This is a genomic window from Clostridium sp., from assembly GCF_032576335.1.
GTDB lineage: Bacteria > Bacillota > Clostridia > Oscillospirales > Acutalibacteraceae > Faecalispora.
Map to the genome: position 1 here is coordinate 173,015 of NZ_JAWFXC010000006.1, position 113,338 is coordinate 286,352.

The following is a 113,338-nucleotide window of genomic DNA, read 5'->3' on the forward strand; positions in this document are numbered from 1 at the left end:
CACAAGGGTAACCTCGTATTCCAATGCAGCCTATGGGGTTACGGATGGAATGCTCCGCGTTGGCACTGGTACAAAAGATGCCGGGCATATTTATTTGTCTTATGCAGGCGAGGGGGATTCAGGCAATATCTCTTTGCTGAGCAATTTAAGCTACTCTAACTTAAAGGTAGTTCCCGCAGATTTTACACCGGGCACAAGCCTTAGCAGCAGGTTTGACCTGCGCTATAAAGACGGCGTGTTTACCGGCAGCTACTGCCTGTACGATTCTGCACGCCAACTGGTAACAGAGCCATATACATTTACATTCCGGGCTGTAAACGGCGAATAAGCCGCAGTAAGAGAGGGGGGCCCTTTATGACATATACTCGCTTAGGCGACTTATTGCTTTCCGTAGGACTTATAACGCAGGAGCAATTAGAGCACGCTTTAAAAAAACAAAAGATAACAAAAAACCGTTTGGGGCAGGAGTTAATTGAAGAGCGCATTATCACCGAACAACAATTAATTGAAGCACTGCGCGTGCAGCTCGGTGTGGAATTTGTAGATTTAAGCAGTACCCCGGTTCAGCCGCAACTTGCAGAGCTGCTCCCAAAGAAGATTGCTCAAAAATACGGTGTTGTGCCGGTTCGATTAGAGAAGGATTCTTTGTACATAGCAATGAGCGACCCAATGAATTTTGTGGCGATTGAAGAGGTGAAAGCCTCTACCCGCAAGCGGGTAATACCGATGATTGCCACGGCAGATTCCATTGAGCATGCCATATCAAAGCTATATGGCAGTGAGGGTGCTGCCCGCGCCATAGCAGACATGAAGCGTGAGATGGGAGAGGGAGCTCAGTACCGCTTTGCAGACAGCTTTACCGCAAGTGTTCTTGGCGAAGAGGAAGATTCGGCCTCTGCCCCAACCATTCGGCTGGTTAACTCCATCATTGAACGCGCGGTTTTAGATGCCGCCAGTGACGTTCATATTGAACCGCATGAGCGTGAATTGTTGGTTCGTATGCGGGTGGATGGTGTGATGCGAAGTGTAATGAGTGTGCCTAAGGACTTACAGGGCTCGGTGATTTCGCGCATTAAAATCATGGGTGGTATGGATGTAACCGAACGCCGCATCCCGCAGGATGGTCGCGCGGCGGTGCGTGTGCAGCGGCGCGACATTGACCTGCGTCTTTCCACACTCCCCACCATTTATGGGGAAAAAGTAGTGATTCGATTGCTTGACAAGGACTCCCAATTGTTAAGCAAAGAAAAAATTGGCCTGAATCAGGATGAAATGAATCAATATTTAAGCCTCATTTCTCGCCCCTCCGGTATGGTGCTGATTGTAGGCCCAACCGGAAGCGGTAAATCCTCTACTATGTACACCATGATTCGCGAACTGAATACCGACCAGGTGAATTTGGTTACTCTGGAAGACCCGGTGGAATATAACATTGATGGAATCAATCAGGTACAAATCAATGAAAAAACTGGGCTTACCTTTGCAAGCGGTTTGCGCTCCATTTTACGCCAAGACCCAGATATAATTGCGGTGGGCGAGATTCGTGACGGTGAAACGGCGCAAATTGCAATGCGGGCGGCAATTACCGGGCATTTGGTACTTTCTACCGTACATACCAACGATGCACTGGCAACCATTGACCGCCTGATTGATATTGGGGTAGAGCCGTATATCATATCAGGCGCACTGAACGGGATTATCTCACAGCGATTGTTGCGGCGTATTTGCCCGCACTGCCGGCAGACGTACACCCCCAGTGCAGATGATTTGATGAGTATTGGGCTTGACCCGAACAGCGGGCATAAGCTTTACCAAGGTGAGGGCTGCCCCTCCTGCTTTGGCACTGGGTACCGTGGGCGTACAGCGGCTTTTGAAATTCTCGTTGTTAGCCATGCTCTTCGCATGGCAATTAACCGAGGTGCCAGACGGGAGGAACTGGAAATCATTGTTGGCACAGAGCGCAGCTTTGTGCCATTGGCAGAAAGCATCCGTCGTTTGGTATTGCAGGGAATTACAACCATAGAAGAGGCACGGCGTATTGTTGTTGCGGTGGAGGAGCTATGAGTATAGGGGAACTTATTCGGCAGGCGACGGAGGCAAATGCTTCAGATATACACCTCATTTGCGGGTTGCCACCTAAATATCGTGTGGCAGGCAGACTTTTATCCATGCGGGAAGAGGTGCTCACTCAAACGGATTGTGAGGAGCTTGCGCGTGAACTGGCTGGTACAGAATTTGAGCAGCTTTGCGAGGTAGGTGAGTTGGATGCCGCCGCAACGCTGGAGGGCGTGCGTATTCGTATCAATCTTTTTCGCCAGCAGAACTCTTTTTCAGCGGCACTTCGCTTATTAAGTGACCATATTCCAGAGTTAAGAAACTTGGGGCTCCCTCCCATGGTGGAGCAGCTAACCGATTTACAGCGGGGTATAGTTCTTGTTACGGGTGAAACCGGCAGTGGTAAATCGACTACGCTCGCCGCAATGATTGATGAAATCAACCACCGCCAAGCACGGCATATCATTACGTTGGAAGACCCCATTGAGTACATTTATAAGCCCGACCGCTCTATCTTTAACCAACGCGAGATAGGTAGGGATACCAAAAGCTATGCCGCCGGATTGCGCGCTGCATTGCGTGAAGACCCCGATATTATTTTAATTGGCGAAATGCGCGATTTATTTACGATCGAAACAGCACTCACCGCAGCAGAAACCGGGCATTTGGTGCTAACCACTCTGCATACAGGTAGTGCGGCGGATTCCATTGATCGTATTGTTGGTGTATTCCCGGAAGAACGGCAGCAGCAAATTCGCATGCAGCTTTCTATGACGCTGCGTGCGGTTTTGGCGCAGCAGCTTCTTCCCAACCAAGAGGGAACTGGCCGTGTGTGCGCCTGCGAATTAATGATTGTAAACAATGCGATTCGCAACCTGATTCGTGAGGGGAAAACTCCGCAGATTGCCAATGCAGTGGCTACCTCCGCACGGGAGGGCGCTATTACGATGGACAATGCCATTCTAAAGCTGTTTCGTGAGGGTAAAATTCGTGCCGATACAGCAAAGCTGGCGGCTCACGATATTGATTACGTGGAACGTAATTTAAATATTCTCAAGTAAATATTTGGAAGCCCCAGCATTTACCTGGGACAAAAAGAGAATTTAATATCAATAACTATTTTTATATTTTTTGAATTGTGATATGATGAAAGCAAGGTGATACCCGTTGCAGAGCTTTAAGTACGAGGCGATTTCACCAGATGGAAAAAAGATTACCGGCACCATTGAAGCGCAGGATGAATATGCCGCAGTGGCAAGGCTGCGAGAAATGGATGCTGCTATTACAAAAATAACACCGGTAAAAGAACGCAAGCAAAGGCGGGCTGAGGTTGCGACGGGTAAGGTCAGTGAGCGTGCGCTCGCTGTTATGTGTTCTCAGTTTGCGGTTATTCTTAGCTCGGGAATGCCGATTGTGCGTGCGGTAGAGCTGATTGCAGGCCAAACGGCAGATAAAGTACTGCGGCAAATATTACAGCAGTCTGCTGGGGACGTTGCCTCGGGTATGAGTCTGGCGCAAAGCCTAAGAAATCGTGGCAAAAACCTGCCAGCCACTTTTGTAGAAATGGTGCGCTCCGGGGAGGAATCCGGCACGTTGGACGCAGCGTTCAAGCGCCTGCAAACCTATTATGATAAGTCGTTCCAAAGCAAAAGCAAGGTAAAGGCGGCGATGACTTACCCGGTTTTTACGCTATTTGTGGCTGCTGTGGTTGTCGTTATCATTATGGTGGTGGCAGTTCCGGCGTTTACCTCGAGCTTTTCTTCTATGGGAGTGGAGCTGCCGTGGATTACCCGCGGCCTGATTGCTTTAAGTGGTTTTTTAGTCACCTTTTGGCCTCTTTTGGCATTAGTCATTGGCGGGGTAATTTTTGCATATCAAATGTATGTACGCACAGAGAAGGGCAAGCTGTTTCGTGCGCGTTTGCATTTAAAGCTGCCGGTTCTTGGTCGTATTAGCCTGATGAAGGCTTCGGCGCAATTTGCCGGTACGCTATCGACTTTGCTTTCTGCGGGTCTACCAATGATTCAAGCGGTGTCTGTCACCGCATCGGTTTTAGATAATACATGGATTGGTGCCCGATTAAAGGAAAGACTGCCCGATTTGGAAGAGGGCAAAACACTCGGCTCTTGTTTGGATACCGCCGCGGCGTTCCCTGCGTTGGTTTCAGAAATGGTACGAATTGGGGAAGAAACCGGTTCGCTCGAGCATACGCTAGAAATGGTAAGCGCGTATTACGATAACGAAACGGATTTGGCAACACGCAAGGCACTTAGCCTTTTAGAGCCAATTATTATTTGTATTTTGGCGCTGGTGGTGCTTTTGGTTCTGCTCTCTGTTTACCTGCCCATGTTTAGCCTGTATGCTAATGTGGGCTGATGAAAGTGTGGTATTTCGTCGGTTTACCGGCTAATACATAAATAAACCATTCGCTCAAATGAGATAATTTGATTTAGCCAGGGCGAGAAAATTGAAGGAGGAAAAATTTCTATGAACAACACGTTGCAAACCCTGCAAAAAAAGAGAAAATCAAAAAAAGGCTTTACCCTGATGGAAATGCTGATCGTCGTCGCAATTATCGCCATTTTGGTGGCAATTTCTATTCCAGTGTTTAATGCTCAACTTGAAACAGCTCGCGAAAATACGGATACTGCGAATGTGCGAGCAGCAAAAGCAATTGCTGTTACGGAGTATTTAACAAATACAAAAACATATACTGATGCATTTTATGATGCAGAGAATGGAAAAATTGTAACAACGAAACCTTCAAAAGGATATGGACAGGGAACAGCAGCTGGAACAGATGGTGATCATAAAGGAAAAGTAATTAAATTATCTATTAATACAAATGGAGAATTCAGTTATGATTGGGACTGAAAATAAATTCCATTAAACAGTATTATGTAGTTTAATGACAGGAGGAGCCGTCTGTGCTATTATATGAATTAACCCCGGCGCTGGCGGCTTACCTGCTGTTTTGCACCGTTCTTCTCGGTCTGGTGTTGGGTAGCTTTGCTTCCTGTATGGCGTGGCGCATTGCGCAGGGAGAAGACTTTATACGAGGCCGCAGTCACTGCGACGAGTGTGGTCACGAGCTAACTGCTAAAGAGCTGGTTCCCGTGTTCTCCTGGCTGATTCAGCGAGGCCGCTGCCGTTGGTGCGGCAATAAAATTTCGGTTCGATGCCCGTTAACCGAGCTGCTGTGTGCGGTGGCTTTTGTGGGTATTGTCATAGGGTATGGGGTAACTGCCCAAACCTTACAATATTTTATTTTGACCATTCTTCTGCTTGCAGTTGCCTTGGTAGATTACGATACCGGGCTCATCCCCAACGGACTTCTGCTTGCTATTTTAATAAATTGGGCTATTTTCACTCCATTCTTAAATGGATCCGCATTTTTGGCGAATCTAACCGGTGGCATCATCAGCGCGCTTTGTGCTTCGGTTCCCTTACTGCTGTTGTCACTTTTCATGGATCGTATTCTGCGCAGGGAAAGCATGGGCGGTGGAGATATTAAGCTGTTTTTTGTGTGCGGTTTATATTTTGCTGTGCAGGAAGTGTTATTTTTACTCATCGTCTCCTGCGTTTTTGGTTTGCTATTTGCCATATTAACGCAGAAAAAGACGGGTGACCCGGAAAACCCGGAAGCTTTTCCATTTGGACCTGCCATTGCAGCGGGGGCGTATGTTTCGCTTTTAGCGGCAAAACCGGCAGTTGCCTATTACATAAGCTTGTTTTTTTAACTTACTTCGGATTCTTATTGAAGTAAAAAAGATTTAGATTGTATTCCGCGTCACCGAAAGGTGTGCGGCTTTGTAAGCCCATCAGCAGGGAGGAAAACCATGGCCTATTTGGGACTGGATGTTGGCACCGGAACCGTAAAGCTTGCGGTGGTAAAAGGTACCGTTGTACAAAAACTATATTGTTCCATGTTAACGGCGGAGCTACCGCGTGAGGGGCAGCGTGTTGCTTGTTCCGATGCGCTTGCGAGTGAGCTTCGTGAGTTGCTAAAACGAGAGAAAATCAGTGTGAAAAGCTGTGCATTGGTGCTCCCGCCAGAAGCTGCATTTGTACGCCGTGTGATTGTTCCAGTTATGACGGAAAAGCAGCTGAAAGTAAATCTTCCCTATGAATTTCACGATTACATACAGCAGGGCAAAGAAGAATACTTCTACGATTATGCGGTGGTAGATACGCTAGAGGACCCCACAGGCGGCGACGCTGAAAAGCTGGATCTCCTCATTGCGGCAACGCCTAAGAGTGTAATTCGGAAATGGCGTGCTATGCTGCGGCGGGCAGGCCTGCGGCTTTCGGTAGCCGTACCGGAATACCTTACCTACCGCAATTTAATTCGTGTATTTGAGCAGGCAAACCCAGAAGACCACCCAAAAGAATACTGCATTGCAGATTTGGGGTACCGCTCCATCCGTGTTCATATGTACCGCGGCTGTGCGTATGAAACGACTCGTGTAATCGAATACAGCGATGTACCCGTGCGCCAATTGGCGATGGGTCCTCAAGAGGATGCGGACAGACTTTCGGTAAGAGAGCATTATTCACAAATAGCGGTAGAAATACTTCGTGCAGTAAATTTTTATGGATTTAATACACCGGGTTCCGATTTAAAGGATATTTATTTCTGCGGCAGGTTAGCCTCTTCACCGGAACTCATGCAGATTTTACGAGATACTCTGCGGCTGAATATTCACTCCGTTGCAGAATTGCTGCCAAATGATGACACTGCCGCTGCTGAGCTTTGCCCAGAGGCGGTAGGTGCAGCACTCGAAATGAGCGGGAGGTGACGGCAGTTGGGTGGAGGGATAAAGCGACCCGTGAAAACGACGATTAACTTAGCACAGCGTGATTTTCGGCTGCGCGGAGTGGGCTATCTGGTTCCAATTACTGCCGCACTGCTGGTTGTTGTAGTGCTGTTTGTTCAATTGGGAATAATAGCTCCCCTAACGGCATTGGAACGAACGGAGAAGCAAGCACAGCTTCAAGAAGAAAAGCTTGGGAATCTCAAAGAGAAAACAGAAAACTACGGCAAGGTTTTAGAGAAATTTCAGCTGGAGATGCAAACACAGCCCAGCTTAAACGGCCAGGCAGACCCGATGAAATGCTTGCGCCTGATTGAGGAAGAGTTGTTAGGCAGTGCAGAGGTTTCTTCGTTTACTATTTCTTCTCCGGTCATCACGGTAAAGCTGTCTGGTGTAACTCTCAATCATATCTCTGCCATCTACCAAAGCCTGATGTCGAGCGGGATGGTACAAAATGTGCAGGTATACACCGCCGCTACCGATGAAAAGGCAAAAACGGTAACTGCCGCTATGACTATTACGCTTGTGGTTGAGGAGCCCGTGATTACCTCCTCCGGGAAGGGGGCATCTTCATGAAAAGGCCCTTAAGCAAGCGGGAATTGGTATTGCTGGCTGTGCTTGTGGTTGTGGCACTCTTTGCCGGGTACTTTCAGTTGTTTTTAGGTCCGGTGGAATCCAAAAAAGCGCAGGCGCAGGAGCGGCTTGTTCAGGCGCAGGACGCCGAAATAGAGGAAGCCGCGAAACTGCAGCAAATGCAAAAGATGCAGTCCAAGCTCGATAAGCTCAATAGCAGCCAAGAATATTTGTCGACTGGAATCCCTAATTACGATAACATTGACAATGTGATTGTACAGCTCGATGCAATCTTAAGCGCCGCAGGGGAATATCACCTCACCTTTTCCAATGTAACATATGGTGATGACATGGTGCTGCGACCCATTCAAATGAGCTTTACCGCGAGTAACTATGCGGCGGCAAAACAGGTTCTTTCCAATTTATATGGGTGTCCCTATCGGTGTTCATTGAGTAAAATAACGGTTGCAACAAGTTCAGATGATGCCGCTCAAGGCAGTATTGCAAAAAGAAAAGTAACGGTTACCCTAACGGCAACTTTCTATGAGAAATATAAGGATGAAGCCGCAAAGGCAGCTGTAAAAAAGGCAGCGGAAGCTGCGGCGAGCCAGAAATCCGACTAATATCAGTTGTAAGTTAGAAAAGACCCCGAAGCCCAACAGGCTTTCGGGGTCTTTTTTTTATTTTACCATTGTTTCATATTAGTACGAGTATAATAATTGGTAAAACATGGTTTTGTTTCTTTTCAGGGTACTTTCAGGTTTTAGGATTATACTGTGGGCACGAAAAGGAAACAAAAATCTGTATTATCAAAACACAGATTAAACAGATTACGTTACCCAACGCAAGCCACAAAATCCCAAATTCTTTGGAGGTATGCGATATGCAAATAATCGCTTTAATTCCGGCGTATGAACCGACAGAAACTTTAATTGATTTAACAAAGCGGCTATTTGACTCTGGCTTTACAGTTGTAGTAGTAGATGATGGCAGCGGTATAAATTACAGAAGAATTTTCCACCAATGCCGTCCTTTTGCACATGTACTTACTTATGGGGTAAACCAAGGCAAAGGCCAAGCGTTAAAAACTGGCTGCCAGTATATTAAAGAGCATTATGAGAAAAAGAGCATTGTTGTTACGGTAGATTCAGATGGCCAGCATGCAATTGAAGATGCTGTAAAAGTTGCGGCCAATGTTGCAGCCCATCCCGATTCTCTTGTTCTGGGTGTGCGTGCCTTTGGAGAAGGAACCCCGATGCGAAGCCAATTAGGGAATAGCATAACAAGAGCGGTTTTTTCTCTTTCCACAGGAGTTCGGGTGAGTGACACACAAACGGGTCTGCGTGGCTTTTGTGTGTCTATGATTCCATTTTTATCTAGTGTGCCGGGCAGCCGCTACGAATATGAAATGAATGTGCTGTTACAATGTGCACAGAGGAATATTCGTATTTTGGAGGTGCCGATTCAGACCATCTATATGAATGGGAACAAAGGCTCTCATTTTAACACCTTGAAGGATTCATTTCGTATTTACAAGCAAATTCTAAAATTTGCAGCTTCTTCGTTTTTGGCATTTTGCATCGATTATGGCCTTTATAGTATTTTGGCGGTGGCTTTATCCGGGTTGGGAAGAGAATTTAGTGTTCCTATAGCCAACATTATAGCCAGAACCATAAGTGCCAGTGCAAATTACGCTATGAATAAACGGTTTGTGTTCCATAGCTCGGCTAGTACCGTTAAAACTGGATTACAGTATGCTTTACTGGCGGTGAGCATTTTGCTTGGGAATACCCTGCTACTTAGCTGTTTTTTTAATCTAATGGGAATGAATCAGTTTATGGCAAAGCTGGTAACGGAGCTTACCTTTTTCTGTGTCAGCTGGGCTGGGCAGCGGTTTTGGGTTTTTCGGCGCCAAAGCACACAGGAATATAGCATGGAAGAAAAGATGAAAGACTGAGGGAAACAAACATGAAGAAAAAAGCTGTATTTCTGTGGCCGCTGTGTTACGGACTTTGCCTTACAATTTTTACCGCATATGTGCTGTTGGATGCATTTGTTATTCCGCGAAGCTATGCGCAAACACCGGGTGCTCTGCAAGAGATGAGCACAGACTCGTCCGTAAGCTCTGAGCAAAACAACTCAGAGGCTACAACGTCTGCCGTGGTTTCAGATACCTCATACAAAGACAGTAAAACAAGGATTGAGATTAAGCAATATCGTGAAAATGATACCACCATTTACGTTGCAGATATTGTACTTACCGATAGCAGCGCCCTTAAAACCGCACTCGCAAATAATACCTATGGCAAGAATATTACACAGAGAACGTCGGCTATGGCGGAGCAAAATAATGCGCTGCTGGCTATTAACGGGGACTATTACAGCGCTCGCAGTGGCTACGTTATCCGGAATGGAGTGCTGTACCGTGAGACTTCGTCAGATTCTTCACAGGAGGATTTGGTAATAAAAAAGGACGGTTCCTTTGAGATTGTTACCGAAGGCTCTGTTACAGCCAAGCAGCTTCTGGAAGACAATGTGCAGCAGGTGCTGTCTTTTGGTCCGTCTCTGGTCAAAAACGGAGAAGTATCTATTACCCAAAACGAAGAGGTGGGAAAAGCAATGGCAAGTAATCCCCGTACGGCAATCGGCCAAGTGGATGACCTTCATTATGTAATGGTGGTGTCAGACGGTCGCACGGAGGAAAGTGCGGGGCTCTCTTTATACCAATTGGCAGATTTTATGGAAAACCTTGGCGTAAAAACCGCCTATAATCTGGATGGGGGCGGTTCATCTACCATGGTGTTTCGTGGGCAGATTATCAACCAGCCAACCACAGGGGGGAATAAAATCAGTGAGAGGAAGGTGAGCGATATTGTTTATATTGGGTAAAGTGAAAACAAACAGGACGGTTCGAATGTATTTGCTCTTCACGGTTTTCTGCGCAGTGTTTGGGTTTGTTTATGAGTTGTTCAGCCATAATGTATTCTCTCCCTTTATGGGCTTGCTGTTTTTATTCCCTTTGCTGCTTGGAGCTCTTCCTTTTTATTTGCTGGGATTGTTCCAAGCAAGTAAATTACCGGGTGTGTTATCACGCTATTCTTACTATTCGGGAATAGCTACTCTCACATTGGGAAGCCTGTTAACAGGAGTATTTGATATTTATGGTTCTACGGCGCCGCTCGTATGTGTGTACTGGATTGTAGGAAGTGTATTAACCATTGGTGGAATTCTGATATATGTTTATTCTTTGTCTAAGCATAGGCAAGCATAGAAAAGACCCCGAAGCGCCCAACAGGCTTTCGGGGTCTTTTCTGGATAATTAGGAGGAATGAGAAAAGAAAAAGTATCTTGTAATCAAGTTAATTATTTTGGCCGTAATAGGCGGCCGGGCCATGCTTGCGCAGGTAGTGTTTATCGAGTAAATCTTGCTGCATGGGTGGAATGTCTGGGCGTAGGGCTAAGTTGTGCCAAGCCATAAAAGCAACCTCTTCCAGCACAACGGCATTGTGCACTGCATCCATGGGAGAAGAACCCCATGCAAATGGGCCATGGCTGGCAACCAGTACCCCGGGCATTTCATTTGGGTTTTTATTCTGAAAGGTTTCAACAATGACTTTCCCGGTCTCTAGTTCGTATATGCCTTTGATTTCAGCCGAAGTCATGAGCCGGGTGCAGGGAATTTCGCCGTAAAAGTAATCTCCCTGCGTAGTTCCCAGTGCGGGAATTCCCCGGTTGGATTGCGCAAATATCGTCGCCCACCGGCTGTGTGTATGTACCACACCGCCAATGGCAGGAAAGCTGCGGTATAGCTCTAAATGTGTTGGAGCGTCAGACGATGGGTGCAAGACTCCCTCCACAATTTCACCATCGCTCAAGCGCATGACCACCATGTCTTCCGGCTTCATATCGCCATATTCCACTCCGCTGGGCTTTATCACCATTAGACCCTGTTCACGGTCAATACCGCTCACGTTGCCCCACGTAAAGGTGACTAAGTGGTGTTCCGGCAGCAGTTGGTTTGCCTTGTAAACCTGTTCTTTTAGTTGCTCTAGCATATTTCTTACCTCCAGAAAGATTGGCTGCTCTATTTTTGCTTAGCACGCCAAACATAGTCGGAGAGAATCAGTTTTTCTTCCAGCTCCTCCGGCACGGTGTCTTTTGTAATGTGAACAAACTCTATTTCCATCATGCGGGCAAAGTCACGGAGCTGGTCTGCCGTTACATCGTAGCTGAGTGTAGTGTGGTGAGCGCCGCCTGCAATAATCCAGCACTTTGCACCAGTTCTTAAATCGGGCATTGGCTTCCACATCACGCGGGCTACCGGTAAATTGGGCATGCTTTGGGTTGGCTGAATGCACTCAATGTCCTGCACCAGCAAACGGAAGCGACCGCCCATATCAATCAGGCAGGCAACCACCGCTTTGCCGGGGTGCCCCTCAAATACAAGGCGTGCCGGTGGCTCTTTGCCGCCTATGCCAAGCGGGTGCACTTCAATGCGTGGTTTTTCTAGTGCAACACTGGGGCATACCTCAAGCATATGGGAACCAAGAGAAAGCTCTCTTCCACGTGTTAAATCATATGTGTAGTCTTCCATAAAGGTGGTGCCGCCGCTCATGCCGTTACCAATCACCTTGCATATCCGGGTCATGGCGGCTACTTTCCAGTCGCCCTCACCGCCGTAGCCGTAGCCCTGCTCCATTAGCCGCTGTGACGCAAGGCCCGGCAGCTGGCGCATTCCGTACAAATCCTCAAAGGTATTGGAATAAGCGGTGCAGCCCTCACGGTCAAGCATCTGCTTTATTGCAATTTCTTCGCGTGCCTGGTAGCGAATGGACTCCAAATCGCTTGTAGCAATAGTGTATTTCTCTTCGTATTCTCGCAGCAGAGCATCCACCTCTGCCTCGTTAACGGCGTCTATTTGCTCTGCCAGTTCCCCGACCGGCCAAGTATTTACCTGCCAGCCAAGCTTCATTTGTGCCTCTACCTTGTCGCCTTCAGTAACGGCTACGCTGCGCATGTTATCACCAAAGCGCATGACACGCAGATTTTGGCTTTCCTGCACACCGGCTGCGGCGCGCATCCAGCTTCCAATGCTTTGCTGAACGTCATCGTCTTGCCAATAGCCGGTTACCACCTTGCGGGGAGAGCGCATGCGCGCACCGATGAAGCCATGCTCTCGGTCGCCATGGGCACTCTGGTGTAGGTTCATGTAGTCCATATCGATTTCTTCATTCGGTATGGTACGGTTAAACTGCGTGTGAAAATGAAGCCAAGGCTTTTGCAGTAGGTTTAACCCGTTAATCCACAACTTGGAGGGGCTGAATGTGTGGCAAAAGGTGATAATTCCCGCGCAGGAATCGTCGTAGTTGGCTTCTTTTATCACTTGAACGGCAGTTTCGTTGGTTTTGATAATATCCTTGTAAATAATCTGGAATGGTAGATTGCCGCTTTGATTCATGCTGTCTACCATGGTACGGCAGTCTTTCTCTACCTGAGCCAGTGTTTCAGGCCCATATAAAAACTGGCTGCCTACTACAAACCAGAATTTGTACTCTTTTTGTTGCATACGAATCCCTCATTTCACAAATTTATATTAAATATTCTACCGCGGCACGCTCAATGGATAAGCCTGCACGGTAACGATTCATATAATCGGCAAAACCGACTTCTGCCTGTGGGTCGGGCGAAATACTCTCACTGTTCATAGAGGAGAATACGCAGTCATTTAAAAACTGTTCGAGTGTTTGGTTTTTCTGTTTTTCCCGTACGTATGCAGCTAGCAGTGCAATGCCCCAAGCGCCGCCCTCTCCAGCGGTTTCCATAACCGCTACGGGTGTGTGCAGAGCAGACGCCACAAGAGCCTGGCCAACGCCCTTTGTTTTAAATAAACCGCCGTGACCAAGCAGTGTGGTAACGTGAACCTGTTCCTCCTCCAATAAATCCATTCCTATTTTTAGGGTGGCAATGGTAGCGTAGAGCAGGGTGCGGGCAAAGTTTGCAAAGGTAAGGTCGCTACCTGGTGTGCGAACAAACAGGGGACGGCCTTCCTCTAAGCCGGTAATCGGCTCGCCGGAATAATAGTTATACGACAGAAGCCCAGCGCAGTCTGCAGCACCTTTAAGCGCCTCATAATAAAATGCGTCGTACAGTTCGGCCTTGCTCTTTTGAATGCCGAGTGCAATCATCGCCTGCGAGAACACACGAACCCAAGCATCCAAATCCGACGTGCAACTGTTGCAATGCACCATAGCCGTTGGTTTGCCGGTGGGGGTGGTCACCATGTCAATCTCAGGGTATACGCGCGCGAGAGGGCGTTCCAGAACAATCATGGCAAAGATAGAGGTTCCGGCAGAAATGTTTCCGGTTTTTTCAGCCACGCTGTTGGTTGCTGTCATGCCCGTGCCTGCGTCGCCCTCAGGGGGGCAGAGCGGAACGCCGGGAAGAAGCTGACCGCTTGGGTCAAGAAGCTTTGCGCCCTCTGGGGTGAGAACTCCCGCTGCGTCACCGGCAGTGAGCACTTGCGGGAGAAGATCTATTAAGCACTGTGTAAAGCCATCTTTTGCGGCAAGTTCTTCAAATTGGCGAATGCGGAGCTCGTCGTAGTCTCCGGTTTCACTGTTAATCGGGAATACACCGGAGGCATCTCCAACGCCAAGAACCTTTACTCCGGTCAACTTCCAGTGAACATATCCTGCCAATGTGGTTAGAAATGAAATTTGGCTTACATGTGGCTCTTTGTTTAATATGGCTTGGTACAGGTGGGCAATGCTCCACCGCTGCGGTATGTTAAAGTCGAATATTTCGGTAAGTATGGCTGCCGCCTGCTCCGTAATCACGTTCCGCCATGTGCGGAATGGAACAAGCTGTTCTCCGTTGATATCAAAAGCAAGGTATCCGTGCATCATGGCAGAAATACCAAGCGCACCGATTTTAACAAGCGGAACACCATATTGCTCCTGCACTTGTGCGGATAGGCTGGAAAAGCTTACCTGGAGCCCTTTCCATACGTCGTCAAGCGGGTAGGTCCATACGCCGTTTTCGAACCGATTTTGCCAATCGTACCCACCGGATGCCAGTGGCGCGTGGTCAGGGCCTATTAAAACCGCTTTAATGCGTGTAGAGCCTAGCTCAATGCCAAGCGCGGTGTTTCCCTGCGTAATCCATTGCCGGGGGGATTGAGCGGCAGAGGTTGTTTGTTTCATAAGGTACCTCCTAATGTGCAGAGGCCTGTGCCCGCTGCGCGGGGGGATAAACCGGAGGGGCACAGGCTGAGCTCGTATACTAAATCATGATGAAAGCTTAGATATTCTTCTTTTTGCGAGAGAAAATGATACTCTGTAAAACAATAAAGAAGCAAAGTAGAGATGATAGAGCAATACGCACCCACCAGCTAGAGAGAGTACCCTGTGTGGTAATCAGGCTCGAGATAGTGCCTTTAATCAGCACACCAAACAGCGTGCCAACCGGGTTGCCAACACCGCCGGAAAGAAGTGTGCCGCCTATAACAGAGGCAGATATGGCGTCCATTTCAAGTCCCTTTGCCTGCTCAACAAAGCCCGCGCAGCTATTAAGTGTAAATAAGAAGCCGCCCAGACCAACCAGAAAACCATTAAGCAGGTACGCCTGAAATTTTGTGCGACGCACATTAAGGCCCATCATCAAAGAGCTTTGCTGGCTTCCGCCGATCGCGTACAGCCTGCGACCAAACTTGGTGTATTTGAGTGTGATGGCAATTAAAACAAGAGCAAGAATGGCGATAATAACAGTAGGGTAGATATAGGCGGGCTGAAATACACCTTTTTTATTGTGAGTACCAATGGGTAAATAAATTTTATAGTTCGCCCAAGCAAGAAAGGTTTCGTTTTTAATGGAAATCATTTGCTTGCTGATGACCGCCGTCATACCGCGACCAAAGAACAAACCGGCAAGGGTAACGATAAACGGCTGAATGTCGAGGTACGAGATTAAGTAGCCCTGTACCAATCCAAAGCCGATGCCAATTAAAAGAGAAACAAATAGGGCTGTATAGGCGCTCGCTCCGGCAATTTCCATTAGGTAGGCGGAGGCCATGGCGACGAGTGCCGTAACGGAGCCGACTGAAATATCAATACCACCCGTAATCATTACGAGCGTCAGTCCCAAAGAAATAACAATGAGGCCTGCGTTAGAAATAAACAGGTTTAAGAACATTTGCGGCTTGGCAAAGCCTGCATCCGCAAAATACACAGCACCTGCGGCGTACATAATTACGAAGAGTGCGATGGTTACAAACAGCAGAAAGCCGGTATCGTTTAAATGGAGCTTTTTTCTCATGATGCCGCACCTTCCTTTCGGCCTGCGGCTGCATTTTGGCGCAGCTTCGCTTGGAAGGCATGGAATTTCTGCTGGAATACCGGGCTTTGGAACACCACGATAAGAATAACGACAATTGCCTTGTAAACTGGCAATTGGTCAGAAGAAATCTTCATTGCGTAGAGCGTTGTGGTGAGTGCCTGAATGGTATATGCGCCAATTACGGAGCCCATCAGGCTGAATTTACCGCCGGAGAGAAGATTCCCGCCGAGTGCAACCGCCAAGATGGCGTCCATCTCCAAATTCAGGCCGATGTTATTTGCATCCGCGGAATAAATCCGGCTGGATGCAACAAATCCGGCTAATCCCGCTAAGAGCCCACAGATAACATAGGTAATAAATTTGATGCGGGTGGCATTGAGTCCCACAATGCGGGCAGCACTACTATTAATACCAACGCTTTCTATGTATAGGCCAAGCGTAGTGAATTTAAGTGCGATTGCAACCAAGGCAACGGTACCAATGGCGAAAAAGATAGGAGTGGGGATAGGACAGCCAGGAATGTAACCACCGGCGATTTTGAATTCTTCTACGCGGATGTAAGTGATTTGCCCACGGGTGACGAGTTGTGCTATACCGCGTCCCGCCGTGAATAGAATTAAGGTTGCTACCATGGGTTGAATATTAAGTCTTGCAACCAGTATGCCATTGAAAGCACCGCACAGCATGGAGGCAAAAAGAGCTGCAGCAATGGCTAAAATTAACGGATTGCGGAAGATAGTCGTAGAAACATCGCCACCCGAAAGAATCTGGCAGCATACGGCTGCGGAAACCGCCATAACAGCACCTACACTAATGTCCTGCCCGCCGGAGGCTGCTGTGACGAGCGTCATGCCAATAGCGAGAATGACAAGCTCAGAGGCGCGGTTAATAACATCGACCACATATCCATACAAAACGCCTTCATTGACTGAAATATTAAAAAAGTTTGGTGTTTTAATCACGTTTGCCAACAATACAATCACTAAGAAAACAATCGGCAAAAACAGGTGGTGACCGGTTATGCTGTGAATTGTTTCAGAACGTGTTTTTTTCTGATTACTCATACCGCCGATTCCCCCCCTGCAATGGTGTGCATGATCTTCTCTTGTGATAAATCGTTTCCGGTTAGTTCACCCACTTTTTCGCGGTCACGCATTACCACCATTCGGGAACAGGTACGCAGCATTTCCTCAATTTCAGAAGAAATAAAGGTGATGCTCATTCCCTGCTCGGCAAGCTGAAGTATCAGCTTTTGAATTTCCGTCTTGGTGCCAATGTCAATACCGCGAGTGGGTTCATCCAGAATCAAAAATTCAGGATTTGTCAGCAGCCAGCGGCCGATGATAACCTTTTGCTGGTTTCCGCCCGAAAGGCTGCGAATGGGCGTTTCGCGGCTGGCTGTTTTTATTTGCAAAAGCTCAATGTATTTGTCTGCAAAGTCCTCCATGTCTTTGCGGCTAATTGGGTGAAATATGCCGCGTTTTGTTTGCAGTGCAATAATTATATTCTCTCGTACGGATAGGTCTGAAAAAATACCGTCACGCTTACGGTCTTCGGGAAGATATGCCATGCCGTGCATCATTGCCTGAAGCGGAGAATCAATTTTAACAGGTTTCCCTTTTATTTTGAGGGAGCCGCCGTCGGGTTTGTCAGCTCCATATATGGTTCGCACCAGTTCACTACGGCCTGAGCCCAAAAGTCCGGTAAGGCCTAGGACTTCTCCCGGGTAGCAGCATATGTCAAAGGGCCGAATGTGGCCTTGGCTGTATAGCTCTTCTGCTTGCAGAAGCGGGCCTTGTTCACGGGCATCCTTTTCCGCCTCTTTTAGGGATTTAATTTGGGCGAGGTCGTCAAAATCCTTGCCCATCATTTTGGCTACCAGCTGTAACCGCGGCAGTTCAGAGACAAGGTATTCTCCCACCAGTTCTCCGTTACGCAACACGGTAATGCGGTCGCATACGGCATACACCTGCTCTAGAAAATGTGTGACAAATATAATTCCAACATCCTGCTCTTTCAGGCGCCGCATTAATTCGAATAGCTTTTCTACCTCGCCGTCATCCAGTGAGGAGGTTGGCTCATCCAAAATTAATACCTTACACTGCATATCGATCGCTCGTGCAATGGCGACCATTTGCTGAATTGCAATAGAACAGTCGCTTAATTGCCTTGAGGGATCTACTTCAATATCCAAATGTTCCAGCAGCTCGCCGGAGCGCCGGTTCATTTCTTTCCAATCAATCAAACCCATTCTGCGGGGCTCACGGTCAATAAACAGATTTTCCGCCACAGTTAGGTTTGGGCATAAATTAATTTCTTGGTAAACAGTACTAATTCCCTTGCGCTGTGCCTCCTGCGGGGAGCGGATCAGTGCCGGCTCGCCGCCGTCTAGGCGTACTTCTCCGTTGTCCATTGAATAAACGCCGGTTAATACCTTAATCAGTGTCGATTTTCCTGCGCCATTCTCACCCATAAGGGCGTGAATTTCTGCTTTACGCAGGGTAAAATCTACATTTTGAAGTGCCTTCACTCCGGGAAAAAGCTTTGTAATTCCGCGCATTGTTAAAACAATGTTTTCTTCCATGGGTCGCCACCTGCTTTCGGAATATAAAGGGATAAAAATAGTGGTGCGAAGCTCCGGAACATTATCCGGATGCTCCGCACCACCTGGAACATATCTTTGTTATGGGGGAAAAGTGGTTAATTAATAGGCACGCGCATTGATAACCTCTTGTGTAATTGTGTTTGCATCGAATGCTTCTTCATTTACATATGCGAGTTTTTGTGGGGTCTTGCCGTCTTTCAGGTCTTTAATAATCGCTTCTACACGGGGGCCATGCAACGGGTTGCATTCTACGTTGTAGTTGATTTTGCCCTTTAGGGTTGCCTCAAGACCAGCTTTTGTTGCGTCGAAGGAGATAACGGTGATGTCTCCGCCCTTACCAGCTTTTTTGCCAGCTGCTTCAATCGCATCAATTGCGCCGAACGCCATGTTGTCGTTCTCACAATATACAACGTCAATCTTGTCGTTTTGCTTGAGGATACTCTCCATGACTTCCTGACCCTTTGCCTGTGTAAACTCACCGGTCTGCTGAGCAATCAGCTTCCAGCCGGAGTTTGCTTTTGCGCCAGCCTCAAGACCTTCGGTACGGCCGATTTGAGCGGAAGAACCGATGGTTCCCTGCAGGTGAACGATGTTAAGCGCTTTTTTGTCTTTTAGGCTGTCTGCCATCCATTTAACAGCAGTGTCACCTTCCTTGCGGAAGTCGGAGCCGACCCAGCAAGTAAAGAGGGAGTCATCCGAAACGTCGATCATACGGTCAACAATGATAACCGGGATGCTGGCATCCTTTGCCTCTTTGAGTACGGTGTCCCAGCCGGTTTGGGTAACGGGGGCCAGTACAATGTAATCGACTTCCTGCTGTATGAAGTTGCGGATTGCAGTAATCTGGTTTTCTTGTTTTTGCTGTGCATCGTCAAATATTAGTTTGTAGCCGTTGGCCTCGGTGAAAACCTCTTTCATAGAGGCAGTGTTGGCAGTACGCCAGTCAGATTCCGCACCAACCTGTGAAAAACCAACTACGGTTAGCTTGTTGGAATCTCCTCCGGTTGCTTTGCTTTCGGATGAGGCTGCTGGAGCCGCCGCAGAGCTGTTGGAGGTGGTACCGCCACAGGCTGCAAAGCTCAGGGCCATAGTCATGGCCAGAAGAACAGATAACAACTTTTTCATACATTTTCTCCTCCTAAATTGTTTTGAAAAAGAATCGCGAAATTAAAATGACTGTTTATCTGTTGCCGTTATTTGCATTATACCCGGCAACTTGGTGGAAGACCATGGATATATTTTGGGCGTTAGTTATAAATTTTAGGTTTATATAAAGCATTTTATAAAAAGTTGATTTTTTTCTTATTCAAGTTGATTTCGTTTGGGGATTTTTGCCATTACCCTTGTTCCGACATTTTTTTCAGATTCGAAAATAAGCCCGTAAGGCTCGCCGCAATAAAGTCGTAGCCGCTGCTGAACGTTGGAGAGGCCAAACCCCTTTGCGCGGTTTTCTAAGAGGCGGCTTTGCAGAGCGACCAGCTCTTGCTGCGACATTCCAATGCCGTTGTCTTCCACACAAATGATAATGTCACCGTTTTCCTCCCAAGCGCGTATTGTGATTTTCCCTTTGGAACGCTTGTGCTTGATTCCGTGGTAAATGGCGTTTTCCACAAGCGGCTGGAGCGTAAGCTTAGGAATCGCATAAGGGAATAGAGAGGAGGGCAGGTCTATTTCATAATCCATAATGTCGTTGTAGCGTATTTTTTGTATTTCAAGGTAGCTACGTATTTGCTTTTGCTCGGTTTCAATCGTAATAATGTCTTTGCCTTTGCTTAATGAATTGCGGAACAGACTGGAAAGACTCGTAACCATTTGAATCACCTCACGGTTGCGCTGTGATTCTGCCAGCCAAATAATCGAATCGAAGGTATTGTATAGAAAATGGGGGTTCATCTGTGCTTGTAAAAGCTCTAGCTCGGTGCGGCGCAAGGTCATTTGTTCGTTTTTTATATGAACCAGAAGAGATTGAATGCGCTCCGCCATATCGTTAAAGCCCTCATCCAGTGTTTTGATTTCAATGGTTCGCGTTTCAATCGGTTCTACATGGAACTCTCCGTTCCCAAGGCATTTGGCTTTTTCACAAAGCTGGTCAATGGGGCTTATAATCCGCCGAGAAAAGCGCACGGAGGAGAGTACAATCATGGAAACAATTAATACGGAGAATATGCTCGTTGCTAATATGGCTGTAAACACGCGCGAGTTAATCTCTTGCTGTAATTGGGAAAGAAGCTGAATTTCATTATAGATATAGTCGTGCATGTACCGTTCAATAAGAGCAGTAATAATGTAAATGTTATTTTCTAGCTGATCCATTCGATCGTTATAGCCCTTGGTATTTGAGATGGAGACCATACATTCTTCTAAGCGCTTACACATGTTCAGCATAGAATTGAGCCGCCAGCGGTCGTTTGGTTCAGTGGTGGTCTCCATGAGTTGCTGGAGGATGATTTCAGCCTCTTTCACATCCTTTAGAGGAAGGTCAGGCTTTTGACTGGGGCCAACCACGTAATAATACATTTCAAGGTCTAGCTTTTTTTTAAACTCATTATTAAATTGGGCGGCTGTGTTGGCGTTCTGCAAGGATTCCTTGTACTCTTGGTTAAAAAATAAAAGCATGGCGAATAAAACGGCAATTACGAAGAGAAAGCCGATAACAACTCGCGTTAATAGCCACTTTAGTTGTGTTTTCAGGCTGACAGGCGGTCCGTTGCGTTTTGTTTGAAAGAACCGAGGGAGGAGCATTATTTCTCCCCCTTCCCGTTCCGGTAATCTCTTGGAGAAAGACCGTTCACCTTTTTAAATAGAAAGCTAAAATAATGTGGGTCATTATAGCCTACGGTACGGGCGATTTCACTGCTGTTTTTGCCGGTGCAGCGCAGCAGCTCCCGTGCGTTTTTCATGCGGGTCTCTGTTAGGTACTCTACAAAGGTTTTACCCGTTTGCTGGCTGAATATCGTGCTAAAATGTGTGGCGCTTACATTTGCAACCCGCGCAACCTTATTCAGGCCTATTTCGGGGTCGGAGTAGTTTTCTTCTATGTAATCAAGCACCTTTGCCATCATTTCGCGGTAGCGGTCGGTTACAACACTGTCGCGATATCGAATGATTTCTTGAAACAGTTCTACCACGTAACGCTGCATATTGGGCAGGGAAGAAATTGCTGTTTCCAGCTTTTGCTGCAATTGAGGCAAGCCGGCAGGGGAATGCCCTTCCAACCTGAGGCCGTCCCAAAAAGCGTTGACGGTGAATTGGATGTTCAGCAATACATAATGGCGGAATAAAGTGGAATTTAGGCCAGTGGAACCAATACTATTAAAGTAATCCTCCGTAAAGGCTTCTGCATCCTCTAAAACACCGTTCGTCAAAAATTTTCGGATAATCTGCTGATCCATTTTGCTTGCATCTAAATCGTTAAAGTTAAAGTCCAGCACTGCTTTTGCCGGAGTCTGGGTATTTCCCCCAGGGGAGGTAAGCGTGCGGTACAGCTTTTTTCGAGCCATACGGTAGCACTCGGGAATGCTGCTCAGCCGCGGTACGGGATCGCCGGTTACTACGGTCCATTGGGGTGCCTGCTCCGCCGAGTGGCAAAGCTGCCCGAGTGCCTGCGCGCAGCGCTGAGTTGTTAGTTCAATGCTGCCGTCATCGGATTTAATAAGGAATGCAGTTAGCTCAATGCCTGCTCCAAAGGGGATGATATTTGCTTCACCTGAAAAAATCTGCTCTATTTGGTCTTGGATAGTGGCGGAAGAAGCTGTGTAATTGCTATGCAGCAAATCCTCTTCCAGCATAAGCAATACCAGATTATACGTCATAGCAGAGAGATTGATGCCGATTATTTCGGCACGCTCCAATATTTGCGGAATAGGAGTTTTGCCCGAAACCAGCAGGTCAAACAGAGAGCGGCGTGAGGAGGAAAGGTATTCCTGCACCTCTTTGCTGAACTGGGTACGGTATTGCTCTGATTGTAAAAGCTTGTCCTTTTTCTTTTTTAAATCGAGTAACACTTCGACCAACTGGTCTTTGGAAAGTGGCTTAAGCAAATATTGGCTTACACCAATCTCAATTGCTTTTTTCGCGTAGTTAAAATCGTCGTACCCGCTTAAGATGATGATGAGAGTGTCTGGCAGCTCTTTCTTTATGAGGCGGCTAAGGGAGAGACCGTCCATAAACGGCATGCGAATATCGGTAATTACAATATCTGGCTTTTCTTTTTGAATTAATGGCCATGCAAGTTCACCGTCTGCGGCTTCCCCTACAAATTTAAAGCCGTACTCTTCCCACTGTATCAGCTCTTTTATTCCTATACGGATGAGTTGTTCATCCTCTACTAAAAATACGCGGTACATTTTTAATATCCCCCCATGTGCAGATTGGTCTTTATGGTTCACAAGCCTGTTCAAAACAGGTCGCTTTCCTAACCTATAAAGTGTTGCGTAAATGAATTTAATTACCGTTATGTGGCAATTCTTTTGTTAATAATATACAGTATTAATCAAAATAAGTAAATGTTTTGTTTTTATTCTAACCATATGCTTTTCGTTTGGACGCAAACATAATCTACTTGAAATGCAAATGCAATAGTAAATAAAAAAATTGAAAAGAATACTTCGCTTGTTTGAAATTGATTTTTTTAGAATTAATTTGTAGTTTGTGCATTTTATATAATGTTTGCTTTTTAGGCTTTGCAAGCGTTTGTGCAAGTTTTTATATGATATAATTCTTAATCAAATTTGTGAAAACTGACCTTATCTGTTTGGCAAGTTAAGACAATATAGGGTTATTGCCCATAATTGAAGTAAAAAGCATTTGAATATAGAGCGTTTTTTAAATAATAATTTGCTTAAAATGATTTTTCAAAGACCCAAACTTGCAAATTGAAGTTTTCTGCTATTGACAAAATGTTTTTGCTGGACGTATAATTCATAAAACAATCAAAAATACAGGCAATAAACAGCTTGCAATGGGGCACGCGAATTTTACAAAATTCGTGTGCCCTTTTGTTATGGGTGTATTTCAAACATTTGTTAGGAGGGTACTATCACATGAAATCGAAGAAGCTAAAACGATTCCTTGCTTTGGTATTAGCGGCTGCAATGTCACTCTCGGCCTGTTCCGGCTCTACGGGAACACAAAGTGCAGTGGAATCTGGAGCGGGTTCTGTTCCGGAAAATGCAAAGTATAGAGAAACGCTTCATATTGCGGTAACCCAGCAGGCACCGTCATTAGATTTGCATAAAAACAGCTCGCTGGTTGCAAGGCAAATTTGCGATGGTACCGTTTGGGAAAAACTCGTCACTCTCAACGCAAAGGCGGAAGCAGTGCCAGAGCTTGCCGAGAAATTTGAAGCAGCGAATGAAGGAAAAACGCTTACGTTTGTTCTTCGAAAGGGTGTAAAATTCCACGATGGCAGTGAAATGAAGGCAGATGATGTAGTTGCCTCTATGAACCGCTGGATTGAAGGCTTTAGCTCCGCGGGTACAATGGTTGGTGATGCCCGGTTCTCAAAGGTGGATGATTACACCGTTAAAATCGACGGGAAATCCTCACTGATTTTGCTCCCGGCTATGATAGCAGGTGCTGCACAGCCTGCTTCTATTACGACGGCTGCCGCGTGCAAAAATGAAGACAGCAACGGTTTCTTAAAGGATTACATTGGTACCGGCCCCTATAAATTTGCCGAATGGAAGCAGGACCAGTACATTAAGCTCGAGCGTTTTGCAGACTATGTACCCTACGGCACAAAGGGTGCTGAAATGGATGGCTGGAGCGGCTACAAAGCAGCCCCTACAAAAACGCTTCAGTTTGATTTAGTGGCAGACCAGGCCACACAGTCTGCCGGGCTGGAGGCCGGGCAGTATGACGTAGGGTATAACATTTCTTACGATGATTACGCCCGCTTAGAAAGCAACCCAAATCTAAAAACTGTAAGCTCGCAGATGGGTTCCATTGCATTGGTATTTAACCACAAGCAGGGAATTGCCTCGAAGCAGTATTTCCGCACTGCCGTTAACACAGCCCTTGATTTTGATGAGCTGTTAACAGCCAGCTATGGGAAAGGCTACGAGCTGGGTTCCTCGTATATGGACGCAGGCCAGCCCTTCTGGAATTCGGATGCAGGGAAAGAAAATTACAACCAGAAGGATGGAGAGAAAGCCAAGAAAATTCTTGCAGAGAATGGGTATAAGGGTGAAACCTTCACCATTCTGGTTTCAACACTCAACAAGATGGATAACATGGCAATTGCCATGAAAGCACAGCTTGAGAAAATTGGCATCCCCGTAAAGCTAACGGTGGTTGATTGGGCTACCTTGACGGAATACCGTAAGGATGCCGCGAAATTTGATTTGTACATTACCTCCTTTGCTGAGGTTCCCGTGCCATCCCTCAAGCTTTATTTCGGTGCAAAATACCCCGGCTGGTCAGATGATGCTAAACTCCAGAAGCTATTTAAAGAGATGACCTCGGCACCCACCCTGGAGGAAGCAAAAGCCAAGTGGAGCGAGCTGCAGGGATACTCTTGGGAATACCTACCCATTATTTCCCCCGGTCACTATATGGGTATGTTTGCGTGGCAGAAAAATGTAGTTGGTATCAATATGTACAGCGGCGGACCAAGGTTCTGGAACGCTGGTGTTGTGGAATCTTAAATTGTAATTTGATATATGGAAAAGATCCTTGAAAGTAGATATGCTTCTGCCCCCGCTGTGCTGTGGGGCAGAGAAAGGTTCGAAGTAACAATGTCCCATGATTGTAGGCTGAGGAGGGAAGACTGATGCAGAAATTTATTGTTCGTAGACTACTGTCTGTAATTCCGGTTTTGTTTGTGGTATCTGTCGTGATATTTACCCTGCTAAAAATGGTACCGGGCAGCCCAGCCGCGGCAATGCTGGGTGATTTAGCAACGGCGGATGACATTGCAAAGCTGGAGTCGAAAATGGGGCTTGACCGCCCCGTGATGGAACAGTATTTTATCTGGATTGGGAACATGTTCCACGGCGATTTTGGGATTAGCACCGCGGGTAGTGAACCGGTGGCGGCAGTGGTGTTCAGCCACGTAAAACCCACGGTTTCACTCGCGCTGTATGCTTTGTGCATTGCAAGTGTGATTGCTATTCCCATGGGTATGCTGGCCGCTAAAAATAAGGGCAATGGGATTGACCACGGGGTAACCGTGCTCTCACTAATGGGGATTTCGCTACCCAGCTTTTTGTTTGGTTTGTTTCTTATGCTAATTTTTGCGGTAAAGCTGCATTTCTTCCCGGTTTCTGGTTATGTGGAAATGAGCCGTGGGCTTTGGCCGCATATTCGGTCACTTACCCTGCCGGCAATTGCACTGGGATTTATGAATGCGGCACTCATGATGCGTATGACCCGCTCTGCCATGCTCGAGGTTTTGGGCAGTGATTACATTAAGATGGCAAAGGCAAAGGGTGTTCGCGATGTGGTGATAATTGCAAAGCATGCACTGCGGAATTCTTTAGTCACCATTATTACCATGATTGGGCAGAGTGCTGTTCAAATGCTGGCAGGTGCAGCAGTCATTGAAAGCTTGTTTTCCATTCCCGGTTTAGGGCAGCTCATGGTGAATTCCATTGGTCGGCGTGACTATTATGTGATTCAGGCAATCGTACTGTTAATCGCTTTGTTTAATGTGCTAATTAATATGCTGGTAGATTTGTTGTACGGGGTTGCAGACCCCAGGGTTCGAGCGGCCTGAGAGGAGGGCGACCTATGCTTCAGACAAATGGTTCAGAAGGTACTTTAACCTATACAGCTGCTCAGAACGATCTGAGTATGCAGAAGAAAAAGCTGGCGCAGGAGCAGCTTGAAATTCGGCTGAAAAAGTTTACACACAACCGTGCATCGGTATTCGGGCTTTCCGTTGTTCTCTTGGTAATTGTCTTAGCAGTGTTTGCACCGCTGATTGCTATGCACGACCCACTAGCAATGAACACTGCAGACCGCCTGATGGGAATGAGTGCCGCGCATTGGTTTGGTACCGATAATATGGGGCGCGATGTATTTGCACGAGTTCTCTATGGCGCACGAATTTCACTTCTCGTCGGTTTTACGGTTGGTCTTGTTTCCGGGTTCCTTGGTCTTGTAATCGGGCTTTACGCCAGCACCAATAAAATTGCCGATAATGTTTTAATGCGTATTTGCGACGGCCTGAAAGCAATCCCAAGCACGCTTCTGGCAATTACCATGATGGCGGTTTTGGGTGCGGACATTAAAAATGTAATCATCAGCCTCACGGTGGTCAATATTCCGAATATGGCACGTCTTGCCCGCAGCCAGGCGATGGTGGTGAAGGAGCAGACATATATTGAGGCAATGCGGTGCCTCGGCTCTTCGCAGAGGCGAATCCTCTGGGTGCACATTGTACCCAATATCCTGTCGCCGATGATTGTTCAAATGACCTTTGTGTTCGCCAGTGCCATTATTACCGAGGCGGCTTTGAGCTTCCTTGGCGCCGGGGTTCCTGCTCCTGCACCAAGCTGGGGCAATATTCTAAAAGAGGGTAAGGATGTTATTTACACTGCTTGGTGGATGATTTTATACCCCGGTATCTTTACCGCAATGACGGTTCTGGGGCTGAACCTTTTGGGTGACGGTATCCGCGACGTGCTCGACCCAAAGAGCAATTAAGAAAGGAGGGCAGCAACATGGAAACGGTATTACAGGTTGCAAATTTGTGTACGGAGTTTAAAACCGAGCGCGGTATGCTCAAAGCAGTGGACGGCGTTAGTTTTGAAGTTCACGCGGGAGAAATGCTTGGCATCGTGGGGGAATCCGGGTGCGGAAAAAGTGTTACCTCACAGTCGATTTTACGGCTCTACGATGAAAAGTCGTTTGTGCGGTATTCCGGTGACATTTTGTTTCATCAAGAAAGCCTGCTCTCTCTTCCTGAAAGGCAGATGGAAAGCGTGCGCGGGGCAAAAATCTCCATGGTGTTTCAGGATGCGCTCAGCTCTCTGAATCCGGTTTTTACCGTGGGGGATCAGATTGTGGAAGCCATTCTGATTCACCAAAAAAAGACCAAAGCGCAGGCTAAGGAGCAGGCAATTGAAATGCTGGATTTGGTGGGCATACCAGATCCCGCACGGAGGTTTCACCAGTACCCGTTTGAGCTTTCCGGCGGAATGCGGCAGAGGGTGATGATTGCGGTTGCGCTTGCCTGCCACCCTCAGCTATTAATTGCCGATGAGCCAACAACTGCACTCGATGTAACAATACAGGCACAGATAATGGATTTGATTGTGGAGATGAACAAGAAGCTCGGGATGGCCGTAATGCTCATTACACATGATTTGGCAGTGGTTGCAGAAACCTGTGACCGAGTGATTGTAATGTACCTTGGTCAAATTGTGGAAGAGGGGAGAGTAGAGGATATTTTTGATCACCCCATGCACCCGTACACCGTGGGGCTCATGAATTCTATCCCCAAGCTTGAAACAACCAAGGCAACGCGCCTATACCAAATCAGTGGTACCGTTCCGCTATTAAACCAGATTCCGTCAGGCTGCCGGTTTGCCCCTCGCTGCCCTTATGCTACGGATCGGTGTCTTGCAGAAATGCCGGAGCTTCGTTCGGTTTCGGAGTCACAGGGCGTGCGCTGCCATTACCAGAAGGAAAGCAGTAGCGAGTTATATCAAACGCCTTTGAGTTATGAGGCTGGTTAGGAGGGAATGAGATGACAAATACCGCAAGGGTCGTTTTACGCGGCACAGGGGTGAAAAAATACTTCCCCGTGCGTGGCTCAGTGCTAAATAGAGGGAAAAAAGATGTTAAAGCAGTGGATGGCGTAGATATTTCCTTGCACGAGGGTGAGATTTACGGCCTTGTTGGGGAAACCGGGTGTGGCAAAAGCACGCTTGGCCGTACTCTGGCGTACTTAACCGAACCTACCGGCGGCTCCATTGAAGTGCTGGATCAGGATATCACGCAGATGAAGCGCCAGCAGCTGATTGAAATGCGGCGCAATATTCAAATGGTATTTCAAGACCCATATACCTCATTGGACCCCAAGCAGAGGGTGGGCGATATATTGACCGAAGCATTGAAAATCCATAACATTGGCACCAAAGAATCCAGAATGGATACCGCTGTGGAAATCATGGAAAAGGTTGGTCTTCGGCTCGAGCATTTCTACCGCTATCCGCATGAGTTTTCCGGCGGGCAGCGCCAGAGAGTCGGCCTTGCAAGGGCGCTCATTCTAAACCCCAAAATTATTATTTGTGATGAGCCGGTCTCTGCACTCGATGTATCCATCCAGGCGCAAATCATTAATTTACTGCAAGATTTGAGAGAAAAAGACCAGATTTCATTTTTGTTCATCGCTCACGACATGAGTGTGGTAAAATATGTATCAGACAGAGTTGGTGTAATGTATTTGGGGCACATGATGGAAGAAGCCGAAACAGAAGAGTTGTTCCGCAATACCCTGCACCCTTATGCAAAGGCTTTGCTTTCAGCCGTACCCAATCCCTCACCTCATACGAAAAAAGAGAGAATTGTATTAAAAGGAGATCTTCCTTCCCCCATTAACCTGCCTTCCGGGTGTGTGTTCCATACACGCTGCCCCTATGCAACCGAGCAGTGCTCGCTGCAAACGCCCCAGCTAAAGCTGGTAGCCCCGGGGCATCGGGTTGCCTGCCTTATGTATGAGCAGGGCTGGTCAGGAGCAGGGATAGACTCTGCCCCAGTAGAGAATAATTAGGATGATTCGGAGGTATGAAAGATTGATACAAAAGGCTCAGGATTTTTTAATCGCTCATGAGAAAGAGGCGTACGATTTACTGAAAACAATGGCGGCGATCCCATCCCCCTCCAACCATGAAGAACAAAGAATGGAGTTTTGCAGGCATTGGCTGGAAGCCTGCGGGGCGCAGGGGGTATATACCGACAGCGCACTCAATGTAATTTGCCCTGTTGGAGTAACCAAAGATAATCCGGTGGTTATTTTTTGTGCCCATACTGACGTGGTGTTCCCAGACACCGCTCCGCTCCCTGTGCGGGAGCACTCAGGTCGCTTATGGGCACCGGGTGTGGGAGACGACACGGCAAATCTAGCTGCACTTATGTTAGCTGCAAAGTACGTTATTACCGAGGGGCTTACCCCCTCACATGGGGTAGGGGTACTGTTTGTTTGCAATTCCGGTGAGGAGGGAATGGGCAACCTAAAAGGCTCCCGAAAGCTCTGCGAAGAATATGAGGGGCGTATTCAAGCGTTTTATAGCTTTGACGGAACTATGACACATGTGGTGAACCGTTCGGTGGGCTCGGAGCGTTTTCGGGTAAGCGTGGCAACCAAGGGCGGGCATTCCTACATGGATTTTGGTCGGCCCAATGCGATTGCACAACTGGCGGCTGTTGTATGTGACCTGTACCAGGTAAAGGTTTCTCCGTACGGCAAAACAACCTGTAATGTGGGAACAATAACCGGAGGAACCTCCGTTAACACCATTGCACAAAATGCAGAAATGCTGTGCGAGTACCGGTCAGACGATGCCCGCGGGCTGCAATATATGAGAGAAGAGTTCGAACGAATTTTCACCGCTCACTGCAAAAAGGGAGTGGAACTTACCGTAGAGCAGGTTGGGAACCGCCCGGGTGAGGCTTTAACGGAATCTGCTGTAGCAGAACGCGACCGGCTGGTACAAAGGGCGGCAGATATTATTGAGCAGGTTACGGGCAAGCGACCCGGCACCGCTTCCTCCTCTACCGACTGCAACATCCCCTTATCACAGGGAATTCCCGGTATTTGCTATGGGGCGTACTACGGGAGCGGTGCACATACCAGAGAAGAATATGTAGAAATCGATTCTTTGCCGCTTGGGTATCAGGTTGTAATGGAAAGCGTGCTGGACTATTTTTTGTAGAACCGGGAGATGACGAAATGAAACAAGAATTAAATCTGCATCGTTATCTTGCAGAAATTGATGAGAAAGCAATCTTGCTCGGTACTTTGAGCGATCAAATATGGGAATATGCAGAAACGCAGTTTGAAGAGTTTCAATCTGCTCAGGCTCTCTCTGATTTTTTAGAGAAAGAAGGCTTTGCGGTACAACGTGGAGCGTTTGATATAAAGACAGCTTTTACCGCTACCTATGGTTCGGGGAGCCCGCATATTGGTATTTTGGGGGAGTTCGACGCACTCTCCGGCCTAAATCAAAAGGCAGGCATTGTCCGCCAAGAGACGGAGAATCCGGATGCAAGCGGGCATGGCTGCGGCCATAATCTGCTCGGTGTGGGTTCTGTTGCGGCGGCACTGGCAGTAAAAAAATATTTGGAAGATGGCTTCCCCGGAACGGTAACATACTTTGGCTGCCCCGGTGAGGAGGGCGGATCCGGTAAGGCGTACATGGCAAGAGCCGGTGCTTTTTCAACACTGGATTGCGCACTGACATGGCACCCGGCGAGTGTAAATATGGTATGCCAAAATACCTCTCTGGCTAATTTTCAGGTACAGTTTACCTTTCACGGTATTAGTGCCCACGCTGCCGGTAGCCCTGAAATGGGGCGCAGTGCGCTGGATGCTCTTGAGCTAATGAACGTAGGCACGAACTTTTTGCGGGAGCACATGGTTGAAAAAGCACGTATCCATTACGCAATTACCAATACAGGAGGTTTTTCGCCCAACGTGGTGCAAAACTTGGCAAAGGCGATTTATTTGGTACGTGCACCTGAGCAAGGGCAGGCGTATGAGCTGCTAAACCGAGTTAAGAAAATTGCGGAAGGTGCGGCAATGATGACCGAAACCACAGTTGAGCACCAATTTATTAAATCCTGTGCCAACTTTGTATCGAATCAGGTACTGGAACAGGTTTTATTCGATGCATTTACCGACATCGGCGCGCCGGAATATACACCGGAGGAATATGAACTGGCACAACAATATGTCGAAACCGCTCCAGAGGGAGCAGACCGCAAATATTTAGAGGCTGTTCAGGAGCGCATGGACCCCAAAAACAAGCGCTTTTTGCTGGAACGTAGATCAAACGCAATTTATGATTTTATTACACCTTATGAGCCGTTACATTTGGTTCGGGTCGAGGCCGGCTCAACCGATGTAGGCGATGTAAGCTGGATGTGCCCGACGGCGCAACTATACGCCGCCGCTTGGGCGGCCGGAACACCGGGACATTCGTGGCAGGTGGTTTCTCAGGGGAAATCCACGCAGGCAAAAAAGGCAATGCTGTTGGCGGGCAGAGTCATTGCACTCTCTGCTATGCGCCTGATGCAGCAGCCTGAGCTGCTCGCGCAGGCAAAGGAGGAACACGCACTGGCCTTGCAGGGAAAGACATATATTCCCATTCGGGAAGAGATTCATCCCGCTCCGCTTCGAACCATGGTGTAATTTCTCGGTGTTTTGTGAAGTTAGAAAGTAACAAGCCTTTTGAGTAGATTGTGTGGTATTTGAAGAGATTCCATTGGAGGAAGGGGAACGGAAAATGAAACCCATTGTCATTACGGTTGCCCGCGGTTTTGGAACGGGTGGGCGCGAAATGGCTGCAAGACTGGCCGATCGTTTGGGAATTCACAGCTATGCCAACCGTATTTTAACGCTTGCGTCCCAATACAGCGGCAGAGATGAACACGATTTTGTTGAGGTAGATGAGCGCTTGCGGGACGGTTACCTGCGCCAACAATTAATGTCTCTACAAAAGCGCCTGACTCCTTTGCCATATACTCATCCGTTTGAGTCAGATGACCGCCTTTTTGAGTTTCAAAGTAAAATTATTCAGGAGCTGGCGCGAACGGAAAGCTGTGTAATCGTGGGGAAATGTGCCGACTATGTACTGCGTGATTTTGATAATGTACTAAGCGTGTACGTTGAGGCGCGCCGATTATATTGTGTAGACCGTGTGATGAAAACCATGAATGTAACGGAGGTCGAGGCACACAGCCTGATTGCTAAAACAGATAAATACCGCGCAGAATATTACAAATATTACACCGGTGGTAATTATTGGACGAATCCGGTGAATTACGATTTAACACTTAACAGCGGGCGGTGGAGCATAGACCAATGTGTAGAGCTAATTGTACAGGCGCTGCAAATCAAGTTTGGCGACGACTGCAAAAGTGCTTTCCCTTCCCTGTAATACTTATGAAAAGAAGGCGAGGAAAACGGTTCTGTTTTCTCGCCTTCTTTCTTTATATGTGGAATTAGAAGAGAGCTTGACATTACCTTTCGGATTTGTTACGCTTTGAGTTAGATTAAGCTAACGAATTGTGAGATGTTTTGCTTTTTAGCTTTATAAGCAACAAAACACAACAAAGCATGGTTCGTAAGATTGGAGTGGACTTTCTTGCGTAGTATGGAAGAATTTGAATTGGCTCACCCAGATTACATCACGGTGGATTACGAGCCGGATTGCACCATTTACCACATGAGTAATATTGGGGGCGTGGGTACCATGACAAGCTATGAGGTATTTGAGGGTGTGGAGCTGATTTATAACGATTTTGATTCACCCTATTGCGTTTCTGGAAAAGGCACTTCCCCCAATTTAATGGAGATAAACCATTGCCGAATGGGTCGTTTTGAGTGTGATTTACTGAATGGAACCTGCGTTTATCTGGAAGAAGGGGATTTGTCAGTCAATATGCTCGTCAACCAAACAAAAAACCCTTGTTTCCCATTGGAGCGCTACAATGGGGTATCCATTATGATAGACCTTGTTCGCGCGGAGCACTCCATTTCACAGGTTCTCAAAGACATATCCATCGATTTATTTTCATTGCGTGAAAAGCTATGCAATGGGAATGGAAATCGGTGCTTTATTATGCGTGCCACCGATTCAATTCAGCATATTTTCTCGGAACTGTATACCGTGCAGGATTCTGTAAAATTCGGTTATTTTAAGCTCAAGGTACTGGAGCTATTATTGTTCCTCAGTGTACTTAACCCAGAAGAGCACTTAGATACTCCTCGCTACTTTGAGAAAAAACAAGTTGAATGTGTAAAGCGCATTAAAAATCACATGGTTTGTCACCCAGAGTCCCACTTCACTTTAGTAGAGCTCTCCGAGCAATTTGAGCTGCCTTTAACCACCATGAAGCAGTGCTTTAAAGGGGTATATGGTACCTCAATTTATGCGTATATGCGTTCTTATCGCATGCAGCGCGCGGCTGTTTTGCTATGCCAGGGCAATGAGAGCGTTTCTTCCGTGGCATGGAGGCTTGGGTATGTAAACGCAAGCAAATTCGCCTCGGCATTCAAAAAGGAAATGGGTTCCTCCCCTATGGAATACCGAAAAAAGCACCGACTCAATGGAGCAAAAATTGTCTATGTGGAGTAGAACAAGCCGGTTTTGCAGAGTATAATCATCTTCTGAAAGAGGTGCGCGCATGTTGCGTGCTATTTCTTACCTCTTAAGTTAGCCCAAACTAACTTAAGAGGTAAGAATCCAAAGAGATGGAGGAAGATTATGGACAAAGAAACACAGTTGAGGGTGACACCAAACCTTAAGAAGAAAAGCCTTGCACTTGTCTGCGCGTTAATGCTTTCTATTTCGATGTTTACCGGCTGCCAGGGCCAGCAGGAGAACCAGGTACAATCGCCACAAGCATCGTCAACTACCACAAAAGCGGAGGGCTTTGCTGGTGGAAGCGGAACAGTAAGTGACCCATGGAAAATTAAGACGGCAGAGCAATTGGATTTGGTAAGAGAATCGCTTACGAGCAGCTATGTGCTGGCGGCAGATATTGATTTGTCATCCATAAAAAACTTTGACCCCATTGGTACTTTTGCACCCAAGTCAGAGAAAGAAGAGGATGCGGAGACCCCAAGCGAAGCTGCAGCGTTTAGTGGAACATTTGATGGAGCGGGATATAAAATCTCGAACGTTACAATTAGCGGCAAGTACGAAAACGGGGTTGGCTTGTTCGGTTGTATTAGCGGAGAAAATGCACAGCTAAAGAATGTAACGGTCGAAAATATTGTTGTTCCAGCGTCCCAAATGTATGTGGGCGGCTTGGTAGGCTATGCAAACGGTAAAGAGCTAAGCGGTTTAAATCTTCGTGGAGATAACCGTGTGACCGGTCACTTTTTGGTGGGCGGCATCGTTGGTGCAAGCCATGCGAATATTAAAGACTGCAAAGCAAGCGGTACGGTGATCCTCAGCGGAGATAATACGCAGGGGGTGGGCTTAATCGTTGGTGGAGCAGAGGATTGCAATGTGGAAAGCTGCGAAGCTACCGGTACAGTAGAAGCCAAGGGTACGGGTTGTTATAGTATCGGCGGGCTGGCTGGGTGCTTTCACAACAGTGAGTATGCAAAAAATTGCACAGTGGATTCCGTAACAATTATTGCCGGTGAAAAAAGCTCGCTAATTGGTGGACTAGCTGGTCATGCCGGATCAACGAGCGGCACAGCGACTGAAATTACCAATTGCAAAGCAAATAATTTTACCATTCAGGCAGCGGATACCGCGAACCGTATTGGCGGTATTGTTGGCGGCGGTTTTTATCTAAACGCTTACAGCAAGTACTACGCGCAGCCCACCATGTACGATGTAATTGGCTGCACCGTCTCCGGTAAAATAGACGGTGGTAAATATGTAGGTACGGTCGCCGGATACGTACACAATAACGCGGTTGTAAAAGATTGCAGCGCACAGGTTCTCATAAACGGGAAATCCAGTGAAGAAGAAATTGGTGCGGATTACGGAACCTGGAATAAAATTAGCGCTCTTTAAACAGCACAATAAAAACAGTAAAAATAAGGATAGAACCTCTCCAGTGAATGTGATATTGGAGGGGTTCTTTGCTTATGAATGAGTAGTTGCGATTCGATAGAATGTTCGGTTTTTCAGATACTTTGAATAGCATTTAAAACCTTAACTTGACATTCAATGGTGGAAGATATATATAATTTTATGTACATTTATTGGTAAAGCATAGATGTTTTTCTATTCTGATGATATAATCTATTGAAATGGTCAGCGAGGAGTGAAAGAATGGATGAAGTCGAATAATTCTTTGCTTGAAATACTTAGGGGAGGATATATTAAGCCGGTTTATCAGCCGATTGCCTCTTTAAAGGATGGCAGTATTTTAGGGTATGAAGCGCTTAGTCGCATTTCTCTCCCCGGTTGTGAAGTGAATATAGAAGAACTGTTTGATATAGCAACATCTACACAAAGGCAGTGGGAGTTGGAGCGCCTTTGCCGCGTTCAGGCACTCAAAAATGCCGTAGATAAACCGGTTGGCACTCGGCTTTTCCTAAATGTCGACCCCAATATATTATATGACCCAGAATTCATATGCGGCTTTACCAGCCAAACCCTTCTACGGTTTGGGATCAACACCGAGGAAGTAATTTTTGAAATTACAGAAAAGAGTGCGGTAAGTACAATTCCAATTTTTATATCCTCGATAGAACACTATCAAAAGCAAAAATTTCAAATAGCAATTGATGATTTCGGCTCCGGATATTCGGGGTTAGTACGTATTTGCTCTTTCTCCCCCAATTACCTAAAAATTGATATGGGAATTGTGAGAAATATTAATCAGGATGGCAGAAAAAAATCGGTTATGCTTGGAATTGTAAAGTTCTGCAAGGAAGCCGGTATTCGTGTTATTGCAGAGGGAATAGAGACAAGAGAAGAGCTTACGACGTTAATTCAAATTGGTGTAGAATACGGGCAAGGATTTTTTCTTGCAAGACCAAGTGAGAAATTTAAGCGGCTGAGCGGGGAAGTAAAGTTGCTGATAAAGCAAACAAGAAACGATTCCTTTCGTCTTCTCAGCAAAGGGCTGCTGCTTGGGCATGTGGGGACAATTTGCAATAAAAAAAGGGCCTTACCGGAAGATACCCCCGCCCTTACCGTTTACCGCGATATGTGCGCGGACCCCGCATTAACAGAGGTTTGTATTTTAAACCATGATGGCACCGTGTGTGGGCTTTTAACACGCCAGTATATGCTGGGAACGTTCAGTGGGCAGTTCGGCTACAGCCTGTATTACCGCAAAACAGTGAAAGACTTAGTACAAGATGGTTTTTTATCGGTAGATTCCGCTACATCCATAGAAGACGTGGCGGCACAGGCAATGGAGCGGGAACAAAAGAATGTGTACGATGCAGTGGTCATTACCGAAGGCAAACAATACCTTGGTATTGTAACAGTTCGAGATTTACTTAATAAGGCGATTCAAATACGGGTAAAAAATGCAGCGGATGCAAATCCCCTTACGGGCTTGCCGGGCAACAATGCCATTTACAACGCTATTGAAGAGCATATGACAGATGTTCGACCCTGTGCCATTATTTATTTGGATTTGAATCATTTTAAGGCATATAATGATGCGTATGGGTTTTCTTGTGGAGATGATATGCTCCGGCTGATGGCTCAAACCATGAACGGTTGCTGCTCAGCAGCCGATTTTAAAGGACATATTGGGGGAGATGATTTTATTATCCTAACCCGCAATACGGAAAAGCTAAGAGAGCTGTGTAATCAAATCATATCCGCTTTTTCAAAAGGATTACAGCCCTTTTACTCCAGGGAGGATTGGGAACGTGGGTATATTGTTTCAAAGAATCGAAATGGTTTTTCAGAAAACTTTCCCATTGTTACCATTTCTATCGCCGCGGTGACCAATTCAGCGGTCGATTTTTCAAATACACAGCTTTTATCCAATACCGTCGCATCTGCAAAAAAGAAAAGTAAGGAGCAGACGGGTAACTCCATTGTCATTCTATAAATATAACAGCCTCTAACACCAGGAGTTACTTTTCCTTCGGTTTAGAGGCTGTTTTTTAAATGAGCGGCATTGTGCGTTTGGCCGCTTCAATCACATGCTTTGCTAGTATGGTAGTTGTAACAGTGCCTACTCCACCCGGTACCGGGGAAAGTGCGGCAGCCACTGTGTTCGCCGCTTCAAAATCGACATCGCCGTAAAGGCGGCCGTCTGCACCGACTGTTACGCCAACATCGAGAATCACCTGCCCGGGAGAAAGGCAGCTTTCATCGATAAGGGAACGCGCCCCTGCTGCCGCGATAATAATCTCTGCTCGGCGGCATTCCGAAGGCAGGTCTACGGTATCAATATGGCAGAGGGTAACCGTAGCACCGCGTGCCAGAAGCATCATAGCGACTGGGCGGCCAATCACGAGGCTGGCACCTACCACAACCACTCGTTTTCCCCGCAAGGGAATCCCGCAATAATCGAGAATATCGATGCAGGCTTGAGCGGTGCAGGGCGGGAACCCTTGAGAAACACCGGTAAAAACACCGTACAAAGAAAGATTCGTCACACCGTCAACATCCTTTTCACAACAAAGCGCATCTCGAATCGCACGGTCATCCAAATGTGCTGGGAATGGCCTTAGGAGTAGAACGCCATGCACACCGGATGCGTGATTGAGTGCTTCAATTACTTCAAGCACTTCGTTCAACGAGCTGTTCTGCGGCAGTATAAGAGCCTGTACAGCAATACCAAGCTTTTCACAGCGCTTGGTTGCACCTGTTTGATATGCGGCAGATTCCGGTTGATCCCCTACGCGCACAATGGCTAGAGTGGGAGTACAGCCTTTCTCCTTTAACAGAGTGGTTTCCTGTTTCAGAGTGCCGTTCATAGATGTAACGATTTCTTTTCCTGCGATAATTCGAGCCATTGGGTTTCCTCCTGTTGCGCTGTGGTTTGCCTTACCGTGTGGGATGATTTTGCACCCTTTTACAAATTTTCATTATAGAAGAATCCGAATGAAGCCACAAGACCATATAATGCACAAAAAGAATATAAACTCTGTTTTAATTATTTGATAGAATAATAAAGCGGGTCGACCCGAAAATACTCACTTCGGGTCGACCTTTTTCGACGTTTTTCAAACGCTTTTAAAGTTTGGTAGCAAGCAAAACATAAAAATTTTCACCCAAATAAAATAAGTCGAATTTCTCAAACCGATGGGCGGTAAGCTGTTCTGCCACTGCCTGCGGGCTCCAACGGTGTTCCAATGGCGGACCGTATGCTGTTTGCTGTGGTAAAAATTCAATGATGGCCATTGTGCCGCCTGGACGCAATACTCGCCCAATATCCTCCAGCATATCGCCAGTGTTTTCTAACTCGTGAAAAACTGTGCAAAGCAGCGCTTTGTCGCAGGATGCACTGGGCACATGGGAGATGCTATTTTCTATAATAACGTTCTTGGCGTTTTGTTCTTGTTTTCTTTTCTGTAAAAACTCTAATAGCTGGGCTGATATTTCTACTGCGTAAACACTTTCTTCTGTCAACGAAGCTGCTGAAAACGTGAAGATTCCGGTTCCTGCGCCAATATCACAAAAAGATTCCCCAGCGGTAAAACCAATTTTTTGCAGAGTTTGCGCTGGACTGAGTTCTTGTATTCGCTCTTTGCGTTCCAGCTTTTCAATCATAATCTCCACTCCTTCTCTTTACCCATTTTAATTTATGGCAATTGTGGTTCGCTTCCACTTACCGTTTCATAAGGCCAGTTCAGAATACCGCCAAAATCGTATACCTGTGTATAGCCCATTCGAACCAATTGCTTTGCAGCACCGGCACTGCGCTGCCCACTCCGGCAGTACACAAATAAAGGTGTGTCTTTGTTTAAAAGAGTTTTTTCGGCCTCTGCTGATAGTTGATGATCCGTAATCAATATAGCACCGGGAATGTGCTGCTCGGCAAATTCTTGTGGTGTGCGAACATCCAACAAAATAAATTCTGCGGTATTATCCATTTGTTTTTTTGCCTCTTCCGCGCTGATTCTTTGGTAAGCAGATGCATTGCCCTTTTGGGAACGCCTATCTCCCAGATAAAGGATTGCAGCGAGCATGGCACCAATGAGAAGTGTGGCGTAAATGATGATTTTCATTCGGATTCCTCTTTGCAGTAATAGATTTTTAGAACCTCTATCACTTTTTCTACGCGTTCGTCCTCCAAGCGATAGGTGATGTTTTGGCCGGTTTTTGTGGAGTCCAAAATTCCATGTGCTTTGAGTATTGCCAAGTGCTGCGACAATGCGGATTGCGTAATGTTGGGAATATGCTCGGCAATGCGGCTCACCGTTTTAGGCCCTTCAATCAATTGGCACAATATTAAAAGGCGGTTTTCATTGGCAAGTACCTTCAGCAGCTCCGCCAGTTTTTTGGCTTTCTCCTCCATACATAACGTCCTTTCTATGCTTTATTTGGCAAATTCCCTGTGTCATCGTGCCCATGGGGCAATATACACACCAAGAACGCGGTTTAAACAAAATCATGGTAACGAGCCCCAGTACGGTGGAGGTTAGCATAACGCTGTAAAACCCAAACGCAAACTGTGCAATGGCGGGAGCAACATAAGAGGTATTCACCCAGTCCCAAGGCAGGCGGAATACCCACAGTAATGTAACTGCCTGCTGTAAGGTCGCTCCGGAAAAAACAAGCCAAGTGGAGTAGAGCATCAGGCCAAACATTGTCATAAAGAAAGTGAGGAAGCCATAGCGAAACCACTTGGAACGCAAAAATTTAGGTGGCACTTTTTTTCGGGAAAAACCAAACCGACCACCCAACAACTCAAACAATTGCCCCCGGCCACAGTATTTATTGCAGTAGGCCTTATTGCCCCCAATAATGGAGATTGCCAGCGGGATAAAGAAACAAAGCAAACCCAGCCAAGCAAAGAGAATATTAAAGATGCCCAATGTAAGGTAGAGTGCGGAAAAAATCCAAAGAAATTCATACCACCGCTTTTGTTTCTTCATAGTTCTCCTCCTTATTGGTGATTACAATTACGTCGGCAGGACATGCCTGTGCGCATTTTCCGCACCCTACGCACCGCAAGGGGTTTACCTGAGCGCGGATTCCGTTCCAAACGGTTATGGCTCCCAATGGGCAAACCTTAACGCAGCAGCCGCAGGCCACACAATCGGGGAGAATGGTTGCTGTTTTTTTGCTTTTAGCCATACAAAACCACCTATTCAGTATATTAGTAATTACTAATATACTGAATAGCAAGTTAATTGTCAAGGTTTTTATTTCACAATAATATTGACATATACCAAAAATGGAGTATGATGTAATTGACATATGCCGATAATAGAATAGATAATAAGGGAGACAGAACAATGCCAAGACCCAGAAAGTGCAGGCGTGTATGTACCATGCCGGCTCGGCAAAGCTTTGGGCCGTTGGATGGAAGCGCCAATGAAAATCCACCGGTTATACTTTCAGTGGATGAGTTTGAATGTATACGGCTCATCGATCTGGCAGGAATGACCCAGGAGGAATGCGCCAAACAGATGGGCGTGGCTCGAACTACGGCACAGGCGATCTATGCCACCGCACGGGAGAAGTTAGCCGATTGTATTGTGAATGGAAAAAAGCTGCAAATTGAGGGCGGCGATTTTGTAATTTACGGCGGGGCGTCTGCCTGCGGCTGTGGCTGCTGCCATGCACAAAAGCCGTGTAATAAAATGAAAACAGGAGGAAACGAACATGATTCTGGCAATTCCATATGAAAACGGGGAAGTCTTTCAACATTTTGGCAAGAGTAAGGAGTTTCAGCTTTTTGAAATTGAGAATGGAGCCATTCAATCGGAGCGAGTAATTTCGAATGAAGGGAGCGGGCATAGCGCCTTGGCGGATCTTTTAGGAAAGCTAGGGGTGACGGTGCTGATTTGCGGAGGGATTGGCGACGGAGCAAAGCAGGCACTCTCCAATTGGGGAATTCGGGTATTGGCAGGAGTACAAGGAGAGGTAAAACAAGTGGTCCAAGATTACCTTGCGGACCGTTTGGTAGTTACCGAAGGTGCAACCTGCAATCACCACCATGAACACCATGCAGGAGAGGAACATTCCTGTCACGGAGATTCTTGCTGCCACTAAAAATGCTTACGCCAGAGCAAATAATTAGTAAAAAATAGTGCAAGGGTAAGTTCATACCCAAAAAGAGCGTACAGCAATTTGCTGTACGCTCCTTTTTATGCAAAGATTGTATTAAGTAAGCTGTATTGCACCGCCAGCGAGGTAACGGCAAGAATCGCCCAGCAAGAAAGACCAAGAACAATGGGGCGCCAGCCGTGTTTTACAAGGTCTACCAAATTGGTATTAAGGCCGATGGCAGCCATCGCCATGACAATTACGAATTTGCCAAAGGTGGCGAGTGCTTTGCCTGCACCCACTGGAAGCGGAAGAAAGGTATTGATAACTGCCGCAGCAACAAAACCCAGAACAAACCAAGGGAAGATTTTAGCAAAGCTGTAATCAGCATTACCTTCACGCGACTGCTTCTTTGCAGTGTAGAATGCGAGCACCAGTGTAACTGGTATAATCATAAGGGTACGTGTTAGCTTAACGATAACCGCTAAGTTGCCCGCTGTATCGCTGAAGGTATAACCAGCCGCAACAACGGAAGAGGTGTCGTTAATCGCAGTTCCTGCCCAAAGCCCAAAATGGAAGTCAGACATTTGCATAGCGTGACCCAAAAACGGGAACAGGAACGCGGCAATTACATTAAAAAAGAAGATAGTAGAGATAGAACGCGCTACATCTTCATCCTTTGCCCCAATAACAGGGGCGGTGGCCGCAATGGCAGAGCCGCCGCAAATTGCCGTGCCCACACCAATCAGGATATTTGTGTCGCGGTCTACCTTTAACGCCTTACCGACCAGGTAAGCCCCTACAAAGGTTGCGGTAAGGGTAAATGCCATCAGCAATAGCGTTTGGCTGCCCGCTTTAAAGATTTGAAACAGGTTCATATCGAACCCCAGTAAAATAATAGAGTATTGCAGCAGCTTTTTTGAAGTATAGGTGATGCCGGGTTGAAAGGTTGTGGGGCGCTTCCAAAATGCCAGCAGCATTCCGAATAAAATGCCGAGCACCGGGCTACCGATAACTGGAAATTGCTGGCCGATAATCCATGCCGGTACGGCAATGATTGCCGCCAGAGAGATGCCCGGCAGCTTTTTGAATATGGATTCCATGAGATACCACTCCTCAAACGTTGTTAATCTAACTTGTATGGAAACACATGTGTTTTCTTAAGCCAGCTTATTATAACTCCTATTTATATATAAGTAAAATATATTTCTTTTATTAAATCAATTAGTAAACACTTATCAATAAAACAGGCAGCCTTTTGGCTGCCTGCAGTCATTCATTTTATTATAATTAGCTGTTAAAGCAGCCGGCCTCCGTAATTACGGTTGGAACTGCTATGTCGTGGAGTTCCGTGGGGATTTTCTCACAGAGCAGGCGCTCACGGCAAATAAGAATAGAGCAGAAAGTAGACTTCTCTAAAAAGCGGTCGTAATAGCCACCACCGTAACCAAGCCGGTTGCCTTTACGGTCACACGAAACGCAGGGAAGAATAGCAAAATCGATTTCTTCCGGGGGAACGAACTTACTGTCTGCTGCGGGCTCTAAAATACCCATCATCCCGCTGTGCAGCTCTGAGAGAGAATGAATTTCTCTTGCTTCCATAATGCCTTTACCGAGGCAAAGGGGAATCGCAACGCGTTTACCGTCTGCAAATGCTTGTTCAATTACAAGGCTGGTGTTAATTTCACTGGAAGTGCCAACAAAGCAAAATATTGTGTTCGCCTTTTGGTAGCGTGGGTGAGAAAGTATGTTTTTTAAGATGCTCTGATCTGATTCCTGAATATACTCGAAAGACAGTGCTGCAATTCGTTCTTTAAGTTCATTGCGCAGTTTTTTCTTTTCCTCCGGTACAGACATAGGAAACCTCCTCTCATACTGAAAGCGTGCCCATAGGCCCGCCTGCTTTAGAATAGCATGTCTTTCTGGTGATTGCAACCTACATATAATAAGAAAGGAGCGGTGCTTTCGCACCGCTCCTTTTCGTGAGGTAATATAAAAATTGTGTAGGGGGAGTTATTTAAATAGCGGTACGGATCCGGTAATGGCCGCCATGCCGATGAAGATAACAAAAATACCTACGGCCCATTTTGCAGACTCTTTCTGCCACTCGCCCATGTCCAGTCCGGTCAGGTTCAACAGCAGATAAATGAAAGCAACGAGGGGGCTCAAAAGGTGGAATGCCTGGCCCAAGAGGGACGCAGTACCCAGCTCGAGAGCGGTGTAGCCGTAACGGTAACCTGCCTCAGCAAATACGGGCAGAACGCCATAGTAGAAAGCATCGTTCGACAGGAAGAAGGTACCGGGTGCAGAGATAACTGCGGTAACCAGACCCCAGAAGCGACCAAGCTGATCGGGAATCATGTAGATCATGCTGGAAGCCAGAGCGTCGGACATACCGGAATTTGTAAACAGACCCATGAAGATACCAGCAGCCATTACGAGGATGGATACCTGCAAAGCGTCGCCAGCATTGTCAGAAATACGAGCTTTCTGTTCTTTGAGAGAACGGTAGTTGATAAGAACTGCCAAAGCAGTACCAACTAGGAAAATGAATACGGAGGGGAAAGTACCCAGAACAAGCATGATAACTGCGCCGATGGTCATAATTGCGTTGATCCAAATGAGCTTCGGGCGCTTGAGAGCTTCCTCTTCAGCAGAAGACGGCTTGGTCAGCGCATCGATTTCATCATGGCTCAAGTGCTGAATGCCAACTCTCTTACGCTCTTTGAGGCCCAAATAGTAGGCAACAAACAACACATAGAGAATGGCAACGCCCATGCCGGGTAACAATGCGTTTAGAATGCTTTGCTCCGAAACATCGCCCAAGACAGAAATCACACGTGCGGTGGGACCGCCCCAAGGCAATAGGTTCATAATCGTGTTCATCAAAATGAGAAGAACAGCGAGGTTCATGATCTTTAAGTTCAGTTTCTTATAAATCGGGATAAAAGCGGTGCAAACAATTAGGGTGGTAGTGGTTCCGTCACCATTTAAAGAAACAGCAGCGGAAACAGCAGCGGTTCCGATTAAAACCTTCATCGGGTCGCCACCGGCTGCACGAATGATAAACTTGGTGACGGGATCAAACAGACCCACATTCAGCATGATGGAGAAGAACAGAATAGCGAACAGCAGCATGATTGCTGTTGTGGAGGTCTTGGTAAGGCCGGCTACTGTCCATTTACCAATAATCTGAATTTGGTCCCAAATGGTGACATTGGCTGCGGCAACTTCGTTTGCCTTAGCAACCCGTTCTACATATTGATTCCCCAAAGCACCTACTACAGTAAATGCGATAGGAACCAGTACCAGTGCGGTGAATGGCTGCATTTTTTTGGATATAACCAATGCAAGGAACACAATGATCATAGTCCAGGCTAAAATTGTTAAAAACATAAGCAATCCTCCTCATTTTTAGGCGTGCTCAACGTGTATGTGGTTTCGAATAAAGGCGCATGCCGACTGTAATATGTAAGCGGAAGCTCCCGTTGCGGGGAGACCTCCCAAAGTAAAATGAGTCCGCTTACTGCGCTATTATTCTTTTATTGCGGCAAGGATATACACTTTTCCAGCTCATCCGCATATTCCAGCATTTGCTCAGCCAACTTTTGCTGTAAAGCAGTAACCGGGTGTATACGTCTGCTTGCACAAGTTCGGGCGTCCTCATTACAAATCAAGCAACGCCTTGGCTCATACCCTAGCTCTACTCTGCTTCGGGTTTGCACAAGCCCTTCCTTTTGTACCAACACATCAGCATCGAACAATCTGCCCAGTGTTTCTTCCTCAAATAGAATCATTTGTTGTTTCACCTCAAGGGATTCCCCCGAGATGACCCAAAAAGCTTCCGGACCTGTTCGCAGGTTCATCCGCTTATGGTAATCCGCTTTCCAGCCGGAATGAAGAAGGAGCTCCTGAATTCGGGTTACTCCATATTCAAACAAAGCCAGAATTTCCCCATTGCTTTTGATTGGCCCGGGAATGTTGCACTTTAAAGAAATCACACAGCATAGAGGAAAACGATAAAGCAGTTCCTCAATAAAGTGTACCCGCCGCTCTCGGTTCAGCAGAACCTCTTCGAGCGTAGGGGTTTCTCCGTGTGCAAACATTTCAGCCGCGTTCATCTCAGCGCTTTACCTGCTTTACCACATCAATTAAGCTGCCGTCGCGGTACTCAATAAGTGCCACAACCTTGTCGCCATACTCAATGGGGTCGGGAGTGCCGGCCAATGCGTAGGCTTTGTTTTTCAGCTCCTCAATGGTAAACACTTTTACTCCGGCATTCTTCATAGCCTCCAACAAATCTTTTCGGAGGGGGTTCACTGCAATGCCCAGCTCTGTAACTACAACGTCGATTCCCTCACCGGGGGTAATCACTGTATTAACCTTTTCAACAATGGTGGGAATACGGCCGCGCAGTAGGGGGCACAGAATCAGGCTTAGCTTTGCGCCAGCCGCTGTATCGCTGTGGCCGCCGGAAGCGCCGCGGATCACACCGTCGGAACCGGTCATTACATTTACGTTGAAGTCCGTATCAACCTCCAGAGCGGAAAGCATTACAATATCCAGCTGATTCACAGCTGCCCCTTTATTACCGGGGTTCGCGTAGAAAGAAGCCGAAATTTCAAAATGATCTTCGTTGCGAGAGATTGAATCCGCCGCACCGCGGTCAAAGGTTTGGGTGTCCAAAATCTTCTTGGCAAGGCCTTCTTCCAACAGTTCTACCATGTTGCTGGTGATTCCGCCGAGCAAGAATCCGGCTGTAATGCCAGTTTCTCGCATTTTTTCTGCCAAGAAACGGGTAACGGCCAAGGTTGAGCCGCCAGAGCCGGACTGCAGGGACATACCATCTTTAAAATAAGGAGAGGCGGTAATGACTTTGCAGGCATTTGCCGCAATCAAAAGCTCCTTGGGGTCTGAAGTAAAGCGGGTTGCACCCTTTGCAATCCCATCGGGGTTACCAATCGCATCAACGACTACAACGTAATCGACCTGAGTTTGGGGGATGCTGATTGGTGTGTTCGGGTAATCTACCAAATTGTCAGTAATAATGACGACCTTGTCGGCATACTCAGCGTCTACCTTGGCATAGCCCAAAGAACCACAGGTTGCTTTGCCATGGGAGCCGTTGGCATTGCCGTAGGGGTCAGCACTGGAAGCGCCGAGGAAGGCAACGTCTATATGGATATCGCCAGCTTCAATTGCGCGGGCACGACCACCGTGGGAACGGATGACAACCGGCTTTTCCATCAAACCATGAGAGATGGCGGAGCCGACCTTGTCGCGCAGACCGCTGCTGGTAATTTCGGTAATCACACCGTTTTTAATATGCTCAATGAGCGGCTCGTGAACATTGGCGATGGAGCTTGCTGCAAGCTTCAGGTTTTTAATACCCATTTTTGCAATCTCATCGATTACCATGTTCAAAACATAGTCACCCTCACGAAAGTGATGGTGGAAAGAAATGGTCATGCCGTCTTTCAGGCCGCATTTCTCAATTGCTTCTTTAATAGAAGAAAGGAGCTTTGTTTCACCGGGGAGCGTAGGTACCACCTTGCCGGCAGCTCTTGTGTATTCATTTTTGCGGGCGTACTGTCCCTCAAATACGCCGTATTGATCTGCGTACTCCTTCGGGATTTCACGGCCCACTGCATTTTTAACCGTTTCCATTGTTTAACCCTCCTGTCCTTCCGGCCCGGAATAAACGCCAGCGGCTTTTGCCAGCGCAACTACGCGCTCCGCACGTTCTACAATGGGCTTATCGATCATTTTGCCGTTCAGGGCAATAACACCGGAGCCTTTGGCGTTGGCGTCTTCAATGGCGCGGATAACGTCGAGTGCTTTATCAATTTCTTTTTGATTCGGGGTGTAAACCGAATTGACCACTGCAATCTGGCGGGGATGAATGACGGATTTTCCGTCAAAACCGATTTGACGAACAAACTCGGTCTCCTTACGCAGGGTCTCCATATCGTTTACGTCTGCAAATACGGTGTCGAGCGCGGCGATTCCGGCTGCACGGGCTGCGTGAACGATCATGGAGCGGGCGAAGAAAATTTCTTCACTGTTTCGGTCGGCGTAACGTTTGGTTTTCATTGCAGTTACATAGTCTTCCGAGCCCAGTGCAATACCAATAAGGCGCTTGCTGGAGTTTGCAATGGAAAGCGCGTTCAAAACGCCTTGGGGGTCTTCGATTGCCGCCATCATCCGGGTGGAGCCGGGTTCGCGGCCGCAGGCCTTTTCCGCTTCCAGAATAACAGCCTCTGTGTCAAGAACATCTTGCGCACAGGTTGTTTTCGGTAAACGAATAACATCGATGCCGGCACGAACCATTGCGTGCACGTCATCTACGCCGCCAGCGTCCAGCGAGTTGATGCGGACTACCGTTTCCGTAGAGGAAAAATCAAAGGTTTTTACCGCCTGAAAAACAAGAAAACGGGAAGTATCCTTCTCCGCCAGGGAGATCGAGTCTTCCAGGTCAAACATAATGGAGTCCGCGCCGTAAATAATCGCGTCCTTCAGCATGCCGGGGTTGCTCGCAGGCAAAAACATCATTGTTCTTCTTAAACGTTCCATGAATCGATCGCCTCCCAATCATAGTGCTCGGTAATTCCGCACGACCGATGTACCGCCGCAATAGTGCGGGCAACAATGGTACAGTCCAACGCGCCCTTATCCACAACGGTTAGCTTCGCGTTGGAAACCCCCATATTGGAAAGGGTTTTTTCAATCGTATCACGAATCTGCCTGCCGTACTGGTGTGCGACACTGCTGGTCAGATTAATGTCGATTCCGTTGCTGTCGTTCTTATCGATCATAATTTGAATGTCGGAAGACTCCAGCGTTCCGGCGATTGCCGGTTTTTGAATTTGATAAAGCGGCATTGTGTTATCCCTCCTGCTGCATTTTTTGTATCAGTGCTTTCCCTTCAGCAGAAAAAAAGTAGTCGTAGGTGCTTTCCGGCACAAGGCTCTTTGTTTCTTCTGTTTTCCCTCGCTTAAGAAGGTCTCTTACGCGAGAAGCGCTGATCACGTTTCCCCCTTGTTCCTTTCTGGGGATGATGACTAAGTCAATTACCCCGTGAAACACCTCTTTCATAGAATCATTGTAGAGCTGTGTCACTGGAGATAAGGGCTCTTCGCCAACAAACCTGCGGGTAATACCCGCGGCGGGGGCGATATGATCCCGGAACAGGATCGCGTCGAGTGTGGCTTGAACCTTTGCCACCTGAACGTCCTCCTTCAAAAAATAGGAGGGGAACGTTTTGGCAGAAACCATATAATCCCCTGTGGGGTGAACCCGAACGTTCGGCAAATGCTGAACGCCGCGCCGGACAAGCTCCAGCCTTGTATTGGCTGGGAAAGCGGATAAATCCTCCGACAATACGAACAAATGCAACGTATCGTTTTGTTTGGCGGCAGTTTCCGCCAAATAACGGTGCCCCAGCGTAAACGGGTTTGCATTCATTACAATGCCAGCCGCTTGGCCAGGGGTGCGCTGTTGCTCCAGCTCCTTTAAATATTGCGGAAAGCCATAAATGGCTTTTTCCATAAATACCAATTGGTCGTCTACACGAGCCAGCTCACGAAAGCCGAGCTCCCCAAAGGAACGGGCTGCCTGAGGTTTGGTATACACATAACAGGAGGAGCTGCCATTTTCCATCACAGTGCTTAGCAGATGAGAAAGCAAAATGCTTACTGCTTTGCCGCCTTGGTGTTCCGGGCTTACCGCCACGCACTTGATGATGTTCTGGTACAGTGAGCCGGTTGCTGCAAGCTCATCATGAAAAAATAGGCCTGCACAGTAAGAAACGGCGGCCTCCGGGCGAATACCGCCTTTGTTCAGCAGATCAAGCCAAAGTTGTTTTTGGCGGGGGTCACGGTCGATCCACAAACGCCTGATTTCATACTCCATTGTTTTGCTCCTACATCAGAACAAAAACTCCATTTACCAATTCTCGTGAAAATATTGCAAAATTCACACAGATTCGAAAAGAGTTTATCTGAATTAGTCAAAGGTTTTTTACGCTGTTTTGCTTTGTCTGTGTATATTATACATGAATATATCGCAGGATAGGTGTGCTTTTGATGTCCTCGGTGTTTTTTTGCTGCACTTTCTTTGCACAAATAAAATTGACAAACAATGTCAATTCCATTTATAATGATTAGCATAAAAGGACGGTGGTTTTGTGCATGAGTATTTAAGCAAGTTAGTGCAGATCATCAATTTATCGCAGAACAGACCGCTCAATGACATGGTATATGAGGGTTTGCGTAAAGCGATCATTCAAGGTGTGATTCCGGTTGGGGAAAGGCTCAATGAAAAGGTTTTGTCGGATTACATGAATATTAGCCGTACTCCCATTCGAAATGCAATCAAACGGCTTACGGAAGAAGATTTGGTGGAGTACATTCCCAAATATGGCGTTGTGGTAAAACGGGTCACACTGGAAGATGCCGAGGAGATTTATCAAATTCGCATTGCACTTGAGACAATGGCAACCATTGCGGCAATGAATCGTATGACGCCGGAAAACCACCAAGAGATGCGGGATTTGCTATCAAAGACCGATGAAGCGAACGAAAAAGGCGAAGTTAGAGTGGTTATTCAGTATTTTACCGATTTCAGTGCGCTGCTATACCGTTTTTCCCGTATGCAAAGACTGGAAAACGTTGTCAGTAATATGTTGGAATATGTATCGCGTTTCCGTGATATTTCGCTCTACGATGAAGAAAGGCGTGCTCTGGCAATAAAAGAGCATAACCTAATTTACCGTAGCATGCAAACAAAGGACAAGGAACTGATTACGCTCATTGTAAGAGAGCATGTAAACCATGCCAAAGAATTTGTAATGCGTGAAATCATTCGTTCGCAAGAAAACATGCAGGACGATTTAAAAGACCTGTACCGGAGGATGGAATGACACGGCAGAATCGAATTCGCACAAAAAGAGTTGTACGTGCCCAGCGTACTAAGCTGCAAGCGGCACAAAAGAAATATTGCGACCAAATTTCAAAGCTGGCGGTTCGTTCCCTGCTTTATGAGGTGTGCATAGCGCCAAAGCCGGGCTTGGTAGACCGTTATAATAACGGTGCTCACCGCGATATGGATTTATTTTTGTTTTTGGACAGCGCGTGTGCGCTGTCCAGTTATTTTCGAGAGATTACCGCACAGGCAATTCGCCTGCGGCGAATACCAGCGAAGTGCCTATTGCTGCATTTGCGTAAACCTGGTATTCAGGCAGAGGAAGAGATGTTTCGTGCCACAGGTGGCGTGAATACCCACAAGGGGATTGTGTATTCCATGGGTATTTTCTGCGCTGCGTGCGGTCTTTTATTTTTTCAGCCTCGCCGGGTGCCGGTGGAACAATTATTTTCTCTGTGTGCTGAAATAGCTTGTGGCGACCATCCACCAAAAGAGAAAGCTGATACGAACGGCGAGCGTTTGTACCGCCAATACCAGATTCAAGGGGTGCGTGGGGAAGCTGCCAATGGATTTCCCTCTGTGCGCTTGCAAGGCTTGCCTGCACTCAGAAAAGCTGAGGCAATGGGGTGGAACACAGATGCGTCGGGTGTATATGCGCTGTTTCACATCATGGCAAACTTAGAGGATACTAATTTAATCAGCCGCTCCGACTTGCAAACACAGGAACAGGTGCGGGAGCAGCTTGCCGATTTGCTGCAAAACCCTGCATTGACACCGGAGCTGGTTTTAACAGAGTCAAGCCGGATGGATAAGGAATTTATAAGTAAGTACATGAGCCCGGGCGGCGCGGCGGACATGCTTTCGATTACGTTTATGGCACATTGGCTGGAGCAGGAATTCCCAAATCGATTTCTCTCTGCCTCCGAATAGCAACTGTTTTTTATTTACAAATAAAAAGCGTGTTTCCATTCCTCTCAGTAAGAGTGATGGAAACACGCTTTTGTAGATTTTGTAGCTTTATATTTTAATTTATGATTTGGAATCAAATGAAAAGATGTGCCAAAACCGGAATCAGACAAATAACAGAAATTAAGCGAAAGGAATGCATGAGCACAATTTTGGGAGTATCAAGACCCAGCTCATCGGCAATCAGCCCCATTTCAGTAATGCCGCCGGGGGTGCAGCAGAACAGCGCAGTGGCCTTGTTCATCCCTGTGAACTTGCTTAAAAGATACGCCGTTGCAAACGACATAACAAAAACCTCGATTGCCATAATGAGCATTGGAAGAATTAGTTCGCCCAGAGCCGCCCAAGTGGCCCTGCTGATTTGGCTGCCGATATAGCAGCCTGCCAGAACACGGGAGAGGACCTTGATGAAAGACGGGTAAGAGAGCAAATCGGTAGCAACGCTTAATATAATCGTTCCCAAAATGGCGCCAATAATGGCACCTGCTGGAACACCCAATGTGCGCAGCAGCAGTGCGCCTGCGGTAGACGCAGCCAAAGAGATTGCAAATTTTGTCAGTTTATCTTTGGTTATATGTGGAGTGAAGGCTGGTTTTTCTTTCTCTTCTTCCACTTCACTTTCGTTTATTGAGAGAGTAACGGCTGGTTCTTTTAAATAAAGCTTTTTAATAATGTTCGGGAAAAAAATAACCACTACCAAAAAGCGGAACAATTGCAGCAGCATTACTTTGTCTGTACTGGCACCAAAATCCACCGCAATCAGCGTTAAATCAGACATTCCTCCGGGTGCACAGGAGAACAGAGAAGTCATAAACGATAAACCGGAGATAGAGTGCATTAGCAAAGAAAAAACAATGGTGAATGTAAACATCATGATGAGAAGAATCAAAATCGGTTTTCCCATTTTACGAAGTTCATTTATGTCTTCTTTACGAAAACGGCTCCCTATTACAAGGCCGGATAAAATTTGAACCATCACCCGCAAGTTCGGCGGGTATTCCGCCGCATACCCAACTACGGTGTTCATAAGTGCAATGGCGAGCAAAGCGCCAATCATTACACCTGCGGGGATTTTCTTTTTGTTTCCCCAATAGCCTCCGATGCCCCCAACAACATGTGTTAAAACAAGATACACGGTTGAAATTCCTCCCCTTAGTTCCTGTTTAGATACCCGGGGGTGTTTTCCTCCGGCATTATACGCTTATTGCGGCACTAGTATAACATATCTGAATTATTTTGCAAAACTTTTTTTGCTATGAAATTGGAGTTTAATTAGACGGTATTCGTCGTAATGAAAATAGAAATAGAAGGAAAAAGTCGTTCCAAAATGGAAAAGCGACGATAAATAAGTATTTATAAGGTGCCAGTAAGACGAAAAATCGACGCGTTTATGTTACTTTTAATTGCGACAGAAGTTTTTTTTCAGTATAATAGTGTAAGTGAAAAAACAATTTTTGAAACTAATTAGACCGCGCGTTTTCCACATAAGCAGCGTGGCACGAGAGGGGCATTTTCTTGAAAATCTGGATGGAACAATTTAAGTCCTCCGCAAATGAAATGAAACAAGTATCTACCATTTCGGTTGCCGGATTATTGGTGGCAATCAGTGTTGTTTTAACCTTTTTTAAGCTTGCATTAACCCAAACACTCCAAGTTAGCTTTGCGTTTTTACCGATTGCAGGTGGCGGAATGTTGTTTGGGCCGATAGTTGGCGGAGTAATTGGTGCGGTTAGTGACGTGGCGGGCTTTGTCATTCGCCCTACAGGCCCCTTTTTCCCGGGCTTTACCTTAAGTGCTATTGCAACCGGTGTTATTTATGGCATGCTGTTGTACCGTAAGCAGATTACCGTAAAACGCGTAGTGCTTGTTAGTGTGCTCAACACGGTGTTAGTTAATTGGCTTCTCAATACCATATGGCTTTCACTCATGTTTGGCAATGGCTTCATTGTATTGCTCGGTGCCCGCATTATTAAGAATATTATTATGTTCCCCATTGATACTGTGCTCCTGTATTCCTTGCTCAAGCTGTTTGAGCGCTTCCGCTTTATGAATAAGGCTAAGGGAAACGGCAGTTTCTAATTCCATTGTGGTGGGACAAGTTCGCAAATCGTTACATTCGTGATGTTTTTTGAGTGATTATGTAGTCATTTCAAACAAATCGGTTTTTAACCCCTAAAAACGCATTGACAAGTTGTGCAGGATTCAATTATAATAATTGCAGAAATCAACAAATTGCCTTTGTGGGATTTTCTGCAGAACTGCCAATGGTTTGCCGGGAACCTTTTTGCCCAAAGATACTGGCAATTAAAAAGCGGTAATGTAAACATAATACACGATTTTATTTATTGGGGCAGGATGTTCTCCCGCTCTATCTGTAAAGGGAATCCGTTGTTTTGCACGTTGAAGTGCAATTCAGTGGGTTCCCTTTGTGTTTTTCTAAGCGGAGGGAAATAAAAAACATACCCTAAAGCATATGAATCATGCAGAATAGAATCTTGCAAAAGCAATGTGCTGAAAGAGTGGAATTTGAGTAAAATGAAAGGGGGTGTCACAGCAGAAGCTTATTTTATAGAACCACAGTATAAAAAGAAGCGGCGCCGTGCGGCATAGCCGTATGTTTTTGCTGTGGTGCAGACCCCAAACAACGGAATCAACGGAAAACTGAGGAGGTTATTTTATGGAACTTGGTAGCTGGTCGATTATTCAGGCACCTTCGTTGCTGGCATTAATTCCGCTCGCAGTATACATCATCATGGTGTTTAGGGGAAAAGACAATACATCGGGTATCATTGTCGGTATCGCTATTGGCGCACTGATGATGGGCCAAAACCTAAAAATGCTTGCATCTGCATTTGCAGCGAGCCTTGGCTCGAGTACTGCCCTCATCGGTGTAATTATTATGACGGGTGCGGGTCTTGGTGTTCTAATGACGGAGGCAAGGGTCACACATACGCTGGTATATTGGATTGTAAAGCGGATTGGAGTGAATACTCAAACAAAAGCCAAAGTTACTCTCATCATCTGTTCCATTTTGGTTTGTGGTTTGCTTGGTACACTGGGCGGCGGTAATGCGGTAATTGCTCCCATTTTAATTCCCTTAATGGCAACACTTGGGGTAACGCCTACGGTGGTTGCCGCGCTGTTTAAGGTATCTGGCGAAGTGGGTTTAATGGTAGGCCCCCTAACAGGTGTTACTCTAATTACCATGGAGGTAACTGGGCTTTCGTATGGCCAGCTCATGGTAGGTGCAGTGATTCCCTTTGCGGTATTCTGGCTGGGCGGCATGTGGTTTGCCGTAAAACGCACCCAGAAGCGTACCGAGGGCAAGGAATTCTATAAGTTGGATGATATGCAGGACATAAATGAGATTGTTGTAACACCCAGAGAACGCACAACGACCATTGCCTTTTTGGCAGCGTTTCTACTCCTGATTGCATACGGAATTATCACAAAGCAGGGCACGAGCTATGCTCTCATTGTAATGATTATTCTTTCTGCGGTGGTTGGTATTTTAAGCCGTATGAACATAGACCATGTAGTCGAATCCATGTCTAAAGGCATTGCTTCGCAGGCAAAGATGTTCGTGGTATTTGTGACTATCGATGTACTGCTGAATTTGGTCACCCTCGGCGGCGGATTTGATGCGATTTCGAATCTTTTGGGTGGTGTGGCTGGTTCTAGCGCAACAGCGGTTATGCTTATCGCCTCTGTTGTTGGCGGCTTTGGTATTGAAGCGGCAGCAGTTGCTGAGATTAAAATTATTTCTGAAATGTTTGGTGCGGCGGCAGTATCGAGTGGCCTTCCCATGACGATGTTTGCGATTGCGATTCTGTCGGCAACTCGTTTGACCGGCGGTATTTACCCCACCAGCAATATGATGGGTCAGCTCGGCATTGCACACAGCGAAAACACCCGTGAAATGCTGGAAGCAAACTGGATTGCCAGTGGTTCGGCAATCGCTTTTGTAGTAGTTTGGGCTCTCATTGGGCCAATGATATTAATGTGACGTTGTAAAAATAAGAGTTTACCGAGAAGTACTTTCGCAGCACGTTTTTTAGTACAGCCGCGAGGTGTGCTCATGTGCTGCGGGTACTTTTCGGGATAATAAACAACGGTTTTATTTTCAGTAAGGCAGCAAACCTGCATTGCAGTTGAAAGTGGGAGCCCGTTGCGTATGCTTAGCTAAAGAAAGAATTTAGCTAAAAACGAGTGAAATAAGGGATGATAAAACAACTTGTCCCAAAGCAGCGGCAGGCTGAAAGCTGCCCTGCAATCATTTCAACGTCCGCAGAGTGGTTGCTATTGCTGGAGAAACCGGGGCATAGGAAAGGGGCTTGGGTATATGGAATATCCCGAGAACACAGTGTATCTGGTTGGCCATGCGAAGGTGGCCAGCGATAATCCAATCAGTATATCTTATGGGATTTTTTTTCTGCCTTTTGTTGTAGATTTGCATACACACCAGATTATAGATGTTTCTTGTAATGCAATTCTGGATATCAGCAGGGATTTTATCCGTAGTATGCTAGTTGGATGCGACCTCCTGGATGGGCTCGATGAGGCAATACGGCGGGTGCGAAGCCGGTATTTTGGTTCCTCACAAAAAGCCTTGGTAGCAGCTCTGCGAGACGCTAACGGAAGACTGCGAGATATTTTGTCTACCCAGCAGATAAATGGGTATAACACAAAATCAGGAGGCATTGCTTTATGATAATTGGAACGGTAAAAGAAATTAAGAATAATGAATTTCGCGTAGGGCTTACTCCCAGCCATGTAAAAGCTTATTGCAGTGCGGGGCACACCGTATACGTTGAAAGGGATGCCGGAATTGGCTCCGGTTTTTCAAATGAGGAATACACCCGTGCAGGGGCTGAGATTTTAGATACGGCAAAAGAAGTGTGGGACGCTTCTCAAATGATGGTGAAAGTAAAGGAGCCGCTGGAAGCGGAATATGGATATTTTCATAAGGATTTAATTTTATATACGTACCTTCACCTTGCGGCTGACCGTGCTTTAACCGATGCTCTTTTGAGTACGGGCGTAACGGGAGTGGCATATGAAACGTTGATTGAGCGGGACGGCAGTATTCCGCTGCTGGCGCCCATGAGCCAGATTGCAGGCCGCCTGAGTGTGCAGGAGGGGGCAAAGTACCTGGAAAAGCCGATGGGTGGTTCTGGTGTACTGCTCTCTGGTGTTCCCGGTACGCCAAAAGCAAAGGTGGTTATCCTTGGTGCGGGAACAGTTGGAACAAATGCCTGTAAAATTGCGGTGGGTATGGGAGCGGATGTCACCATAACCGACGTTAGCCTGCCGCGCCTTTCTTACTTAGACGATGTGTTTGGTGCACGCATTCAGACAATTTACAGTACCGATACCGCTGTGGAAAACGAGCTTGCAAAAGCAGACCTTGTCATTGGCTCGGTGTTGATTCCAGGGAAAAAAGCACCGAAGATTATTCGGCGCTCCTATCTTCAAAATATGCGACCCGGCAGTGTGATTGTAGACGTAGCGGTGGATCAGGGTGGTTGCTGTGAAACCACTCATGTTACCTACCACGATGACCCAGTATATACCGTAGATGGAGTGGTGCATTATTGTGTTGGTAATATGCCGGGTGCCGTTCCCAGAACCTCTACCATTGCGCTTACCAATGCAACACTGCGTTACGGCTTACAAATTGCAGAACATGGTTTGGAGCAGGCCTGCCGAAAGAATACAGTTCTATATTCAGCAATAAATACTTACAAAGGCACCTGTACCTGTTTTAATGTTGCCGACGGGTTTGGCATGGAGTCGTGTTCCCCAGAAGAGTTGTTTTAACCTTTAAAAGAACGAAATTTAACCGCAACTGAGCCAGAAGCTTTTATATAGGAAAGGGGATACCAGTTCTATGAAAAAGTTGTGTGCCCTTACAATGAGTGTATTAATGGCCTGTACAGTTGTTTCATACCCCGCTACCACTGCGTTTGCAGCTTCTTCTACTGATGCAGCACAGAATCTGTTGCAAGTGCCTACTGCGCAAAACGTAACTGCCGAGATGCAGCAGGCCTCTTATTGGGTTAGCCGCATACCAAATGCCAACGCAGTGGTTCTGTCTCAAGATCAAATTCGGACATTTAATATTTCGGCTCGGGAAACGCTCGGTACCGGAATTCTATATGATTTGAGTGCATATGGGGATTCTTTTGCTGGTTCTGAACTTAAAAAGCTAATTGAGTCGCAGGCCTCCGTTCCCTCCGGAGACTGGTATGTGGACGGTAGAAAGCTGGAGCCTTCCGACTGGCAAGGGCTGAAAGCGCAAACAAATACCGAGAACATCGCCACTGCCAATCCGGTTCGCTTCGGGGTAACGGTACGCCGTTCCAGCATCCGCAGCTTCCCCACAAAAGCAGTTGTAACAGATGAAGCCACAGATTTCGCATACGACATTGTTCAGGAGACAGCGGTGCTGTGCAATGAGCCGGTTGTTGTTCTGCATGAATCTACGAATGGATTGTGGTACTATGTTGTTTCTGCGTATTATCGCGGCTGGGTTCCCGTTTCGGATATTGCCCTTTTTGAAAACAAAGTGCAATGGGAGCAGGCTCGTGTTCATAAGGACTTTCTAGTAGTGACAGGTAACCGAATCCGCTTGGAGCAAACACCGTATTCGCAGGCACTATCTGAGCTGGAGCTCTCAATGGGCACAGTAATCGATTTGGTCAAAAAAGAGGAAATACCGGCAAAGGTAGCGGAGCGCAAGCCAATGAACAATTATGTAGTGAAGCTACCGGTTCGGCAAGCCGATGGCATGGTGAAATACGAATATGCACTTCTCCCTGTGAACCGAGATGTCAGCGTAGGGTACCTGCCCTATACTCGGGCGAATGTAATAACACAGAGCTTTAAAATGCTGGGCGATACTTACGGGTGGGGCGGAATGCTCAATGCGAGAGACTGCTCATCCCTTACTTATGAGGTTTACCGCTGCTTTGGTTTCCAGCTTCCACGTAACTCCGGCGATCAAGCGAAAATACCGTGCTTAACATACGATTTTGCAGGGAAATCGACGGCACAGCGCAAACAAATATTAGACCAGCTAAAGCCAGGTTCTATTTTACAGCAGCCCGGACACATAACACTCTATTTGGGCAAAGTGGATGGCCGTTATTATGTGATTAACTCTACGGGAGGCTTTGCCCCCGAGGGTACCGGTGCCACGGCTACGGCTCGAATCCGCAGTGTGGTGCTCAATGACCTTACGGTTCGCCGGGCAAACGGAACCTCTTGGCTCGATTCATTAATAAAAGCAAAAGAGATTGGCACACCGGCGTAAAATTATCAATTAGGTGAAAGAAATAAAATCAACGGTTTGTATTGGCAAACCAGAGGGCTTCGTAAGAATACGATTCATTGTTTTGGGAAGAAGGTTATGTAACTGCGGTGCTGCCAAATTCAGCGTTCCGCGGTTGTGAGAAAAGAGGCTCCCCGCTCCGAAGAAGATTAGGGGCGGGGAAGCTGACCGGAAAGAAGGAGAAGTATGTCTATCATCGATTTGCACTGTGACACCATTTCCGTTTTATTGGAGAGTAGAGAACCGCTCCTCTCCAGCGACCGAAATGTAAGTATAGAAAAAATGCGTTCCGCAGATGTATTGTGCCAATTCTTTGCCATGTACATTTGTTTAACCAATTTCAAGGATGTGGATGGCGCATATGATTATTTAAAAAAAATGCACGCTCATTATCTAGCGGAACTAGAAGAAAATAAAGACTTCATTCGTCCGGCTTTGTGTGCACAGGATTTACATAAAAACCGGGCAGACAAGAAAATTTCTTCCATTCTAACGGTAGAAGAGGGCGGTGTAATTGGAGATAAGCCGGAGCGCCTGCAAGAGCTGCACGACATGGGTGTACGGCTGATTACGCTCACTTGGAACTACGAGAACTCCCTAGGGTACCCCAATTCGGATGACCCCTCGATTATGAATGCCGGACTAAAGCCATTGGGAAAAGAGATTGTGGAACGTATGAATGAGCTGCACATGCTGGTGGATGTTTCGCACCTCTCGGATGGTGGCTTCTGGGATGTAATGGGGCTTACAAAAGGGCCATTTGTAGCGTCACACTCCAATGCGAGAAGTGTGCGTGATTTTCGCCGGAACCTTTCGGATGATATGCTGCGTGCGCTCGCGGAGCGAGGCGGAGTTACCGGAATTAATTTTTACCATAAGTTTTTAGGGGAGGACGGACAAGGCAGTGTAGCCGATATGGTGCGCCATATAGAGCACATTCGTAAGGTCGCTGGAATTGATGTAATTGCACTGGGCAGCGATTTTGACGGTTTCTCCGGCCCCTGTGAAGTTCGAGATTGCACCCAATTTGGCAAGCTGACAGACGCCTTGACTGCCGCCAGATTTTCAGATGAAGAGATTGAAAAGATTTGCTGGAAGAATGCTTTACGTGTGATAGACTGTGTTCTGTAAACGCCACACCAATACCATATTCAAAAATAGAAAAAGGGCGCTGAATTTAATTCAGCGCCCTTTCTTACTGCTTTTTATCATTTTTTAGATTATAGAACCGCCAACACCAGCCGTAAAACCTGCTGGTAAGAGGCATCCAGGTGTTCACCCATCAGCTTGACCGCCTTTTGACGGTCATTTTTTAATATAACATCAATTAATTCAGTATGTTCTTGGTAACGTGGTCTACATTTTTTATTTTGTTCCAGCATAAACACTCGAATCAGCGTTAAATAATCCAGACAACATTCCAAGAGTCTGGCCGCATATTGATTGTTTATACTTAACATCAATGTCATATGAAATTCATTGTCGAGCTGTACAAGCTCATGAGATTCCTGTATGGGAGAAGAACAAATTGAGATAAATTTACTGCGTGTTTCCAAAAGCCAGATACGGTCAATATTTTGCATTCCCTTTTCCAGTGCGTGCGGTTCCAGTATTTGCCGCAGTTCGTAAACATCTTGCAGGCGCCTTGGGGAAATATGGGCAATTCGGTAGCCCTTACGAAATTCCCGCATAATAAGCTTTTCGTACTCTAAAAGGAGAAAAGCCTCCCGTATGTTTTTTTGGCTAAAATTAGGGTATTTACTTTGAACCTGAGTCTCGCTAATTGCTTCTCCTGGTTTGCAATTTTTATAGATTATATATTCCTTGATGGTAGTATACGCCGGGTTGTTTATATATTGGAATTGCATGTTTACCCTCACTTACCTAACAGCAATTTTTTAAGGTGCTGATTCACAACTTATTAACTACTTTAATCATAATTAATTTTGGGTAAAAAGTCAATTTTATCCTATAAAACAACTGGTTTTTGGAGTGCAAATAATGCAATTTGCATATAAATATAATAATTTACTTATAATTGCAAAACATTCCTAGATTAAACGATGCCTTTTTATACTTCAAGCGAGAAAGTAACAATAAATGTGGTGCCGAAACCCACAGTGCTTACCGCACTTATTTTTGCGCCATGTGCTTCTGCAATGGTTTTAGCAATGGATAGCCCTAGGCCATAACCCTCCGTTTTACGTGCGCGAGATTGATCCAACCGGTAAAAGCGCTCGAAAATGTGTTCCAGCTGTTCGGCAGGGATAATTTCGCCGGTATTATGTACCAGCAGTTTTGCTTTGCCCTGCACTTGCTCAAGGGTTATCGTAACAACTCCCCGTTCCCCTGCATATTTGCAGGCGTTATCCAACAATATCACCATTAGCTGGTGCAAACGGGCGGAATCCCCTAATATGAACAGGTTCGGCGCAATATTGCTGTTGAGCGTAACACCTTGTTCAAATGCAACGGACTCATAAGGTAAGAGACTGCTCCATGCAATATTACTTAAATCCACAGGTGTTTGTGGTGCGGAAAGGCGTTTTGAATCGGATTTCGCAAGGAACAACAGGTCGTCGACCAAATCTTTCATGCGCGTTGCCTCTGTATGGGTGTATTGCACCCATTTAAGCTGCTGCTCAATTGTGCTGTCACGGTGGGAAAACAGAATTTCGATGTTTGCTAAAATAACGGTTAGCGGGGTTTTCAGTTCATGGGAGGCATCAGCCACAAACTGACGCTGTTGCTTCCATGCACGCTCCACAGGACGCAGCGCCCAGCGTGAAAGATAAACGCTTATAAGGAAAAAGGCCAGTAATCCGCCCAGCCCCACGAGCAAGGCCGTCACCAAAAGGCTGCGGATGGAATCGCGCTCGTGACCTCGGTCTGCAAAGGCGATTTTTATACCACTTGGCGAGTTCTGTTTTAAGAAACGCAGGTCAAGCGATGAGATGGTTCCTTCTTGCGGACTTGCTTGTAGAGCCTGCTGTACTGCCTGCTCTAATATTTGCACTGAAATTTCTGTGTTTTGCCCCACTGTCCTTTGAATTTCTCCATCACTGCCAAGAATTACGCAAACAATGGGTGTAACAGGAGGAAGGTTTTGGGGTTTTCCTGCTCCAATTTCAAATTTGGGCGGTACTTTCTCTGAAGAACGGTATAGTGCCATCTTCATATCGTTTATGCTGTTGTTTTCCAGCCGCTGAAAGCTGGTATAGAGCAAAACAGAAAAAACAATAAGAAGAACCGAAAACACAAGAGACATATTAATTAGTATAAATTTTCGCCGCAGCTTTTGAATCATAAAATAGTCTCCTCTAAACGGTAGCCTACTTTGCGTACCGTACCAATGGTGACTTTTGAACCGATAAAAACCAGCTTCTTTCTTAAAAAAGAGATGTATGCTTCTACGTTATTATCCTCAGCGCCGGAGTCCGAACCCCATACCTTTGTAATCAACTCTTCTTTCGGCATTATCATAGAGGGGTTGCCGAGAAGCAGCCGCATCACTTCAAATTCCTTAAATCCAAGGTGTACCGATTTCGTACTGCTTTGCAGAGTATAGGAGGATAAATTAAGTGTTATATCTGAAAAATTCATTTCCTCTAGTATAACATCGCCTTGGCGGCGGGTTAGTGCGCGAACCCGAGCAGAGAGCTCCTCGGGCGAAAATGGTTTTGTCATGTAATCATCTGCCCCGCAGTCCAGCCCGGTCACCTTGTCCGTTATTTCATCACGAGCAGTGAGAAGAAGAACAGGGGTTGCTATTTTTTTGTTACGCAAGGCGCGAACCACTTCAAAGCCGTTTCGTTTGGGCAGCATAACATCCAATACGATTACATCGTAATTTCCCATTTCTGCATACGCAAGGCCGTCTTCGCCGTCATGAACTACATCTACTGTATATTTTTGCTCAGTCATAATTTGTGCGAGCGCTTCCGCTAAGCGAACCTCATCTTCTACAACCAATACGTTCACAGTTACCCCTCCTCATGCCATCTCTGCATATTGTATAAATAATGATAATCGTATCGTCATTTATTTTAATCGGTGAGGCTGAAATTACTCTGAAGCAGCATTTTCAGAGTAATTTCAGCCTTTTGTTATATTCTGGTTGTACAGCATTTAAATCGAGCGTTTTGCTCAGTGTAGCATATAGAAATAAAATGTTCTAGTAGAAGATGCTTATGTATTGAAAAACAATTAGACGGAGGAAAGTGCTTATGAACCAGTACCAAAGTGTGTTTAAGCGTTACGAAAAAAAGTATTTGCTCAGCCAAATGCAGTACGCTGCAATGGAAGCGGGGCTGACACCTTATATGAAGCAAGACCAATATGGCCAGCATACCATTTGCAACCTGTATTTGGATACCGACGATTACCAGCTGATTCGTACTTCCTTAGAAAAGCCAGTTTATAAAGAGAAAATACGTGTTCGAAGCTATGGTGTGCCGCAGCAGGGTGATACCGTATTTTTAGAATTAAAAAAGAAGTACAAGGGTGTGGTTTATAAACGGAGAGTTTCTCTTCCGTTAAAGCATGCGATGCACTTTTTGAATTGTGGGGTACCGTCGCAGGAGGATTCGCAAATAATGAAAGAGATTCAGTGGTTTTTAGAGTATTACCAGCCAAAGCCAAAGGTTTTTATTGGGTATGACCGAACCGCATTATTTGGCCGTGAAAATTCGGAACTGCGGATGACCTTTGACCGGAATTTACGCTGGCGAGATTCTTTTTTAGATTTGAGCAGTGGAGACTATGGCGCTCCCATAATTACACCAGAGCAGATTTTGCTAGAAATTAAAGCACCTGGTGCCATGCCATTGTGGCTTTGCCATCTGCTATCAGAGTTGGAGATTTATCCGGTTTCCTTTTCGAAGTATGGGAGCTGTTATAAAGATTTTTTGGCTTGTTCGGGTACATTTTTACCCCATTGTGGTAATTCACCCGAAAACGGAGCATGTGATAAGAAATTAGGAGGAATGATTTGTGCTTAACAGTATTCTATCGTCTTCAGCAACCACTACCACCACGGTTGGAATAACCGAATTATTTTACTGTACTCTTGCATCCATATTGCTTGGGTTGGGAGTGGCGCTGTGCTATATGTTCCGCAATACGTACAGCAAAAGCTTTGTGGTTACCCTAGCGCTAATGCCTGTGATAGTTCAAACCGTTATAGTGCTTGTAAATGGAAACCTGGGAACGGGAATTGCCGTAATGGGCGCGTTTAATTTAGTACGGTTCCGTTCTGTTCCCGGCAGTGCCAGAGAGATAGGCAGCATTTTCTTAGCGATGGCTATCGGTCTTGCAACCGGTACGGGTTACCTGGTGTTTGCTGCGGTATTCCTTATTTTGGTTGGTGTTATGACAATTGTTTTATATTCAACTTCCTTTGCTGCACCAAAGCAAATACTCAAAGAGCTAAAAATTGCATTACCCGAAGATCGCGATTATAGTGGGGCATTTGATGATTTATTTGATAAATATACCAAGGGAGCAGAACTGATACAGGTGAAAACGGTAAATATGGGAAGCCTTTATGAACTGCGATATCACGTAATTTTACCCTCTCCCGTTGTAGAGAAAGAATTTATGGACGCATTACGCTGCCGGAACGGCAACCTTAGTATCTCTTGCGGGCAGGTGTCAAATCTTCGTGAAGGTCTATAATGGGTGAAATCATGAAAAGTAAGAGAAAAGAACTTTGGGCGGGGATTTTATCTGCCGTAATGTTGATAAATGTAGCGGTTGGTTGTTCATCACAAAATAACACTGCCAGCAGTGCGGTGGGGGATGTTTCCACAGAAAAGCCAATTACTGTGGAATACTCTAAGGATGATTTGGATGCGGCATGGAGCGAAAGTGCCTGCACCTTAATTACGCTAAGTGATACGAACGCAACCGTTAAAGGCAGTGGAGCAGCGGTAAAGGACGGCACTGTGACCATAAGCGCTGCGGGAACCTATGTGCTTCGCGGTACACTCACGGACGGACAAATCCTAGTAAATGCAGGAAAAGAGGATTTGGTTCGTCTGGTTTTAGATGGTGCTTCGCTATCCAGTTCGGTAAGCGCTCCTATTTACTCCATGCAAGCGGGTAAAACAGTTATTGTGCTGGCCGAGGGCAGCAAAAATACAATTACAGATGTTGCGAATTATCAATTCGAAAGTGCTGATACAGACGAACCCAATGCAGCGATTTTCAGTAAGGGTGACATGACAATTAACGGGAGCGGCTCCTTAACAGTAAACGGGAATTATAAAAATGGAATTGGCAGTAAAGATACATTAAAAATTGTGAGCGGCAGCATTGGTGTTACCGCCGCCAATGACGGAATTAAGGGACGAGATGCAGTAGCAATCAAGGATGGCACGATTACGGTAAAATCGAAGGGTGATGCCATTCAATCAAACAACAATGAGGATACGGCCAAGGGTTGGGTCGCCATTGACGGAGGGATTTTCTCCATTACCAGCGAGCAGGATGCCGTGCAAGCCGAGACTGTTTTGCAGGTAACGGGCGGCACATTCCAGATTGTTTCTGGCGGAGGGATTGCAAATGCACCGGTACGCCAAGATGAGCCTGGTGGGCCGTGGGGAAGAATGGAAGGTGCAGCCGGGTTTTCTCCCAATGGGGGTACAGACAATACTTCCTCAAACATAGAGAATGGGCGGCCACAGCGACCGGATGGCACGCCTCCTGCTGATAATAGGAATAAAACAGACAATAAAACTAATTCCAGTTCAAGTATCATTCAGAATCAGGCAGATACAAAAAATGGGAGTAGTTCAACCGCCACAGCGGAAAATGAAGAAACGGTTAGTACCAAAGCGCTGAAAGGGGGAAGCAAGATATACCTTAGTGGCGGAAAGTTCCAAATCGATTCTGCCGATGATGCCGTACATTCGAATGGTTCTGTAATTGTAATGGGTGGCGAACTAAATATCTCAACCGGAGACGACGGAATGCATGCTGATGCAGACTTAGTCATACAAGACGGAACCATTACCATAAGCAAAAGCTACGAGGGGCTGGAAGGCTCTACGGTTTCTATCAGCGGAGGAACCATTCACATTACCTCGAGTGATGACGGAATCAATGCCGCAGGAGGAAGCGACGACGACACTGATTCAAGAGACATGTTTCAGGCAAACGAGAATAATGAGATACGTTTTTCTGGCGGGTATGTTGTAATTAATGCCACCGGTGATGGTGTTGATTCTAACGGAAATGTAGTACAGGTGGGAGGTACCGTTCTAGTAAATGGGCCGGTAAGCTCTGGTAATGGAGCGTTGGACTTTGATGGCAGCTATCAAATTTCTGGTGGTATTCTCGTAGCCGCAGGAAGTTCAGGAATGGCACAGGCTCCCGATTCTGAGTCCAAACAGAATTCACTTACGGTTTTATTTGATGAAACACAGGAAGCGAATACACCGGTGAATATTGCAGATTCTACCGGAAAATCAATTCTTACCTTTGTTCCGAGTAAGACGTTTCAGTCCATAGTCGTGAGCGCACCAAACCTGAAGCAAGGCAGCACCTATACAATTAGCACAGGTGGCAGCAGTGATGTGAATGAAGATGGATTTAGCAATGCGGGAAGTTATTCTGGCGGCACTAAGTTAACCGATGTAACTCTTTCGGGTGTGCAAACGGTTATCTCCAGCAATGGGAAAGCTGCTACGCTGGGCGGTAGAGGAGGCCCCGGCGGAGGTCGCTCCCCACAAGAGTCAGGGAAAGCACCTAATGGTTCTGGCAATGAGAATGAAGCATCACAGCCAGCTCAAGGAGGCAAGTCCCCCACGAAGGATTCTTCTGTAGGATCCAGCAAGTAATAAGAGTAATAAAAATGCCCGGTTACAGGAAACTCCTGCGACCGGGCACAACACATTTGATTTTAAATTAGAAGCGGTACGTAATTTGTTAAATATAAAGTTGTACAGCGAAATAAAATCAACGCATATCTACATTTTCCTACTGGGAATCTGCCCAAGTGGAAGACATAGAATCATCCAGGGCGCTCGTTAACAGGAGGAGCAGCTCAAGTGTGCTTTGAAACGAACAAACCTGGTTTGTGTCTGTTCGTTGTACTTGACCCTGCCAGGTAGAGTTTTGCCGCATGGTAATTTGCACAATAAAGGTTGCGCCATTCTCCGTTGTATCTTGCACGTTCCAATTTTCTTCCTTTTTAAAAATCTCACAAGGCTGCTGGGTTGAATGTTTCATTGCGGAACCCCCTCTTGCCCGCTCACCGATCGTCTTTTTGTTGAATCTGCGAAGCTGGGTAGTAGACTGCGGAATATCCCTTTCGTCCATCCATATGCTTAGCAGCTTTAATAGCTCTAGTTCACTTCTAAATAGAGCAATTTTTTGTAAATAGGGATTATAAAAGGCTCCCTGTAAGGTGCGGTTGCGGTATGATTTAATGCGAATATAATTTATTTCGTAACAATGAATCTCATTTTGTGCAGAAAGCATTTCCTGCAATCGAATCATGTCGATATTTCCCTTCCCGGCTCTATAACCTCGATATTGCCATACAAAAGCACGGCTATAATGAAAAATTATTTCTCCAAAGGTTCTATCGGCCGCAGATTGAATAAAATTTGTAAGTCTTTCTTTTTATAGGATGCCTCAAATTTACGAGTGATGCGCTGCATAACTTTCTCGGCATTTTCTATGTTTGTAAGAGGAAGCAGCAATATGAACTGCGATGAGCTGTAGGCAGAAACAGCGTCACCCTTTCGAAGGCTCTGCACGATGACCTCCCGAAATAGGTTTACAGAAGAAACGGCCTTTGCTCCATCCACAATGGTCCCTTTTTCATTCATTAAAGTCATAAGTGCCACAATAATAGATTGACCAGTGCGCTTAATACACCTAGCTTGAATACGGTATAAATTTTTAAAAATTTCAAAGTCGCAGTAATATGCACCGGCATTATCGGGCTCTTCGCGAAGGCTCTCATTAATTACGGAGAGATCCAGCTCAGACTTGTGAACCGTTTTGGTTATTTGACGGTATAAATCGCGAAGATTTTCTGAAATATTTACACCGAGTTTACGGTAGAACAGCTCTGTTACATATTGGTAATGTAGCAAAGCTTTATTGTTCTGCCCTGTACACAGGTAAGCGCTCGTTAAGTTTTTATGTAGGGTTTCTTCAAAGGGAGCCAGCGCAATCGCGGACTCGCATAGGGTAATTATCTCGCCATACTCTTGCGCTTCTTCCAACAAAAAACAAAGGCTGTGCACACAACGAAGGTACAAAGCGGCTAGTTCTTTTCGGTAGGCAATGACCCAAGTAGAATAGCTGGAGTTTGGAAGATAATCGCCTTTGTAGTGCAATATGGCCTGCTGGAGTAGTGAGATTTGCCGCGCGGACTTTTGCCCGGGTGATTCGGCAAGGGATGATAAATGCCGAAGCTCTTCTTCATCAACTACACAGGTTAAATCGGGGTTCCAAAGATATGAGCCTTGCGAATAAACAATATATTCGGTATCGCTATCCTGCAGTCCCTTTTTTAATAAATCTCTGGCGCGGTACACCAGGTTCTTTAGAGCATTCATAGGGTCAGTGCTGGCACGAGAATCCGCCCACAGAGCGTTTATTAAATGCTCAATTTTCGGGCCGGCGCCGCGGTTGGCAATTAAGTATTCTATTAACAGCCATACCTGTTTTGGCTTTCCGTTCGACTGTGTTAAAACATGTTTGCCACGCTGAATGCTGAATTTGCCAAGTGTTTGAATCCATATTGTTTCGCTCTCGGGTTTTGTTTGTGCCACTGGGTGTGTAACCTCCTCCAAATGCGGTAAGGAGCTTGATTTAGCTGGTTATTAGTATAACATGTTAAACGTAAAATGGCAAGAAATTGGGTGTATGCAGTCGATTTTTGTTACAAAAAATGTCGTTACGTATACCACAATTTTATTTTCTTTTTTCTAATCGTATTTATGAACAGAAACAAGAGGGGCATATTATGCGGAAAGAGAATCGATGCCGGCTCGTTTTTTAGGGGATTTTTCTATTTTATCCGGTGACGAACTATGTTAGAATAGAACAGGAATTATGAAAGGCCGCTAGGGCGGCCGGAACGGGGGATTCAATGGCGGTAATCAGGGTGTTTGTGGAGAAAAAACCGGGCTTTCATGTGGAAGCACAGCATCTAAAAGAGGATTTACAGCGGAATTTGGGAATCACTGGTTTGCAAGAGGTTCGTATTGTGAACCGGTATGATATTTCTGGCCTTACACCGGAGGAATTTGAGGCGGCACGGGGAACGATTTTTTCGGAACCAAATGCAGACAATGTTTACGATGAGGAATATTTGATACCCGATGGGGCTTCGGTATTTGCAATGGAATATTTGCCCGGTCAATATGACCAACGCGCGGATTCCGCGGCTCAGTGTGTGCAGCTGTTAACACAGGGTGAGCGTCCGCAGGTGGCAACGGCAAAAATGATTGTATTGCAGGGAAGCGTAAGCAAAAAAGAGCTTTCTGAAATAAAAAGCTACCTGATTAACCCAGTGGAATCTCGCGAAGCATCTTTGGACAAGCCAGAGACTTTGGAATTGCAGGTTCAGGAGCCAGCTGCAGTGGAGCGGGTAGAGGGCTTAATCACTTGGGATAATACAACGCTTGCTGAATATTACGATTCCATGGGCTTTGCCATGAGTCTGGAAGATTTACTGTTCTGCCGTGACTATTTTCGAGATACGGAGCATCGGGACCCTTCCATTACCGAGCTGCGGGTTATCGACACCTATTGGTCGGATCACTGCCGACATACCACCTTTGCCACCCGTTTGGAAGAGATTCGGGTAGAGCCGGGTGCTCCGGCAATTGATAAAGCATTAAAAGATTATTATGACGCCCGTGTAGAGATTGCAGGCACAACCAAGCCCATTTGCCTAATGGATATTGCAATCATGGGAATGAAACTGCTTCGCCGCCGCGGCCGCCTGCCAGATTTGGATGTCAGCGATGAAATTAACGCTTGTTCCATAGAGGTACCCGTTGAGATTGATGGCAAAACCGAAACATGGCTGGTACAGTTTAAAAATGAAACACACAACCACCCAACGGAGATTGAACCGTTTGGCGGTGCGGCTACCTGCCTTGGCGGTGCCATTCGTGACCCACTCTCCGGGCGTGCCTATGTGTACCAAGCAATGCGCGTAACCGGTTCGGGTGACCCACGGAATACCAATACTTTACCGGGTAAGCTGCCCACTCGTAAAATTACGGTGGGTGCGGCGCAGGGCTACAGCTCCTACGGAAATCAGGTTGGCCTTGCTACGGGTCAGGTAACTGAGCTGTATGACCCCGGGTATGTTGCAAAACGTATGGAAATCGGTGCAGTCATCGGTGCTTCCCCAAAAGAGAATGTGGTGCGTGGTGTTCCTGCCGCAGGGGATAAAATTGTACTTTTGGGTGGCAGCACCGGACGTGACGGCTGCGGCGGAGCGACAGGCTCCTCCAAGGCGCATACGCTTGAGTCCGTAAAGGAAGCAGGAGCAGAGGTGCAAAAGGGAAATGCACCCACAGAGCGCAAAGTGCAGCGTTTGTTCCGCAATCCCGAAGCCGCAAAGCTGATTAAGCGCTGTAACGATTTTGGCGCAGGTGGTGTTTGCGTTGCCATTGGTGAGCTTGCTGCCGGACTTGAAATTCGATTGGATGCTGTGCCGAAGAAATACGAAGGTCTTGACGGTACAGAGCTTGCCATTTCAGAGTCGCAGGAGCGTATGGCGGTTGTGCTTGCCGCCGAAGATGTGGAGCGCTTCTGTGCACTCGCCGAGGAAGAAAATCTGCAAGCCGTTGTTGTGGCGGAGGTTACCGAACTACCCCGCCTGCGTATGGAATGGAGAGGCGACACGATTGTGGACCTCAGCCGTGCGTTCTTAGATACAAACGGTGTAACACTTACCGCAAAGGCAAGCATTCCAGCACCGGATCTTTCTCAGAATTATCGCGAGCTTCTTCCAGCAGAGCTGGAAGGGCAGCCAATTGCAAAGGCATTTGAGCAAAATTTATCTCGTTTGTCTGTCAGCTCCCAGCAGGGATTGGCGGAGCGCTTTGACGCCAGCATCGGCGCCGCTACGGTGCTAATGCCTTTTGCAGGTAAATACCAGAGAACCCCGGAAGAAGCAATGGTTGCGAAACTACCGGTTTTGAGCGGTAAAACGGATGATGCCACCGCAATGAGCTATGGGTTTATTCCCGGTATTTCACGCTTCAGCCCATTTCATGGTGCTGCATGGGCGGTGGTAGAAAGCCTTTCCAAGCTGGCTGCCGTTGGTGCAAACCCGCTAAGTGCAAGATTGACCTTCCAAGAATATTTTGAACGTTTGCGCAAAGACCCGGAGCGCTGGGGTAAGCCTGCCGCTGCTTTGCTGGGTGCTTTTTCTGCACAGCTGGGTATGGGTGTTGCCGCAATTGGCGGAAAAGACAGTATGTCTGGCTCCTTTGAAGAGCTGGATGTTCCCCCCACACTCGTCAGCTTTGCTGTGGCAATGACAAAGGCGAGCCGTACCATTTCGGCCGCATTTTCCGCTCCGAGCAACAAGGTGTACTTGCTGCCTCTGCCTGAGCAAAAGGACACCGGCCTGCCGGATTACCCCGCCTTGCAGGAGTTTTACCGTACCGTTCACAAATTGATGCAACAGGGTAGTATTGCCGCTGCCTCCGTCGTGCGTGAGGGCGGCGTCGCCGCCGCTGTTGCACGGATGTGCTTTGGCAACCACTTCGGCTTCCGTTTTGAAGACGGTGCATTGGATGAAAAGCTGTTGTTTGTACCGCAGTCCGGTGCAATGGTGCTGGAGGTTTCTTCAAATGCTCAAATGCCGAGGGAGCTGCGTGCCGCACTGTTGGGCAGTATTCTAGAAGAGCCCGAGGTTGTGCTTGGTAACGACACCCTTTCTTTGGATCATCTGCTCTCCGTTTGGACAGGAACACTCGAGAAGATTTTCCCAACAGAAACGAAAGAAGCGCCCATGGAAGAAGTACCGCTGTTCACCGCGCGTTTTACCGGTGCCCCTGCGATTAAGGCGGCAAAACCCCGTGTGGTGATTCCTGTATTCCCGGGTACAAACTGTGAGTACGATACCGCAAGGGCATTTGAAATCGCGGGTGCAGAGCCGCAGGTTCTCATTGTACGCAATCTCTCAGCTTCTGCCATTGAAGAAACGATTGAGCGGTTGGAGAAGGCCATTCAAAACGCGCAAATCATTATGCTTCCCGGTGGTTTTTCAGGCGGTGACGAGCCGGATGGCTCGGGCAAGTTTATTGCCACCACATTCCGCAACCCGCGTCTTTCACAGGCGGTGGAAGAGCTGCTGTACCAGCGCGATGGTTTGATGCTCGGTATATGCAATGGCTTCCAGGCTTTAATTAAGCTGGGGCTTGTACCGTTTGGTCACATTGTAACCACAGAGGAAACAGCACCCACCTTAACCTTTAATGAGCTTGGTCGCCACGTTTCACGCATGGCATACACACGTGTTGCGTCTGTAAAATCGCCTTGGTTTGCAGGGGTACAAGCCGGAGAGGTATTCTGCGTGCCGGTTTCTCATGGAGAGGGCCGCTTTGTTGCGGATGAGCAAACACTGCGCCAGTTGATGGAAAACGGCCAGATTGCTACCCAGTATACAACTCCCACAGGTATTCCCAGTGGCGAAACTCAATGGAACCCCAATGGTTCGGTTTGGGCAGTGGAAGGTATTACCAGCCCCGATGGTCGCGTTTTGGGTAAAATGGGTCACTCTGAGCGTAAAGGTGAGTTCTTGTACAAAAATGTTCCCGGTGCAAAAGATCAAAAAATCTTTGAATCTGGTGTTGCTTACTTTAAATAACGAACCACATAAATATGGCTGCCGCATGTTCCCTATAAGGGCTTAGCGGCAGCCGTTTTGTATGTTTTCCATATTATTTTTGTTTGCTTGCTTGAAAAGCAATGGTCTGAGTTAAAATTGCGCCGATTTTTTAGAGACAGGAATTTGTGTTTTTCTTTACCCGGCACAATTTTACCTAAAACACGGCTTGCTCCCCAATGGGCCTATCGTTCACTTTCGTACCATTCTTCGCCATTGAAAATCAGATCATCCAGGTCAATACCGGAGGTTAGCCCGCTGTACAAGCAACGGTACAATTCATCATCCAGATTTTCAGGGCGATTTAGCTGCATGGTCTGTTCCATGTCATCGCCTCCCCAATCTCTTCTGTTTTAAAAAGTGTTCTACCAGTATATGCCCTACAGCTTGAAAAAATTCCGGAAGATTGACGAATAAAATATTCATATTGAAATAGGCGACATTCATTCTTTTTCAAAATATTAAACTTTTTTCACAGAGTTGATTATTTCATGGTGCGGTACTATAATAGAATCCATATTCGTATAATAAGCACCGGGCAATTTACCCGGTTACAACCTGTTTATTTGTTTGTTGCGCCGGCTTGCCCTTTTTCAGCGGTCTGCGCTCTTTTCTATAGGTTTAATTATAAAAGCCAATCTTTTAATTTAAAGTAAGGAACCGGTGTTTCATGAATCATTTTTTAAAACGTACATGGGCAGAGGTAAATCTGAACGCCTTGGATCATAATTACGATGTGATTCGCGCTGCAGTAAACCCCAAGGCTAAAATATGCTGTGTGGTGAAGGCAGATGCGTACGGCCATGGTGCGTCGTTTGTGTCGCGTGAGTTTCAAAAAAAAGGTGCCGACTGGTTTGCGGTATCGAATTTAGAAGAAGCGATTCAACTTCGGCGTACTGGAATACTACGCCCTATTTTAATCTTAGGGTATACACCACCCCAGATGGCGGAGCGGCTTCAGGAACTTTCAATTTCTCAATCCGTTTTTTCTACGGAATATGCCAAAGAGCTTTCGGATTGCGCCATTGCCGCCGGGGTTCGTGTTCGAATTCACGTGAAGTTGGACAGCGGCATGAGCCGCATCGGCTTTTTATACCAGAATCCGGAGAGAGACAGCGAATCGCTTGGGGAAATTGAAGCGGTTTGTAAAGAGCCCGGCTTGATTCCCGAAGGGATTTTTACACATTTTTCCGTTGCAGATGATGGGCAACCCGGAGAAGACTTTACCATGCAGCAGTACACCTGCTTTGATGGTGCGGTAAAGGAGCTGCAAAAGCGTGGCATCACCTTTGAAATTCGCCATTGTTCCAATAGCGGTGCCGTGGTGGATTACCCGCAGCTCGATTTAGACATGGTACGCCCCGGTGTGATTTTATATGGCTTGCTGCCATCGGATCAAATGCAGCGCAACTTGGATTTACGCCCGGCAATGGAGCTGAAAACCGTAATTTCACAGCTGAAAACGGTGGAACCGGGAACCAGCGTAAGCTATGGCAGGGAATTTGTAACGGAGCGCAAAACCATTTTGGCAACCGTGCCAATCGGCTATGCAGACGGGTACCCTCGCCGTTTGCACGATAAGGCAGATATGCTGGTTTGCGGGAAACGTGCCCGCGTGGTGGGTAGAGTTTGCATGGACCAAGTGATTTTGGACGTAACGGATATTCCCGGTGTGCACACAGGGATGACGGTGACCATATGGGGTCGTGATGGCGAGAACGAAGTGAGTGTGGATGAAATTGCCAAGCTGGATGGAACCATCCACTATGAGATGATATGCTTGGTTGGCAAACGAGTGCCGCGTGTGTTTTTGCGCAATGGCAAGCCCGTTGGTCAGCTTAATTACATTTGCCCCGAAGAAGAGAGCTGAAAAGCCCTTTTTTCACAAGTGATGGACATGAAATATAATAAAAAGAGAAAGCCGGAACTTTCCTATTTAAAGGAAAGTTCCGGCTTTTTTGGCGGGGTGTATGAAAGTGTTTTATGGTTAACAAATTGCTCCCTTTAAGGCTTATAAATTCGCAAAGAGCTTTCTTAGAAAAAAGAGGGCGAAAGGTTACCGTACACAAAAATAAGAAGGGAGAGTAAAGTATGGAGAAAATCAAGGCGGCGGCCATTGCGGGCTTTACCGTGCTTTCTGCATGGATGGGTGTTCTAGCAGTACCAGTTTATTTACTGGTTGTGACTAATGTGATCGATTATGCCACCGGAATTGCGGCCTCTGTGTGCCGAAAGGAAGCGGTTAGTTCTTGCCGGGGCATACGTGGAATTATAAAAAAAGTGTGCATGTGGCTGTTAGTTGCGGTTGGAGCAATCATTGATATTTTGGCTGCTTACACAGCCGAGCAGGCGGGCATTACGCTTCCGTTTGGCTATGCCGCGGCGTCACTGGCGGCTATATGGCTTATTTGTAATGAATTGCTATCGGTGTTAGAGAATATTTCGCAAACCGGAGTGCAGCTGCCCCCGTTTTTAGAAAAAATGATTTCATACCTGAAGGTGCAGGTAGAAAACCTGCCGGGTGAAGACAAAAAATAGGAAGAAAAAGGGCAAGCCATTTCGGCTTGCCCTTTTTCTTGGCATCTTCCTGTGAGTTTGGGAAGACGCGCAATGATTGTGTGTGTGTTCAATAACTCAATAAGCGGTAAAGCCTGCATCGGCTACCAATAAGGCGCCGTTAATCAGGCTGGAGTCGTCACTGACTAAAAATAATGCTGCCGCTGCAATTTCTTCCGGACTACCGCTGCGGTAGTTCGCACCGGTACCTGCCATGGCACGTTCCATTCCCTCTTTGTGCAGGTGAGAGGGGTCACTGATGATTTCGGTATCCACTCCACCGGGGCAAATTGCATTACAGCGAACTTTCTTTGGTGCATACTGGAACGCTACGCTTTTGGTAATACCGTTAAGCGCATGCTTGGAGGCAGTGTAAGCGGTACCCGCTCTTCCTCCCTGCAAACCACCAATGGAAGAAATGTTTAAAATAACGCCGCTGCCCTGCTCTACCATAGTAGGCAGTGCCTGACGAATGGCATACATAGGTGCGTTTACGTTTACACGCATAACCTTGTCCCACAATTCATCGGATATATCAGCCATCATGGTAAAGTCATCCATAATGCCGGCATTGTTTACCAATATGTCGAGTTTGCCGTAAGTTTTTATGGTGTCGCTTACCATGGCGATAACCTGATCCTTTTCCATCATATCTGCAGCGAGAGGATGGATGTTCGAGTTTTCAGCAGCTAATTCATCGAGCCTGTTTTTCCTGCGCGCCACTGCAATGACGGTTGCGCCTTCGGCAGCGAATAATCTTGCAATTGCGCGCCCCATGCCAGAACTTGCACCGGTCACAATACAAACTTTATCTTTTAGTTTCATTCGGCATCCTCCTAATGTTATAGAGTAGTAGCTTGATAAAGGAATCAAGTGCTTGTCTCATACTATATCAGAGCAAGCACAAAAAGTATAGAGTCCAAATGTATTATTGCGATAAATTCATGCAAATAAACGAAAAAAATGGAACCTCATTAGTGAAAAAGAAAAAACGTTCTGTACTTAATTGTTGTTGCTGCTTGCTTTCAACATTAGAATCCAATAGAATAGGAGGAAAAGCCACAAGGAGGAATTCGTCATGTTGGTAAAGGGAAATGCGGCGTTGCTGCTCATAGATATGCAGGGAAAACTGGCAGAGAGCGTACATGATTCAGGGCTGGTGCTTGAAAACTGCAAAAAGTTGATTCAGGCGGCAAAGCTGTTCAAAATGCCGATTTTGTATTTGGAGCAATACCCCAAAGGGCTTGGAGCTACTGCACCGGCCTTGCGTGAGCTATTGGGGGAACAAAAGGCGATAGAGAAAATCTCTTTTAGTGCTTGCGACAATGAGGAGTTTCAGCAAAAGCTGAGTGAACTAGGGCGAAACCAGCTTTTGGTTGCCGGTGTGGAGACGCATGTTTGCGTTTACCAAACTGTGCGGGATTTGTTAAAACAACCGTATGAGCTTTATGTTGCATCTGATGCGACTTCCTCCCGTACTGAATGGAACCGAGGGATTGGCCTAGAGCGTATGCGCGAAATGGGCGCCGTCATTACCAGTACAGAAATGGCACTGTTTGAAATGATGCGTTCCGCAGAGGGTAATCTATTTAAACCGTTTGTAAACATTGTGAAATAAAAAAATAGCAAAAGCTTTGTGAAGCAAGTTTCACAGAGCGAAAGTAAAAAACCACCGGTATACCGGTGGTTTTTTACTTTACTTTTGGGTGTGTTCCTGTATTGTTTGGCACAAACAACGTATTTGCTCACGAATATTACTTTCTTGTGTTTCTGAAGAAAGAATGACCAAGTAATCCCCGGGAAGAATCCTTGTTTTACCGCTGGGAATCAGTTCTTTGGTTCCACGTCGCAGGCCCACAATCAAGAGTCCCTGTGGCCACTGAACTTCTTTTATCGTATGATTTGCAGCTGTGCTGCCATACTCCACAGGGAATTCAATTATACCGCCTTGTTCGGGATGAGAGGAGGAATTTCCGCTCTTCTCCATATAACGCTCCAGCAGGGAATCGTAAATCGGTTCGATTTTTAGCATATCCGAAACAAGGAGTGCGACGAATCCACAGGCTGCCACCGGCAGCAGATGAACCAGTGATCCGGACATCTCTGCCGTGAGCAGAATGCTAGTAACAGGTGCTTTTACAGAGGCTGCAAGTGCGCCGGCCATAGCGCAGATGGCAAAGTCTGAACTATACTGCGGCGGAAGACCCATTCCAGTAGCAATGTGCGCTACAATGCTACCGGAGAGTGCACCTATGGTGAGAATGGGGAAGAAGATTCCCCCCGGCACGCCACTACCAAAACTGACGCCAGTAAACAGCAGCTTTACAATTAGATAAATAAATAGCATACCAAGACCGAGCTGTGTTCCTTCCGAAAGGCGAATTAAATCACGCCCGCCGCCCAGCGTCAACGGCAAAAACAGCCCGCAGGGCAGGGCGACTAACAGTGCTACACAAGGACGCGCAGATGCGGGGATCTTCTTGTACAACTGCTGAAAATCAAGAAGTGTACGGTTGAGAAGAGAACCAATCAGGCCTGAAACAATACCAAGCGGCAGCAGCCATATGTAATAGGGTATGGGCAAGACGGGTACATCGGTAAAGTCAAGAACAGGCGTCAATCCAAAAAAGTTTTTTGACAAAAAATCCGCAGTAAGAGAGGCTGCAGTTGCAGAAATCAAAATAAGCGGAGAAAAACTGCGATGGATTTCTTCCAGTGCAAAAACCATACCTGAAAGAGGGGCGCTGAACGCTGCCGAAAGTCCCGCTGCCGCACCGCCGGTGATAAGGTAATCGTCCTCCAGTGTACCATGACGGCCGCAGCGATCTGCCACAGCCTGACCCGCTGCCGCACCTATCTGGATTGATGGGCCTTCCCGCCCTAGAGAAAGGCCGAAAAGAGAACACAGAATGCCGCCGATAAACCGGATGGCCAAAATAGATTTCCACTTCATTTTCAAGCCGAACAGCACAACACCCTTCACCTGTGGAATACCACTTCCAGAAGCCATTGGTTCTAGCTTTATCATCCAATTTAGAAGAAGACCAACTCCTACAATCAAGGCTAGCCACGGCAGAAGAAGCAGGGTATGTGTTTTTAAGTAGGCATATATTTTAATAGAGAAATCCACTCCATGTTCAATACCCATTCTATAAAATATGGATAAAATACCTGCCAGTACACCAACTCCAATTCCTTTTAGGGTTAGGTTCCATTTAAGCTGGTTCATTCCAGAAAGAATGCGATAGATTCTAGTTTTTGCTTTTACCAAGTGTAATACAGCTCCCGTTCAGAAAAATGCGACCCTATGGGCCGCATTAAATTTTATATTTTACACTGCAAACTAGAGTTTAGTTGCGTTTGCAGCATCAAAATATTATAACACTATGCCTAAGTGCTTTCAAATCAAAGGGCATTTCCAAGTTCGATTTTATAAATAATTGGTTAGAAAATAAGAAATGTATTTATAAATTTTGACTTATATTATAAATAGTTTGCACAGTAGTTTTTTAAATAAAGGTTCAAAAGAATAATAAATATTTATATAAATATTTATATAAAAACTAAGGTAAATATAAAAAATATCGTTTATTTTTAGTCAATTCATAGTCTAATTATCTAAATGAATCTCTTATATTATGGATATTTCATATAAAAAACTATATTAATATAAAAATAACTAAAAATTTGGTTGTAAATGTTTAAATGATGTGTATAATGGTGAACAACAGGAAGGAAATGGGGGATTCCGTTGAAGGGAACCATTAAAATGATTAGCGAAATGACCGGATTTTCTCCGGCAACTGTGTCGAATGCACTTAACCACAAACGTGGAGTCAGCAAGCTGACGGTCGAGCGTGTGATGCAGGTGGCAGAGGAAATTGGGTATTCCATAAAGCCTAGAATATCAAAAATCAAGTTTGTGATTTATAAAAAGAACGGTCTTATCATTAATGACAGCCCGTTTTTTCCGGCAGTGATTGAAGGCGTAGAACGCCAAGCGAAAAACTTACAGTTTGAAACCATGTTTTGCAACATAGACAGCAGCAGCCCAGACTGCGCAGAGCAGGTACATACGATTTTAGAGGATACCAGCGCGGCGGTAATCCTTCTTGGTACAGAGATGACAGAGCAGGATTTTCAGCTATTCCGCAACCATAAGTGCCATTTGATTTTGCTCGACGGCTGGTGTGACAGCATCACCTTTGACAGTGTTCTAATTAGCAATACCGATTCCGCCTACCATGCAGTGGAATACCTAATTGAAAAGGGGCATAGAAAAATCGGTTACTTAAGAGGGAGATTCCGTATTAAAGCGTTTTCTTACCGTGGTATCGGGTACCGTAGAGCACTTACCAAAGCTGGATTGCCGATTGAGCCGCAACACACTGTTACGCTGGGAACTACCACAGAATCTGCTTACCGAGATATGGTGGAGTTTTTGGAAAAGAAAAACGATATTCCTACTGCTTTTTTTGCGGATAATGATGTGATTGCTCTTGGGGCAATGCGTGCGCTACAAGAAAAAGGCTACCGTGTACCGGAGGATGTTTCTATTATCGGATTTGACAATATTCCATATTGTGAGATTTCTACCCCGCGGCTCAGTACCATCCATGTGTTTAAGCAAGAGATGGGTGAAATTGCAGTTCGCCGTTTGAACGACCATATCCGTCAGGAGAGCAAGGTGAAAACCAAAATACAGGTTTGCACTGAATTTGTGGAACGAGAAAGCGTTCGGGATTTGAATGCAACATAAATAGGGAGGGTAAGTTATGGAGAAAATCAAGCTGGGGTTTGCGCCTACCAGACGAAGCATTTTCAGTGCGCCGGATGCACTGAAGTACCGCAACCTCACGGCAGACCGCCTGCGTGAGCTAGATGTTGATTTTGTGGATATTACAGACATCAACGACGAAGGACTGTTGTTTGATGACGCAGATATGCAGAAAATAGCTGAAAAATTCAGAGCGGAGAAAATAGACGGCTTGTTTTTGCCGCACTGTAATTTTGGTACGGAATATGTGTGTGCAAGGCTTGCAAAAGAGCTAAATGTTCCGGTTCTGCTGTGGGGGCCGCTCGATGAACGCCCCGAGCCAAACGGTGTGCGCCTGCGCGATACCCAGTGTGGATTGTTTGCAACCGGCAAGGTGCTGCGGCGCTTTCAGGTTCCATTTACTTACATGACGAACTGTCGGCTCAATGACCCCGTGTTTGAGCGTGGTCTGCGAGATTTTATGGCAGTGTGTAATGTAGTAAAAACATTTCGTCACATTTGCATTTTGCAAATCTCAACCCGCCCGTTTGATTTTTGGACGACGATGTGCAACGAGGGCGAGCTGCTCGAACGCTTTAACATTCAGCTTTCTCCCATCCCAATGCCAGAGCTAACGCAGGAAATGCGGCTGGCAAAAGAGAAATCTCCACAAGAGGTACAGCAGGTACTTGAGTACATAAAAGAAAACATGGATGTTCGCATTGCAGAGGAAGCGCTCGAAAATGTGGCGGCGCTCAAGGTTGCAATGAAGCACTTGGTGCAAAAATACGGCTGTAACGCGGTGGCAATTCAGTGCTGGAATGCCTTGCAGCAAGAAATTGGAATTATGCCCTGTGCGGCAAACGCACTCATGAACGACGAGGGAATCCCAGTGGTGTGCGAAACTGATATTCACGGTGCCATTACTGCCCTGTTGGTAGAGGCCTCCGGTATGGGTGAGACTCGCTCCTTCTTTGCAGACTGGACTGTGCGCCACCCGGATATTGAAAACGGTGAGCTGCTGCAGCACTGCGGCCCGTGGCCGGTTTCCGTTGCACAGCAAAAACCAATTTTAGGTTACCCGCTGGCATTCAAACACCCGGGAAGCCTGACTGCCGAAGCGAAGCACGGCGAGTTGACTTTATGCCGTTTTGATGGAGACAACGGTGAATACTCCATGCTGTTGGGTAACGCAAAAGGCGTGGAAGGCCCCAACTGTATGGGAACTTATCTTTGGATTGAAGTGGAAAACATAAAGCGCCTGGAAGAGAAAATCGTATGCGGCCCATATATTCACCACTGTGTGGGAATCCACAAGGATGTGGTTCCGGTATTGTATGAGGCATGCAAGTACATTCATGTAACACCCGATTTTTATGACCCGATTGAGGAGCAGGTGCGCGCCTATCTTAGGGGGGAATAAAAATGGTGAATTTGCAGGAAAAGGCATGGCAGATACGAAAAGATATTGTAACGCTGATTTATACGGCGGGCAGCGGGCATATTGGCGGTGATATGAGCGTAACCGATATTCTGGTAACGCTTTATTACAAGCACATGAACTGCTCGCCTGAAAACCAGACAGATAGAAACCGTGACCGCTTTATTTTGAGTAAGGGGCATTGTGTGGAGTCTCTCTACTGCATTCTGGCAGATAAAGGGTACTTCCCAAAATCGGACCTTGACAATTATTCGGGTTACCTTTCCAAATACATTGGCCACCCCAGTGATAAGGTAAGCGGAGTTGAGATTGGCTCTGGCTCTTTGGGACATGGGCTGCCATACAGCGTGGGCATGGCTTTAGCCGGTAAAATGGATGCCGCTCCCTACCGTGTATACACCGTAATGGGTGACGGTGAACTGGCAGAGGGTTCCGTATGGGAAGGCGCCATGGCGGCTGCACATTATAAGCTCGATAATCTCACCGCTTTTATTGACCGAAACCGCCTGCAAATCTCCGGTTCTACGGAGACAGTGATGGCGCAGGATAGCCAAGAGGAACGCTGGCGTGCGTTTGGCTGGCATGTGATCTCTATCGATGGTAACAGCACCAAAGCGATAGATTTTGCCGTGCAGGAGGCAAAGCAAGTCAAAGGCAAGCCTACCATGATTATTGCAAACACAACCAAGGGCTGTGGCGTTTCTTTTATGGAGAACCAAGTCTCATGGCACCATAAAGCGTTGGACGACGAGCATTTTGAAATAGCCATACGTGAGTTGGAGCAAAGGAGGGCGGCAGCACATGAACAAGATTGCGAATAAGCAGGTCATTTGCGACGTGCTGCTAAAGGAATCGGAACATGACCGGGATATTGTAGTACTTTGCAGTGATTCCCGCGGCTCCGGCTCTATGACTCCTTTTGCAGAGCAACGACCGAATCAATTTGTTGAAACCGGCATTGCCGAGCAGAATCTGGTTACCATTAGTGCCGGGCTTGCTAAGTGCGGGAAAAAGGCGTTTGCGGTTTCTCCGGCGTGCTTTCTTTCTACCCGCAGCTTTGAACAGGCAAAGGTAGATGTAGCGTATAATCACGCCAACGTAAAGCTCATTGGTATCTCTGGAGGGGTAAGCTATGGTGCTTTAGGGCTGACTCATCACTCAACAAACGACATAGCGGCGATGGTGTCTGTCGTAAACATGCGGGTGTACTTGCCCAGTGACCGTTTGCAGACCGAGTGCCTGATTCAGGAGTTGCTCAAGGATGACGAGCCTGCTTATATTCGGGTGGGCAGAAATGCGGTTGCAGATGTTTATGACGAAGAGAAGGTTCCCTTTGTACTGAATAAAGCGACTTTGTTACGAGACGGTATCGATGTGACCATCATCGCATGCGGTGAAATGGTGTCTGCCGCAAAGCAGGCAGGCGAGCTTTTGGAACAAAAGGGCATGTCGGCTCGTGTACTCGATATGTACTGCATCAAACCCATTGACCGGGAAGCTATTTTAAAAGCCGCCCGTGAAACAAGGGGAATTGTAACCATAGAGGAGCACACCGCATACGGCGGGCTTGGCGCGCAAGTAAGCCAAATTGTGTGTGCGGAGCATCCAACAAAAGTAAAAAGCCTCACATTGCCGGATGAACCGGTTATTACGGGAAAATCACAGCAGGTATTCGATTATTACGGCCTGAATGCCGAGGGCATTGTAAAGGCGGCAATGGAGTTGATTTAAAGATGCGGCAAACCTATTTGCTTGCAATCGACCAAAGCACGCAAGGTACCAAAGGGATGCTGTTTGACGCAGAGGGGCGGTTAACCGCCCGGTGTGACCGCTCCCACGCGCAGCTTATCGATGAAAAAGGCTGGGTGGAGCACGACCCGGAGGAGATTTACTTCAACACCGTTGCTGTGGTGCGAGATGTGGTTGAAAAAGCCGGAATTGATAAAAATCAGATTGCGGCAGTCGGCATCAGCAATCAACGTGAAACCGCTGTTGTATGGGAACGGGAAAGCGCGAAGCCAGTTTATAACGCAATTGTATGGCAGTGTGCACGCGGGGAACAAATCTGTGAAGAGATCCGTAAGGCTGGCTATGCGGAGAGTGTTCGTGAGAGCACCGGGTTGCCGCTTTCTCCTTACTTTTCAGCGGCGAAAATTGCGTGGGTATTCCGCAATGTAGACGGTGTTGAGGAGCTTGCAAGAGCCGGTGGCATTTGCTGCGGCACAATAGACACTTGGCTTTTATACCGCTTGACCAAGGGAAAAACCTATGCCACTGATTATTCCAATGCGTCTCGCACACAGTTGTTTCATATCGCGGCTCTTTCTTGGGACCCAGAGCTATGTAAGCTGTTTGGTATTCCGCTGGATTGTATGGCGCAGGTGCGAAACTCGGATGATTCCTTTGGAGATACCGATTTTGATGGTTATTTTGATCACCCTATTCCCATTCGCGCGGTAATGGGAGATTCCCACGGGGCACTGTTTGGGCAGAATTGCCGGGAACCGGGGCTGGTAAAGGCGACCTACGGTACGGGCTCTTCGGTAATGCTCAATACGGGAGAAGAACGAATTCTAAGCCAAAACGGACTAGTTACTTCTCTTGCATGGTGCATGGGAGGAAAGGTGCAGTACGTTTTGGAGGGGAATATTAATTATACGGGTTCCGTAATTGGCTGGCTAAAGAATGATTTACAGCTGGTGCAAACGGTACAGCAGGCGCATGAGCTTGCCGCGGCGGCGAACCCGCTGGACAAAACCTACTTTGTTCCCGCATTTACGGGGCTTGGAGCACCGTATTGGGACAGCGCCGCAACTGGTTTATTTACCGGCATTACTCGCCTTACCGGTCGTGCAGAACTGGTAAAGGCAGGCGTAGACTGCATTGCCTACCAGGTAGCCGACATTGTAAACCTGATGCGGGAGGAATCTGGCCTTGCCATTCGCGAGCTGCGAGTAGATGGCGGGCCAACCGAAAGTAGCTATTTAATGCAGCGCCAGAGCGACATTTTGGGAATACCGGTATGCGTACCGCAGTGGCAAGAGCTCTCTGGTATGGGTGCTGCATATGCTGCCGGTATATCGGCAGGGATTTATGAACCAGAAATCATTTTCTCCTGCGTGGAACGAACCAATTACCGTTGCAACATGCCGGAGGAAGAAAGCCGGGAGTTATACAGTGGCTGGAAGCAAGCCGTGCAAACGGCACTGAACCACGAATAGCAGGCCAAGCGGGAAAATTTGGGGTCCTGCGGGTCTCTATTGGGGTTGGCCTTAAAAGATGCTAGGGCAGCCTCGAATAAATTACAAATTGGGAGGAAACAAAATGAAGCACAGCAAAAAATTGGCAGCAGGTCTTTTAGCCATCGCAATGGCAGCGAGCATGGCAGGTTGCGGAGGGAATACTTCTAACAGCTCGGCGGCACCAGCGCCCAGCAAAGCAGAAGGTTCTTCTGCGGCAGCGGCAGCAAAGCCTCTTACCGGTGGCGGCTCCAAAATTATGTACATCATTACTCCTTCGCACTCCAATCCTTTCTTTAAAACGGAGGCAGAAGCTGCTTCTGCAAAGGCTAAGGAACTTGGCTATGAGGTTAAACTGGTTTCTCATGACGATGACGCAACCAAGCAAGCAGATCTTTTTGACAACGCCATTGCCGATAAGGCCGCGGCCATTGTTTGTGACAACGCTGGTGCGGATGCCACAGTTGCGGCTGTGAAAAAAGCACGCGACAACAACATTCCTACCTTCCTTATTGACCGCGAAATCAATGAATCTGGTGTGGCAATTTCTCAAATCGTAGCAAACAATTATCAGGGCGCAAAAGCTATTGCTGAAAAGTTTGTAGAAGCAATGGGCGAGAAAGGCGAATATGCCGAGCTGCTCGGTAAAGAATCCGACACCAACGCAGGCGTTCGTTCCGCTGCATTCCACGAGATTATTGGCCAGTACCCTGAAATGAAGATGGTTGCGCAGCAGACTGCAAACTGGGAGCAGACCGAAGCGTACCAGAAGGTTGAAACTATTCTGCAATCCAACCCCAAAATTAAGGGTATCGTATGCGGTAACGACACCATGGCAGTTGGCGCTGCTGCAGCTATTAAAGCGGCTGGCCTGAAAGACATCGCCATTGTAGGTGTGGATGGTTCCGATGAAGCAGCAGAGCAGATTAAAGCTGGCAACATGGTTGGAACAGCACTGCAGCAGGCTGCTTTAATGGCAGAGATGGGCGTAGAGCAGGCAGACCAGTACCTGAAGAACGGTACCACTGGCAAGGATGAAAAACAGCTGGTAGACTGCATTGCAATTACGAAGGAAAATGTAAGCAAGCTGAAGAACTTTGTATACGCTGGCTAATTGGAAAGTTAGTTCAAAGATGAACGATGTATGAGTTATTTCTAAAATAAACGGAAAGTGAGGGTAAGGCGAGAGAGAAAGAAACACTTTCCCTTATCCTCACTATTTTTTAGTTTACATAAAAAGCTGGTACAAAATAGCGAGAGAGCGTAGGTGCCAAACATCGCAATACATAGAGTAATTCAATTTAGAGCCCAAGGGGTTTGAGAAATGGGGAGTGCAAATTGAAAAGAAAATTCGCCGCACTGCTTTTGGTTCTGGCGTTTACCGCCTCCTCCCTAACCGGCTGCGTAAAAGTAGTAAAGATTGGGGAAGAAAGCAAGTTAACCGGAGAAATTGCTTTTAATGCAGATAGTAATGTGGAGACCATTTGGCAGTCAAACGCAGTACCAGATTTAACCGAAAAAGCAATTGATTTAAATACGTTTCTAACTGAATCAAAAGGAAATTTGAAAGCTTTGGCAGAGAAATACGGAAAATACTCTATGGGCTCCACCGGTGAGCTGAACTATGTGGTAAAAGGTACTGCAGAAATTACAAAAGTAGATACCACTAAGAAAAATGGCGTAATGGAACTGAAATTACAAGGCTATGAGGGTCCTGAAAGCATTCAGCTTCAAATTGGTTCGGTGTTCCGGGGTTCCGCCGTTCGTGACTCGATCAGCTTTATTAAATATGAAGATTATAAAAATCAGGTGCAGTGGGCAAATGTATCTCAAAGTATTCACACAATTATACAAAAGCAGGTAATCGACCCGTTAAATGTATCATCTCTTACCGGTAAAACCGTGGAGTTTGTTGGTTGCTTTACTGTAGATGGCAACGACAAGCTGCTTATAACCCCGGTGCAATTAACAGTAAAATAGGGGGTGCCTTATGGAAAATCAAGAGGTTTGCCTTCGGGCGGAGCATATCTGTAAGATTTACCCCGGTACCAAGGCGTTGGACGATGTATCGTTTGAGGTTCTGCGGGGTAAGGTGAATGTTCTTATTGGAGAAAATGGAGCGGGAAAATCGACGCTGATGAAGATTATAGCGGGTATTGAACAGCCTAGCTCCGGCCAGCTTTTTATGGAAGAGAAAGAGGTTTCTTTTCGGGATACAACAGAGGCTCGTTCCTATGGAATTGGAATTATACACCAGGAGTTAAGCCTATTCCCGAATCTAAATATTTATCAAAATGTCTTTATGGCACGGGAAAAAACAAAGAATAAATTCCGTTTGGATAATGCCCAGCATGCCGAACTTACGGAAAAGGTGCTAATGAGGCTGGAACACCCTATCCCTCCTGAAACCTTGGTAAGCAATCTGCGCGTTGGCCAGCAGCAGATTATTGAGATTGCCCGCAATTTAATCCAAGACGATTTAAAAATTCTGATTATGGATGAGCCAACCTCCTCTCTTTCCGCACAGGAGGTACAGATCTTATTTAAAATCATGCGTGAGCTCACGGCGGCGGGTATCTCGATTGTTTACATATCGCACCGTTTGGAAGAAATTATGCAGATTGGCGACCATGTTACGATTCTTCGAGACGGAAAATACGTTGCAGACGAAGAGGTCTCCAATATTAATGTTCCGTGGATTGTAAAACAAATGGTAGGCGAAGAAAAGGGCTATGCCCACCGAGAGCGCAATGTAGATTGGGAAAGTACCCCTACTGTATTGGAGGTAAGTGACATCTCCCTGCCAAAAAGCGGTGGCGGGTATTTGCTAGACAAAGTAAGCTTTCAGGTGAAAAAGGGTGAAATCCTCGGGATTTATGGCCTGTTGGGCGCGGGGCGCACAGAGCTGTTTGAATGTATTATGGGCTTGCACCCCGAGCACACCGGTAAGGTTTTGCTTGATGGTCAGGAGATTCAAATTGACAGTGTGGCGGGGCAGATTCAGCGTGGGTTTGCTTTGGTGCCAGAGGACCGGCAGCGTGAGGGACTGGTTCAAACATTAAATATTGCGAAGAACATCTCCCTTTCTAACCTGAAGAACTGTGTAAAAGGAATTTTTATTGATAAGAAAACGGAAGACGAGCAGGTGGAGCGGCAAATTGCAGATATACATATTAAGGTTGCTGATAAGCGCCTTCCAATCTTATCGCTTTCCGGTGGAAACCAGCAAAAGGTAGTTATCGGCAAAGGGATACTGACGAACCCGAAAATTTTGCTGTTGGATGAACCAAGCCGCGGAATTGATGTTGGAGCAAAAGCGGAAGTATTTGATATTATCAATCAGTACGCAGAACAAGGGTTGACCATCCTCGTAATTTCTTCAGAGCTGAAAGAAATTCTGGCAATCGCCGACCGAATTGTGGTTCTCTCAAACGGGAAGAAAACGGCGGAGCTGGCAGGGGATGAAATTACAGAAGATAACCTAGTGATGGCGTCCTATCAGGGGCATCATTTGCAGGCATCGGGAATTTAAAGGGGAGAATGCAGGTATGAAACTGAATCAATCAAATCATGGGCTTGCCATGACGCTCCTAAAGGGAAGAACCTTCATTGTACTGATTGTACTGCTGATTTTCTTCAGCTTTGCAGCGCCTAACTTTTTTTCGCAAAATACCATGCTGTTAATTGCAAAGCACGTAGCACTTTATGGTATTCTTGCGATTGGTATGACCTACGTTATTATTACAGGGGGAATCGACCTTTCGGTTGGTGCTGTGGTTGGCCTTGCCGGAATGGTGGCGGGTGGCCTGATTAACAAAGGCCTAACCTTACCCATGTTCGGTGTTACCCTATATTTTGATGTACCGCTTATTGTACTTATTACAATTCTAGTGGGAGCATTGGTTGGTTGGGTAAACGGTATTGTAATTACCCGGTTTAACGTAGCGCCGTTTATTGCCACACTGGGTATGATGTATGTGGCGCGCGGTCTTGCCATGCTACACTCGAATGGTGCAACCTACTCGAATATCGTAGGGAAACCGGCTCTTGGCAACACGGGGTACGATTTTTTTGGCAGCAGTATTTTAGGGATACCGGTTGGTGCAATCATTCTTCTTGTGATAGCGGTAGTTACCGCTATACTGCTCAAATTTACTCCCTTTGGCTGGCATGTGTTTGCCATTGGCGGTAATGAGAAAGCCGCGAAGCTTTCCGGCATCAAAGTAAATAAAGTGAAAATCATGGTATACATACTGTCTGGCGTTTGCGCCGCAATTGTAGGCATTATTAACTCGGCGCAGTTGGTGGCTGCCCACCCTGCTTCCGGTGAATCTTGGGAAATGAACGCTATTGCGGCGGCTGTTTTGGGCGGCACCTCTATGGCGGGCGGTATTGGCACCATCGGCGGTACCATTGTAGGTGCGTTTGTGATAGGTGTCATTAATGACGGCATGGTTATGTGCGGTGTTTCGGAGTTCTGGCAGATGGTGATTAAAGGCCTGGTTATTGTCTTTGCGGTAGTAATTGACCAGTTCCAAAGAAATTTACAGGCTAAGATGGCACTTCAGGCACGCGGTGAAGAAAAAGAAGCGGTAGCTTCGACTCCGGGAGGGAATATGGCATGAAAAAAACTGGTATTCTGAACGCGCAGCTGGCAGGGTATATTGCCGGGCTGGGACATAAGGAGCAATTTTTAATCGGGGACGCAGGAATGCCCGTACCGAAAGGAATTCCCATAGTGGACCTGGTTCTGTGCGGCGGAATCCCAAGTTTCCAGCAAGTAGTGGATGCCGTGCTTGAGGAAACTGTTGTGGAGGGGTACATTGTTGCCAAAGAAATGCAGCAAGAGAACCCGAGAATGGCAAGGTACCTTCATAGCAAGCTTGCGTGGTTACCTGTACAAGAGATTTCTCACACGGAACTCAAGCAGCAAACGGAGAACGTAAAATTTGCAATTCGTACCGGCGAATTTACACCGTATTCTAATGTGATTTTGCAAGCCGGAGTGGCTTTCTCCAATGAATAGGAGTTTCTTATGAAGATTCTGAATTTTGGTTCCCTGAATTACGATTACGTTTACACGGTTGACCACATTGGCCTACCGGGAGAAACCAATGCCGCTTTGCGTATGGACACCTTTATTGGTGGAAAGGGCCTCAATCAATCCATTGCCATCGCACGCGCAGGGGCAGAGGTTTGGCACGCCGGCCAAGTAGGGGAAGAAGGCGAGCAGCTGTTGCAAATGTGCCGCGACAACGGGGTACATACGGACTGGATTCGTACGGTTTCCGGTAAAAGCGGGCACACGATAATTCAAGTGGAAAAGCACGGTCAGAACAGTATACTTCTGTTTGGTGGTGCGAATCAAAGTATTCCGGAAGAATTCGCAAACGAGGTGCTTTCTTCTTTCGGTAAAGGAGATATGCTGTTATTACAGAATGAAATTAACGGTGTACCCCGCTTAATTGAAGAAGCCTATTCGCGTGAAATGCAAATTGTGCTAAATCCATCCCCTTATCATGCGGTAATTGAAGAATGCGACCTTACCAAAGTTTCGGTATTGCTGGTAAATGAAATTGAAGGCTGGCAAATCAGCGGTGAAAAAGAGCCAAACAATATACTAAATGCTCTAGCCACACGATACCCCAACCTAGCCGTTGTATTAACTTTGGGAAGTAAGGGCGTTATTTACCGCGATAAAAAAGAACAATATGCACATGGTATTTATGCAGTTCCAGTGGTAGACACCACTGCTGCAGGTGATACATTTACCGGGTATTTCTTGGCTGGCGTAACCCGTGGGCTTAGCGTACCACAGTCTCTGGAGCTGGCTTCAAAGGCCTCTGCCATTGCAGTAACACGCCACGGTGCCGCTCCGTCAATTCCTGTTCTTTCATTTGAACATTTTTACTCTAAGTGCAGACTCTGATTATACGCATTAATTTTAATTAATTCTTTTTCTAGAAATTCTGTTTCTTCCCAATTAGCAATATTTAAAAACGAATTTAAGGTTTGATTATTTTGGGGGAATATGTGACATGCTCTTTCGTGCGAAACTGTTCCAAGCAATAATTCATCATTACTAAAAAAACAAAGATCTTCCGCAATCCGTGGTTTTTTATTGCCTATTAAAAATATATTATTGAATGTATTTAATAGAATGTCCTTGACTTTTTGATCCGCTTTATATACAGATACCTCTAATGGTCTACTATCATCCAACATATAATAGCAATACCAATGTGTGGTTTTTATTTTACTCACTAAATAGTTATTGATTTCGAAATAAAAATTTTTAGATTGTTCTGATTCAATAGAACCATAATACTTAGTAAACGATATATACGAGGATTTTTCAAAACACAAATCAATTATCATTTTAAAGTTGGGATTCGTAATATTTTTATCCAACAAACTAAACGTTTTTTTCAAAATATTAAGTCCTTCTTCTATATCAAATAGTAGAGTATGTCCAATCTAAATAATACATAATTATCTCCTCCTATCTGGCTTTAAAATACTTTATGCTATTTTAACATTTTGTAATAAGTATTTGATTCTTTTTTTGATTAAAAACATAAACACATTATAAATATTGTTAAGTAATATTTATAATGTGTTTATGTTTTTGCTTTCTTACCCTACCCTTATTACAGTGGTAAACACCACCGCGGCGGGCGATACGTTTACCAGGTATTTCTTGGCTGGGGTAACCCGTGGGCTTAGCGTACCACAGTCTCTGGAGCTGGCTTCAAAGGCCTCTGCCATTGCAGTAACACGCCACGGTGCCGCTCCGTCAATTCCTGTTACTGTTATTAACAGTAATAGGTACACGTTCTATTTTTGCAGGTACTTCTTCTACGGCGGTTTTGTTGGAGTTCCCTTCCGGTTTTGACGACCCACAGGGGGTAGAACTTCTGCCTGCAGGTAACAACCATTACTTGCTTTGTGGAACGCAGGATAATCGGTCTTTTGTTTTGCTGTTGGATGAAAACGGACAGCGCTTGGACGAACAGATTCTTTCGGCACATATGCAGTTTCCCTTGTATCAGGATGGGAAGCTTGCTTTGGTGTGCCCATACCGCAGCAGTAATCAAGAAGAGTTTGGGGTAAGTGTATATACCTATGTGGTTCGCCCAGATGAGCTTGATACAAACCAATCGATTGATCTTCCGCAGATTTATGTAGAAGGAAAAAATGACTTTGCAATGGATTCCAAAGGGCGTTTTTACGCCATACATACACCCATGGAAGATTCTATTTTGCTTTTTGAACCCTCCGGCTGGCTGCTTAACCAAATTGCATCCACCCGCGGGCCAGTTACCTCCGTAGCGGTTTCACCAAACAACGTGTTGTACACACAGTACAATGGGGAGAGTAAGTTTGGCATAAAAACGATGCCGGATTCCATTCGGGAAGAAACGCCTCTAGAAGAACCACCCTTGTTTGACAGCGATATTCCTCAGGATGGATATCGGTTTTTAAATAAAAATATGGTGATGGACGAAAGTGGAAATCTATACCGTGTACAGTCAGATACCGGTTTGTTATACCGCTATGCAGAAACTGGCGGGGTTTTGGAATGTGCTGCTGCGCTTTCCTCCAATAAAGTTCTGGTCAAAACGGAAGATTCGCGACTATTAGAGTATGTAGACAGTGAGAATACGAGGGCATATCAAATACCTGGCGATTTGATTTCAATTTCTGCGAATGGGGAACGTGCAGCAGCAATTGTACAGCGGGAAGAGGATTGGATTTTTCAGCCGATAACACAGGAGCTTTTAGAGGACGAGTCCTCTTCCTCACAGGAGGAGAGCAGTGAGGAAGTTTCGTCCAAACCGGAGGAATCCTCTAAAAATGAAGAATCGTCTCATCCCGATAATTCCTCTGAATTGCCCGAGAAGGCAGAAATTATATCGCTCAATCAATCGGTTCGAATTGATCGGAGTGCGCAAAAAATCTATTTACCCGCCAATACTACCTATGCGGCATTAAAAAATGTAGTTCGTGTACAAGAGGGAACTTTGGAGGCACAAAAGCCCAATGGCGTGTCTTTTGTGAGCGGATATGTAATGACGGGTGCGGTTTTACTTGCACAAAACGAGGAGGGTGAAATTAGCGATAGCCTGACCGTAGTGGTGCAAGGGGATTTAAGCGGTACAGGGCGCTTAACACAAACAGACAGCAAGTTGCTCTACCGGGTGCTCAGTGGCACAGCAGAATTGGAGGAAGCATCCTTTGCGGCGGCAGATATGGATGGCGATGGGAAAATAACAACTGCTGACTTACTCATTTTAAAGAAAGAGCTTAAAAAATCTTCTTGACATTTGCATGGAATAAGATAAAAATAGAAGGTACAGTTGAAAATGGAAGGAATTTAATTCTAGGCTTATTAAAGTAGTTTTTTACGCAGATAAGCTTCTGTTTTCAATGAGGTTACAAAATAATATTTTGCTAACGTTCAGGAGATCAGTAGTATGTTAACGATTGAAACTAACGATTTATTTGATTTAACGCATACGTTGGCGGCGCCGTTTTTGCGGGACTGCCAGTACCCTTGGCAGGCGTTTCCCCAAATTAGCGGATGGATTCGTGAGCTGGGTGCAGCACTTTCGAAGGATGAATACGAGCAGCGCGGGGAAGATATATGGGTTGCACGCAGTGCGAAGGTTGCCCCTTCGGCTTTTATAGCCGGGCCTGCCATTATTGGGCCTGGAACCGAGGTGCGTCATTGTGCGTTTATTCGTGGCAGTGCATTGGTAGGAGTCGACTGTGTGGTGGGTAATTCTACGGAATTAAAAAATGTGATTCTATTCGATAAAGTACAGGTGCCGCATTACAATTATGTGGGAGATTCTATTTTGGGTTACCGTTCCCATATGGGAGCGGGTTCGATTACGTCCAATGTGAAATCTGACAAGACATTGGTAACTGTACGTGGTGAAAACGGTGTTCTGGAAACAGGATTGAAAAAATTTGGCGCTGTTTTGGGAGATTTGGTTGAGGTTGGGTGTAACTCGGTATTAAACCCCGGTACAGTAGTAGGGGCTGAAAGTACGGTGTACCCGCTCTCCATGGTGCGTGGAGTTATACCACCCAAAAGCATTTACAAATGTGCCGGTGAAATTGCAGATAAGAAATAGAGGTGTCTTTCGTATGGAACGACAAAAAAGAGTAGCGGCAATTCATGATATTTCTGGGTTTGGGAAGTGTTCCCTTACCGTGGCATTGCCGATTATTTCGGCCGCTGGTATTGAGACCAGCGTGATGCCCACAGCAGTGCTTTCCACTCATACGGGTGGGTTTACTGGCTTTACTTACCGTGATTTAACGGAGGATCTTCCTCCCTTTGCGGCGCACTGGAAGAGCCTCGATCTTCAATTTGACGCATTGTACAGCGGTTTTTTGGGCTCCTTTGAGCAGATCGATATGGTAGAAGATATTTTTCGTCAGTTTAAAACAGAGAGCAACCTCATTATGGTTGACCCTGTGATGGCAGACAATGGTCAGCTTTACTCCATTTATACTCCCGAAATGGCAAAGGGAATGGCACGCCTGTGCAAGAGTGCTGATTTGGTTGTACCGAATCTTACAGAAGCCGCTTTCTTATTAGGTAGAGAGTATAAAGAGGGGCCGTATTTAAAGCAAGAGATTGAGGAACTGCTCAAAGCACTTGCGGAGCTTGGCCCAAAAAAAGTGGTGCTTACCGGAGTATGGTTTGAGGAAAGTGAGCTAGGCTCCGCTGGTTACGACAGCGCTACGGGAGAGATTAGCTATGCGTTTTCAGAGCGCATTGAAGGCTCTTACCACGGTACGGGCGATGTTTATGGCAGTGCACTGCTTGCAGGTTTGCTAAACGGTTTTGAGCTACAAAAGGCAATGCAGCTTGCTGTTGATTTTACTTGCGGTGCAATTCGCAGAACCAAGCAAGCGAAAACAGACATTCGTTTTGGTGTGAATTTTGAGATGGAGATTCCAGCGTTCCTGAAAAATTTGGGTTTAATTTAAGCATATGTAAATGATAGAAAGCAAGATAAACACCCTTGTGTTGTAAGCACAAGGGTGTTTATCTTTTTCGGGATAAATAGAATTAGATAGGGTAGAATCTAACATGAAAGCATAGAAAATGAGTGGAAGTTAACCTGGTAGTACAATTATATTATCAGAAGGAGCAAAAGCTCCAGTTGATTTCGATTCTGGGAAAGCAGTTTTCATCAGCTGGGTTGCAGTTTGTAAATTTTGCTGAAAGGCTTTTGTTTCTGCTTCACTTTTTAAAGTATTGGCATGGATGCTTAGTGAGACAATTAGTTCGGCTAATTGCTTGGTATTCTTTTGGAATGCTTTCTCTTGGGGGATTTTTCTATCTGTTTTCAGCCTATATTGAAGCTGCTGTAAATAATCGGTTTCCGCAGAAGCAAAAGTATTCAATGACTGCTTTACTTCACGTGTAATCAGCGGGTCTTCCATTTCAGACTGATTGGAATAGATATTCTGAAGAAAGTAGCCAGCCCGGTCGGTAGCACTTCCCTCTACATACCCCAGAAGATAATCAGGAGAAGTTTTGCTATTCTCATTACTGGTTGCGATTTCTGCGATTTTTTGTAGCGAAGTACATTCGTTGAGCCATCCGTTTGAAAAGGAATTGTTGAGTACATTAGTTAATTGTTTTTCAGCCGTGTTTTTATCTGTTAATGCAGATGAACTGCTGTTTGGTGCACAGCTGCTAAGTGAAAATAGAAGAAGTACAAGACATATAAGCGCAATTTTAAAAGAGAAACTGGTTTCTTTATACAAATGTATTTGCACACAATCTCCCCTTGTCCATCATTGTAGTACCATAAGTGTTTTTTATGCAGATTATTTTGAGTAGTATTGTGAAGAGAATCATACGATTCTCTATTATAAGATGCGAGACACTACTTTTGAGTCAGTTTACCATCCGTGAATCATGCGGATGGTAAACCGAAACAAACGTTGTGTGTAGGTGTGTGGGTTATAATATGGTATGGAGGAAATTGAAATTAGGAGGTGTATATTGTGGGATGGTTACGCTATGTTGAGATTAGCCGCAGTAGTCGTAGTCGGTTAAGCTTAGATTCTCAATAGAACCATTGCGATAGACCTTTGCATTTACTTCTAATTCATAGTCGTGACCTTTTGTAACATAATATTCTTTATAAAAATAGAACAATTCGCCTTTGGTTGTTTGTGTCCAAGTTTTGACTGTTTTTGTTCCAGTAGATGTTACTTGCTTTAGCATAATTGTAGCCACAATTTTTGTCGTACCTGATTTAGCATAAATTTCAGAATTGCATTCAGCTTTACTACCAGAAAAATTCAATACAGATGAAATAAAATCTGTATTCGTAAAAAATAAAGTATAGTTCGGGTTGGGCTTAGACGGTGTTGTTTGTGCCGCGTATGTTGGTACGCTAATGGTTAACATCATGGAGAACGCCATTACTAGTGCAAGTATTTTTTTACGCATAAAATTACCCCTTTCGCTTGTCCAAATATGATTATATAAAGATAACGTTTCAGAGGGCTTAAATGTTACATATTTTTCCAAAAAATATTATGATATTTTATTTTAACATACTTTCAGCCATTAATATAAGCTGATTTGATGGTATTTTAGATACTATCACGAAGCTATTTGATTTAACACTCCAAACTAAATAGGAAGATTGCTCTTCCTTTTTTGATTCAAAAAGTTTTGCTTTAACACCATTAATTGTTAACTCTTTCAGTACTGTCTGCTCTGTATCTACAGAAAAAATTCCCTCATCTTTTATAGAGAAGGTTCTAAATACTATTACTTCATTATCTGCGTTTTTGTAATAAACAGTATAACTAGAACTAGTTTGTTTTGTTTCTGTTTCACTAAATCCATCAGGTATATATTTTGGCTTTAATACGGCAGCTGTTGATGGCGCAGAGGAACCAACTGTTGAAGAGTTTGAATTTTTATCCTCATATTTTATATCTAAGTGGTCAGCCTTCCATTCTAAAAGAGCATTAAAGATTGCATTACGGGATGCATCTACACTAAATAAGCCGAAAATAGAAACAGGGATGGTAATAGCCGCAATAACAGCCGCTTTTTTAGCAACTTTTTTAATTTGGAGCTGAGCTAGCTTTTGACTGGAATCCCGAATCATTCTTTCTATTTTTCTATGGGTAGCTAGTGATAAGTTGTAGTCTTCCGTTAGAGTATCTGCAGAGGGGTATGCTCGTACTTCATTTTCAAAGCTTTCTTTTATAGCTGCTTTCAGCATTACTTCAAAAATTTGATTTTTCATTTCTTGATTACTCATTGCTGTCGCCCCTCTCTTTCAGCTTTTTCATCAAAGCGGATTTGGCTCTGTGGAGCCGCACACGCACATTATCGTGAGAAATGTTTAATAAATCTGCGATTTCATGATCCGAATAATCGAAAACATATTTCAGCTTTAGCACACTGGCAGATTTATCGTTTAGATCAGAAATATCGTTCAGAATTGCCTGGTAGCTTTCTTCCGATGCAAAAGCCTCATAGGGAAGATCTTTAATATCGCCAATCAGTTCAATCTCTTCCAAAGGGATTGCGGTTCTACGATTTTCCGTCCTTATCATATCAAAACATATATTCCTAATTAATATACCGATTAAGCCCTTCGTTTTGTTACAGTCTTCAAAAGAAAATTTTTGTAAGTTATCAATTATTTTTAAAAATGTTTGAGAAACGGCATCTTCTGCTTTCTCTTGGTCGTTTAAAATTCCTTTGGCTATGTAGAGCATTAAACGGTGGTAGTCATTGTATAATTTTTCTACGACGCAACGATCTTCTTCGTTTTGTATGGCCATACCGCATATTAACACTATTTATCACTCCTTCGGGTATATTCATTATAAATTAGTTGCGTCAAGAAAACCAACTATATTTTTATATTTTTACAAATAATGACAAGAACAGGTGCAGCAGCGGGAAACTGCGGCACCTGTTCTCTTTTTTGCATTAATTTACTATGTTACCCCTACTTAAACTGCCACGGTTGTTCCCATTGCAATGGGCAGTATCTCTTTCGGGTCGTGCACAATGTGTTTAGCATGGCTCTGCTCTAACTCATTGCGGCATCGGAATCCCCACAACACGCCTACGGTATCCATTCCGGCAGCTTCACCGGTTTGCATATCTATGTCGGTGTCACCAATGTAAAGACAGTTTTTCGGTTCTACCCCAAGCTCCTTAGCAATCTGCAAAGCACCTACGGGGGATGGTTTGCGTTCCACGTTGAAACGTTGGCCATAGCAAATGTCGAACATATCGGGTGAATACAACATGGTAATCAGGCGCGAGGTAATGTTATGAGGTTTGTTGGAAAGCACCGCTAGCTTTATACCGTGTTCCTTCAATTCCCGCAGCACTTCTTCCATACCGGTGTATTGGTCTACAAAGTGCATAGGGTCTTGCTCGTAGAGATTTTCGTAAATTTTACGAAGCATCATCACGTCATCTTCGGTGTATCCTTTCGGAGAAACCTCTTGCAGCATTCCACGCATGAGACGCTCCGAACCTTTCCCAACCAGGTAACGGTACTTTTCGCGGTCTATCGCCGGGTATCTGCATTCCTCCAGTGCAGAATTGCCGAAATACGCAATGGAATCCAGCGTATCGGCCAAGGTCCCATCCAAGTCAAAAATACATGCTTGGTACATGATAAGCAATCTCCTTTCTGTATGGTATCTGAAATATTGCTTACAATTCTATCTAACCATATTTCGCTCCATTTTGCAATGATTTGCAAGAACTATTCTTGAAAGTTGCAGAAAATATGTTATACTAAACGAAATGTGCATTTATTGGAGGAAATTGAAATGGATTATGCATTAGAGGCATTAAAAAAGCATAAAGAATGGAAAGGAAAAATAGAGCTAAAGGTTAATTGCCCGGTAGAAACCAAAGATGACCTTTCTATCGCATATACGCCCGGCGTGGCAGAGCCATGCAAAGAAATTAGCAAGGACGTGGAGAAGTCTTATGAATATACGCGCCGCGGTAATATTGTTGCTGTTGTTACAGACGGTACCGCTGTTCTTGGTCTAGGGGACATTGGCCCAGAAGCCGGAATGCCCGTTATGGAGGGCAAAGCTGTTTTATTTAAAGCATTTGGAGATGTGGATGCGATTCCGCTCTGCATTCGCTCAAAGGATATAGACGAAATTGTACGCACAGTTGAGCTGTTGGCGGGTTCCTTTGGCGGTATTAATTTAGAAGATATAGCCGCTCCCCGTTGCTTTGAAATTGAGCGCCGTTTAAAAAAATCGCTGGATATTCCCGTTTTTCATGACGATCAGCATGGAACGGCAATTGTAGTGGGCGCAGCGTTACTAAATGCGTTAAAGGTAGTAAAAAAAGATATTACCAATGTGCGCGGTGTAGTGAACGGTGCTGGTTCCGCAGGGATTGCATGCGCAAAGCTCCTATTATCTCTTGGTATAAAAAATTTGATTTTGTGCGACCGCAATGGTGCCGTATGTGAGGGCGAAGAGTGGCTGAACCCGGCTCAGGCTGAAATGGCAAAGGTAACGAACCGTGACCTTATAAAAGGAACACTGGCCGATGTTATGAAGGGGGCAGATTTCTTTTTGGGTGTATCCGCACCCAACTGTGTGAGTGCAGAGATGGTAAAAAGCATGGCGCAGCAGCCTATTGTATTAGCCATGGCGAATCCCGTGCCCGAAATATTCCCCGATGAGGCATTGGCTGCCGGTGCAGTGGTAGTTGGTACCGGACGCTCCGATTACCCGAACCAGATTAATAATTTGCTGGCATTTCCGGGGATTTTCCGCGGAGCGCTGGATGTTCGTGCAAAGGATATTAACGATGAAATGAAGCTTGCTGCGGCGTATGCCATTGCGGCCATGATTACCGATGAGCAGCTTTCAGCGGAATATATCATTCCCTCTCCTTTAGATAAACGAGTTGCGCCACAGGTTGCAAAAGCGGTTGCAGAGGCTGCACGCCGAACCAACGTGGCTCGTATTTAAGCTGTTTATAAAAGATTTCAGAATTTTTCCGTCTATTTCACATTTTTTTCTTGATTCTTTCATAAAAAAGATAAGTGTACTTCATATGTTTTTCACATTCCTTTGGCATACTAAGAGCAATGAAAAAAGCCACATAGGAAAGGATCTGATTTTATGTATCCATTTGGTGAAAACAATAATCAATTTAACGCGCAGCGCGATGACTATACAACGGACAGTTATCAATGGAATAATCCGGAACAACAGGTGCAATGGAACGGCAGCACATATCGCTCGCAAGGCTCACAAGGTGGAAACTATAACGGCTCTTCACCGGAACCGCCTAGAAAACCAAAAATGCGGACGGGCACCAAGGTTTTATGCGGTGCACTTGCTTGCTTAATCATTTCGGCAAGCTCCATTGGTGGGTTTGTTGCTTTGGTGAATAATGGGTATGTAACACTTAGCAGCGGAGCGGCTGCGGGCAGTGTATCTTCCAGCCAGTCGTCGGTTCTTTCTTCCCCAATTACAACCCCCACAACATTAAAGGCGGGTGGCGCACTTACCGCACAACAAATTGCAAAAAAGGTGATTCCCTCCGTGGTCTGCATTCAAAATTTTCAAGTTAGCCAGTCACTGAATTTACAGCACCGCTCTGGCAGTGATGAATCGGCTGTTTCGCCAGCAAGTGAGGGCTCCGGAATTATAACCACTTCGGATGGCTATATTGTAACAAATGCGCATGTGGTTTCCGGTGCAGATTCGCTGAAAGTAATTCTTTCGGATGGAAAGTCTTACGAAGCAAAACTGGTTGGTAGTGACACCGTAACCGATTTGGCGGTTGTGAAAATAGAAGCTTCCGGTCTAACTGCCGCAGAGCTTGGTGCTTCATCTTCCTTACAGGTGGCAGATACCGTTATGGCGATTGGCAACCCGGGCGGTTTGGAGTTTAACTCCAGCGTAACCATTGGTTATGTATCTGCATTAAATCGTGAAATTACCAACAGTGAGAATGGCTACACCATGAAGTGCATTCAAACGGATGCCGCGATTAACCCCGGCAACTCTGGGGGAGCTCTGGTGAATGCCGCTGGGCAGGTAATTGGTATTAATTCTTCCAAGATAGTAGCGCAGGGCTACGAAGGCCTGGGGTTTGCAATCCCTATGGATGACGCAAGACCCATTATCGACGACCTGAAGAAATACGGCTATGTAAAAGACCGTGCTATGCTCGGTATTTCTGGCCAGTTTATTGATACCATGATTTCTCGTTTCTATGGTTTGCCAGTTGGATATTATGTTTCTTCTGCATCGAACCCCTCCGTTAATGCGGCGGGTATACAGGCCGGGGATGTTATTACTAAGATTGACGGTAAAGACATTAATTCCAGCACCGTTCTTACCAGCGCAATCGCATCCAAAAAACCGGGTGAAACAGTTTCACTAAGTGTTTCAAGAACAAAAACGGGTAAAACCTTTACGGCTTCCGTTACTTTGGCACAGTCTACCGGTAGTTGATTTTTAATAGCTTCTAGTGGGTAAACAATTACCATATAAAAGCTATGCGAATCCACTTTAAAAAAGCAGCAAAGCATGTTGCCTTGCTGCTTTTTCCTATTTTTACATAACGTTTGGGTTCGTTGCATTCAACTATGAAACATGCTAGAATGAAATCAAATTGGAACGCTTCCTTTCTTTCCTCTTTTTTATAATGAGGAAATGATTTTCAATAGTAGACAGGGCAAACTATATTTAGAATATGTTGGTGATAAAGTTGAGAAGGCTGCTTTCTGCACTCCTTGTTGTGTGCATGCTGCTTGTGTTCCCGTCTTGTGGTCAAAAAAAGAATGAGGCCGCAGACAAAGTAATTCAGTATTATATTGAAAAAGAACCCCAAACACTTGACCCTCAGGTGGCTACGGATTCTTCTGCTCTTTTAACAATTGGTGCCTTGTATGAAGGCCTCGCCCGGTTAGATGAGAACGGAAAAGCAACTCCGGGTGTTGCAGAGAGCTGGAGTGCAAATGCAACATTTACGCAATTTACCTTTCACTTGCGTAATAATGCCGTTTGGTCTGACGAACAGCCCGTGACTGCTGCCGATTTTGCGTTTGCGTTTCGCCGGGCATTGGCTCCGCAAACAAAGTCTTTGGCCTGCCGACCGCTGTACGCAATAAAAAATGCGAGGAAAATTAGTGAAGGTTCTTTACCGGTAGATCAACTTGGGGTATCGGTTCCAAACGATAACACACTTGTAGTTGAGCTGGAATACGCGTACCCTGAATTTCCGGCGCTCACCTCACAAAGTGTATTCATGCCCTGCAACGAAAAGTTTTTTCTACAAACACAGGGTAAATATGGGCTGGAGTACAAAGCAATTGTAAGCAATGGACCATTTGTTTTGGGTACCAAATACAGTTGGGACCACGGCAAGCAGATTAAGCTGAGTCGCTCAGATAAGTATAAGGGGGCGCAGGCGGCGCTGCCCGCAGCTTTAATTTTTTCTATGAAAGGTTCCGATGTGGACGTAACTGACCCAATCAAGGCGCTTACAACTTCAAAGGTCGATGCGATTGCGGTCTCGGAACAACAGGCGTTGCAGGCGCAGGCATTGGAACTGTCGGTCACTTCATTTCAAGACATTACTTGGGGGCTCTCATTTAATACGCAGGACGCATTAATGCAAAATCTAAAAATTCGGCAGGGATTAATTCAGTCTCTCCCAAGACAAAAGCTAATGGAACAGCTACCAGAAAAAGCGGAACCGGCAGAATATATTATTGGCCCGCAGGCAATGTTAATGGGTGAGAATTACCGAAAGCTTGCCAGTTCGGCATCTGGCTACCAAAAAGAGAGCACACAGGGCGGTGCAATGCTGCAAGCCGGTTTAAAGGAGCTGGGTCACCCCGAATTTTCACGTGTAACGGTACTTTGCCCCGACACAGAACAGGCAAAGCGAATGGTAAATGAAATACTGGTGGCGTGGAATCACCTAACCGGCCAGTATTTTAGTATGCAGCCGATGGCAGAAGAGGAACTGCAAAAGGCAGTGGATAACGGGGAATACCAGATTGCCTTAACGGGGATTCACCCGGAACAGGATGGAAAGCTGCTTTCGGTATTCCGTTCCGATAGTCCGCAGAACCCAGCGCGCCTGAGTAGCCAGGATTTTGACCGCATATTGATTACAGCAGAGCAATCTGGCAATACGGGAGCACTTGCTTCCTACATTCAGGCGGAAAACTACTTGAGTTCCAATGCTGTTTTTTACCCAATTTATTATAAAAATAGTTACTTTGCCAGTGGAAAAGGGGTTACCGGAATTGTGTTTCGCCCTAATTCGGGCGGAATTGATTTTTTACTTGCTGGAAAAACAGACTAGGGATTGACGAAAGACAGTTAATTCTATATAATGGAACGACGGAGGCGCAGGGTGACTGATTTTCCCTGCTCACTGCTTGCACAAAATGCCTGCCCGACTGCGGGAAATGGCTTTGGCAAAGAACCCTGACGGGGTTAAGGGAGGACGAAAGGATGTTGGATACAGCCTTGTCGAAAAAGCTTTCTTTGATCGTAGCGATTGTAAACCGCCATCAAGGGGAAAAGGTATCAAAGCTTTTAAATTCCGAGAATCTCACATTTAACTATATCTTTCTAGGGCATGGCACAGCCAGCTCAGAGCTGCTTAATTATTTGGGGATTGGCGAAACGGAAAAGGATATTGTGCTTAGCTCTGCTCCGGCAGAGAAAGTTCCTGCATTAATGGAACAGCTTCAACGTGAACTGCATTTGGAAAAAGCAGGAAACGGAGTGGCGTTTACAATCCCAATCTCGAGTGTAGGCGGAGCAAAAACCCTTTCACTCATGACGGGCGATTTTCAAAAAGGAAAGGGGGATTCCTGTGATTGCTGCGAGCCAGTATAATCTCATCATTACCATTGTGACCCGTGGATACTCGGAACAGGTGATGAAAGCGGCAAAGCTGGGCGGAGCCACCGGAGGAACCATTTTATTAGCACGCGGAGCGGGAATGCACGAGGCTGAGAAAATCCTTGGCTTCTCGATTCATCCGGAAAAAGAGATTGTTCTGATTTTAACTCTGCAGGAGAAAAAGCAGGACATTATGCGTGCCATATGCCAGAACTGTGGGTTCTGTACAGAGGCACGAGGGATGTCTATTGCGGTTCCTGTTGAGGATGCAATGGGTCTGCCGGTAGCAGATATGGAACGGGAGCTGCAGGCGCATGAGCTTCCCAGAACCGGAACAGAATAAGAAATTAAAAGCTCTTTCCTGTATAGGAGAGAGCTTTTTTAATACTCAGTTGAATATTTCTGCAAATTAAGACTGCTGTTAAAAAGTGAATTGGAATGAAGGACTGCATTTAATTAGGCGAGTACTGCGGTTGCTATTAAAATAATATTAATGGAGTCAATATTCGAAGTGCAAAGTAAAATAAGCACTAGGAGAGTTCAATCGATCCATTGTAAAGCTGGGTATACCTGCCGTTCCTAACCAGAAGTTCTTCGTGATTGCCCTGCTCAATCACACAACCATGCTCTAACACAAGAATTTGATTGGCATGGCGTACGGTAGAGAGGCGATGAGCAATAACAAATACGGTACGGCCCTGCATGAGGCGATCCATTCCTTTCTCGATGATAGCTTCGGTGCGTGTGTCGATGGAGGAAGTGGCTTCATCCAAAATTAAAATGGGTGGGTCAGCAATCGCTGCCCGGGCGATTGCTAATAATTGCCGCTGCCCCTGCGATAGATTGGAGCCGTCCCCAGTCAGCACGGTTTCGTATCCCTGCGGTAAATGGCAAATGAACGCATCGGCACCGGCTATTTTGGCGGCTTTTACGACCTCCTCATTTGTTGCGTTTAGCCTGCCGTAGCGAATGTTATTCATTACTGTACCTGTAAAGAGGTGTGTGTCTTGCAATACCAATGCCATAGAGCGGCGCAATGAATCTTTTTGAACGCTTTGAATGTCGATTCCATCAAATCGGATGGTACCCTGCTGAATCTCGTAAAACCGGTTAATTAAGTTTGTGATGGTTGTTTTTCCTGCTCCGGTGGAGCCCACAAATGCAATTTTTTGCCCGGGGTAAACGCACAAATTCAGATTGGTAAGAACGGGCTTTTCTGGGTGATAGCCGAACGTAACCTGCTCGAACTCAATTTGACCTTTTAGTGGAAGTTGAGAGTGTGTGCCCGTTGCACTTGGTATATTCCACACCCAGCCTTTGCGTTCGTTCGAATTGTGCAAAGTTGAAGACGCTTTCAATTTGCAAGCAGTTAACGTAACTTTCCCTTCGTTTGCTTCGGGTGGTTCATCAATAGCGGCAAAGATACGCTGTGCTCCTGCCAATGCACTGAGGACAGCACTAATTTGCTGAGATATTTGGGTTAATGGGGAAGAAAAGCTGCGGGTAAACTGTAAGAAAAGCACCACGGTACCAAGGGTAAGAATGTGGCTGATTGCCAGTATACAGCCCACAACTGCAGTGAGAGCAAATTGCAGACTTGATAGATTTGTGAGAATGGGTAAGAGGATATTCGCAAAGGTATTTGCTTTATCTGCAGATTGGCGCAGTGATTCATTCCTTTTGCGGAATTCTTCCTTTGTGGCTTCTTCTTGCCGATAGACTTTAATCACTCGCTGACCTTCTATCATTTCTTCAATGTAGCCATTTAGGGAACCAATGGCTGCTTGCTGTGATTCAAACGCATTTCCGCTTTTGCTGCCAATGACACGAATCACTTGAAGCATGACTACGAATAGCAGAATCGTGAGAAGTGTTAATTGCCAGCTATAATAGAGCATGAGCGCGAAAATACCAATGACAGTAAGAAGTGAAGAAAAAAAGCTAGTAATGCTGTTATTCAGCATTTCACGCAGTGCGTCGGTATCGTTGGTGAAGAGGCTCATTAGCTCACCGTTTGGTTTGGAGTCAAAATATCGCAGTGGCAGCCGCTCCAATTTTGCGTAAAGCTCAGTTCGGATGCGACAAAGTGTTTCCGTAGATATTTGGAGCATCCAATAACCATACAAATAAGAGCCAATGGCACTTGCGGCGAACAAAGCGAGCATAACAATGGTTAAGTGTAAAAAGTTTTGCATTAAGGCTGTGTCGTATTGCTGCGTAAGGGGAGTAATGCAGTCATCAATAATGGTTTTTAGCAATGCGCTTCCGGCAATTTGTGCGCCGGAGCTTAGAATAATTGCAATACCTACGAAAATGAGATAAAAACGGTAGGGCGTTAAATAGCTTAAAATACGGCGGATGGTTTCTCCAGTTTTTTTCGTCTCTGGGGCTGGCGCTGATATTATATCTGCTTGGTTTTCTGCGTTCACGTAAACAATCCCCCTTTTTCCTGCGAATTTACAATCTCGCGGTAAATGGAGTTGCCTGAAAGCAGCTCTTCATGAGTGCCGATTCCGCAAATAGTTCCATTTTCCATTACAATAATTCGGCCTGCGCCACGCAGGGATGCAATACGCTGAGCGATGATAAGAATGGTAGTGCCGTGCAGTTCTTTCTGGATTTCTTCGCGGATTTTGGCGTCTGTGGCAGTATCTACCGCGCTGGTGAAATCATCTAACACAATAATTGAGGGGCGAGTAAGCAAAGCGCGTGCAATGCACAGGCGCTGTTTCTGTCCGCCGGAAAAATTGGTGCCGCCTTGCTCAACGTGGGTATCGAGGCCATCGGGTAACGCTTCAATAAATTCCAGAGCCTGTGCGGTGCGGCAGGCATGAATCAGTTCCGGTTCGGTTGCGTTTGGGTTACCCCTTAAAAGGTTTTGGCGGATAGTACCGGTAAACAGAGTGTTTTTTTGAAGAACTAATGCAACGGCACTGCGCAGGGTATGAAAAGAGTAATTCTCAACGGGATTTCTGCCGACGAGTAGCTTGCCGCCCGAAAGCTCGTAAAGGCGGGGAATAAGCTGAACTAAAGTGGACTTAGCGGAACCCGTACCACCAATAATCCCAATCGTTTCCCCCGATTCAATTGACAGGTTGATGTGATGAAGAGTGAGGTTGTCCTTTGGCCCTCCATAGGAGAAAGAAGCATCTACAAATTCGATGGAACCGTCTACCGGCTTGATAGAAGATAAGGGTGCGTCTGGAATAGAGGGCATTTCTGCAAGAACCTCCTGGATTCTTGTGACAGAGGCACGAGATAATACGCTGAGCAAAAAAATCATAGATAGAAACATGAGTGAAATTAAAATTTGAGAAATATAGCTTATGAATGCAGAAAGCTGGCCAAGTTCCAACCCTTTTTGAATGACCAGATTTCCGCCCAGCCAAACCACGGCCACAATACAGCCCGAGATGGTTAGTTGTAGAATTGGCAGAGTAAATAAAATAAGGCGCTCTGCGACAAATTGTGTTTTTTGTAGTGTTTTAGCCTGCTCTGCAAATCTTTGGCTTTCATATTCTTCTCGTACATAAGATTTTACAACCCGAATGTTGTTCAGATTTTCTTGAACAGAGGCGTTCATGTTGTCAACGCGATTTAGCATCTCCTGAAAACGGGGATACCCATTTTTCATCATGTACGCCATTGTAACAACTAAAACAGGAATAGCGGCAAGAAAAATAACGGAGAGCCGGCGACTGATGAGCACAGCCATTGCAGTTGCGCCGATTAACTGGATGGGCGCTTGTAGACCGAGGCGTAAAAACATAAGAAAGGCATTCTGTACATTTGTAACGTCGGAGGTAAGGCGTGTGATGAGGGAAGCGGAAGAGAAATGGTCGATATCTGAGAAAGAAAAATCCGTTATCTTATCAAACATGGCATTGCGAAGATTTGCAGAAAGACCGGTGCATGCCCGTGCGGCAAAACGGCCTGCCAAAGCACCGAATGCCAAAGCCAAAATTGCCATGAATACCATAAGTGCGCCTATTTTTATGGTGTAAATCATACCGCCACTGCCCAAAACACCATGGTCAATCAGGCCAGACATCAAATAAGGAATGAGCAGCTCCATTGCCACTTCCACAAGGATTAACAATGGTGCGAGTATGGCGTCTTTGCGGTATTCCCCCAGAAGAGAGCTTAACTGTTTGAGCATTGGTTCTTTCCTTTCGCACAATGGAATGGTAAGGGATTGTTTCTGCCCGCCTATGAGCAATGGTTCTCTACCAATAATTTGCTCAAATTTTACCGTTCCATTCCTTTCAGTAAAAGGAACATAAAAAGCGACCCGTAATAGAATACGGGTCGCTTTGCAATGAGCTATCTTAAAGCTCCTTTTCAATTAAATAGCGTGGTCTGTCCTTAACCTCGTTGTAGATTTTCCCAATATACCCGCCCAGCACACCAATGCAGAGGAGTTGTATACCTCCCAGCAGCCATATGGAGCAGACGATGGCGGTCCAGCCGGCTACTGCGTTGCCGGTGAAATAAGAGATAAGTGCGTACAGCAGGCCGAGAATACTGAGAAGAGATACCAAAACGCCTAGATTGGCAATGATTTTGAGTGGCTTTACACTAAACGAGGTAATACCATCCAGCGCAAAGGAAATCATTTTCTTAAGCGGGTATTTCGATTCCCCAGCAAAGCGCTCGTGGCGCTCATACGTTACCGTACCGCTTCGAAAACCAATTAACGGCACAATACCGCGCAGAAACAGGTTAGTCTCACGGTAATCGGAAAGCGCGTCTAGTGCTCGGCGGCTCATAAGGCGGTAATCTGCATGGTTGAAGACAAGGTCAACTCCTAAGATCTTCATCACCCGGTAGAAGCCAAGTGCAGAACTACGTTTGAAAAAAGTATCTGTTTCACGCTTGCTGCGAACCCCGTATACGACATCGCACCCCTCTTGGTACTGGCGAACAAATTGGTCCAGCACTTCAATGTCATCCTGAAGGTCTGCGTCTAAACTAATGGCACAGTCTGCGTATTTACGTGCCGTCATTAAACCGGAGAGCAGGGCATTTTGGTGGCCGCGGTTATGCGCCAGCTTAACACCTCCTATCATTGGGTTTTCAACATGATAGGCCTCAATCATCTCCCAAGTTTTATCGCGGCTGCCATCATCCACAAACAACATGCGGCTTTCGGGCGATGCGATTCCGCTTGCAATCATGCTATTTAGTTTTATGGTGAGGCGCTTTACCGTTTCGGGCAGAACCTGTTCCTCGTTGTAGCACGGAATGACGAAATAAACAATAGACATTACAAATCCTCCTCCACGCCCCCGCCGAACGGAGGCATGCTTTGCTCCGGATGTTTAACACGGAACGTACGGCGCTTGGTAGCCGTTTTTATTTGGCTATCGTAACGCTTGCTGATACGAATATAGAGAAACAGTAATAGGAAAGCAGCACCGGAAAGCGCGATTCCTTTTATTAGACCCGGAGTGCGGTACTCAAAACGGATGGTTGACTCCCCGGCGGGAACCGGAACAGCCATAAAGCCTACGCTTACCTTTTCAATATCTACCGGTTGGCCGTTCACCGTTGCACTCCAACCCGACTCATATGGTACGCTGAAAAATACCAGCCGCTCCTTATCTGCCGAGTAATGAAGGGAGAACCCGGTATTGTCGTGCGAGAAATCAGTTCCAGCGCTTTCCCGCCGTTGCAGGCATGCCTCATAATAATCGTTGTAATTAAAGTCTACGTCTGCAACTTCTTGCTGTGTTAGCATAGAACCGTATTTTTTAATCTGCTCATCGGAAAGAACAAGAGAGTGCAGAAAAAGTAAATTGCGGTTCCCTTCCGCGGTTTCGTCGTACTGTTCCTTTGTAATGTAGGTGTCGTAGCTAAAGCCCATGGGAATGTAATATTCGTTTTCCCATATATCGAAACCATTTTGTGTGCCAAAATAGCGCCAACCGGGCATTTCGGGATTCTGGCGGTTTTCACCACCAAAATAATTATCGTCATTAATGGGATCGAACAGCCAGCGGCAGGAGGTAAGCGCACGCAGTCCATACGTTTTGGTGTCTGGCCGAGAGCCTACGTCTCGTGAAACCCCAATGGTTGGGTAAAACTCCATAATGGAGCCGGGCACAATGCTGTGAAATGCCTGTATGGTCGGTATTTGCCAGTACATGGCTTGGTTATCCATCGCATGGTAGAAATCAGACCGTACATTTTGTAAATCGGGTAAAGTAATATCTGCACCGCCGTTGAGTGCATAGGGGATTAACTGGCGGCGAACATCCTCCGATTGTGTTTTGCCGAGAGAGATGAAAAAGATGGAGTATAAAAAGGACATTGCGGCAATTCCAGCAAACAATTTTTTCTGAAATACCTTTTTGTCGCGCTTCCAGTATTTCATTACAATGCAAAGCGCAAGAAGACCGAGCAATGCCAATGCTACATAAGCCCAAAAACGAGTGGGGTATTCTTCCAGACCAATTGTGCGCGTGGTGGTGCCGTTGCTGGTTTTTGACTGCGGAATTAAACCAATTGGAAGCGCAATGCCAAGTGTAATGCCCAACACCCAGCGCACGGCACGGCGCCAGTCACTGCTTTCCCGCTCCAAGGATATTAAGGTTGCAAGGCACATCATCAGCACGAGCATATAAAACCAGCGTGCATAGTAGGATGCATTAAACAATTGAAACGCCGAATTCAGAATCGGGACAAAAGCCATTAAAAATAGAATGCCAAGGAGCTTTTTCAGCCAATGGCGGCTGCGGTTTTGCAGAAAAGCGAACACACCGGTCATACTGAACAGGGGCAGCCAAGCCCCAAGAGATGCCCATTTTGCCTCTGAATTGGGTGTGAAATTCGGGCGTGCCGGAATATCTGGCGGAAAGAAAAACGATTGTAGAATGTGTACATAGCGCTGGTTCCAGCCATATAACAAGGAGCTCCAACCATCCGGTGGGTTATTCACACGGGGGTTTTGAAGAACTGTAAGAACAGTGGGAACAAGCAGTGCACTAGAGAGAGCTACACCAAGAACGGATTCCAACAGTAGAAGCAGAAAATCTCGTATGGTAATTTTCCAGCTGCCGCAGAACGCCCGCACCAGCCAATATAAAATGCAGAATACGACTTGTCCTACAAAAAAATAATAGTTAACAAAGCAGCTTACAAAAACGGTTACTGCAAATATACCGCGCCTGCGGTGGTACATGTATTCATCCATTGCCCAAAGAAGAATGGGGAAGACAATGATTGCTTCATGAAAATGATTAAAGAATATATTGTAGACGGAGAAGCCGGAAAAAGCATAGAGCATTCCGCCGACTACTGCGTACTGTGGGTCGCGCACATAGCGTTTGAGGTATAGGCAGCCGGCACAGCCGGAGCAGGCAAATTTGAGCACCAGAAGCGGCCCCATTAAATAGGGGATGGCACCGCTTGGAAACGGGAGGGTCAGCCAGAAAAAGGGGCTTCCGATTAAATAAAAGGAATAAGAGCCAATAAAATTGGCGCCTAAGTCGGTTGTCCAGCTCCAGTGCCAGTTACCACTGCGAATCGCGTCGTGGCACATGCGGTAAAAAGGAATCTGCTGAACGTTAAAATCCCCATAAAATAAAAAATAGCCGCTGTCTACCAGCTGAAAGGGTAGAAAAATCAGCGTGGCAAGACCCAGACTATACAAAAATGCTTTTGCGAGTACGTTTTCCACTGGTCTGGAAAGTAGGTTCAAAACCATCCACTCCTTTGCGTAGAAAATAGGTGCCTGCTTGCCTCAAAAGGATTTGTTATTTGCAAACCCTACGCAGCTGGCATCTAGAAATTGAATAATAATGAAAAAGCGGTTGTGGCAAAGGCCCGTAGCGCGTAGCGCTTAAGATTCATACAAAAATAATGGGGTATCGATGCTTTGGTTATTATAACATAGGAATTCCCATGAAAGAAGAGGAAATGAAGCCAATTGTAAAATAATTTCGTTTTATTGTATCCTGCGTTTTTCTCTGCTATAATAACTGTCGTAGTTGCTTTAAGCCGAAATATGTCATAAAAGCGGCTGGGAGGAAACAGAATGTATCATTTTTATGCGATGCTATCGCGGATGAAATACATTAATCGCTGGGGGCTGATGCGCAATACCAGAAGTGAAAACATCTGTGAGCATAGTCTTGATGTAGCGATGATTGCACATGCACTGGCTCTTTTACGTAATTCACGTTTTGGTGGGAATGTAAATCCGGAGCGAGCGGCAGTGCTGGCAATGTTTCATGATGTAACTGAAATTATAACAGGGGATCTTCCAACCCCGGTGAAATACGATAATCCGGAGATTCGACAGGCATACCGCCGTGTAGAGGAAATGGCGCAAAAAAGACTATTAGCGCTTTTGCCGGATGATCTTAGGGGACAGTATCGACCCCTCATTTGTGAAGATGAGCCCGGCGACCGCGAACTATACCCGCTCATTAAGGCAGCGGATAAAATTTCAGCATTAATTAAGTGTGTAGAAGAGCGAAGCATGGGGAATGCAGAGTTCCACCGTGCGGAGCAGGCACAGCGCGAAACCATAATGCAGATGGGGTTACCCGAGGCAGAGTGTTTTATAACTGAGTTTTTGCCCTCTTACGAATTAACGCTGGATGAGCAGGATTTACCCCAACAGGTAAACGATTAATATTTCTATGAATAGAAAAGCTTTGCCGTAAGTTTGCAGACATAAAAGAGGATAAATTAGAACAAGATAACACATAAAGGCGTACTGCGGTGCGGGCACAATGCCCATGAGCCGAAGAAGGGATGATGTTGTGAATAAGAACAAACCGATGAAAGGGAAGAAACCCTCTTCTGGAAAAGGAAAAAAGACATTTTTATTAAATGTTGCAATCTTAGTAGTTAGCCTTGTTTTAATAACAGTTGGCGGTACTTTAGTATACGCAGACCATCTGCTTGGTCGCATTCAATTTGAGCAGGATCCGGTAGAGTCAACGCCTTCTCACAATCAATCGGGAGTAACTTCTTTTGAAAACATAGGGAATTCACAATACGTAGTAAACGGATTGTATCACGACGATAAGATCCTTAATGTTCTATTGCTGGGCGTGGATGATTACGAAGCAAATGACCGCGGGCGCAGCGACAGTATGCTGATGCTTTCATTGGATCGCCGGCACGAGAAGCTGAAGATGACGTCTTTCATGCGTGACTTATATGTTACCATTCCTGGTTATCACGCCAATAAGCTTACGGTTGCATACTCCCTAGGGGGACCAACTTTGACTGTGCAGACCATTGAGAACAGCTTTGGAGTGGATATTGACCGTTATGTGCTGATCAGCAACGATTCTTTTAATCGAATTATTGATCGGCTAGGCGGCGTTACACTTGAAATTACAAGTGCAGAAGCAAAGTTGATTAATACGTATTCGGGTGAGCCATCTTCCAAACGTTTGACCGGCGGCGTACAGCATATGACGGGTAAGCAGGCACATTATTATTCCCGTATTCGTGCAATTGGTGACGATTATGAGCGTACGCTACGCCAGAGGAAGGTTCTTCAGGCAATTGTAGATGAATTTAAATCCTCTGACTTGGGAACAATCAACGGAATACTTTACGATGTTCTTCCGCTTGTAAAGACCAATATGACAAAAAATGAGATTTTATCTCTTGCTGCAAACTCACTAACCTACCTCAACTACCCTACAAGCCAGAATCGTGTACCAGTTGACGGTGCTTTTTATGACCAAAATGTTCCGGGTGTAGGCTCTTCTTTGATTGCTGATTTCCAAAAGAATCATAAAAAACTTGTTGAGTTTATTTATGAAGAAAAGCAGGGAGCGGATTCTTCGGACAAAGAATCATCTTTTGAAAGCCGTTGATTTGGTTTTTTAAAAGCCTTGAATCGATGTTGATTCAAGGCTTTTTCTATATTTTTTGTTCTTCTATCTTTCTTATATTCTCTTTTAAATTTGATAATGGGAATGCAAATATTGGGAGATTATGTTATAATAACCTCACGGCGTGACCGAAAGCAGAGCTTTCGACGCCTGAGAGAGCATTGAATCATCCGCGTAAGTGCTGAAAAGACAATGCGGATTTTACTAGTGGGCAATTGTAATGAAATGATTGAATAA

At 46.0% G+C, this 113,338-nt stretch carries 104 protein-coding genes (1 of these 104 only partly in view); 62 read left to right on the forward strand and 42 right to left on the reverse strand.

Annotation, left to right across the window (positions count from 1 at the left end):
• The 12 genes from E7L17_RS09040 to E7L17_RS09095 all read left to right on the forward strand — a co-directional run.
• A protein-coding gene (locus E7L17_RS09040; RefSeq protein WP_316322916.1) for a type II secretion system protein crosses the window boundary here: on the forward strand, positions 1-328 show its 3' portion. Its footprint begins 230 nt before the window's first position; 328 of the gene's 558 nt are visible here — the last part of the coding sequence; its start codon lies beyond the left edge, outside the window; the stop codon is at positions 326-328.
• Positions 329-354: 26 nt separating this feature from the next.
• A complete protein-coding gene (locus E7L17_RS09045) occupies positions 355-2,064 on the forward strand; it encodes a GspE/PulE family protein (RefSeq protein ID WP_316322917.1) in 1,710 nt (569 codons plus the stop codon).
• Complete coding sequence (locus E7L17_RS09050; protein WP_316322918.1) at positions 2,061-3,116, forward strand: PilT/PilU family type 4a pilus ATPase; 1,056 nt, start codon at positions 2,061-2,063, stop codon at positions 3,114-3,116. The genes E7L17_RS09045 and E7L17_RS09050 overlap by 4 nt, the downstream gene beginning before the upstream one ends.
• A gap of 106 nt (positions 3,117-3,222) precedes the next feature.
• Positions 3,223-4,431 (forward strand): type II secretion system F family protein, encoded by a 1,209-nt coding sequence (locus E7L17_RS09055; RefSeq protein WP_316322919.1) that lies wholly within the window; start codon positions 3,223-3,225, stop codon positions 4,429-4,431.
• A gap of 111 nt (positions 4,432-4,542) precedes the next feature.
• A complete protein-coding gene (locus E7L17_RS09060) occupies positions 4,543-4,929 on the forward strand; it encodes a type II secretion system protein (protein WP_316322920.1) in 387 nt (128 codons plus the stop codon).
• Positions 4,930-4,982: 53 nt separating this feature from the next.
• Positions 4,983-5,795 (forward strand): prepilin peptidase, encoded by an 813-nt coding sequence (locus E7L17_RS09065; RefSeq protein ID WP_316322921.1) that lies wholly within the window; start codon positions 4,983-4,985, stop codon positions 5,793-5,795.
• Between the two features lie 99 nt (positions 5,796-5,894).
• Positions 5,895-6,854, forward strand: coding sequence for a pilus assembly protein PilM (gene pilM, locus E7L17_RS09070; protein WP_316322922.1), 960 nt, complete (start codon positions 5,895-5,897; stop codon positions 6,852-6,854).
• A 6-nt stretch (positions 6,855-6,860) separates the two neighbouring features.
• Positions 6,861-7,445 (forward strand): hypothetical protein, encoded by a 585-nt coding sequence (locus tag E7L17_RS09075; RefSeq protein WP_316322923.1) that lies wholly within the window; start codon positions 6,861-6,863, stop codon positions 7,443-7,445.
• The gene (locus tag E7L17_RS09080; protein ID WP_316322924.1) at positions 7,442-8,065 is read left to right on the forward strand and encodes a hypothetical protein; all 624 of its coding nucleotides are present in this window, start codon (positions 7,442-7,444) and stop codon (positions 8,063-8,065) included. Before E7L17_RS09075 ends, E7L17_RS09080 begins: the two co-directional genes overlap by 4 nt.
• Positions 8,066-8,325: 260 nt before the next feature.
• Complete coding sequence (locus E7L17_RS09085; RefSeq protein WP_316322925.1) at positions 8,326-9,399, forward strand: bifunctional glycosyltransferase family 2/GtrA family protein; 1,074 nt, start codon at positions 8,326-8,328, stop codon at positions 9,397-9,399.
• 11 nt (positions 9,400-9,410) lie between these two features.
• Positions 9,411-10,331 (forward strand): phosphodiester glycosidase family protein, encoded by a 921-nt coding sequence (locus tag E7L17_RS09090; RefSeq protein WP_316322926.1) that lies wholly within the window; start codon positions 9,411-9,413, stop codon positions 10,329-10,331.
• Between the two features lie 25 nt (positions 10,332-10,356).
• Positions 10,357-10,713 (forward strand): hypothetical protein, encoded by a 357-nt coding sequence (locus tag E7L17_RS09095; RefSeq protein ID WP_316322927.1) that lies wholly within the window; start codon positions 10,357-10,359, stop codon positions 10,711-10,713.
• A gap of 88 nt (positions 10,714-10,801) precedes the next feature.
• Here E7L17_RS09095 and araD read toward each other — a convergent pair whose 3' ends face one another.
• The 9 genes from araD to E7L17_RS09140 all read right to left on the reverse strand — a co-directional run bounded on the left by araD (position 10,802) and on the right by E7L17_RS09140 (position 22,727).
• The gene (araD, locus tag E7L17_RS09100) at positions 10,802-11,497 is read right to left on the reverse strand and encodes an L-ribulose-5-phosphate 4-epimerase (RefSeq protein ID WP_316322928.1); all 696 of its coding nucleotides are present in this window, start codon (positions 11,495-11,497) and stop codon (positions 10,802-10,804) included.
• Positions 11,498-11,526: 29 nt separating this feature from the next.
• The gene (gene araA, locus E7L17_RS09105) at positions 11,527-13,008 is read right to left on the reverse strand and encodes an L-arabinose isomerase (protein ID WP_316322929.1); all 1,482 of its coding nucleotides are present in this window, start codon (positions 13,006-13,008) and stop codon (positions 11,527-11,529) included.
• 22 nt (positions 13,009-13,030) lie between these two features.
• On the reverse strand, positions 13,031-14,644 hold the full coding sequence (locus E7L17_RS09110) for an FGGY-family carbohydrate kinase (protein ID WP_316322930.1): 1,614 nt from the start codon (positions 14,642-14,644) through the stop codon (positions 13,031-13,033).
• A gap of 97 nt (positions 14,645-14,741) precedes the next feature.
• Positions 14,742-15,755, reverse strand: a complete 1,014-nt coding sequence (locus tag E7L17_RS09115; protein WP_316322931.1) for an ABC transporter permease subunit — start codon at positions 15,753-15,755, stop codon at positions 14,742-14,744.
• Positions 15,752-16,840, reverse strand: a complete 1,089-nt coding sequence (locus tag E7L17_RS09120; RefSeq protein WP_316322932.1) for an ABC transporter permease — start codon at positions 16,838-16,840, stop codon at positions 15,752-15,754. The genes E7L17_RS09115 and E7L17_RS09120 overlap by 4 nt, the downstream gene beginning before the upstream one ends.
• Positions 16,837-18,360 (reverse strand): sugar ABC transporter ATP-binding protein, encoded by a 1,524-nt coding sequence (locus E7L17_RS09125; RefSeq protein ID WP_316322933.1) that lies wholly within the window; start codon positions 18,358-18,360, stop codon positions 16,837-16,839. The genes E7L17_RS09120 and E7L17_RS09125 overlap by 4 nt, the downstream gene beginning before the upstream one ends.
• 120 nt (positions 18,361-18,480) lie before the next feature.
• Entirely contained in the window at positions 18,481-19,506 is a 1,026-nt protein-coding gene (locus E7L17_RS09130; RefSeq protein WP_316322934.1) for an ABC transporter substrate-binding protein, read from the reverse strand.
• Between the two features lie 177 nt (positions 19,507-19,683).
• Entirely contained in the window at positions 19,684-21,123 is a 1,440-nt protein-coding gene (locus tag E7L17_RS09135) for a sensor histidine kinase (RefSeq protein WP_316322935.1), read from the reverse strand.
• Positions 21,123-22,727 (reverse strand): response regulator, encoded by a 1,605-nt coding sequence (locus E7L17_RS09140; protein WP_316322936.1) that lies wholly within the window; start codon positions 22,725-22,727, stop codon positions 21,123-21,125. The genes E7L17_RS09135 and E7L17_RS09140 overlap by 1 nt, the downstream gene beginning before the upstream one ends.
• Positions 22,728-23,423: 696 nt before the next feature.
• Here E7L17_RS09140 and E7L17_RS09145 point away from each other — a divergent pair.
• From E7L17_RS09145 to E7L17_RS09195, 11 genes are all read left to right on the forward strand, one after another.
• Positions 23,424-25,028, forward strand: coding sequence for an ABC transporter substrate-binding protein (locus tag E7L17_RS09145; protein WP_316322937.1), 1,605 nt, complete (start codon positions 23,424-23,426; stop codon positions 25,026-25,028).
• Positions 25,029-25,153: 125 nt separating this feature from the next.
• Positions 25,154-26,098, forward strand: a complete 945-nt coding sequence (locus tag E7L17_RS09150; protein ID WP_316322938.1) for an ABC transporter permease — start codon at positions 25,154-25,156, stop codon at positions 26,096-26,098.
• 14 nt (positions 26,099-26,112) lie between these two features.
• Entirely contained in the window at positions 26,113-27,030 is a 918-nt protein-coding gene (locus E7L17_RS09155; protein ID WP_316322939.1) for an ABC transporter permease, read from the forward strand.
• Positions 27,031-27,047: 17 nt separating this feature from the next.
• On the forward strand, positions 27,048-28,064 hold the full coding sequence (locus tag E7L17_RS09160; protein ID WP_316322940.1) for an ABC transporter ATP-binding protein: 1,017 nt from the start codon (positions 27,048-27,050) through the stop codon (positions 28,062-28,064).
• Between the two features lie 11 nt (positions 28,065-28,075).
• Positions 28,076-29,101 (forward strand): dipeptide ABC transporter ATP-binding protein, encoded by a 1,026-nt coding sequence (locus E7L17_RS09165; protein WP_316322941.1) that lies wholly within the window; start codon positions 28,076-28,078, stop codon positions 29,099-29,101.
• A gap of 22 nt (positions 29,102-29,123) precedes the next feature.
• Complete coding sequence (locus E7L17_RS09170) at positions 29,124-30,263, forward strand: M20/M25/M40 family metallo-hydrolase (RefSeq protein WP_410470656.1); 1,140 nt, start codon at positions 29,124-29,126, stop codon at positions 30,261-30,263.
• A gap of 17 nt (positions 30,264-30,280) precedes the next feature.
• Entirely contained in the window at positions 30,281-31,741 is a 1,461-nt protein-coding gene (locus E7L17_RS09175; protein ID WP_316322943.1) for a M20 family metallopeptidase, read from the forward strand.
• 94 nt (positions 31,742-31,835) lie between these two features.
• On the forward strand, positions 31,836-32,489 hold the full coding sequence (locus tag E7L17_RS09180) for a cytidylate kinase-like family protein (RefSeq protein ID WP_316322944.1): 654 nt from the start codon (positions 31,836-31,838) through the stop codon (positions 32,487-32,489).
• A gap of 216 nt (positions 32,490-32,705) precedes the next feature.
• Positions 32,706-33,689, forward strand: coding sequence for an AraC family transcriptional regulator (locus E7L17_RS09185; RefSeq protein ID WP_316323019.1), 984 nt, complete (start codon positions 32,706-32,708; stop codon positions 33,687-33,689).
• 129 nt (positions 33,690-33,818) lie between these two features.
• Positions 33,819-35,087: a GLUG motif-containing protein gene (locus tag E7L17_RS09190; RefSeq protein WP_316322945.1), complete on the forward strand. Its 1,269-nt coding sequence runs from the start codon at positions 33,819-33,821 to the stop codon at positions 35,085-35,087.
• Between the two features lie 265 nt (positions 35,088-35,352).
• A complete protein-coding gene (locus E7L17_RS09195; RefSeq protein ID WP_316322946.1) occupies positions 35,353-37,095 on the forward strand; it encodes a GGDEF domain-containing protein in 1,743 nt (580 codons plus the stop codon).
• A gap of 55 nt (positions 37,096-37,150) precedes the next feature.
• Here E7L17_RS09195 and E7L17_RS09200 read toward each other — a convergent pair whose 3' ends face one another.
• The 6 genes from E7L17_RS09200 to E7L17_RS09225 all read right to left on the reverse strand — a co-directional run bounded on the left by E7L17_RS09200 (position 37,151) and on the right by E7L17_RS09225 (position 40,295).
• Positions 37,151-38,008, reverse strand: coding sequence for a bifunctional 5,10-methylenetetrahydrofolate dehydrogenase/5,10-methenyltetrahydrofolate cyclohydrolase (locus E7L17_RS09200; RefSeq protein ID WP_316322947.1), 858 nt, complete (start codon positions 38,006-38,008; stop codon positions 37,151-37,153).
• Positions 38,009-38,228: 220 nt separating this feature from the next.
• A complete protein-coding gene (locus tag E7L17_RS09205) occupies positions 38,229-38,765 on the reverse strand; it encodes a class I SAM-dependent methyltransferase (RefSeq protein ID WP_316322948.1) in 537 nt (178 codons plus the stop codon).
• 32 nt (positions 38,766-38,797) lie between these two features.
• Positions 38,798-39,223: a rhodanese-like domain-containing protein gene (locus tag E7L17_RS09210; RefSeq protein WP_316322949.1), complete on the reverse strand. Its 426-nt coding sequence runs from the start codon at positions 39,221-39,223 to the stop codon at positions 38,798-38,800.
• Entirely contained in the window at positions 39,220-39,513 is a 294-nt protein-coding gene (locus tag E7L17_RS09215) for a metalloregulator ArsR/SmtB family transcription factor (RefSeq protein ID WP_316322950.1), read from the reverse strand. The genes E7L17_RS09210 and E7L17_RS09215 overlap by 4 nt, the downstream gene beginning before the upstream one ends.
• A complete protein-coding gene (locus E7L17_RS09220; protein ID WP_316322951.1) occupies positions 39,461-40,093 on the reverse strand; it encodes a 4Fe-4S binding protein in 633 nt (210 codons plus the stop codon). Before E7L17_RS09220 ends, E7L17_RS09215 begins: the two co-directional genes overlap by 53 nt.
• On the reverse strand, positions 40,068-40,295 hold the full coding sequence (locus E7L17_RS09225; RefSeq protein WP_316322952.1) for a 4Fe-4S dicluster domain-containing protein: 228 nt from the start codon (positions 40,293-40,295) through the stop codon (positions 40,068-40,070). The genes E7L17_RS09220 and E7L17_RS09225 overlap by 26 nt, the downstream gene beginning before the upstream one ends.
• Before the next feature lie 161 nt (positions 40,296-40,456).
• On the opposite strand from E7L17_RS09225, the gene E7L17_RS09230 reads away from it, so the two are divergent.
• Together E7L17_RS09230 and E7L17_RS09235 are read left to right on the forward strand one after the other, a co-directional pair.
• Positions 40,457-40,849: a DUF134 domain-containing protein gene (locus E7L17_RS09230; RefSeq protein ID WP_316322953.1), complete on the forward strand. Its 393-nt coding sequence runs from the start codon at positions 40,457-40,459 to the stop codon at positions 40,847-40,849.
• Positions 40,827-41,216 carry a NifB/NifX family molybdenum-iron cluster-binding protein gene (locus E7L17_RS09235; protein WP_316322954.1) on the forward strand — a complete coding sequence of 130 codons (390 nt, stop codon included), beginning with the start codon at positions 40,827-40,829 and terminating at the stop codon, positions 41,214-41,216. Before E7L17_RS09230 ends, E7L17_RS09235 begins: the two co-directional genes overlap by 23 nt.
• A 95-nt stretch (positions 41,217-41,311) precedes the next feature.
• Here E7L17_RS09235 and E7L17_RS09240 read toward each other — a convergent pair whose 3' ends face one another.
• From E7L17_RS09240 to citC, 8 genes are all read right to left on the reverse strand, one after another.
• Positions 41,312-42,313, reverse strand: a complete 1,002-nt coding sequence (locus E7L17_RS09240; RefSeq protein WP_316322955.1) for a YeiH family protein — start codon at positions 42,311-42,313, stop codon at positions 41,312-41,314.
• A gap of 187 nt (positions 42,314-42,500) precedes the next feature.
• Positions 42,501-43,067, reverse strand: a complete 567-nt coding sequence (locus E7L17_RS09245) for a 5-formyltetrahydrofolate cyclo-ligase (RefSeq protein WP_316322956.1) — start codon at positions 43,065-43,067, stop codon at positions 42,501-42,503.
• 156 nt (positions 43,068-43,223) lie between these two features.
• Positions 43,224-44,606 carry a citrate:proton symporter gene (locus E7L17_RS09250; RefSeq protein WP_316322957.1) on the reverse strand — a complete coding sequence of 461 codons (1,383 nt, stop codon included), beginning with the start codon at positions 44,604-44,606 and terminating at the stop codon, positions 43,224-43,226.
• A gap of 146 nt (positions 44,607-44,752) precedes the next feature.
• Positions 44,753-45,331: a citrate lyase holo-[acyl-carrier protein] synthase gene (gene citX / locus E7L17_RS09255; protein ID WP_316322958.1), complete on the reverse strand. Its 579-nt coding sequence runs from the start codon at positions 45,329-45,331 to the stop codon at positions 44,753-44,755.
• 1 nt (position 45,332) lies between these two features.
• Complete coding sequence (citF, locus tag E7L17_RS09260; RefSeq protein ID WP_316322959.1) at positions 45,333-46,877, reverse strand: citrate lyase subunit alpha; 1,545 nt, start codon at positions 46,875-46,877, stop codon at positions 45,333-45,335.
• 3 nt (positions 46,878-46,880) lie between these two features.
• Positions 46,881-47,783 carry an aldolase/citrate lyase family protein gene (locus tag E7L17_RS09265; protein WP_316322960.1) on the reverse strand — a complete coding sequence of 301 codons (903 nt, stop codon included), beginning with the start codon at positions 47,781-47,783 and terminating at the stop codon, positions 46,881-46,883.
• Positions 47,771-48,091, reverse strand: coding sequence for a citrate lyase acyl carrier protein (gene citD, locus E7L17_RS09270; protein ID WP_316322961.1), 321 nt, complete (start codon positions 48,089-48,091; stop codon positions 47,771-47,773). The genes E7L17_RS09265 and citD overlap by 13 nt, the downstream gene beginning before the upstream one ends.
• A gap of 4 nt (positions 48,092-48,095) precedes the next feature.
• The gene (citC, locus tag E7L17_RS09275; protein ID WP_316322962.1) at positions 48,096-49,121 is read right to left on the reverse strand and encodes a [citrate (pro-3S)-lyase] ligase; all 1,026 of its coding nucleotides are present in this window, start codon (positions 49,119-49,121) and stop codon (positions 48,096-48,098) included.
• 274 nt (positions 49,122-49,395) lie between these two features.
• Here citC and E7L17_RS09280 point away from each other — a divergent pair, with 274 nt between their 5' ends.
• Entirely contained in the window at positions 49,396-50,130 is a 735-nt protein-coding gene (locus E7L17_RS09280; protein WP_316322963.1) for a GntR family transcriptional regulator, read from the forward strand.
• A complete protein-coding gene (locus tag E7L17_RS09285) occupies positions 50,127-51,062 on the forward strand; it encodes a triphosphoribosyl-dephospho-CoA synthase (protein ID WP_316322964.1) in 936 nt (311 codons plus the stop codon). Before E7L17_RS09280 ends, E7L17_RS09285 begins: the two co-directional genes overlap by 4 nt.
• Positions 51,063-51,174: 112 nt before the next feature.
• Here the strand turns inward: E7L17_RS09285 and E7L17_RS09290 are convergent, their stop codons facing one another.
• The gene (locus tag E7L17_RS09290; protein WP_316322965.1) at positions 51,175-52,233 is read right to left on the reverse strand and encodes an AbrB family transcriptional regulator; all 1,059 of its coding nucleotides are present in this window, start codon (positions 52,231-52,233) and stop codon (positions 51,175-51,177) included.
• A 380-nt stretch (positions 52,234-52,613) separates the two neighbouring features.
• Here E7L17_RS09290 and E7L17_RS09295 point away from each other — a divergent pair, with 380 nt between their 5' ends.
• The 6 genes from E7L17_RS09295 (at position 52,614) to E7L17_RS09320 (ending at position 59,562) form a co-directional block, all read left to right on the forward strand.
• Positions 52,614-53,177, forward strand: a complete 564-nt coding sequence (locus E7L17_RS09295) for a folate family ECF transporter S component (RefSeq protein WP_316322966.1) — start codon at positions 52,614-52,616, stop codon at positions 53,175-53,177.
• Positions 53,178-53,775: 598 nt separating this feature from the next.
• Positions 53,776-55,104, forward strand: a complete 1,329-nt coding sequence (locus E7L17_RS09300) for a TRAP transporter large permease subunit (protein ID WP_316322967.1) — start codon at positions 53,776-53,778, stop codon at positions 55,102-55,104.
• Positions 55,105-55,440: 336 nt separating this feature from the next.
• Entirely contained in the window at positions 55,441-55,809 is a 369-nt protein-coding gene (locus tag E7L17_RS09305) for a DUF3870 domain-containing protein (protein WP_316322968.1), read from the forward strand.
• Positions 55,806-56,918, forward strand: a complete 1,113-nt coding sequence (ald, locus tag E7L17_RS09310) for an alanine dehydrogenase (RefSeq protein ID WP_316322969.1) — start codon at positions 55,806-55,808, stop codon at positions 56,916-56,918. The genes E7L17_RS09305 and ald overlap by 4 nt, the downstream gene beginning before the upstream one ends.
• 70 nt (positions 56,919-56,988) lie before the next feature.
• The gene (locus tag E7L17_RS09315) at positions 56,989-58,413 is read left to right on the forward strand and encodes an SH3 domain-containing protein (RefSeq protein ID WP_316322970.1); all 1,425 of its coding nucleotides are present in this window, start codon (positions 56,989-56,991) and stop codon (positions 58,411-58,413) included.
• 204 nt (positions 58,414-58,617) lie between these two features.
• Positions 58,618-59,562: a dipeptidase gene (locus tag E7L17_RS09320; protein WP_316322971.1), complete on the forward strand. Its 945-nt coding sequence runs from the start codon at positions 58,618-58,620 to the stop codon at positions 59,560-59,562.
• 89 nt (positions 59,563-59,651) lie between these two features.
• Here E7L17_RS09320 and E7L17_RS09325 read toward each other — a convergent pair whose 3' ends face one another.
• The 3 genes from E7L17_RS09325 to E7L17_RS09335 all read right to left on the reverse strand — a co-directional run bounded on the left by E7L17_RS09325 (position 59,652) and on the right by E7L17_RS09335 (position 62,412).
• Positions 59,652-60,299 carry a GntR family transcriptional regulator gene (locus E7L17_RS09325; RefSeq protein ID WP_316322972.1) on the reverse strand — a complete coding sequence of 216 codons (648 nt, stop codon included), beginning with the start codon at positions 60,297-60,299 and terminating at the stop codon, positions 59,652-59,654.
• A gap of 203 nt (positions 60,300-60,502) precedes the next feature.
• Positions 60,503-61,738, reverse strand: a complete 1,236-nt coding sequence (locus E7L17_RS09330) for a HAMP domain-containing sensor histidine kinase (protein ID WP_316322973.1) — start codon at positions 61,736-61,738, stop codon at positions 60,503-60,505.
• The gene (locus tag E7L17_RS09335) at positions 61,735-62,412 is read right to left on the reverse strand and encodes a response regulator transcription factor (protein ID WP_316322974.1); all 678 of its coding nucleotides are present in this window, start codon (positions 62,410-62,412) and stop codon (positions 61,735-61,737) included. Before E7L17_RS09335 ends, E7L17_RS09330 begins: the two co-directional genes overlap by 4 nt.
• A gap of 245 nt (positions 62,413-62,657) precedes the next feature.
• On the opposite strand from E7L17_RS09335, the gene E7L17_RS09340 reads away from it, so the two are divergent.
• From E7L17_RS09340 to E7L17_RS09350, 3 genes are read left to right on the forward strand one after another with little or no spacing between them, the layout of a single operon-like run.
• The gene (locus E7L17_RS09340; RefSeq protein ID WP_316322975.1) at positions 62,658-63,431 is read left to right on the forward strand and encodes a polyphosphate polymerase domain-containing protein; all 774 of its coding nucleotides are present in this window, start codon (positions 62,658-62,660) and stop codon (positions 63,429-63,431) included.
• Complete coding sequence (locus E7L17_RS09345; protein WP_316322976.1) at positions 63,424-64,107, forward strand: DUF4956 domain-containing protein; 684 nt, start codon at positions 63,424-63,426, stop codon at positions 64,105-64,107. The genes E7L17_RS09340 and E7L17_RS09345 overlap by 8 nt, the downstream gene beginning before the upstream one ends.
• 11 nt (positions 64,108-64,118) lie before the next feature.
• On the forward strand, positions 64,119-66,272 hold the full coding sequence (locus E7L17_RS09350; protein WP_316322977.1) for a carbohydrate-binding domain-containing protein: 2,154 nt from the start codon (positions 64,119-64,121) through the stop codon (positions 66,270-66,272).
• A gap of 139 nt (positions 66,273-66,411) precedes the next feature.
• Here E7L17_RS09350 and E7L17_RS09355 read toward each other — a convergent pair whose 3' ends face one another.
• Positions 66,412-66,933: a hypothetical protein gene (locus E7L17_RS09355; RefSeq protein ID WP_316322978.1), complete on the reverse strand. Its 522-nt coding sequence runs from the start codon at positions 66,931-66,933 to the stop codon at positions 66,412-66,414.
• A gap of 68 nt (positions 66,934-67,001) precedes the next feature.
• On the reverse strand, positions 67,002-68,222 hold the full coding sequence (locus tag E7L17_RS09360; RefSeq protein ID WP_316322979.1) for a BTAD domain-containing putative transcriptional regulator: 1,221 nt from the start codon (positions 68,220-68,222) through the stop codon (positions 67,002-67,004).
• 320 nt (positions 68,223-68,542) lie between these two features.
• Here E7L17_RS09360 and E7L17_RS09365 point away from each other — a divergent pair, with 320 nt between their 5' ends.
• Positions 68,543-72,289 carry a phosphoribosylformylglycinamidine synthase gene (locus E7L17_RS09365; RefSeq protein WP_316322980.1) on the forward strand — a complete coding sequence of 1,249 codons (3,747 nt, stop codon included), beginning with the start codon at positions 68,543-68,545 and terminating at the stop codon, positions 72,287-72,289.
• Positions 72,290-72,492: 203 nt separating this feature from the next.
• Here the strand turns inward: E7L17_RS09365 and E7L17_RS09370 are convergent, their stop codons facing one another.
• Positions 72,493-72,633 (reverse strand): hypothetical protein, encoded by a 141-nt coding sequence (locus E7L17_RS09370; RefSeq protein WP_316322981.1) that lies wholly within the window; start codon positions 72,631-72,633, stop codon positions 72,493-72,495.
• A 344-nt stretch (positions 72,634-72,977) separates the two neighbouring features.
• Here E7L17_RS09370 and alr point away from each other — a divergent pair, with 344 nt between their 5' ends.
• Together alr and E7L17_RS09380 are read left to right on the forward strand one after the other, a co-directional pair.
• A complete protein-coding gene (alr, locus tag E7L17_RS09375) occupies positions 72,978-74,177 on the forward strand; it encodes an alanine racemase (protein WP_316322982.1) in 1,200 nt (399 codons plus the stop codon).
• Positions 74,178-74,398: 221 nt separating this feature from the next.
• Positions 74,399-74,845: a phage holin family protein gene (locus tag E7L17_RS09380; protein WP_316322983.1), complete on the forward strand. Its 447-nt coding sequence runs from the start codon at positions 74,399-74,401 to the stop codon at positions 74,843-74,845.
• A gap of 96 nt (positions 74,846-74,941) precedes the next feature.
• On the opposite strand, the gene E7L17_RS09385 is transcribed toward E7L17_RS09380, so the two are convergent.
• Entirely contained in the window at positions 74,942-75,736 is a 795-nt protein-coding gene (locus E7L17_RS09385) for a glucose 1-dehydrogenase (RefSeq protein ID WP_316322984.1), read from the reverse strand.
• 205 nt (positions 75,737-75,941) lie between these two features.
• Here E7L17_RS09385 and E7L17_RS09390 point away from each other — a divergent pair, with 205 nt between their 5' ends.
• Positions 75,942-76,481 (forward strand): hydrolase, encoded by a 540-nt coding sequence (locus E7L17_RS09390; protein ID WP_316322985.1) that lies wholly within the window; start codon positions 75,942-75,944, stop codon positions 76,479-76,481.
• Positions 76,482-76,559: 78 nt separating this feature from the next.
• Here the strand turns inward: E7L17_RS09390 and E7L17_RS09395 are convergent, their stop codons facing one another.
• Positions 76,560-78,134: a ClC family H(+)/Cl(-) exchange transporter gene (locus E7L17_RS09395; protein WP_316322986.1), complete on the reverse strand. Its 1,575-nt coding sequence runs from the start codon at positions 78,132-78,134 to the stop codon at positions 76,560-76,562.
• A 480-nt stretch (positions 78,135-78,614) separates the two neighbouring features.
• Here E7L17_RS09395 and E7L17_RS09400 point away from each other — a divergent pair, with 480 nt between their 5' ends.
• The 11 genes from E7L17_RS09400 to E7L17_RS09450 all read left to right on the forward strand — a co-directional run bounded on the left by E7L17_RS09400 (position 78,615) and on the right by E7L17_RS09450 (position 90,228).
• Positions 78,615-79,622: a LacI family DNA-binding transcriptional regulator gene (locus tag E7L17_RS09400; protein ID WP_316322987.1), complete on the forward strand. Its 1,008-nt coding sequence runs from the start codon at positions 78,615-78,617 to the stop codon at positions 79,620-79,622.
• A 16-nt stretch (positions 79,623-79,638) separates the two neighbouring features.
• The gene (locus E7L17_RS09405) at positions 79,639-81,042 is read left to right on the forward strand and encodes an L-fucose/L-arabinose isomerase family protein (protein ID WP_316322988.1); all 1,404 of its coding nucleotides are present in this window, start codon (positions 79,639-79,641) and stop codon (positions 81,040-81,042) included.
• 2 nt (positions 81,043-81,044) lie between these two features.
• Positions 81,045-81,881 carry a transketolase gene (locus tag E7L17_RS09410; protein ID WP_316322989.1) on the forward strand — a complete coding sequence of 279 codons (837 nt, stop codon included), beginning with the start codon at positions 81,045-81,047 and terminating at the stop codon, positions 81,879-81,881.
• The gene (locus E7L17_RS09415; protein ID WP_316322990.1) at positions 81,862-82,791 is read left to right on the forward strand and encodes a transketolase family protein; all 930 of its coding nucleotides are present in this window, start codon (positions 81,862-81,864) and stop codon (positions 82,789-82,791) included. The genes E7L17_RS09410 and E7L17_RS09415 overlap by 20 nt, the downstream gene beginning before the upstream one ends.
• 2 nt (positions 82,792-82,793) lie before the next feature.
• Positions 82,794-84,281, forward strand: a complete 1,488-nt coding sequence (locus E7L17_RS09420) for a glycerol kinase (RefSeq protein WP_316322991.1) — start codon at positions 82,794-82,796, stop codon at positions 84,279-84,281.
• 103 nt (positions 84,282-84,384) lie between these two features.
• Entirely contained in the window at positions 84,385-85,413 is a 1,029-nt protein-coding gene (locus tag E7L17_RS09425) for a D-ribose ABC transporter substrate-binding protein (RefSeq protein WP_316322992.1), read from the forward strand.
• A 224-nt stretch (positions 85,414-85,637) separates the two neighbouring features.
• Complete coding sequence (locus E7L17_RS09430) at positions 85,638-86,279, forward strand: DUF2291 domain-containing protein (protein WP_316322993.1); 642 nt, start codon at positions 85,638-85,640, stop codon at positions 86,277-86,279.
• A gap of 10 nt (positions 86,280-86,289) precedes the next feature.
• On the forward strand, positions 86,290-87,831 hold the full coding sequence (locus E7L17_RS09435) for a sugar ABC transporter ATP-binding protein (protein ID WP_316322994.1): 1,542 nt from the start codon (positions 86,290-86,292) through the stop codon (positions 87,829-87,831).
• A gap of 16 nt (positions 87,832-87,847) precedes the next feature.
• The gene (locus tag E7L17_RS09440; protein ID WP_316322995.1) at positions 87,848-88,924 is read left to right on the forward strand and encodes an ABC transporter permease; all 1,077 of its coding nucleotides are present in this window, start codon (positions 87,848-87,850) and stop codon (positions 88,922-88,924) included.
• On the forward strand, positions 88,921-89,325 hold the full coding sequence (rbsD, locus tag E7L17_RS09445) for a D-ribose pyranase (protein WP_316322996.1): 405 nt from the start codon (positions 88,921-88,923) through the stop codon (positions 89,323-89,325). The genes E7L17_RS09440 and rbsD overlap by 4 nt, the downstream gene beginning before the upstream one ends.
• A gap of 9 nt (positions 89,326-89,334) precedes the next feature.
• Positions 89,335-90,228, forward strand: coding sequence for a ribokinase (locus tag E7L17_RS09450; RefSeq protein ID WP_316322997.1), 894 nt, complete (start codon positions 89,335-89,337; stop codon positions 90,226-90,228).
• Here the strand turns inward: E7L17_RS09450 and E7L17_RS09455 are convergent.
• Entirely contained in the window at positions 90,207-90,731 is a 525-nt protein-coding gene (locus tag E7L17_RS09455; RefSeq protein ID WP_316322998.1) for a hypothetical protein, read from the reverse strand. The genes E7L17_RS09450 and E7L17_RS09455 overlap by 22 nt on opposite strands.
• A 196-nt stretch (positions 90,732-90,927) precedes the next feature.
• Here E7L17_RS09455 and E7L17_RS09460 point away from each other — a divergent pair, with 196 nt between their 5' ends.
• From E7L17_RS09460 to E7L17_RS09475, 4 genes are all read left to right on the forward strand, one after another.
• Positions 90,928-91,194: a PfkB family carbohydrate kinase gene (locus tag E7L17_RS09460; RefSeq protein ID WP_410470657.1), complete on the forward strand. Its 267-nt coding sequence runs from the start codon at positions 90,928-90,930 to the stop codon at positions 91,192-91,194.
• On the forward strand, positions 91,172-92,623 hold the full coding sequence (locus E7L17_RS09465) for a dockerin type I repeat-containing protein (RefSeq protein ID WP_316322999.1): 1,452 nt from the start codon (positions 91,172-91,174) through the stop codon (positions 92,621-92,623). Before E7L17_RS09460 ends, E7L17_RS09465 begins: the two co-directional genes overlap by 23 nt.
• Before the next feature lie 153 nt (positions 92,624-92,776).
• Complete coding sequence (locus E7L17_RS09470; RefSeq protein ID WP_316323000.1) at positions 92,777-93,442, forward strand: UDP-N-acetylglucosamine pyrophosphorylase; 666 nt, start codon at positions 92,777-92,779, stop codon at positions 93,440-93,442.
• A 13-nt stretch (positions 93,443-93,455) separates the two neighbouring features.
• The gene (locus E7L17_RS09475) at positions 93,456-94,307 is read left to right on the forward strand and encodes a pyridoxamine kinase (RefSeq protein WP_316323001.1); all 852 of its coding nucleotides are present in this window, start codon (positions 93,456-93,458) and stop codon (positions 94,305-94,307) included.
• A 129-nt stretch (positions 94,308-94,436) separates the two neighbouring features.
• Here the strand turns inward: E7L17_RS09475 and E7L17_RS09480 are convergent, their stop codons facing one another.
• The 5 genes from E7L17_RS09480 to E7L17_RS09500 form a co-directional block, all read right to left on the reverse strand.
• Positions 94,437-95,105, reverse strand: a complete 669-nt coding sequence (locus E7L17_RS09480; protein WP_316323002.1) for a hypothetical protein — start codon at positions 95,103-95,105, stop codon at positions 94,437-94,439.
• A gap of 256 nt (positions 95,106-95,361) precedes the next feature.
• The gene (locus E7L17_RS09485) at positions 95,362-95,787 is read right to left on the reverse strand and encodes a hypothetical protein (RefSeq protein ID WP_316323003.1); all 426 of its coding nucleotides are present in this window, start codon (positions 95,785-95,787) and stop codon (positions 95,362-95,364) included.
• 97 nt (positions 95,788-95,884) lie between these two features.
• Complete coding sequence (locus E7L17_RS09490; RefSeq protein ID WP_316323004.1) at positions 95,885-96,616, reverse strand: DUF4367 domain-containing protein; 732 nt, start codon at positions 96,614-96,616, stop codon at positions 95,885-95,887.
• On the reverse strand, positions 96,609-97,145 hold the full coding sequence (locus E7L17_RS09495; RefSeq protein WP_316323020.1) for a sigma-70 family RNA polymerase sigma factor: 537 nt from the start codon (positions 97,143-97,145) through the stop codon (positions 96,609-96,611). The genes E7L17_RS09490 and E7L17_RS09495 overlap by 8 nt, the downstream gene beginning before the upstream one ends.
• A gap of 174 nt (positions 97,146-97,319) precedes the next feature.
• Entirely contained in the window at positions 97,320-97,997 is a 678-nt protein-coding gene (locus E7L17_RS09500; RefSeq protein ID WP_316323005.1) for an HAD family hydrolase, read from the reverse strand.
• 159 nt (positions 97,998-98,156) lie between these two features.
• Here E7L17_RS09500 and E7L17_RS09505 point away from each other — a divergent pair, with 159 nt between their 5' ends.
• From E7L17_RS09505 to E7L17_RS09525, 5 genes are all read left to right on the forward strand, one after another.
• Complete coding sequence (locus tag E7L17_RS09505; RefSeq protein WP_316323006.1) at positions 98,157-99,329, forward strand: NADP-dependent malic enzyme; 1,173 nt, start codon at positions 98,157-98,159, stop codon at positions 99,327-99,329.
• Positions 99,330-99,482: 153 nt separating this feature from the next.
• Complete coding sequence (locus E7L17_RS09510; protein WP_316323007.1) at positions 99,483-100,826, forward strand: S1C family serine protease; 1,344 nt, start codon at positions 99,483-99,485, stop codon at positions 100,824-100,826.
• Between the two features lie 247 nt (positions 100,827-101,073).
• Positions 101,074-102,690, forward strand: coding sequence for a peptide ABC transporter substrate-binding protein (locus tag E7L17_RS09515; RefSeq protein ID WP_316323008.1), 1,617 nt, complete (start codon positions 101,074-101,076; stop codon positions 102,688-102,690).
• A 152-nt stretch (positions 102,691-102,842) separates the two neighbouring features.
• Positions 102,843-103,232, forward strand: a complete 390-nt coding sequence (locus tag E7L17_RS09520; protein ID WP_316323009.1) for a hypothetical protein — start codon at positions 102,843-102,845, stop codon at positions 103,230-103,232.
• Complete coding sequence (locus E7L17_RS09525) at positions 103,210-103,581, forward strand: P-II family nitrogen regulator (RefSeq protein ID WP_316323010.1); 372 nt, start codon at positions 103,210-103,212, stop codon at positions 103,579-103,581. The genes E7L17_RS09520 and E7L17_RS09525 overlap by 23 nt, the downstream gene beginning before the upstream one ends.
• A gap of 187 nt (positions 103,582-103,768) precedes the next feature.
• Here the strand turns inward: E7L17_RS09525 and E7L17_RS09530 are convergent, their stop codons facing one another.
• The 4 genes from E7L17_RS09530 to E7L17_RS09545 form a co-directional block, all read right to left on the reverse strand.
• Positions 103,769-105,667: an ABC transporter ATP-binding protein gene (locus E7L17_RS09530; RefSeq protein ID WP_316323011.1), complete on the reverse strand. Its 1,899-nt coding sequence runs from the start codon at positions 105,665-105,667 to the stop codon at positions 103,769-103,771.
• Positions 105,664-107,397, reverse strand: a complete 1,734-nt coding sequence (locus tag E7L17_RS09535) for an ABC transporter ATP-binding protein (protein ID WP_316323012.1) — start codon at positions 107,395-107,397, stop codon at positions 105,664-105,666. Before E7L17_RS09535 ends, E7L17_RS09530 begins: the two co-directional genes overlap by 4 nt.
• Positions 107,398-107,566: 169 nt before the next feature.
• A complete protein-coding gene (locus tag E7L17_RS09540) occupies positions 107,567-108,505 on the reverse strand; it encodes a glycosyltransferase family 2 protein (protein WP_316323013.1) in 939 nt (312 codons plus the stop codon).
• Positions 108,505-110,940 carry a YfhO family protein gene (locus E7L17_RS09545; RefSeq protein WP_316323014.1) on the reverse strand — a complete coding sequence of 812 codons (2,436 nt, stop codon included), beginning with the start codon at positions 110,938-110,940 and terminating at the stop codon, positions 108,505-108,507. The genes E7L17_RS09540 and E7L17_RS09545 overlap by 1 nt, the downstream gene beginning before the upstream one ends.
• Positions 110,941-111,276: 336 nt before the next feature.
• Between E7L17_RS09545 and yfbR the strand changes: the two genes are divergently transcribed.
• Together yfbR and E7L17_RS09555 are read left to right on the forward strand one after the other, a co-directional pair.
• On the forward strand, positions 111,277-111,879 hold the full coding sequence (gene yfbR, locus E7L17_RS09550) for a 5'-deoxynucleotidase (RefSeq protein ID WP_316323015.1): 603 nt from the start codon (positions 111,277-111,279) through the stop codon (positions 111,877-111,879).
• Positions 111,880-112,009: 130 nt separating this feature from the next.
• Positions 112,010-113,083 carry an LCP family protein gene (locus tag E7L17_RS09555; protein WP_316323016.1) on the forward strand — a complete coding sequence of 358 codons (1,074 nt, stop codon included), beginning with the start codon at positions 112,010-112,012 and terminating at the stop codon, positions 113,081-113,083.
• Positions 113,084-113,338 lie beyond the last annotated feature (255 nt).

What these genes read in the sequence shown, in the direction of transcription:
- E7L17_RS09130 (WP_316322934.1), bottom strand. Translation starts at nt 19,506, where the DNA reads ATGAAAAAGTTGTTATCTGTTCTTCTGGCCATGACTATGGCCCTGAGC.
- E7L17_RS09370 (WP_316322981.1), bottom strand. Translation starts at nt 72,633, where the DNA reads ATGGAACAGACCATGCAGCTAAATCGCCCTGAAAATCTGGATGATGAA.
- E7L17_RS09315 (WP_316322970.1), top strand. Translation starts at nt 56,989, where the DNA reads ATGAAAAAGTTGTGTGCCCTTACAATGAGTGTATTAATGGCCTGTACA.
- E7L17_RS09340 (WP_316322975.1), top strand. Translation starts at nt 62,658, where the DNA reads ATGAACCAGTACCAAAGTGTGTTTAAGCGTTACGAAAAAAAGTATTTG.
- E7L17_RS09435 (WP_316322994.1), top strand. Translation starts at nt 86,290, where the DNA reads ATGGAAAATCAAGAGGTTTGCCTTCGGGCGGAGCATATCTGTAAGATT.
- E7L17_RS09520 (WP_316323009.1), top strand. Translation starts at nt 102,843, where the DNA reads ATGTTGGATACAGCCTTGTCGAAAAAGCTTTCTTTGATCGTAGCGATT.
- E7L17_RS09175 (WP_316322943.1), top strand. Translation starts at nt 30,281, where the DNA reads ATGAAACAAGAATTAAATCTGCATCGTTATCTTGCAGAAATTGATGAG.
- E7L17_RS09115 (WP_316322931.1), bottom strand. Translation starts at nt 15,755, where the DNA reads ATGAGAAAAAAGCTCCATTTAAACGATACCGGCTTTCTGCTGTTTGTA.
- citF (WP_316322959.1), bottom strand. Translation starts at nt 46,877, where the DNA reads ATGGAAACGGTTAAAAATGCAGTGGGCCGTGAAATCCCGAAGGAGTAC.
- E7L17_RS09080 (WP_316322924.1), top strand. Translation starts at nt 7,442, where the DNA reads ATGAAAAGGCCCTTAAGCAAGCGGGAATTGGTATTGCTGGCTGTGCTT.
- E7L17_RS09415 (WP_316322990.1), top strand. Translation starts at nt 81,862, where the DNA reads ATGAACAAGATTGCGAATAAGCAGGTCATTTGCGACGTGCTGCTAAAG.
- E7L17_RS09195 (WP_316322946.1), top strand. Translation starts at nt 35,353, where the DNA reads ATGAAGTCGAATAATTCTTTGCTTGAAATACTTAGGGGAGGATATATT.
- E7L17_RS09125 (WP_316322933.1), bottom strand. Translation starts at nt 18,360, where the DNA reads ATGGAAGAAAACATTGTTTTAACAATGCGCGGAATTACAAAGCTTTTT.
- E7L17_RS09330 (WP_316322973.1), bottom strand. Translation starts at nt 61,738, where the DNA reads ATGATTCAAAAGCTGCGGCGAAAATTTATACTAATTAATATGTCTCTT.
- E7L17_RS09110 (WP_316322930.1), bottom strand. Translation starts at nt 14,644, where the DNA reads ATGAAACAAACAACCTCTGCCGCTCAATCCCCCCGGCAATGGATTACG.
- E7L17_RS09145 (WP_316322937.1), top strand. Translation starts at nt 23,424, where the DNA reads ATGAAATCGAAGAAGCTAAAACGATTCCTTGCTTTGGTATTAGCGGCT.
- E7L17_RS09220 (WP_316322951.1), bottom strand. Translation starts at nt 40,093, where the DNA reads ATGAAGAAACAAAAGCGGTGGTATGAATTTCTTTGGATTTTTTCCGCA.
- E7L17_RS09190 (WP_316322945.1), top strand. Translation starts at nt 33,819, where the DNA reads ATGGACAAAGAAACACAGTTGAGGGTGACACCAAACCTTAAGAAGAAA.
- E7L17_RS09180 (WP_316322944.1), top strand. Translation starts at nt 31,836, where the DNA reads ATGAAACCCATTGTCATTACGGTTGCCCGCGGTTTTGGAACGGGTGGG.
- E7L17_RS09230 (WP_316322953.1), top strand. Translation starts at nt 40,457, where the DNA reads ATGCCAAGACCCAGAAAGTGCAGGCGTGTATGTACCATGCCGGCTCGG.
- E7L17_RS09245 (WP_316322956.1), bottom strand. Translation starts at nt 43,067, where the DNA reads ATGTCTGTACCGGAGGAAAAGAAAAAACTGCGCAATGAACTTAAAGAA.
- yfbR (WP_316323015.1), top strand. Translation starts at nt 111,277, where the DNA reads ATGTATCATTTTTATGCGATGCTATCGCGGATGAAATACATTAATCGC.
- E7L17_RS09140 (WP_316322936.1), bottom strand. Translation starts at nt 22,727, where the DNA reads ATGTACCGCGTATTTTTAGTAGAGGATGAACAACTCATCCGTATAGGA.
- E7L17_RS09300 (WP_316322967.1), top strand. Translation starts at nt 53,776, where the DNA reads ATGGAACTTGGTAGCTGGTCGATTATTCAGGCACCTTCGTTGCTGGCA.
- E7L17_RS09420 (WP_316322991.1), top strand. Translation starts at nt 82,794, where the DNA reads ATGCGGCAAACCTATTTGCTTGCAATCGACCAAAGCACGCAAGGTACC.
- E7L17_RS09305 (WP_316322968.1), top strand. Translation starts at nt 55,441, where the DNA reads ATGGAATATCCCGAGAACACAGTGTATCTGGTTGGCCATGCGAAGGTG.
- E7L17_RS09410 (WP_316322989.1), top strand. Translation starts at nt 81,045, where the DNA reads ATGGTGAATTTGCAGGAAAAGGCATGGCAGATACGAAAAGATATTGTA.
- E7L17_RS09505 (WP_316323006.1), top strand. Translation starts at nt 98,157, where the DNA reads ATGGATTATGCATTAGAGGCATTAAAAAAGCATAAAGAATGGAAAGGA.
- E7L17_RS09050 (WP_316322918.1), top strand. Translation starts at nt 2,061, where the DNA reads ATGAGTATAGGGGAACTTATTCGGCAGGCGACGGAGGCAAATGCTTCA.
- E7L17_RS09235 (WP_316322954.1), top strand. Translation starts at nt 40,827, where the DNA reads ATGATTCTGGCAATTCCATATGAAAACGGGGAAGTCTTTCAACATTTT.
- E7L17_RS09135 (WP_316322935.1), bottom strand. Translation starts at nt 21,123, where the DNA reads ATGCTCCTCCCTCGGTTCTTTCAAACAAAACGCAACGGACCGCCTGTC.
- E7L17_RS09495 (WP_316323020.1), bottom strand. Translation starts at nt 97,145, where the DNA reads ATGGCCATACAAAACGAAGAAGATCGTTGCGTCGTAGAAAAATTATAC.
- E7L17_RS09485 (WP_316323003.1), bottom strand. Translation starts at nt 95,787, where the DNA reads ATGCGTAAAAAAATACTTGCACTAGTAATGGCGTTCTCCATGATGTTA.
- E7L17_RS09095 (WP_316322927.1), top strand. Translation starts at nt 10,357, where the DNA reads ATGTATTTGCTCTTCACGGTTTTCTGCGCAGTGTTTGGGTTTGTTTAT.
- E7L17_RS09425 (WP_316322992.1), top strand. Translation starts at nt 84,385, where the DNA reads ATGAAGCACAGCAAAAAATTGGCAGCAGGTCTTTTAGCCATCGCAATG.
- E7L17_RS09440 (WP_316322995.1), top strand. Translation starts at nt 87,848, where the DNA reads ATGAAACTGAATCAATCAAATCATGGGCTTGCCATGACGCTCCTAAAG.
- E7L17_RS09120 (WP_316322932.1), bottom strand. Translation starts at nt 16,840, where the DNA reads ATGAGTAATCAGAAAAAAACACGTTCTGAAACAATTCACAGCATAACC.
- E7L17_RS09155 (WP_316322939.1), top strand. Translation starts at nt 26,113, where the DNA reads ATGCTTCAGACAAATGGTTCAGAAGGTACTTTAACCTATACAGCTGCT.
- E7L17_RS09085 (WP_316322925.1), top strand. Translation starts at nt 8,326, where the DNA reads ATGCAAATAATCGCTTTAATTCCGGCGTATGAACCGACAGAAACTTTA.
- E7L17_RS09210 (WP_316322949.1), bottom strand. Translation starts at nt 39,223, where the DNA reads ATGAAAATCATCATTTACGCCACACTTCTCATTGGTGCCATGCTCGCT.
- E7L17_RS09205 (WP_316322948.1), bottom strand. Translation starts at nt 38,765, where the DNA reads ATGATTGAAAAGCTGGAACGCAAAGAGCGAATACAAGAACTCAGTCCA.
- E7L17_RS09200 (WP_316322947.1), bottom strand. Translation starts at nt 38,008, where the DNA reads ATGGCTCGAATTATCGCAGGAAAAGAAATCGTTACATCTATGAACGGC.
- E7L17_RS09540 (WP_316323013.1), bottom strand. Translation starts at nt 108,505, where the DNA reads ATGTCTATTGTTTATTTCGTCATTCCGTGCTACAACGAGGAACAGGTT.
- E7L17_RS09405 (WP_316322988.1), top strand. Translation starts at nt 79,639, where the DNA reads ATGGAGAAAATCAAGCTGGGGTTTGCGCCTACCAGACGAAGCATTTTC.
- citD (WP_316322961.1), bottom strand. Translation starts at nt 48,091, where the DNA reads ATGCCGCTTTATCAAATTCAAAAACCGGCAATCGCCGGAACGCTGGAG.
- E7L17_RS09390 (WP_316322985.1), top strand. Translation starts at nt 75,942, where the DNA reads ATGTTGGTAAAGGGAAATGCGGCGTTGCTGCTCATAGATATGCAGGGA.
- E7L17_RS09285 (WP_316322964.1), top strand. Translation starts at nt 50,127, where the DNA reads ATGACACGGCAGAATCGAATTCGCACAAAAAGAGTTGTACGTGCCCAG.
- E7L17_RS09380 (WP_316322983.1), top strand. Translation starts at nt 74,399, where the DNA reads ATGGAGAAAATCAAGGCGGCGGCCATTGCGGGCTTTACCGTGCTTTCT.
- E7L17_RS09225 (WP_316322952.1), bottom strand. Translation starts at nt 40,295, where the DNA reads ATGGCTAAAAGCAAAAAAACAGCAACCATTCTCCCCGATTGTGTGGCC.
- alr (WP_316322982.1), top strand. Translation starts at nt 72,978, where the DNA reads ATGAATCATTTTTTAAAACGTACATGGGCAGAGGTAAATCTGAACGCC.
- ald (WP_316322969.1), top strand. Translation starts at nt 55,806, where the DNA reads ATGATAATTGGAACGGTAAAAGAAATTAAGAATAATGAATTTCGCGTA.
- E7L17_RS09215 (WP_316322950.1), bottom strand. Translation starts at nt 39,513, where the DNA reads ATGGAGGAGAAAGCCAAAAAACTGGCGGAGCTGCTGAAGGTACTTGCC.
- E7L17_RS09165 (WP_316322941.1), top strand. Translation starts at nt 28,076, where the DNA reads ATGACAAATACCGCAAGGGTCGTTTTACGCGGCACAGGGGTGAAAAAA.
- E7L17_RS09265 (WP_316322960.1), bottom strand. Translation starts at nt 47,783, where the DNA reads ATGGAACGTTTAAGAAGAACAATGATGTTTTTGCCTGCGAGCAACCCC.
- E7L17_RS09320 (WP_316322971.1), top strand. Translation starts at nt 58,618, where the DNA reads ATGTCTATCATCGATTTGCACTGTGACACCATTTCCGTTTTATTGGAG.
- pilM (WP_316322922.1), top strand. Translation starts at nt 5,895, where the DNA reads ATGGCCTATTTGGGACTGGATGTTGGCACCGGAACCGTAAAGCTTGCG.
- E7L17_RS09355 (WP_316322978.1), bottom strand. Translation starts at nt 66,933, where the DNA reads ATGATTCGATTGCAGGAAATGCTTTCTGCACAAAATGAGATTCATTGT.
- E7L17_RS09325 (WP_316322972.1), bottom strand. Translation starts at nt 60,299, where the DNA reads ATGCAATTCCAATATATAAACAACCCGGCGTATACTACCATCAAGGAA.
- E7L17_RS09160 (WP_316322940.1), top strand. Translation starts at nt 27,048, where the DNA reads ATGGAAACGGTATTACAGGTTGCAAATTTGTGTACGGAGTTTAAAACC.
- E7L17_RS09250 (WP_316322957.1), bottom strand. Translation starts at nt 44,606, where the DNA reads ATGTTTTTAACAATTTTAGCCTGGACTATGATCATTGTGTTCCTTGCA.
- araD (WP_316322928.1), bottom strand. Translation starts at nt 11,497, where the DNA reads ATGCTAGAGCAACTAAAAGAACAGGTTTACAAGGCAAACCAACTGCTG.
- citX (WP_316322958.1), bottom strand. Translation starts at nt 45,331, where the DNA reads ATGAACGCGGCTGAAATGTTTGCACACGGAGAAACCCCTACGCTCGAA.
- E7L17_RS09510 (WP_316323007.1), top strand. Translation starts at nt 99,483, where the DNA reads ATGTATCCATTTGGTGAAAACAATAATCAATTTAACGCGCAGCGCGAT.
- E7L17_RS09060 (WP_316322920.1), top strand. Translation starts at nt 4,543, where the DNA reads ATGAACAACACGTTGCAAACCCTGCAAAAAAAGAGAAAATCAAAAAAA.
- E7L17_RS09500 (WP_316323005.1), bottom strand. Translation starts at nt 97,997, where the DNA reads ATGTACCAAGCATGTATTTTTGACTTGGATGGGACCTTGGCCGATACG.
- E7L17_RS09240 (WP_316322955.1), bottom strand. Translation starts at nt 42,313, where the DNA reads ATGGAATCCATATTCAAAAAGCTGCCGGGCATCTCTCTGGCGGCAATC.
- E7L17_RS09150 (WP_316322938.1), top strand. Translation starts at nt 25,154, where the DNA reads ATGCAGAAATTTATTGTTCGTAGACTACTGTCTGTAATTCCGGTTTTG.
- araA (WP_316322929.1), bottom strand. Translation starts at nt 13,008, where the DNA reads ATGCAACAAAAAGAGTACAAATTCTGGTTTGTAGTAGGCAGCCAGTTT.
- E7L17_RS09490 (WP_316323004.1), bottom strand. Translation starts at nt 96,616, where the DNA reads ATGAGTAATCAAGAAATGAAAAATCAAATTTTTGAAGTAATGCTGAAA.
- E7L17_RS09090 (WP_316322926.1), top strand. Translation starts at nt 9,411, where the DNA reads ATGAAGAAAAAAGCTGTATTTCTGTGGCCGCTGTGTTACGGACTTTGC.
- E7L17_RS09475 (WP_316323001.1), top strand. Translation starts at nt 93,456, where the DNA reads ATGGAACGACAAAAAAGAGTAGCGGCAATTCATGATATTTCTGGGTTT.
- E7L17_RS09470 (WP_316323000.1), top strand. Translation starts at nt 92,777, where the DNA reads ATGTTAACGATTGAAACTAACGATTTATTTGATTTAACGCATACGTTG.
- E7L17_RS09365 (WP_316322980.1), top strand. Translation starts at nt 68,543, where the DNA reads ATGGCGGTAATCAGGGTGTTTGTGGAGAAAAAACCGGGCTTTCATGTG.
- citC (WP_316322962.1), bottom strand. Translation starts at nt 49,121, where the DNA reads ATGGAGTATGAAATCAGGCGTTTGTGGATCGACCGTGACCCCCGCCAA.
- E7L17_RS09350 (WP_316322977.1), top strand. Translation starts at nt 64,119, where the DNA reads ATGAAAAGTAAGAGAAAAGAACTTTGGGCGGGGATTTTATCTGCCGTA.
- E7L17_RS09185 (WP_316323019.1), top strand. Translation starts at nt 32,706, where the DNA reads ATGGAAGAATTTGAATTGGCTCACCCAGATTACATCACGGTGGATTAC.
- E7L17_RS09045 (WP_316322917.1), top strand. Translation starts at nt 355, where the DNA reads ATGACATATACTCGCTTAGGCGACTTATTGCTTTCCGTAGGACTTATA.
- E7L17_RS09450 (WP_316322997.1), top strand. Translation starts at nt 89,335, where the DNA reads ATGAAGATTCTGAATTTTGGTTCCCTGAATTACGATTACGTTTACACG.
- E7L17_RS09535 (WP_316323012.1), bottom strand. Translation starts at nt 107,397, where the DNA reads ATGCTCAAACAGTTAAGCTCTCTTCTGGGGGAATACCGCAAAGACGCC.
- rbsD (WP_316322996.1), top strand. Translation starts at nt 88,921, where the DNA reads ATGAAAAAAACTGGTATTCTGAACGCGCAGCTGGCAGGGTATATTGCC.